At 61.7% G+C, this 110,120-nt stretch carries 113 protein-coding genes, 2 other RNA genes, 2 pseudogenes and 1 CRISPR repeat array (2 of these 118 only partly in view); of the genes and pseudogenes, 57 read left to right on the top strand and 60 right to left on the bottom strand.

Annotation, left to right across the window (positions count from 1 at the left end):
* Together H4I92_RS05045 and ubiT are read left to right on the top strand one after the other, a co-directional pair.
* Positions 1–131, top strand: the 3' end of a protein-coding gene (locus H4I92_RS05045) for a U32 family peptidase (protein WP_338072762.1). Its footprint begins 769 nt before the window's first position; 131 of the gene's 900 nt are visible here — the last part of the coding sequence; its start codon lies beyond the left edge, outside the window; its stop codon occupies positions 129–131.
* Positions 128–583, top strand: coding sequence for a ubiquinone anaerobic biosynthesis accessory factor UbiT (gene ubiT / locus H4I92_RS05040; RefSeq protein WP_077529570.1), 456 nt, complete (start codon positions 128–130; stop codon positions 581–583). The genes H4I92_RS05045 and ubiT overlap by 4 nt, the downstream gene beginning before the upstream one ends.
* Here ubiT and H4I92_RS05035 read toward each other — a convergent pair.
* The 3 genes from H4I92_RS05035 to H4I92_RS05025 are packed head-to-tail and all read right to left on the bottom strand — an operon-like array spanning position 555 to position 2,994.
* Positions 555–1,307, bottom strand: coding sequence for a co-chaperone DjlA (locus H4I92_RS05035; protein WP_077529569.1), 753 nt, complete (start codon positions 1,305–1,307; stop codon positions 555–557). The genes ubiT and H4I92_RS05035 overlap by 29 nt on opposite strands.
* Positions 1,304–1,990, bottom strand: coding sequence for an N-acetylmuramate alpha-1-phosphate uridylyltransferase MurU (gene murU, locus H4I92_RS05030; protein WP_077529568.1), 687 nt, complete (start codon positions 1,988–1,990; stop codon positions 1,304–1,306). The genes H4I92_RS05035 and murU overlap by 4 nt, the downstream gene beginning before the upstream one ends.
* Positions 1,987–2,994: an aminoglycoside phosphotransferase family protein gene (locus H4I92_RS05025; RefSeq protein ID WP_077529567.1), complete on the bottom strand. Its 1,008-nt coding sequence runs from the start codon at positions 2,992–2,994 to the stop codon at positions 1,987–1,989. The genes murU and H4I92_RS05025 overlap by 4 nt, the downstream gene beginning before the upstream one ends.
* Positions 2,995–3,162: 168 nt before the next feature.
* On the opposite strand from H4I92_RS05025, the gene H4I92_RS05020 reads away from it, so the two are divergent.
* The 9 genes from H4I92_RS05020 to H4I92_RS04980 all read left to right on the top strand — a co-directional run bounded on the left by H4I92_RS05020 (position 3,163) and on the right by H4I92_RS04980 (position 12,516).
* Positions 3,163–5,562 carry an LPS-assembly protein LptD gene (locus tag H4I92_RS05020; protein ID WP_245800849.1) on the top strand — a complete coding sequence of 800 codons (2,400 nt, stop codon included), beginning with the start codon at positions 3,163–3,165 and terminating at the stop codon, positions 5,560–5,562.
* A 22-nt stretch (positions 5,563–5,584) separates the two neighbouring features.
* Positions 5,585–6,910 (top strand): peptidylprolyl isomerase, encoded by a 1,326-nt coding sequence (locus H4I92_RS05015; RefSeq protein ID WP_077529565.1) that lies wholly within the window; start codon positions 5,585–5,587, stop codon positions 6,908–6,910.
* Positions 6,907–7,914: a 4-hydroxythreonine-4-phosphate dehydrogenase PdxA gene (pdxA, locus tag H4I92_RS05010; RefSeq protein ID WP_077529564.1), complete on the top strand. Its 1,008-nt coding sequence runs from the start codon at positions 6,907–6,909 to the stop codon at positions 7,912–7,914. Before H4I92_RS05015 ends, pdxA begins: the two co-directional genes overlap by 4 nt.
* On the top strand, positions 7,911–8,723 hold the full coding sequence (gene rsmA / locus H4I92_RS05005) for a 16S rRNA (adenine(1518)-N(6)/adenine(1519)-N(6))-dimethyltransferase RsmA (protein WP_077529563.1): 813 nt from the start codon (positions 7,911–7,913) through the stop codon (positions 8,721–8,723). Before pdxA ends, rsmA begins: the two co-directional genes overlap by 4 nt.
* Positions 8,720–9,526: a symmetrical bis(5'-nucleosyl)-tetraphosphatase gene (locus H4I92_RS05000; protein ID WP_077529562.1), complete on the top strand. Its 807-nt coding sequence runs from the start codon at positions 8,720–8,722 to the stop codon at positions 9,524–9,526. The genes rsmA and H4I92_RS05000 overlap by 4 nt, the downstream gene beginning before the upstream one ends.
* Positions 9,510–9,914 carry a DUF423 domain-containing protein gene (locus H4I92_RS04995; protein WP_422821972.1) on the top strand — a complete coding sequence of 135 codons (405 nt, stop codon included), beginning with the start codon at positions 9,510–9,512 and terminating at the stop codon, positions 9,912–9,914. The genes H4I92_RS05000 and H4I92_RS04995 overlap by 17 nt, the downstream gene beginning before the upstream one ends.
* A 207-nt stretch (positions 9,915–10,121) precedes the next feature.
* Positions 10,122–10,322, top strand: a complete 201-nt coding sequence (gene thiS, locus H4I92_RS04990) for a sulfur carrier protein ThiS (RefSeq protein ID WP_077529561.1) — start codon at positions 10,122–10,124, stop codon at positions 10,320–10,322.
* Between the two features lie 80 nt (positions 10,323–10,402).
* The gene (locus H4I92_RS04985; protein ID WP_077529560.1) at positions 10,403–11,200 is read left to right on the top strand and encodes a thiazole synthase; all 798 of its coding nucleotides are present in this window, start codon (positions 10,403–10,405) and stop codon (positions 11,198–11,200) included.
* Positions 11,200–12,516 (top strand): NADH:flavin oxidoreductase/NADH oxidase family protein, encoded by a 1,317-nt coding sequence (locus tag H4I92_RS04980; protein WP_077529559.1) that lies wholly within the window; start codon positions 11,200–11,202, stop codon positions 12,514–12,516. The genes H4I92_RS04985 and H4I92_RS04980 overlap by 1 nt, the downstream gene beginning before the upstream one ends.
* Before the next feature lie 21 nt (positions 12,517–12,537).
* On the opposite strand, the gene H4I92_RS04975 is transcribed toward H4I92_RS04980, so the two are convergent.
* The 10 genes from H4I92_RS04975 to H4I92_RS04930 all read right to left on the bottom strand — a co-directional run bounded on the left by H4I92_RS04975 (position 12,538) and on the right by H4I92_RS04930 (position 26,668).
* Positions 12,538–12,903, bottom strand: a complete 366-nt coding sequence (locus tag H4I92_RS04975) for a hypothetical protein (protein WP_077529558.1) — start codon at positions 12,901–12,903, stop codon at positions 12,538–12,540.
* A gap of 37 nt (positions 12,904–12,940) precedes the next feature.
* Positions 12,941–13,390 (bottom strand): hypothetical protein, encoded by a 450-nt coding sequence (locus H4I92_RS04970; protein WP_077529557.1) that lies wholly within the window; start codon positions 13,388–13,390, stop codon positions 12,941–12,943.
* 365 nt (positions 13,391–13,755) lie between these two features.
* A CRISPR array of direct repeats spans positions 13,756–17,908; the repeat unit is 32 nt; unit sequence GTTTCTATCCACGCGCCCGCGTGGGGCGCGAC.
* A 177-nt stretch (positions 17,909–18,085) separates the two neighbouring features.
* Entirely contained in the window at positions 18,086–18,379 is a 294-nt protein-coding gene (gene cas2 / locus H4I92_RS04965) for a CRISPR-associated endonuclease Cas2 (RefSeq protein WP_077529556.1), read from the bottom strand.
* Positions 18,380–18,381: 2 nt separating this feature from the next.
* Positions 18,382–19,398, bottom strand: a complete 1,017-nt coding sequence (gene cas1c / locus H4I92_RS04960) for a type I-C CRISPR-associated endonuclease Cas1c (protein ID WP_077529555.1) — start codon at positions 19,396–19,398, stop codon at positions 18,382–18,384.
* Positions 19,395–20,009 carry a CRISPR-associated protein Cas4 gene (gene cas4 / locus H4I92_RS04955; protein ID WP_077529554.1) on the bottom strand — a complete coding sequence of 205 codons (615 nt, stop codon included), beginning with the start codon at positions 20,007–20,009 and terminating at the stop codon, positions 19,395–19,397. The genes cas1c and cas4 overlap by 4 nt, the downstream gene beginning before the upstream one ends.
* Positions 20,010–20,020: 11 nt before the next feature.
* The gene (cas7c, locus tag H4I92_RS04950; RefSeq protein ID WP_245800848.1) at positions 20,021–20,905 is read right to left on the bottom strand and encodes a type I-C CRISPR-associated protein Cas7/Csd2; all 885 of its coding nucleotides are present in this window, start codon (positions 20,903–20,905) and stop codon (positions 20,021–20,023) included.
* Positions 20,902–22,698 (bottom strand): type I-C CRISPR-associated protein Cas8c/Csd1, encoded by a 1,797-nt coding sequence (cas8c, locus tag H4I92_RS04945; RefSeq protein ID WP_077529552.1) that lies wholly within the window; start codon positions 22,696–22,698, stop codon positions 20,902–20,904. Before cas8c ends, cas7c begins: the two co-directional genes overlap by 4 nt.
* On the bottom strand, positions 22,695–23,369 hold the full coding sequence (gene cas5c, locus H4I92_RS04940) for a type I-C CRISPR-associated protein Cas5c (RefSeq protein ID WP_077529551.1): 675 nt from the start codon (positions 23,367–23,369) through the stop codon (positions 22,695–22,697). The genes cas8c and cas5c overlap by 4 nt, the downstream gene beginning before the upstream one ends.
* A 35-nt stretch (positions 23,370–23,404) precedes the next feature.
* Positions 23,405–25,621 (bottom strand): CRISPR-associated endonuclease Cas3'', encoded by a 2,217-nt coding sequence (locus H4I92_RS04935; protein WP_077529550.1) that lies wholly within the window; start codon positions 25,619–25,621, stop codon positions 23,405–23,407.
* Positions 25,622–25,702: 81 nt separating this feature from the next.
* The gene (locus tag H4I92_RS04930; RefSeq protein ID WP_077529549.1) at positions 25,703–26,668 is read right to left on the bottom strand and encodes a helix-turn-helix transcriptional regulator; all 966 of its coding nucleotides are present in this window, start codon (positions 26,666–26,668) and stop codon (positions 25,703–25,705) included.
* Positions 26,669–26,849: 181 nt separating this feature from the next.
* Here H4I92_RS04930 and H4I92_RS04925 point away from each other — a divergent pair, with 181 nt between their 5' ends.
* Together H4I92_RS04925 and H4I92_RS04920 are read left to right on the top strand one after the other, a co-directional pair.
* Complete coding sequence (locus H4I92_RS04925) at positions 26,850–27,329, top strand: hypothetical protein (protein WP_077529548.1); 480 nt, start codon at positions 26,850–26,852, stop codon at positions 27,327–27,329.
* 9 nt (positions 27,330–27,338) lie between these two features.
* Complete coding sequence (locus H4I92_RS04920) at positions 27,339–27,881, top strand: ankyrin repeat domain-containing protein (protein WP_077529547.1); 543 nt, start codon at positions 27,339–27,341, stop codon at positions 27,879–27,881.
* 22 nt (positions 27,882–27,903) lie between these two features.
* On the opposite strand, the gene H4I92_RS04915 is transcribed toward H4I92_RS04920, so the two are convergent.
* Positions 27,904–28,320, bottom strand: a complete 417-nt coding sequence (locus H4I92_RS04915; protein WP_077529546.1) for a methylglyoxal synthase — start codon at positions 28,318–28,320, stop codon at positions 27,904–27,906.
* Between the two features lie 142 nt (positions 28,321–28,462).
* Between H4I92_RS04915 and H4I92_RS04910 the strand changes: the two genes are divergently transcribed.
* From H4I92_RS04910 to H4I92_RS04890, 5 genes are all read left to right on the top strand, one after another.
* Positions 28,463–29,260: a hypothetical protein gene (locus tag H4I92_RS04910; RefSeq protein ID WP_077529545.1), complete on the top strand. Its 798-nt coding sequence runs from the start codon at positions 28,463–28,465 to the stop codon at positions 29,258–29,260.
* Position 29,261: 1 nt separating this feature from the next.
* Entirely contained in the window at positions 29,262–30,296 is a 1,035-nt protein-coding gene (locus tag H4I92_RS04905; RefSeq protein ID WP_077531661.1) for an extracellular solute-binding protein, read from the top strand.
* Positions 30,293–31,810, top strand: a complete 1,518-nt coding sequence (locus H4I92_RS04900; RefSeq protein WP_077529544.1) for an ABC transporter permease — start codon at positions 30,293–30,295, stop codon at positions 31,808–31,810. Before H4I92_RS04905 ends, H4I92_RS04900 begins: the two co-directional genes overlap by 4 nt.
* Positions 31,811–31,812: 2 nt before the next feature.
* Entirely contained in the window at positions 31,813–32,835 is a 1,023-nt protein-coding gene (locus tag H4I92_RS04895) for an ABC transporter ATP-binding protein (protein WP_077529543.1), read from the top strand.
* A 109-nt stretch (positions 32,836–32,944) separates the two neighbouring features.
* A complete protein-coding gene (locus H4I92_RS04890; RefSeq protein WP_077529542.1) occupies positions 32,945–34,561 on the top strand; it encodes a methyl-accepting chemotaxis protein in 1,617 nt (538 codons plus the stop codon).
* Positions 34,562–34,566: 5 nt separating this feature from the next.
* On the opposite strand, the gene H4I92_RS04885 is transcribed toward H4I92_RS04890, so the two are convergent.
* Positions 34,567–35,382, bottom strand: a complete 816-nt coding sequence (locus H4I92_RS04885) for an inositol monophosphatase family protein (RefSeq protein WP_077529541.1) — start codon at positions 35,380–35,382, stop codon at positions 34,567–34,569.
* 94 nt (positions 35,383–35,476) lie between these two features.
* Between H4I92_RS04885 and H4I92_RS04880 the strand changes: the two genes are divergently transcribed.
* On the top strand, positions 35,477–35,980 hold the full coding sequence (locus H4I92_RS04880) for a DnaJ domain-containing protein (RefSeq protein ID WP_077529540.1): 504 nt from the start codon (positions 35,477–35,479) through the stop codon (positions 35,978–35,980).
* 18 nt (positions 35,981–35,998) lie between these two features.
* Here H4I92_RS04880 and H4I92_RS04875 read toward each other — a convergent pair whose 3' ends face one another.
* A complete protein-coding gene (locus H4I92_RS04875) occupies positions 35,999–36,742 on the bottom strand; it encodes a secretin N-terminal domain-containing protein (protein WP_077529539.1) in 744 nt (247 codons plus the stop codon).
* 103 nt (positions 36,743–36,845) lie between these two features.
* Between H4I92_RS04875 and H4I92_RS04870 the strand changes: the two genes are divergently transcribed.
* From H4I92_RS04870 to H4I92_RS04855, 4 genes are read left to right on the top strand one after another with little or no spacing between them, the layout of a single operon-like run.
* Positions 36,846–37,970: an NAD(P) transhydrogenase subunit alpha gene (locus tag H4I92_RS04870; RefSeq protein ID WP_077529538.1), complete on the top strand. Its 1,125-nt coding sequence runs from the start codon at positions 36,846–36,848 to the stop codon at positions 37,968–37,970.
* Positions 37,971–37,972: 2 nt separating this feature from the next.
* Positions 37,973–38,278: an NAD(P) transhydrogenase subunit alpha part 2 gene (locus H4I92_RS04865; protein ID WP_077531660.1), complete on the top strand. Its 306-nt coding sequence runs from the start codon at positions 37,973–37,975 to the stop codon at positions 38,276–38,278.
* Positions 38,279–38,290: 12 nt separating this feature from the next.
* Positions 38,291–39,709 (top strand): NAD(P)(+) transhydrogenase (Re/Si-specific) subunit beta, encoded by a 1,419-nt coding sequence (locus H4I92_RS04860; protein ID WP_077529537.1) that lies wholly within the window; start codon positions 38,291–38,293, stop codon positions 39,707–39,709.
* Entirely contained in the window at positions 39,709–40,767 is a 1,059-nt protein-coding gene (locus H4I92_RS04855; RefSeq protein WP_077529536.1) for a mechanosensitive ion channel family protein, read from the top strand. The genes H4I92_RS04860 and H4I92_RS04855 overlap by 1 nt, the downstream gene beginning before the upstream one ends.
* Before the next feature lie 16 nt (positions 40,768–40,783).
* Here H4I92_RS04855 and H4I92_RS04850 read toward each other — a convergent pair whose 3' ends face one another.
* Genes H4I92_RS04850 through H4I92_RS04835 form a run of 4 tightly spaced genes read right to left on the bottom strand, consistent with a single transcriptional unit; the run spans position 40,784 to position 45,239 of the window.
* On the bottom strand, positions 40,784–41,434 hold the full coding sequence (locus tag H4I92_RS04850) for a DsbA family oxidoreductase (RefSeq protein ID WP_077529535.1): 651 nt from the start codon (positions 41,432–41,434) through the stop codon (positions 40,784–40,786).
* Positions 41,431–42,783, bottom strand: coding sequence for a DsbA family protein (locus tag H4I92_RS04845; RefSeq protein ID WP_077529534.1), 1,353 nt, complete (start codon positions 42,781–42,783; stop codon positions 41,431–41,433). The genes H4I92_RS04850 and H4I92_RS04845 overlap by 4 nt, the downstream gene beginning before the upstream one ends.
* On the bottom strand, positions 42,784–43,917 hold the full coding sequence (locus H4I92_RS04840; RefSeq protein ID WP_077529533.1) for an NAD(P)/FAD-dependent oxidoreductase: 1,134 nt from the start codon (positions 43,915–43,917) through the stop codon (positions 42,784–42,786).
* Positions 43,917–45,239, bottom strand: a complete 1,323-nt coding sequence (locus tag H4I92_RS04835; RefSeq protein ID WP_077529532.1) for an SAM-dependent methyltransferase — start codon at positions 45,237–45,239, stop codon at positions 43,917–43,919. Before H4I92_RS04835 ends, H4I92_RS04840 begins: the two co-directional genes overlap by 1 nt.
* A gap of 203 nt (positions 45,240–45,442) precedes the next feature.
* On the opposite strand from H4I92_RS04835, the gene H4I92_RS04830 reads away from it, so the two are divergent.
* The 5 genes from H4I92_RS04830 to arsH all read left to right on the top strand — a co-directional run bounded on the left by H4I92_RS04830 (position 45,443) and on the right by arsH (position 48,461).
* Positions 45,443–45,865: a PGPGW domain-containing protein gene (locus H4I92_RS04830; RefSeq protein ID WP_422821984.1), complete on the top strand. Its 423-nt coding sequence runs from the start codon at positions 45,443–45,445 to the stop codon at positions 45,863–45,865.
* A 74-nt stretch (positions 45,866–45,939) separates the two neighbouring features.
* A complete protein-coding gene (locus H4I92_RS04825; protein WP_077529531.1) occupies positions 45,940–46,278 on the top strand; it encodes a metalloregulator ArsR/SmtB family transcription factor in 339 nt (112 codons plus the stop codon).
* 6 nt (positions 46,279–46,284) lie between these two features.
* A complete protein-coding gene (locus H4I92_RS04820) occupies positions 46,285–46,716 on the top strand; it encodes an arsenate reductase ArsC (protein ID WP_077529530.1) in 432 nt (143 codons plus the stop codon).
* A gap of 28 nt (positions 46,717–46,744) precedes the next feature.
* Positions 46,745–47,779 (top strand): ACR3 family arsenite efflux transporter, encoded by a 1,035-nt coding sequence (gene arsB, locus H4I92_RS04815; RefSeq protein WP_143512754.1) that lies wholly within the window; start codon positions 46,745–46,747, stop codon positions 47,777–47,779.
* A 10-nt stretch (positions 47,780–47,789) separates the two neighbouring features.
* Positions 47,790–48,461, top strand: coding sequence for an arsenical resistance protein ArsH (gene arsH, locus H4I92_RS04810; RefSeq protein ID WP_077529528.1), 672 nt, complete (start codon positions 47,790–47,792; stop codon positions 48,459–48,461).
* Here the strand turns inward: arsH and H4I92_RS04805 are convergent, their stop codons facing one another.
* The 11 genes from H4I92_RS04805 to H4I92_RS04755 all read right to left on the bottom strand — a co-directional run bounded on the left by H4I92_RS04805 (position 48,462) and on the right by H4I92_RS04755 (position 59,120).
* On the bottom strand, positions 48,462–48,674 hold the full coding sequence (locus H4I92_RS04805) for a hypothetical protein (protein WP_077529527.1): 213 nt from the start codon (positions 48,672–48,674) through the stop codon (positions 48,462–48,464).
* Between the two features lie 15 nt (positions 48,675–48,689).
* Positions 48,690–49,973 (bottom strand): phosphoribosylamine--glycine ligase, encoded by a 1,284-nt coding sequence (gene purD / locus H4I92_RS04800; RefSeq protein WP_077529526.1) that lies wholly within the window; start codon positions 49,971–49,973, stop codon positions 48,690–48,692.
* Positions 49,974–49,982: 9 nt separating this feature from the next.
* Positions 49,983–51,569 carry a bifunctional phosphoribosylaminoimidazolecarboxamide formyltransferase/IMP cyclohydrolase gene (gene purH / locus H4I92_RS04795; RefSeq protein WP_077529525.1) on the bottom strand — a complete coding sequence of 529 codons (1,587 nt, stop codon included), beginning with the start codon at positions 51,567–51,569 and terminating at the stop codon, positions 49,983–49,985.
* Between the two features lie 15 nt (positions 51,570–51,584).
* The gene (fis, locus tag H4I92_RS04790) at positions 51,585–51,893 is read right to left on the bottom strand and encodes a DNA-binding transcriptional regulator Fis (RefSeq protein WP_077529524.1); all 309 of its coding nucleotides are present in this window, start codon (positions 51,891–51,893) and stop codon (positions 51,585–51,587) included.
* Positions 51,890–52,879, bottom strand: coding sequence for a tRNA dihydrouridine synthase DusB (dusB, locus tag H4I92_RS04785; RefSeq protein WP_218668145.1), 990 nt, complete (start codon positions 52,877–52,879; stop codon positions 51,890–51,892). The genes fis and dusB overlap by 4 nt, the downstream gene beginning before the upstream one ends.
* Positions 52,880–53,013: 134 nt before the next feature.
* Positions 53,014–54,138: a DUF3426 domain-containing protein gene (locus H4I92_RS04780; protein ID WP_077529523.1), complete on the bottom strand. Its 1,125-nt coding sequence runs from the start codon at positions 54,136–54,138 to the stop codon at positions 53,014–53,016.
* 15 nt (positions 54,139–54,153) lie between these two features.
* Entirely contained in the window at positions 54,154–55,050 is an 897-nt protein-coding gene (gene prmA, locus H4I92_RS04775) for a 50S ribosomal protein L11 methyltransferase (RefSeq protein WP_077529522.1), read from the bottom strand.
* A 4-nt stretch (positions 55,051–55,054) separates the two neighbouring features.
* Positions 55,055–56,398, bottom strand: a complete 1,344-nt coding sequence (gene accC, locus H4I92_RS04770; protein ID WP_077529521.1) for an acetyl-CoA carboxylase biotin carboxylase subunit — start codon at positions 56,396–56,398, stop codon at positions 55,055–55,057.
* Between the two features lie 17 nt (positions 56,399–56,415).
* Positions 56,416–56,886 carry an acetyl-CoA carboxylase biotin carboxyl carrier protein gene (accB, locus tag H4I92_RS04765; RefSeq protein WP_077529520.1) on the bottom strand — a complete coding sequence of 157 codons (471 nt, stop codon included), beginning with the start codon at positions 56,884–56,886 and terminating at the stop codon, positions 56,416–56,418.
* A gap of 13 nt (positions 56,887–56,899) precedes the next feature.
* Positions 56,900–57,337 (bottom strand): type II 3-dehydroquinate dehydratase, encoded by a 438-nt coding sequence (gene aroQ / locus H4I92_RS04760; protein WP_077529519.1) that lies wholly within the window; start codon positions 57,335–57,337, stop codon positions 56,900–56,902.
* Positions 57,338–57,455: 118 nt separating this feature from the next.
* The gene (locus H4I92_RS04755) at positions 57,456–59,120 is read right to left on the bottom strand and encodes a diguanylate cyclase (RefSeq protein ID WP_245800847.1); all 1,665 of its coding nucleotides are present in this window, start codon (positions 59,118–59,120) and stop codon (positions 57,456–57,458) included.
* Between the two features lie 59 nt (positions 59,121–59,179).
* On the opposite strand from H4I92_RS04755, the gene H4I92_RS04750 reads away from it, so the two are divergent.
* On the top strand, positions 59,180–61,141 hold the full coding sequence (locus H4I92_RS04750; RefSeq protein WP_077529518.1) for an EAL domain-containing protein: 1,962 nt from the start codon (positions 59,180–59,182) through the stop codon (positions 61,139–61,141).
* 28 nt (positions 61,142–61,169) lie between these two features.
* Here the strand turns inward: H4I92_RS04750 and ppa are convergent, their stop codons facing one another.
* Positions 61,170–61,694, bottom strand: a complete 525-nt coding sequence (ppa, locus tag H4I92_RS04745; RefSeq protein WP_077529517.1) for an inorganic diphosphatase — start codon at positions 61,692–61,694, stop codon at positions 61,170–61,172.
* 171 nt (positions 61,695–61,865) lie between these two features.
* Here ppa and H4I92_RS04740 point away from each other — a divergent pair, with 171 nt between their 5' ends.
* Positions 61,866–63,014 carry an acyl-CoA dehydrogenase family protein gene (locus H4I92_RS04740; RefSeq protein WP_077529516.1) on the top strand — a complete coding sequence of 383 codons (1,149 nt, stop codon included), beginning with the start codon at positions 61,866–61,868 and terminating at the stop codon, positions 63,012–63,014.
* On the opposite strand, the gene rpiA is transcribed toward H4I92_RS04740, so the two are convergent.
* Both rpiA and H4I92_RS04730 read right to left on the bottom strand, forming a co-directional pair.
* On the bottom strand, positions 63,015–63,686 hold the full coding sequence (rpiA, locus tag H4I92_RS04735) for a ribose-5-phosphate isomerase RpiA (protein WP_077529515.1): 672 nt from the start codon (positions 63,684–63,686) through the stop codon (positions 63,015–63,017). It abuts the gene before it with no gap.
* 107 nt (positions 63,687–63,793) lie between these two features.
* Positions 63,794–65,767 carry a TonB-dependent copper receptor gene (locus H4I92_RS04730; RefSeq protein WP_218668144.1) on the bottom strand — a complete coding sequence of 658 codons (1,974 nt, stop codon included), beginning with the start codon at positions 65,765–65,767 and terminating at the stop codon, positions 63,794–63,796.
* 237 nt (positions 65,768–66,004) lie between these two features.
* Between H4I92_RS04730 and H4I92_RS04725 the strand changes: the two genes are divergently transcribed.
* The 5 genes from H4I92_RS04725 (at position 66,005) to H4I92_RS04705 (ending at position 70,065) form a co-directional block, all read left to right on the top strand.
* Complete coding sequence (locus tag H4I92_RS04725; protein WP_077529514.1) at positions 66,005–66,685, top strand: sulfite exporter TauE/SafE family protein; 681 nt, start codon at positions 66,005–66,007, stop codon at positions 66,683–66,685.
* 48 nt (positions 66,686–66,733) lie between these two features.
* Positions 66,734–67,708, top strand: a complete 975-nt coding sequence (locus tag H4I92_RS04720) for a sigma-54 interaction domain-containing protein (protein ID WP_077529513.1) — start codon at positions 66,734–66,736, stop codon at positions 67,706–67,708.
* 86 nt (positions 67,709–67,794) lie between these two features.
* Positions 67,795–68,121, top strand: a complete 327-nt coding sequence (locus H4I92_RS04715; RefSeq protein ID WP_077529512.1) for a c-type cytochrome — start codon at positions 67,795–67,797, stop codon at positions 68,119–68,121.
* Between the two features lie 82 nt (positions 68,122–68,203).
* Positions 68,204–69,721 (top strand): threonine ammonia-lyase, biosynthetic, encoded by a 1,518-nt coding sequence (ilvA, locus tag H4I92_RS04710; protein WP_077529511.1) that lies wholly within the window; start codon positions 68,204–68,206, stop codon positions 69,719–69,721.
* A 173-nt stretch (positions 69,722–69,894) separates the two neighbouring features.
* Complete coding sequence (locus tag H4I92_RS04705; RefSeq protein WP_179105625.1) at positions 69,895–70,065, top strand: hypothetical protein; 171 nt, start codon at positions 69,895–69,897, stop codon at positions 70,063–70,065.
* 1 nt (position 70,066) lies between these two features.
* Here the strand turns inward: H4I92_RS04705 and H4I92_RS04700 are convergent, their stop codons facing one another.
* From H4I92_RS04700 to H4I92_RS04685, 4 genes are all read right to left on the bottom strand, one after another.
* The gene (locus H4I92_RS04700; protein ID WP_077529510.1) at positions 70,067–70,678 is read right to left on the bottom strand and encodes a 5-formyltetrahydrofolate cyclo-ligase; all 612 of its coding nucleotides are present in this window, start codon (positions 70,676–70,678) and stop codon (positions 70,067–70,069) included.
* A gap of 24 nt (positions 70,679–70,702) precedes the next feature.
* A non-coding RNA gene (gene ssrS / locus H4I92_RS04695) (6S RNA) lies at positions 70,703–70,890 on the bottom strand.
* A gap of 54 nt (positions 70,891–70,944) precedes the next feature.
* Positions 70,945–71,259 carry a cell division protein ZapA gene (locus H4I92_RS04690; RefSeq protein WP_077529509.1) on the bottom strand — a complete coding sequence of 105 codons (315 nt, stop codon included), beginning with the start codon at positions 71,257–71,259 and terminating at the stop codon, positions 70,945–70,947.
* Positions 71,259–71,465 (bottom strand): TIGR02449 family protein, encoded by a 207-nt coding sequence (locus H4I92_RS04685; RefSeq protein ID WP_077529508.1) that lies wholly within the window; start codon positions 71,463–71,465, stop codon positions 71,259–71,261. The genes H4I92_RS04690 and H4I92_RS04685 overlap by 1 nt, the downstream gene beginning before the upstream one ends.
* 147 nt (positions 71,466–71,612) lie before the next feature.
* On the opposite strand from H4I92_RS04685, the gene H4I92_RS04680 reads away from it, so the two are divergent.
* The 4 genes from H4I92_RS04680 to H4I92_RS04665 are packed head-to-tail and all read left to right on the top strand — an operon-like array spanning position 71,613 to position 76,099.
* Positions 71,613–72,227 (top strand): UPF0149 family protein, encoded by a 615-nt coding sequence (locus tag H4I92_RS04680; RefSeq protein WP_077529507.1) that lies wholly within the window; start codon positions 71,613–71,615, stop codon positions 72,225–72,227.
* Positions 72,228–72,239: 12 nt separating this feature from the next.
* Positions 72,240–73,583, top strand: coding sequence for a Xaa-Pro aminopeptidase (gene pepP, locus H4I92_RS04675; RefSeq protein WP_077529506.1), 1,344 nt, complete (start codon positions 72,240–72,242; stop codon positions 73,581–73,583).
* Complete coding sequence (gene ubiH, locus H4I92_RS04670) at positions 73,576–74,829, top strand: 2-octaprenyl-6-methoxyphenyl hydroxylase (RefSeq protein WP_077529505.1); 1,254 nt, start codon at positions 73,576–73,578, stop codon at positions 74,827–74,829. Before pepP ends, ubiH begins: the two co-directional genes overlap by 8 nt.
* Entirely contained in the window at positions 74,822–76,099 is a 1,278-nt protein-coding gene (locus H4I92_RS04665) for an FAD-dependent monooxygenase (RefSeq protein WP_077529504.1), read from the top strand. The genes ubiH and H4I92_RS04665 overlap by 8 nt, the downstream gene beginning before the upstream one ends.
* Here H4I92_RS04665 and H4I92_RS04660 read toward each other — a convergent pair whose 3' ends face one another.
* The 11 genes from H4I92_RS04660 to ubiE form a co-directional block, all read right to left on the bottom strand.
* The gene (locus H4I92_RS04660; protein ID WP_143512606.1) at positions 76,100–76,282 is read right to left on the bottom strand and encodes a hypothetical protein; all 183 of its coding nucleotides are present in this window, start codon (positions 76,280–76,282) and stop codon (positions 76,100–76,102) included. It abuts the gene before it with no gap.
* Positions 76,283–76,541: 259 nt separating this feature from the next.
* Positions 76,542–78,347, bottom strand: coding sequence for a chloride channel protein (locus tag H4I92_RS04655; protein WP_218668143.1), 1,806 nt, complete (start codon positions 78,345–78,347; stop codon positions 76,542–76,544).
* 85 nt (positions 78,348–78,432) lie between these two features.
* Positions 78,433–79,155, bottom strand: coding sequence for a 16S rRNA (uracil(1498)-N(3))-methyltransferase (locus tag H4I92_RS04650; RefSeq protein WP_077529501.1), 723 nt, complete (start codon positions 79,153–79,155; stop codon positions 78,433–78,435).
* Positions 79,152–79,916 (bottom strand): twin-arginine translocase subunit TatC, encoded by a 765-nt coding sequence (tatC, locus tag H4I92_RS04645; protein WP_077529500.1) that lies wholly within the window; start codon positions 79,914–79,916, stop codon positions 79,152–79,154. The genes H4I92_RS04650 and tatC overlap by 4 nt, the downstream gene beginning before the upstream one ends.
* Entirely contained in the window at positions 79,913–80,269 is a 357-nt protein-coding gene (tatB, locus tag H4I92_RS04640) for a Sec-independent protein translocase protein TatB (RefSeq protein WP_077529499.1), read from the bottom strand. The genes tatC and tatB overlap by 4 nt, the downstream gene beginning before the upstream one ends.
* 10 nt (positions 80,270–80,279) lie before the next feature.
* The gene (tatA, locus tag H4I92_RS04635; protein WP_077529498.1) at positions 80,280–80,537 is read right to left on the bottom strand and encodes a Sec-independent protein translocase subunit TatA; all 258 of its coding nucleotides are present in this window, start codon (positions 80,535–80,537) and stop codon (positions 80,280–80,282) included.
* Positions 80,538–80,553: 16 nt separating this feature from the next.
* Positions 80,554–80,892, bottom strand: a complete 339-nt coding sequence (locus H4I92_RS04630; RefSeq protein ID WP_077529497.1) for a phosphoribosyl-ATP diphosphatase — start codon at positions 80,890–80,892, stop codon at positions 80,554–80,556.
* Entirely contained in the window at positions 80,892–81,302 is a 411-nt protein-coding gene (gene hisI, locus H4I92_RS04625; RefSeq protein WP_077529496.1) for a phosphoribosyl-AMP cyclohydrolase, read from the bottom strand. Before hisI ends, H4I92_RS04630 begins: the two co-directional genes overlap by 1 nt.
* A gap of 1 nt (position 81,303) precedes the next feature.
* On the bottom strand, positions 81,304–82,938 hold the full coding sequence (ubiB, locus tag H4I92_RS04620; RefSeq protein ID WP_077529495.1) for a ubiquinone biosynthesis regulatory protein kinase UbiB: 1,635 nt from the start codon (positions 82,936–82,938) through the stop codon (positions 81,304–81,306).
* Entirely contained in the window at positions 82,935–83,558 is a 624-nt protein-coding gene (locus tag H4I92_RS04615; RefSeq protein WP_077529494.1) for a ubiquinone biosynthesis accessory factor UbiJ, read from the bottom strand. The genes ubiB and H4I92_RS04615 overlap by 4 nt, the downstream gene beginning before the upstream one ends.
* Positions 83,558–84,307 carry a bifunctional demethylmenaquinone methyltransferase/2-methoxy-6-polyprenyl-1,4-benzoquinol methylase UbiE gene (gene ubiE / locus H4I92_RS04610; RefSeq protein WP_077529493.1) on the bottom strand — a complete coding sequence of 250 codons (750 nt, stop codon included), beginning with the start codon at positions 84,305–84,307 and terminating at the stop codon, positions 83,558–83,560. The genes H4I92_RS04615 and ubiE overlap by 1 nt, the downstream gene beginning before the upstream one ends.
* Positions 84,308–84,447: 140 nt before the next feature.
* On the opposite strand from ubiE, the gene H4I92_RS04605 reads away from it, so the two are divergent.
* Entirely contained in the window at positions 84,448–84,732 is a 285-nt protein-coding gene (locus H4I92_RS04605; RefSeq protein WP_077529492.1) for a polyhydroxyalkanoic acid system family protein, read from the top strand.
* A gap of 16 nt (positions 84,733–84,748) precedes the next feature.
* Here H4I92_RS04605 and H4I92_RS04600 read toward each other — a convergent pair whose 3' ends face one another.
* Both H4I92_RS04600 and H4I92_RS04595 read right to left on the bottom strand, forming a co-directional pair.
* Positions 84,749–85,495 (bottom strand): DUF8198 family protein, encoded by a 747-nt coding sequence (locus H4I92_RS04600; RefSeq protein WP_077529491.1) that lies wholly within the window; start codon positions 85,493–85,495, stop codon positions 84,749–84,751.
* A gap of 62 nt (positions 85,496–85,557) precedes the next feature.
* Positions 85,558–86,475, bottom strand: coding sequence for an alpha/beta hydrolase (locus tag H4I92_RS04595; protein ID WP_077529490.1), 918 nt, complete (start codon positions 86,473–86,475; stop codon positions 85,558–85,560).
* A 258-nt stretch (positions 86,476–86,733) separates the two neighbouring features.
* Between H4I92_RS04595 and H4I92_RS04590 the strand changes: the two genes are divergently transcribed.
* Both H4I92_RS04590 and H4I92_RS04585 read left to right on the top strand, forming a co-directional pair.
* Positions 86,734–88,119: a class II fumarate hydratase gene (locus H4I92_RS04590; protein WP_077529489.1), complete on the top strand. Its 1,386-nt coding sequence runs from the start codon at positions 86,734–86,736 to the stop codon at positions 88,117–88,119.
* A gap of 27 nt (positions 88,120–88,146) precedes the next feature.
* On the top strand, positions 88,147–88,626 hold the full coding sequence (locus H4I92_RS04585) for a CDP-archaeol synthase (RefSeq protein ID WP_077529488.1): 480 nt from the start codon (positions 88,147–88,149) through the stop codon (positions 88,624–88,626).
* Here H4I92_RS04585 and H4I92_RS04580 read toward each other — a convergent pair.
* Complete coding sequence (locus H4I92_RS04580) at positions 88,620–89,612, bottom strand: metallophosphoesterase (protein ID WP_077529487.1); 993 nt, start codon at positions 89,610–89,612, stop codon at positions 88,620–88,622. The genes H4I92_RS04585 and H4I92_RS04580 overlap by 7 nt on opposite strands.
* A 219-nt stretch (positions 89,613–89,831) precedes the next feature.
* On the opposite strand from H4I92_RS04580, the pseudogene H4I92_RS17125 reads away from it, so the two are divergent.
* Positions 89,832–89,906: pseudogene (locus H4I92_RS17125) on the top strand (DUF4124 domain-containing protein); the annotation flags it as partial.
* A 30-nt stretch (positions 89,907–89,936) separates the two neighbouring features.
* Positions 89,937–90,173: a hypothetical protein gene (locus H4I92_RS04575; RefSeq protein WP_245800846.1), complete on the top strand. Its 237-nt coding sequence runs from the start codon at positions 89,937–89,939 to the stop codon at positions 90,171–90,173.
* 50 nt (positions 90,174–90,223) lie between these two features.
* Here H4I92_RS04575 and H4I92_RS04570 read toward each other — a convergent pair whose 3' ends face one another.
* Positions 90,224–91,630 (bottom strand): OmpP1/FadL family transporter, encoded by a 1,407-nt coding sequence (locus H4I92_RS04570; RefSeq protein WP_077529485.1) that lies wholly within the window; start codon positions 91,628–91,630, stop codon positions 90,224–90,226.
* Between the two features lie 252 nt (positions 91,631–91,882).
* Between H4I92_RS04570 and H4I92_RS04565 the strand changes: the two genes are divergently transcribed.
* From H4I92_RS04565 to H4I92_RS04555, 3 genes are all read left to right on the top strand, one after another.
* Positions 91,883–93,901: an oleate hydratase gene (locus H4I92_RS04565; protein ID WP_077529484.1), complete on the top strand. Its 2,019-nt coding sequence runs from the start codon at positions 91,883–91,885 to the stop codon at positions 93,899–93,901.
* 375 nt (positions 93,902–94,276) lie between these two features.
* Positions 94,277–94,834, top strand: a complete 558-nt coding sequence (locus tag H4I92_RS04560; RefSeq protein WP_077529483.1) for a Panacea domain-containing protein — start codon at positions 94,277–94,279, stop codon at positions 94,832–94,834.
* A gap of 8 nt (positions 94,835–94,842) precedes the next feature.
* Positions 94,843–95,235, top strand: coding sequence for a hypothetical protein (locus H4I92_RS04555; protein ID WP_143512605.1), 393 nt, complete (start codon positions 94,843–94,845; stop codon positions 95,233–95,235).
* Positions 95,236–95,608: 373 nt separating this feature from the next.
* On the opposite strand, the gene H4I92_RS04550 is transcribed toward H4I92_RS04555, so the two are convergent.
* The 3 genes from H4I92_RS04550 to H4I92_RS04540 all read right to left on the bottom strand — a co-directional run bounded on the left by H4I92_RS04550 (position 95,609) and on the right by H4I92_RS04540 (position 98,636).
* Positions 95,609–96,373 carry a hypothetical protein gene (locus H4I92_RS04550; RefSeq protein WP_143512604.1) on the bottom strand — a complete coding sequence of 255 codons (765 nt, stop codon included), beginning with the start codon at positions 96,371–96,373 and terminating at the stop codon, positions 95,609–95,611.
* A gap of 545 nt (positions 96,374–96,918) precedes the next feature.
* The gene (locus H4I92_RS04545) at positions 96,919–97,584 is read right to left on the bottom strand and encodes an SOS response-associated peptidase (protein ID WP_077529480.1); all 666 of its coding nucleotides are present in this window, start codon (positions 97,582–97,584) and stop codon (positions 96,919–96,921) included.
* Positions 97,585–97,805: 221 nt separating this feature from the next.
* On the bottom strand, positions 97,806–98,636 hold the full coding sequence (locus tag H4I92_RS04540; protein ID WP_143512603.1) for a hypothetical protein: 831 nt from the start codon (positions 98,634–98,636) through the stop codon (positions 97,806–97,808).
* A gap of 508 nt (positions 98,637–99,144) precedes the next feature.
* Here H4I92_RS04540 and H4I92_RS04535 point away from each other — a divergent pair.
* The 9 genes from H4I92_RS04535 to H4I92_RS04495 all read left to right on the top strand — a co-directional run bounded on the left by H4I92_RS04535 (position 99,145) and on the right by H4I92_RS04495 (position 106,174).
* The gene (locus H4I92_RS04535) at positions 99,145–99,351 is read left to right on the top strand and encodes a hypothetical protein (RefSeq protein ID WP_077529478.1); all 207 of its coding nucleotides are present in this window, start codon (positions 99,145–99,147) and stop codon (positions 99,349–99,351) included.
* Entirely contained in the window at positions 99,348–99,653 is a 306-nt protein-coding gene (locus H4I92_RS04530) for a hypothetical protein (RefSeq protein ID WP_077529477.1), read from the top strand. Before H4I92_RS04535 ends, H4I92_RS04530 begins: the two co-directional genes overlap by 4 nt.
* Before the next feature lie 408 nt (positions 99,654–100,061).
* On the top strand, positions 100,062–100,286 hold the full coding sequence (locus H4I92_RS04525; RefSeq protein ID WP_077528826.1) for a hypothetical protein: 225 nt from the start codon (positions 100,062–100,064) through the stop codon (positions 100,284–100,286).
* Between the two features lie 160 nt (positions 100,287–100,446).
* Positions 100,447–101,745: a hypothetical protein gene (locus tag H4I92_RS04520; RefSeq protein WP_179105624.1), complete on the top strand. Its 1,299-nt coding sequence runs from the start codon at positions 100,447–100,449 to the stop codon at positions 101,743–101,745.
* A gap of 7 nt (positions 101,746–101,752) precedes the next feature.
* Positions 101,753–102,064: a hypothetical protein gene (locus H4I92_RS04515; protein ID WP_077529475.1), complete on the top strand. Its 312-nt coding sequence runs from the start codon at positions 101,753–101,755 to the stop codon at positions 102,062–102,064.
* On the top strand, positions 102,064–103,206 hold the full coding sequence (locus H4I92_RS04510) for a zonular occludens toxin domain-containing protein (protein WP_077529474.1): 1,143 nt from the start codon (positions 102,064–102,066) through the stop codon (positions 103,204–103,206). The genes H4I92_RS04515 and H4I92_RS04510 overlap by 1 nt, the downstream gene beginning before the upstream one ends.
* Positions 103,207–103,215: 9 nt before the next feature.
* Positions 103,216–103,764 (top strand): acyltransferase family protein, encoded by a 549-nt coding sequence (locus tag H4I92_RS04505; protein WP_077529473.1) that lies wholly within the window; start codon positions 103,216–103,218, stop codon positions 103,762–103,764.
* A 134-nt stretch (positions 103,765–103,898) separates the two neighbouring features.
* Complete coding sequence (locus tag H4I92_RS04500) at positions 103,899–105,164, top strand: hypothetical protein (RefSeq protein ID WP_077529472.1); 1,266 nt, start codon at positions 103,899–103,901, stop codon at positions 105,162–105,164.
* Positions 105,161–106,174, top strand: a complete 1,014-nt coding sequence (locus tag H4I92_RS04495; RefSeq protein ID WP_077529471.1) for a phage integrase — start codon at positions 105,161–105,163, stop codon at positions 106,172–106,174. Before H4I92_RS04500 ends, H4I92_RS04495 begins: the two co-directional genes overlap by 4 nt.
* On the opposite strand, the gene H4I92_RS04490 is transcribed toward H4I92_RS04495, so the two are convergent.
* From H4I92_RS04490 to smpB, 4 genes and pseudogenes are all read right to left on the bottom strand, one after another.
* Positions 106,139–106,762: a hypothetical protein gene (locus H4I92_RS04490; RefSeq protein ID WP_077529470.1), complete on the bottom strand. Its 624-nt coding sequence runs from the start codon at positions 106,760–106,762 to the stop codon at positions 106,139–106,141. The genes H4I92_RS04495 and H4I92_RS04490 overlap by 36 nt on opposite strands.
* A gap of 108 nt (positions 106,763–106,870) precedes the next feature.
* Positions 106,871–107,233, bottom strand: a transfer-messenger RNA (tmRNA) gene (gene ssrA / locus H4I92_RS04485).
* 117 nt (positions 107,234–107,350) lie between these two features.
* Positions 107,351–108,595, bottom strand: a pseudogene (locus H4I92_RS04480) (wax ester/triacylglycerol synthase family O-acyltransferase); the annotation flags it as partial.
* A gap of 160 nt (positions 108,596–108,755) precedes the next feature.
* A complete protein-coding gene (smpB, locus tag H4I92_RS04475) occupies positions 108,756–109,238 on the bottom strand; it encodes an SsrA-binding protein SmpB (protein ID WP_077529469.1) in 483 nt (160 codons plus the stop codon).
* Positions 109,239–109,389: 151 nt separating this feature from the next.
* Here smpB and H4I92_RS04470 point away from each other — a divergent pair, with 151 nt between their 5' ends.
* Positions 109,390–110,120 carry the 5' portion of a sodium-dependent transporter gene (locus H4I92_RS04470; RefSeq protein ID WP_077529468.1) on the top strand. It continues 721 nt past the right edge of the window, so the window shows 731 of its 1,452 coding nt (coding positions 1–731); the start codon lies at positions 109,390–109,392; the stop codon falls past the right edge of the window.

The raw sequence follows: 110,120 nt of genomic DNA, 5'->3' as shown, positions 1-110,120 counted from the left end.
TTGTGGCCCGCTTCGACCGGGCCCGGCATGGCGACATGCCGGAACGTCATCCGCTTCATCTGGTGGAAGCGCCCCCCTGTGACGGCTATTGGTATGGCCGCCCGGGCATGGAATGGAGTCATAACCCATGAAACAGACCCTGGATCGCATGGCTCGCAGCCTCATCCCGCTGGTGGATGCCCGCCTGCCCTGGGCGCTCAAGCAGGGTCTGGTGGAGCTGCCCCTGAATCACCTCTTTGCCGAGGCTCTGGCAGAAGGTGATTTCGGGGAGCTGGAAGGCCGTGTGCTGCGGCTCGAACTGGAGGATGCGACCACCGGGGTCACGCTGGGCTTCTGGGGTGGGCGTCTGCGTATGGCGTATGCAGAGCCCGAGGCGACCATACGGGGCACCACGGAAGCCTTCCGGCGGCTGGCGGAGCGCCGTGAGGACCCGGACCGTCTGTTCTTCCAGCGTCAGCTGGTGATCGAGGGAGATACCGAACTTGGGTTGGCGGTGAAGAACCTGCTGGATGCGCTGGAGTGGCGCATTCCCCTGCTGGGTGCCCCTTCGGGAGTCAGCGCGCCTCCGGATGCCGCCGGCTGATCAGGTCCCAGGCCTTGTGGATCTCCTCCAGACGGGCCCGGGCCAGTTCCGGGTCCATGTCGGTATGCTGCACCCTGTCCGGATGGTAAAGGCTGCGCTGCTTGCGGTAGGCCTGGCGAAGGGTCTCCAAGGAATCCGACGGCTTGCCGCCAACCACCTGGCAGGCGCGGGCCAAGCCGGTCAGGGGAGTCTGAGCGGAGCCCTCGTCCGGGGAGGTGATCCAGACCTTGCCCCGGTAGCTCTGAAGGATACGGTTGCTCGCCGTGGCGGGCAGCCCCGTGGCAACGATCGCGGTATGGCAGCGGGCAATGCGGGCGGCCGAATCCGGGCCATCCTGGTAGCACAGATGGGCCAGTGCCATGCTCAGCCGCAGGGCCGCATCCGGGGACCGGCGCGACAGAAGCCGGAACCAGAAGGGCACCATTGGCTGGGTGTCCTGCTTTCCGGCATTGAAGCGCCGGATCAGGCGGCGGCGCTGGCGGGGCCCAGCACTGAAATTGCGCATCAGGGACTCGCCGTAGCGGATGTCCAGCTCGTTCACCCGGCCGTCCGCCTTGGCCACATAGCCCATCAACCGGAACAGGGTGCCGCGTGCCCAGCGGGGCAGTCCGGTGCGCTCCAGAAGCCGGGCGCCGTGATGGCCGCAGGACGCCAGTTCACGGAGCAGGTCCGAAAGGTTCTCCGGCAGGGTGTCCGTACTGTTGTCGTGGTGTTTCGCGCTCATGGGGCTGTAACACTCCCTGCCAGTGTGCGCGCCGCCTCGAGACGCTCGGGGGTGCCAACATCCACCCAGAAGCCGTCATGGCCGATGCCGCTCACCCGCCCCTGCTGGCAGACCGTTGCCAGAACGGGGCCCAGCCGGTCTTCCCCGGCAGGGGCGCTGTCAATCAGGCGCCGGTGCAGGCGGCTGATCCCGGCAAAGGTAAGCCGTTCACCATGCTCCCTGGTTACCCGGCCACTGGCCAGTGCGAAATCCCCTCCACTGTGGTGCGCCGGATTGGGCACCAGGACCAGGTGGGCATCCGTATCCTTTGCCAGTGGACGGGCGGCAAGCGGGGTCATGTCGACGTCCGTCCAGACATCCCCGTTAATGACCAGGAACTCACTGGCCGTCTCCGTGAGCATCGGCAGCGCCCGACGTATTCCGCCCAGCGTTTCCAGCGGTTCTCCTTCGCGGGAATACTCTATGCGGGCCCCCAGATCGGCGCCATCGCCGAGGTGGGCTTCAATGCGGTCCCCCAGCCAGGCTGTGTTGATGACGATGTCCGGAACCCCCGCCTGTACCAGGGCCTCGATGTGCCACTGGATCATCGGCCGGCCACCAACCGGCAGCAGCGGCTTGGGGGTCTCCAGGGTCAGTGGCCGCAGACGTTCGCCGCGCCCGGCTGCCAGGATCATGGCCTTCATGGGGTCCCCGCCATTGGTTCCACTGCCGACGCCACCCGTTCCGCGAGCCAGTCTCCGAAGTGCTCGAGGGCCGGCTGGCGGCGTGCGGCCAGGATGATGTACTCCAGGGTACGCGGGATGTCCTCGAGGTAGCGCGGCTTGCCATCGCGCTGATCAAGCCGGGCAAAGATGCCGCTGGCCTTGAGGTGGCGCTGGATGCTCATGAGTTCGAACCACTGGCGGAAAGTGGCCTCGTCCGCCTGATGAAGACCGGCTTCGCGTGCCTGCAGGCGGTAGATCTCAAGCCACTGGCAGACCTTTTCCTGCGGCCAGGCAACGTAGCAGTCACGCAGCAGTGAGGCCGCGTCATAGGTGATAGGGCCGGTGACCGCGTCCTGGAAGTCGATGATGCCGGGGCTGTTGTTGTCCGCCACCAGCAGGTTGCGGGAGTGGTAATCACGGTGGACAGTAACCCGGGGCTGGGCCAGGGCGGACTCGGTCAGGGTGGCGAAGGTGGTCGCCAGCATGGCCTGCTCCTGGCTGGAAAGCTTGAGGCCGAGCTTGTGTTCCAGAAGCCAGTCCGGGAAAAGCTGCATCTCCTGCTGCAGGCGCTCGCGGTCATAGGGTGGCAGGGGATGATCCGGAGGGGAGGGCAGGCCCTGCAGTTGGACCAGCGCACTCAGGGCCTCGCCGTAGAGCCGGTCCGCGGCTGCCTCGGAGGTGAGTTCCTCCAGGTAGAGCCGGTCACCCAGATCCTCCAGCAGCAGGAACCCCTGCTCCTGATCCTCGGCCAGCAGTTGCGGCACATGCAGACCGTGTTGGTGCCAGTGGTGTGTCAGCGCTACAAAGGCCTCGCAGGATTCCTTCTCTGGTGGCGCGTCCATCACAATCCTGGATCCTTCCGGGGTCATTACCCGGAAATAGCGCCGGAAACTGGCGTCGCCGGCCACCGGTTCCGGTGCCTGCGGCGCTGTTCCCAGGCGCTGGCTCAGCCAGGCCAGCATGGCGTCGTAGCGTTGATCCATGGTTACTCCTGTTGATGGGCACCGCGCCAGGCAGCACCCTTTCGGATGTGTTGTATTCTGCATTAAGCCTCTGCCAGCTGGCCAGAGAGCGTTAACATGCTGCAGTGGCCCATGTAGACTGTGCCCCTGTTTTCAGCCGCAGGCCGGTGGACGCTCCGGAGAAGGTGAGTGGCAATACAGAGGTGGACGAACAACCGCGCCGGGCGATTCCGGATGCTGGCTGCCAGCATCACACTCGCCTGTGTGCCCGCGCAGGCCCAGGAGCCGCGCTCGGCCGCTGCCATCGACTGGGTGGAGTGGGAGCAGTTGCCCCCGGAACTGCAGGAAAAGGTGCCGGCTTACTGTGGCGGGACCTATCGCCCCCCTGCACTCGAATCCGGTAGTAGCGATGGCGCCTCCGGGGAGAGTGGTGAAGGTGGGCCGGTCCACATTACCAGCCGCGACGCCCACTACCGCATGGATGAGACCCTGGATCTGAGCGGTGATGTGCGGGTTCGCCAGGGGGAGCTCCGGGCACGCAGCGATCGTGCCCGGTATAACCAGAGCAGGGGCATCCTCAATCTCAGTGGCGGGGTGGTCAGCCGCGCCAGCGGCGTGTTGCTGACGGGCCATGAAGCCCAGGCCAGCGATGAGGGCGGTAGCCTGACCCTCAACACCGCCCGTTTCCTGCTCCATGACGCCCATATGCGCGGCAGTGCCGGCCGTATCAAGCGCACCGGGGAAGAGGCCATGCGCATCAATCAGGCGGTTATGACCACCTGCCAGCCTGGCCGGAATGACTGGTCCATGGCGGCGAGCCGTGTGAATCTGGATCAGGCCAGCGGTTTCGGCACTGCCAGCCATGTCCGGCTGAGGGTGAAGGATGTGCCGGTAATGTATGTGCCGTGGATCAGCTTCCCCATTGATGACCGGCGCAAGTCCGGTTTTCTGTACCCGTCCTTCGGGACGTCGAACGCTGGCAATGGCCTCTTCGTGGCCGCGCCCTATTACCTGAATCTCGCCCCTCACTATGATGCTACCTACACGCCGCAGTACATCCATGGTCGGGGCTACTTCTCGGAGCTGGAAACCCGCTACCTGAGCCGCTTCGGGCAGACGGATGTGCAGCTGGGCTTCATCGACAACGACTCGGAGTTCGAGTCGGAAAATCCCGGCATGGACGGCAAGCGCTGGGGCCTGGATGTCACCAGTGATGCCGACTTCGGTGGCGGTTGGCGCGGGGATCTGGATTACGCGGCGGTCTCCGACGACGACTATTCCAGTGACCTCAACCGGACCCTGGATATCCAGCAGAACACCCATCTGCGCCGCGATGGCCGCCTCCGCTACAGTCAGCCCGGAGTGAACTTCTCGGCGGCACTGCGGGGGTTCCAGACCATTGATCCCGCCATCCCCGAACGCCGCCGCCCCTACAATCAGCTGCCGCGTGTGCAGCTTGACCTCAGTACCAGCAGTGGTAACTGGTACGCCGCGCAGGATTCCGAGTACAACCATTTCTGGCGCGATAACCGGGATCTCCAGGGCCTGGACGCGGCTATTGGTCACCGGCTGCGCACCCGCCCGGAGGTGGGTTGGGAGCTGCGGGGGCTGCCGGGTTTTGTGAGCACCTCCGTGATGCTTGACCACACCCAGTACCAGCTGGACGACATCGAACGGGATGAACGTTTCAGCCGCAACGTGCCCTTTGCGGACGTGGATGCCGGGCTCTACTTCGACCGCTTCTTTGATGTGGGGGACAGCTTCTACAACCAGACGCTGGAGCCACGGCTGTACTATGTGTACTCACCGGAGCGTGAGCAGCAGGATATCCCGGTCTTTGACACCCGGCTCAACTCCTTCAACTTCAACCAGCTTTTCGCCCGGGACCGTTTTGTGGGCGGTGACCGTGTAGGGGACAACAACCGCCTCACGACGGCGCTGACCTCACGGGTGTATGATATGGACGCCGGAATCGAACGGGCCCGCGTGAGCCTTGGCCAGATCCACCGGTTCGAGGACGAGGAGGTCGCGCTCAACGGTGCCGGGACCAGCGAGGAAGGGCGTTCCCCGTACGCCGGTGAGCTCCTGCTGAGGCCGCTGGAAACCATGGACCTGCGGGTCACCGGTCAGTGGGACGCGGATGAACGTGAGACCGTTCGCGGCCGGAGCCAGTTCCGCTTCCACACCAGTGACTACCGCTACCTTTTCAATGCCGGTCATACCTATGACGCGGATACCGACCTTGAGCAGTCGGATGTGAGCACCGTGGTGGCGCTGGGTGAACAGACGAGCCTGATTGGCCGCTGGCTTTACGATATGGAGAATAGGGAGACAGCGGGCACACTGGTGGGGCTTGAGTACAGCAGTTGCTGCTGGAACCTCCAGCTGGTGGCCCAACGTTACCGAACCCGGGATGAGGGACTGGATACCCGGTTCCTGTTCCAGATACAGCTGCTCGGGCTGGGGGGCAGCGGCGATGCCCAGGACAACGCCCGTGATGCCATTCCCGGCTTTGATCAGCGCACTGCCATCAGAGAGCGCCCGACGCCCGAACAGTTGCGGCGCCCGGCGCAGGAACGATGGCCCTGAACCCATTCAGACTGAGGTAAGCATGATTCCGAAACGACAGCGCCCTTCAAGCCTGCTGGCCCTGGTCTTCCTGGCCTGCCTGCCCATGCTGGCGGCCGGAGCCGAACGCCAGCCGCTGGACCGCGTCGTGGCCGTGGTGGACGAGGGCGTGGTGCTCCAGTCCGAGCTTCAGGCGCGGATCCAGCAGATCCGTTCACGCCTAAGCGCCCAGGGCACGCGGCTGCCACCGGAATCGGTGCTGCGCCAGCGGGTTCTGGACCAGCTCATCCTGGAGGAAATCCAGATCCAGCGGGCCCGCCAGATGGGCATGCGCATCGGGGACTCCGAGCTCAACGACGCCATGCGCAATGTGGCCCGGAACAATGGCTTCAACAGCCTGGACGCCTTCGAGCAGGCACTGGCCAGCGAGGGCCTGAGCTTCCAGCAGGCGCGTGAGCAGATCCGCCGGGAGATGCTGGTCAGTCGCGTTCAGCAGCAGCGCGTTGGCCGGCGCGTGCGTGTCACCGAAAGGGAAGTGGACAACTTCCTAAGCTCGGCGGAAGCGCGTGAACGTTCCGGGATTGAACACCTGCTCGGCCATATCCTGATCGAGGTGAACAACTTCAACGACGAGGAAGAGGTCCAGGCGGCCCGGAGCAAGGCGGAGTCGATCCAGGAGAAGCTTGAGGAAGGCGGCGACTTCCGCGAGCTGGCGGTGGCCGAATCCGATGGCCGTAATGCGCTTGAAGGCGGCGAGCTGGGCTGGCGTTCCGGCCAGGAGCTGCCCTCGCTGGTGGCCGGTGAGATTCCGCGGCTGGACGTGGGCGAGCCGTCGCCGGTACTGCAGAGCAGCAATGGCTTCCACGTGGTCACACCGCTGGACCGCCGGGGGCAGGACACCAATGAAGTGGAACAGCGGGAGGTGAGCCACATACTGGTTAATACTCAGAATCGTTCCGAATCCGAGGCGGAGTCATTGATCCGCGAGATCAAGTCGGATCTGGAGGACGGCGCCGACTTCGCCGAGCTGGCCCGTGAGTATTCGGATGACCCGGGCACCGTTTCTGAAGGCGGTGAACTGGGCTGGGTCGGGCCCGGCGAGATGGTGCCGGCGTTCGAGGACACCATGATGGACACCGGTGTTGGCGAGACCAGCAGCCCCTTCCGTTCGCGGTTCGGCTGGCACATCCTGAAGGTTGAGGATAAACGCGTGGCAGAGCAGAGCGACGAGATCCGCCGCAATGAGGCCCGCCAGGCGCTGCAGCAGCGCCAGTACGAGCTGGAGCTCCAGAACTGGCTGAGCCAGATCCGTGAAGAGGCCTATGTGGACATCAAGACCGTGGTCACTGGCATGGAGGGCTCGCTGTGACCCGTCCGGCACGGCTGGCGGTAACGGCCGGTGAACCCGCCGGCATCGGGCCCGATCTGTGCCTCACCCTGGCCGACCGTGAGCGGGAGACGGAACTAGTGGTGGTCGCTGATGCGGACCTGATGCGTGAGCGGGCCCGGCTGCTGGAACTGGACGTGCGGATTGAGCCCTGGGAGCCGGACCAGCCCATTCCGACCGGCGCCGGCGTGCTTCCCGTATGGTCTGTTGCCTCCGTTGCAACAACCCGGGCCGGTCGGCTCGACCCGGAGAACGCCGGCTATGTGCTGCGCACCCTTGAAGCAGCCGTGGAGGCCTGCCAGCTCAGTATCGTGGATGGCATGGTGACCGCACCGGTGCACAAAGGGGTGATCAACGAGGCCGGTATCACCTTCAGTGGTCACACCGAGTTCCTGCAGGAGAAAACCGGCGCCAGTGGCGTGGTGATGATGCTGGCCACCGAAGGGCTGCGCGTGGCACTGGCCACCACCCACCTGCCATTGCGTGAAGTGCCGGATGCCATTAACGGCACCCGCCTCAACCGGGTACTCCAGATCCTGCATGCCGATCTGAAAAAACACTTCGGCATTAACCAGCCCCGCATCCTGGTCGCGGGCCTCAATCCGCATGCCGGGGAGGGTGGCCATATCGGTCACGAAGAGATTGACGTAATCGAACCGTTGCTGGAACGGCTGAACAGCGAGGGCATGAACCTCACAGGGCCGCTGCCGGCGGATACCCTGTTCACGCCCTACAACCTTGAAGAGGCGGATGCCGTGCTGGCCATGTACCACGATCAGGGCCTGCCGGTACTCAAGTACAAGGGCTTCGGTCGGGCCGTGAACATAAGCCTGGGGCTGCCGATCATCCGCACCTCCGTGGACCACGGCACGGCCCTGGACCTGGCCGCCACCGGGCAGGCGGACCCCGGCAGCCTGCATGAGGCCATCCAGACTGCGGCCCACATGGTGCGCCAGCGGGAGCGGACACGGAAGGGGCACGGATGAGCCGACCGGCGGGGCATCAGGCGCGTAAGCGCTTTGGTCAGAACTTCCTGCACGATGCGGGGGTGATCGACCGCATCGTGGGCGCCATCAACCCCACTCCGGATGACAATCTGTTGGAGATTGGCCCCGGCATGGGGGCGCTCAGCGAGCCACTGCTGGAAGCCTGCCCGTCCATGCAGATGATCGAGCTCGACCGGGACCTGATTCCCGGCCTTCGGGCGCAGTTCTTCCGCTACCCGGGGCTGACCATCCATGAAGGGGATGCCCTGCGCTTTGACTACCACGCCATTGCCGGCAAGGGGCCGATCCGGGCGGTGGGTAACCTCCCCTACAATATCGCCACGCCGCTGATCTTCCATCTGCTCGAGTTCGGGGATGTGATCCGCGACATGCATTTCATGCTCCAGAAGGAGGTGGTGGAGCGCATGGCCGCGGCGCCGGGTGAGAGCCAGTGGGGCCGGCTGGCGATCATGACCCAGTACCGCTGCGGGGTGCAGCCTCTGTTCACGGTCGGCTCGGGTGCCTTCAGCCCAGCCCCCAAGGTGGAATCCGCCATTGTGCGACTGGTGCCCCACGGAACCATCGACAACCCTGCGCATGATGTGGAACTGCTGGCCAAGGTGGTGCGTACGGCTTTCAACGCCCGCCGCAAGACCCTGCGCAAGGCACTGGCGCCGCTGTTCGGGGACGCTGACTGGCCGCGTCTGGGGGTTGACCCGACGCTGCGCCCCCAGAACCTGACGCTGGCGGACTACGTGATGCTGGCCAATGATCTGTACGCACAGCAATCTAATGGGAGTACGGAATGAGTGAGTACGCCATCGGCGACATTCACGGCTGCCATGACAGCCTGAGGGCCCTGATGGACCGTATCGGTTTCAGCCCGGACCGGGATCGGCTCTGGTTCGTGGGTGACATCATCAACCGTGGCCCCAAGTCGCTGGAATCCCTGCGGCTGGTGCGGGACCTGGGCGATAATGCCCTGGTGACCCTGGGCAACCATGACATGCACTTCCTGGCCGTGGCGCTGGGCGGGCATGAACCTCGCCCCAAGGATACGCTGCAGGCCATCCTGGAGTCGCCGGATCGCAATGACCTGATCGACTGGATGCTGCAGCAGAATTTTGCGATTCCGGACGAAGGGCGCGGCCTGCTGATGGTCCACGCGGGCATTCCGCATTTGTGGACGGCGGAAGAAGCGGTTGGCTACAGCCGGGAACTGGAGGCGGTGATCCAGAGCAACGAGGCATCGCGTTACTTCCGGGAGATGTACGGCAACCAGCCGGAACGCTGGGATCCCGGCCTTGAGGGAATGGAGCGCTGGCGGGTGATCACCAACTACCTTACCCGCATGCGCTTTCTGGCCGAGGACGGCACCCTGGATCTGGCCACCAAGGAGGGCGCGGGCGCCGCGCCTGAGGGCTTTGCACCCTGGTTCCAGTACCCGCGGCCGGATGCCACGGAACTGATTTTCGGGCACTGGGCGGCGCTTGAAGGCCGCACGGATACGCCTGACGTTTACGGTCTGGATACGGGCTGTGTCTACAATGGCCAGCTTACGGCAATGAACCTTGATACGAAGGAGATGACCCGTGTTGAACCCTGCGACTGAGGCGGGATTCCCGGCCAGCACCTGGCTGGCGGTTGCCGCTGTTCTGGGTGGCCTTGCGGTGGCGGCCGGGGCCTTCGGTGCCCATGCGCTTGAGGGCAAGCTGTCGGAACATTACATGAGCGTGTTCCAGACGGCGGTGCAGTACCAGATGTTCCATGCGCTGGCGTTGCTGGGCGTGGCCCTGGTCGGGATGGTGCGGCCGGATGCGTCCTGGCTGGTGCCGGCGGCCTGGGCGTTTCTGGTGGGTACGCTGCTGTTCAGTGGTAGTCTTTATGCACTGGTTCTGAGTGGTGTCCGGGTTCTGGGGGCGATTACGCCGATTGGGGGTGTGGCGTTCCTGGTTGGTTGGGTGTGTCTGGTTGTGGCTGGGTTGCGGCTGGGGGCTTGAAGCTGGCTCTCGAAAGCCTCATTTTTGTATAAATGACATCTCAAGCTTGTTGGTTTTCGGGAAGATGGGCATCGGGGAGGTCTTTCCGGGAATCGCTATGAATCCATCCATGGACGCTGCGCGATCGCCATCCCTGGCGATCGAGCTTCCCGGAAAGACCTCCCCGATACCCATCACCATGCACTCCAGCTGGATCGGGCTTTAGAAATGAAGATCGTACTGAACGGCGAGAACACCGAAGTCAGTGAAGGTGCAAGCATCCAGGCGCTGGTGGATCAGCTGGAGCTCACCGGGCGGCGGATTGCCGTGGAGGTGAATGAGGAGATTGTGCCCCGCAGCGAGCATGCAGCGCACCAGCTTTCGCCCGGTGACCAGGTGGAGGTTGTCCACGCCATCGGCGGTGGCTGAGCCAGCTTCCGTCCGTGCTGATCCGCGCCCCTGTAGGAGCGACCCCGGTCGCGATCGAATGCCCTGAAACGAGAGACACCATGACCCACAAGACCCCACAGGACACCCCGCTCACCATCGACGGCACCACCTACCGTTCCCGCCTGCTGGTGGGTACCGGCAAGTACGCCAGCTGGGAGCAGGCAAAAGACGCCATCGAGGCCAGCGGAGCGGAGATGGTGACCATGGCGGTGCGGCGCACGAACCTGGGGCAGAACCCGGATGAGCCGAGCCTTCTGGATATTGTCTCGCCGGAGAAGTATACGTTGCTGCCGAATACCGCCGGGTGCTACAGCGCGAAGGACGCGGTGCGCACCTGCAAGCTGGCGCGCGAACTTCTGGATGGTCACAACCTGGTGAAGCTGGAGGTGCTGGGGGATGAGAAGACCCTGTACCCGGATGTGACCGAGACCCTGAAGGCGGCGGAGCAGCTGATTGATGATGGTTTCCGGGTCATGGTCTACACCAACGATGACCCGCTGATTGCCCTGAAGCTGGAGCGGATGGGCTGCATTGCGGTGATGCCGCTGGGGGCACCCATCGGCTCCGGGCTGGGGATCCAGAACCGCTACAACATCCGCACCATCGTTGAGAACGCCAGTGTGCCGATACTGGTGGATGCGGGCGTGGGTACCGCCTCGGATGCGAGCCTGGCCATGGAGCTGGGGTGCGACGGGGTGCTGATGAATACCGCCATCGCCGAGGCGAAGGATCCAGTGCGGATGGCTGGGGCCATGCGCAAGGCGATTGAGGCCGGGCGTGAGGCCTACACCGCCGGGCGCATGCCGAAGCGGGCCTATGCCAGTGCCTCCTCACCGCTGGATGGAACCTTTTTCTGATGACGGATTCAGTGACGCTTGATTCGCCGTTAACGCTGCCCTGCGGCGCTGTCATTCCGAACCGTCTTGCCAAGGCCGCCATGACCGAAGGCCTTGCGGACAGCGAGTTGCACGCCACCGAGCGTCATCAGCGCCTCTACGGGCGCTGGTCGGATGGGGGAGCCGGACTGCTGATCACCGGCAACGTCATGATCGACCGTACCGTGCTGGAACGCCCGGGCAACGTGGCCATCGATCCGGCGCCGTCTGATGGTGAGCCCGTTGGAATGGCGGCACTGCGTGCCTGGGCTCGGGAAGGCACTCGCAACGGCAATCATCTGTGGATGCAGATTTCCCATGCCGGCCGCCAGTCGCCGCGCTACGTGACGACCAAGCCCGTGGGCCCTTCGGAAGTACAGCTGGAACTGATGGGCAACTACGCCCGGCCGCGCGCGCTGAGTGATGCTGAAATCCGGGACTTCATCGAACGCTTCGCGAATGTCGCCCGTATCGCCAGGGATGCCGGGTTCACGGGCGTGCAGGTGCATGGCGCCCATGGTTATCTGCTCTCCTCCTTCCTGTCGCCGGTGACCAATCAGCGCACGGATCAGTGGGGCGGTTCGCTTGCCAATCGGGCACGGTTCCTCCTGGAGACGGTCCGGGCGGTGCGTGAGCGCGTTGGGTCGGACTTCCCGGTAGCGGTGAAGCTGAACTCGGACGACTTCCGCAAGGGCGGTTTCAGCCACGAGGAATGCCTGAAGGTGGTGAAGTGGCTGAATGACGAAGGCATCGACCTTCTGGAGATTTCCGGTGGCACCTACGAGCAGCCGCGCCTGCTCGGACACAGCGGTGACGAGGGCACGGCGCATGAACCGGAACAGCGCGCCAGCACCCGAGCCCGCGAGGCCTACTTTCTGGAGTATGCGCAGGCCATCCGCGAGGTCTGCCAGTGCCCGCTGATGGTGACCGGCGGTTTCCGCAGCCGCTCACTGATGGAAGAGACCCTGGCGAACGGGGAGCTGGACATGATCGGCCTGGGCCGCCCCCTTTGCACGGACCCGGACACCCCGAAAGAGCTGATCGAAGGCCGCATCGACCAGGCCGTAAGCCATGAACAGCGCCTGCGCCTGGCCGACCGTGGCTGGCTCTCACCGGCCAGCCCGCTGATGCCACTGAAGATGATCAACGTGCTCGGCGGCCAGGCCTGGCACTACCAGCAGATCTTCCACCTGGCCGACGGCGAGCCGGTGGACCTGAACCTGAGCGTACTCGGCGCATTCGGGCGTTACTTCGGGTATGAGCTGAGTACGGCGTTCAGGCTGAAGCGTACGAAGTAAGCCTGCTACTGCCGGCATCTTCTAGATCTGGTAGAGGGCAGGCAAAGCCAATGTCAGAAGGGCGGTTGTGATAAGCAGAGTTGCGAGGTTAACCCCGAGACGGGTTTTGAGGGAGGCTGGAATAAGTTCCTTGAGAGTGATAATAACGAGAAACCCCATGAGAACCCATGTTGATACAGGGGTGAGGAGCACGTCGGAAATCCATGCTCCGATGGTGTGCTGAGCTGGATTACTGGATTCACCGTTTACTGAAAGAAAAAAGTCACGGTTGTTGGAGATTGCCAGCATCGTGCCCAGCTGAAGGAGAATGACGAAAACCAGCAGCGTATTGAGCAATGCTTTAACGGTATGCCGCCAACCATGGCGGCTGATGTATGTGACGAGCATCAGTCCCTGCCCTTTTCGATATCCTTTATGTCCTTTCTCATGCAGCTTTGGACTCTTCCGGGAGGTATTTGACCTTGCCCCGAATCCTGGTCGAGGCTGCCTGAACGCCACTCGATGAAATGTCTGCTTTGGCAGTTACCGTTTCAATGTTCCCGGTGTCATCAATAAGGTTGATAGTGACGTCTACCTTCCCGCCCCCGACCAATGCTCCGGTCAGTTTTATATCCAGCGTTTTTCCAGCCAGCTTTCCAGGAGTACGGAAAAGTTCGGCGTTGGTTCTGATAGAGAACCAGTCTGTCTGTACGTGACTTGCGACGAACGATCCCGTGGAGGAACCAAACGAGGGGCCTTTTACTATGCCGTAAAGCTTCTGGGGAGCATCTTTGCTGGGGCGGGTTTCGATATACGTTCCGGTGAATCCGTTAACCCCGAAACCTGTTTTACCGAAAGAGACGCTTGCACTGGTGGCTGTGATCCTGATTTCCATAAATCGACATCCCTGTGTGATTGATCTGGTTTTTTAACAGTGTTTGGTATTTTGCCTTAGGGCTAAATTGGCTGCAAGGTAGGGCTGGGACGTTCCATATCTTGAAGTCCAGCATGACCTGAGAGGCCATGAAATTACCCCGCTTTGTGGAGATGGTCTGAGCGAAAGTGATCCGCGCGCCCGCACGGGGCGCGACGAAATCGGCCAAATTTGGCCGGAGGTTGCACTATTGTTCCTACCCACGCGCCCGCATGGGCGCGACTCCATCAGGACCTGGGCGGTGCGAGTGAAGTTCTCGTTTCTATCCCACGCGCCCGCACGGGGCGTGACGCGAATACCTGCACTCCCGCGCCTTGTGCTCGCTCGTTTCTATCCACGCGCCCACGTGGGGCGCGACTAGCGGGCTACAAACTGTTTCCAGCCCTTGACGCCGTTTCTATCCCCACGCGCCCGCGTGGGGCGCGACGCTTGAACTGCCTGAAACCCGCGATGCCTACCTTGTTTCTATCCACGCGCCCGCGTGGGGCGCGACGGTGTCCTCCGGTGGTTCGTGGCGCTCGGGAAGCGGCAGTTTCTATCCACGCGCCCGCGTGGGGCGCGACGCCGTCCTGGTAATACTCAAGATGACTGGCCAGAGTTTCTATCCACGCGCCCGCGTGGGGCGCGACGGCCGGCCACGGTGATCCGGCTTTCACGGATGCGTTTCTATCCACGCGCCCGCGTGGGGCGCGACATTCTGCTTGATCGGGAGCTGGGGCGTGAGTATGTTTCTATCCACGCGCCCGCGTGGGGCGCGACTGTGAGATCATTATATACACACCAGATATGGCCGGTTTCTATCCACGCGCCCGCGTGGGGCGCGACATGGCGCTGTGATTAACGTGTGACCAGTAGGGGCGTTTCTATCCACGCGCCCGCGTGGGGCGCGACTCCTTCGAAACAGCCTACAGGCAAGGCGCAACGGGTTTCTATCCACGCGCCCGCGTGGGGCGCGACCGTTTACATGTCCTCAGAGTTAAAGGCATCCGAGGTTTCTATCCACGCGCCCGCGTGGGGCGCGACGGAACTGTCTCTGCGCTCGGATGAGTTCGCCAAGGTTTCTATCCACGCGCCCGCGTGGGGCGCGACCTGGGATCGGCCGGTGGTTTCGTCCCCCGCACGGTTTCTATCCACGCGCCCGCGTGGGGCGCGACAGAGATAGTGAAAAATGAAAAAACAGATTCCATTTGTTTCTATCCACGCGCCCGCGTGGGGCGCGACAGTTTCCCGAGGTGGTGTGCATGATGACAACCAAAGTTTCTATCCACGCGCCCGCGTGGGGCGCGACCCCCGCCCTGGCGCTGGGCGGCTTGCATCTGTGCCAGTTTCTATCCACGCGCCCGCGTGGGGCGCGACTTGAAGTCTTCGCCAGTGGAGGTGTCGTTTTGAGGTTTCTATCCACGCGCCCGCGTGGGGCGCGACGGCCCGCCTTGCGTCTCAGGTTGGCGTCATGGAGGTTTCTATCCACGCGCCCGCGTGGGGCGCGACCCCAGGCCGAGGAACAGGCCGAGCAGGACGCGGCGGTTTCTATCCACGCGCCCGCGTGGGGCGCGACCTCGCCAGCCCAGCGCCGGGATTCGACCACCGCGTTTCTATCCACGCGCCCGCGTGGGGCGCGACGAGCCGCTGAGTTCCAAGGTAACGCATGTGGATATGTTTCTATCCACGCGCCCGCGTGGGGCGCGACTGTCGAGCTCATCGACCAGGGCGTGACCGATCTTGTTTCTATCCACGCGCCCGCGTGGGGCGCGACTTTGACTATCTGGTGTCGATCTTTGGCGATGCCGGTTTCTATCCACGCGCCCGCGTGGGGCGCGACAATCCGCCACACCCTTGGGCGTGGTCTTAAATTCGTTTCTATCCACGCGCCCGCGTGGGGCGCGACCGGCCATTGACCGGTGTGGATTCTCGTCGCTGATGTTTCTATCCACGCGCCCGCGTGGGGCGCGACCACAACCATGCGCATTGGCCGCCGGGAACCGTCTGTTTCTATCCACGCGCCCGCGTGGGGCGCGACGGGTTCAGATATTGCGGATTGGGTCCATGGCCAGTGTTTCTATCCACGCGCCCGCGTGGGGCGCGACCGATGCGGACATGATCCCGCACCCACTGGCAGACGTTTCTATCCACGCGCCCGCGTGGGGCGCGACATCGAATGACACCAGGGTGACGTAGCGCGAACGAGTTTCTATCCACGCGCCCGCGTGGGGCGCGACAGGTGCTGTGCTTCAATCCTGTAGACCAGCTGCGTGTTTCTATCCACGCGCCCGCGTGGGGCGCGACCGGCCATCGACCGGTGCGGGTTCTCGTCGCTGATGTTTCTATCCACGCGCCCGCGTGGGGCGCGACACAGCTTTTGCACTCGAGATCGCGGTAGGTGCTGGTTTCTATCCACGCGCCCGCGTGGGGCGCGACATGGCGGACGTTCTCAATCTGGTATCACCCGCACGTGTTTCTATCCACGCGCCCGCGTGGGGCGCGACCCACGCTGACAAGGTACTTGTAGCGCCGCGCCTTGTTTCTATCCACGCGCCCGCGTGGGGCGCGACCGTTATGCGGTGCGCCTCATCAAGTATTACGGCACAGTTTCTATCCACGCGCCCGCGTGGGGCGCGACGACTTACGTGCAATGCAGCAACCGCTGGACATGCGTTTCTATCCACGCGCCCGCGTGGGGCGCGACAAGATGCGGCTGCATCGGTCTCTACCAGTCCCTTGTTTCTATCCACGCGCCCGCGTGGGGCGCGACCTTTGCGGCTAACGCATTAAAGAATGCAGTGTTAGTTTCTATCCACGCGCCCGCGTGGGGCGCGACAGCAACATGACGGCGTTCCTCTGACTGTTAAATGGGTTTCTATCCACGCGCCCGCGTGGGGCGCGACAACGAGCGAATCACGGATGTTTCCGATAGTCTCTGTTTCTATCCACGCGCCCGCGTGGGGCGCGACGGATCTGCTCAGGGCAAGGGCGAGCGATGAGCCCTGTTTCTATCCACGCGCCCGCGTGGGGCGCGACATTTACGGACCGCGCCGCGTTTGCGCACAAAATCGTTTCTATCCACGCGCCCGCGTGGGGCGCGACGAGACAACTTATGTCGAGCGTACTGTCACTGGCAAAGTTTCTATCCACGCGCCCGCGTGGGGCGCGACTTAACAGTATCAGGCAGCCATTCAAAGTGTGTCGGGTTTCTATCCACGCGCCCGCGTGGGGCGCGACGCCAAGAGGTAACGGGGGCTGATGGCGGCCCGGTGTTTCTATCCACGCGCCCGCGTGGGGCGCGACGTTGAGGCCGCGCCGCAATCGCTTCTGGACAGGCTGTTTCTATCCACGCGCCCGCGTGGGGCGCGACATAGAGCCGTTAGCGCCGGCTTCATAGGTAACGGTGTTTCTATCCACGCGCCCGCGTGGGGCGCGACAATGTCAGCAATCGGCGGCAACCGAGCATCAGCCGACGTTTCTATCCACGCGCCCGCGTGGGGCGCGACACGATTACCGAGCACAAGGACGGCTATCTCAAGCAGTTTCTATCCACGCGCCCGCGTGGGGCGCGACATCATGGACGACCTGGAAGCCGCGGCCCCGGAGCAGTTTCTATCCACGCGCCCGCGTGGGGCGCGACCTGTCCGCATCGTGGAGCTGCCCAGCCTGCCAGAGTTTCTATCCACGCGCCCGCGTGGGGCGCGACTTCGATTCGTCCTTCAAGAGCTTGATCGATAACAGTTTCTATCCACGCGCCCGCGTGGGGCGCGACCGTCCACCATCGGCATGTACTGGACCTTTTTGATGTTTCTATCCACGCGCCCGCGTGGGGCGCGACCGCGCTGTTTGGTGGCGATCGTGATGTTGTAGACGTTTCTATCCACGCGCCCGCGTGGGGCGCGACGTTATTGGCGCCACCGCCCGCTGAGCTAGCTTGAGTTTCTATCCACGCGCCCGCGTGGGGCGCGACGCGGGTTTCAGCGGCGGCGTTTACTGCCTGAATAGTTTCTATCCACGCGCCCGCGTGGGGCGCGACGGGCCTGATACCGAAGCGGGTGATCTCGTCGATGTGTTTCTATCCACGCGCCCGCGTGGGGCGCGACTCACTGTTCCTATTGAGACGTATTCAGCTATGACTGTTTCTATCCACGCGCCCGCGTGGGGCGCGACAGAATGATCAGACCAAAATCAACGCCATCAAGCAGTTTCTATCCACGCGCCCGCGTGGGGCGCGACGCGCTCTGTGCGGTCGTTTTTGAGGGGGTCTGATGTTTCTATCCACGCGCCCGCGTGGGGCGCGACGCCCCGAACCACCGGAGGACACCTAATGGCACACGTTTCTATCCACGCGCCCGCGTGGGGCGCGACCGCTGCAGCGTCAGAAGATCACCCCCGTTCATGATGTTTCTATCCACGCGCCCGCGTGGGGCGCGACCCCGTTGGAAATAGTGATTTCCACGCCTGGGAAGTTTCTATCCACGCGCCCGCGTGGGGCGCGACCGTTCAAGTCTAGCTTGTTAAAGAGCAACCCAAAAACCAGCGGTTCCCGCTGATCCGGTAACAAAGAGGAGCGATAAAGGCGAAGAAGTGCCGTCCGTTTCGGAAAGACTTGTGAATCAGATGGTTGGGGTTCCGCTGATCTGTCGGGTTTTTTATGGGAACCATAGGGTAGCGGACCTATAGGATCAGCGCGTCATTCAATGGGTCATTAGCTGGCTTGGAGCCATGGTGCTCGACCTTCTCTCTTCCTTTCTTGCCCAGAAAGTAGAACCGAAGGCTGTCTTCCTCGCTGTCATAGATCGAGAGCAGTTCATCCTTGAGCTGGGTAAAGTGTGCTGGTTCCACATCGCATTCGAAGACGGAATTCTGAACCCGTATTCCATAGTCCAGACAGGCTTTTGCGATCTGCCTGAGTCGGCGCCGACCTTTTGCAGTCGTTACACTGACATCGTAGGTAATCAGTACCAGCATCGCTATTTCACCATGTAGGGTGTGTAGAACGCCATATCTCCCCTTAGATGCCGCGCCAGCAGCAGGGCTTGGCAGTGCGGGAGCAGACCAATCGGGACCTGTTCTTCCAGGTAGGGGTGCTGCAACTCGGTCTGTTTGCGTTCCTGGTAGGCGGTAAGAACCTTCTTGCGCGGCTCTTCCTTCAGTCGTACGGCGCCGCTGGCATCCGTATCAAAATCCTTGAGCTGAACCTGCTGTCGGTTGACTAGGGTAAGAACGAAACGATCTGCCCACGCCGCCCGGAATTCCTCTAGCATATCGAGAGCCAGGCTTGGACGTCCGGGGCGATCTTTGTGAAGAAAGCCGACGTATGGGTCCAGCCCAACGCCCTGCAATGCCGATGTGCATTCCTGAGTTATGAGCGAGTACACGAAGGACAGGAGTGCGTTTAGCGGATCAGTGGGTGGGCGTCGAACGCGGCCTCCGAAGGCGAATCCGGACCCTTTCAGGAGATCGTTGAAAACGCCGAAGTAGGTGTTGGCGGCATCGCCTTCCATGCCCCTGATGGCGTCCACGGAATCGGCATTGCGTACCCGCCGTAGGCTGGTTGCCAGCTTATCCACGGCCTCTCTGAGGGATGGTGTTTCTCCGTGATTCCGGATCTCACGCTGCAGAACGGACCGGCTGTTGGCGATCTTGGCTGCCACGGAAAGCCGGGCAACGGCCGCGGCCTGTTCCTCTGAATCAGCCCAGCGATATTGTTCCCGCCTCAGCAGGACATTGCCGTTCTCACGGCCCTGAACACGCGCCAGGAAACGCCCATAACCTGTGTAGAAGGCCAGGCCAATGCCCTGGTCCGCGCAATAGCCCATGAGGAAGGGCGATACCGAAACCCGACCGAAACAGATAATGCCGCCGAGTGACAGTGCTGGGAACTGCCCCAGCTTTTCGTCACCCTGTTTGATGACAATGGTCTCCCGCTCCTTGTGGAGGTAGGTTTCCTGGCGGGTGATATAGAGGGTGTTCAGAAGCCGCTTCATTGTTGGAACAACTCTCTGATATAGCGCTCGGAGGCATCCTTCCGGAAACGCTGGGGCTGGCAGGTGTCGGCGAGGGAGCATGCACGGCAACGTTTGGCATCGTCGATGGGCGACGGTGTTCTTCCCTGATCCATCAGTTCACGGGCAGCCTGGATGCAGGCCAGAGTCCGTTCTCTCAGAGCATTATTGATGGAGACGGTCTCCCGATGGCGTACTTCCCAGTACCAGATGGCGCCTTCGCCAACACCGGTCTCTTTCATGTCCTCGATACAGAGCGCCTGGGCACAGAGCTGGATGCGGTCCCAGTCCTGAACCTTTGGCTTTCCCCGTTTGTATTCCACAGGGCGGTAGATCTCCGGTGGTCCCTGCTCGACTTCCAGAAGGTCCATCTTTCCAGTGAGCCCGTGTTCTCTGGAGAGCAATTCAACGCTGCGTTCATACTGGATCCCGTTGCGTGTTTCCGACTGGCCGGAGTCCACGCGTTGATGCAGTACACGACCTTCCGCCGTGTACCGATTCTCTGCCCATACCTGCTCCACATGGATCAGCGCGAACTGCCGTGGGCAGTACGCGTAGTGCTGAAGAGCGGAGATGGGCAGAAGGTCATCCATTGCCAGGGCACCTACAGTTTCTCTTCGACGCTGACGCCCTGCGGGATGGACTCTGAATCAACCCTGACGCGGTAGTCCGAGAACTGGCGGGCGGGGGAATCCGGTTCGCCGTCTACGCGCTCCACGCTCACGGAATCGAACAACGTGTGGGCCGGTGCATTTCCCATGGCACAGTCGTGCTTGAATACGATCAGCTTGCGGGCAGACATTTCCCCTCGGGATGCGGAGCGGTCGTGCTCGAACATGTTGATGAGCGAGCGCCACAAAAGATCAAGGTCTTCCTCACCAAAGCCGGTCTGTTCCGCGAGCTTCGCGGAGATGAAGCCATGCGCCCGGTAAAGGCCGTAAGGAATGATGTGCTTCCGCCCCATGGTGCGGTTGTCGCCGCTTTGTTTTTCGGCTTCCTTCTCTGTGGTAACTGCCATGCGGGTGATGGACATTTCAAGAGGAACGACAGGGTCAATGGAGTTGGCAAAGGCCATCTGGATTGGACCCCGAACTTGCCCACAATTGACGCCGGTCGTCATAACGGCACCAAAGGAACGAATGTCGAAGAAGTTGGTGCACATCCACTGGGTGAGCTCCCTTGCCTTGGCTTCGTCCTTGGGAAGCTTATTCGGTTCCGGTTTGATTCCCAAGGCTTCATAGGCCTTCTGGTGCTGGTTGTTCAGAACGCCTTTTTCCTTCATGTAGATGTTGTAGCCTGGGGTTTCCTCTTTCTCGAGGCTGACGTAATTCCGGATCTTGCGTTTGAGGCAAACGTCCGTAACCAAACCCTGGTTGGTTTCCGGATCAATGCGCGGCAGGTTGCCGGCATCGGGGTCGCCGTTTGGGTTGCCGTTGGTCACGTCAAACAGAAAGACGAATTCGTAGCGGTTGCTAATGGCGGTCATCATTCTTCTCCTTGCTCAGCGGGTTCCGGTTTGCGGAAGTGGCTCTGGGACTGGTGGTAATAACCGATGGCGAACTGGCCCTGGGATTCGAGGCGCAGGCTCTTGGGGAACGTTGAGCCCAGCCCGTCCATGATTTCGCCGATCTCTTTTTCAATGTTCACGGCAAGCCCCGGCTTGTCCTTGCGCAGGCGCCCGAGATGGTGCTGGGCGTTGCGGAGCAGGACCGGGAAAATGCTGGCTGGTGTGGCGGACGCCGAACCGTAATACCGGTCCCGGATGGTGGCATTTACATTATCGCCCAGGGCGGCGCGCTGCGCGTTCTCCAGCGCAGCAAACAGTCGGCCAAGCCGATAGCCGGGGTTGGTGTTTTCTTTATCGAGACTCACGGGCACCTCCTCTTGGATACCTTTGACGCCCAGGCGCCGCTCGCGCGCCAGGACTCCCTTGCAGAGAGCAACACGGAGGCCGGAAATATCGCCGTCCGTGCGCATGCGCATGATGATGTTGGTTAGCAGGCTTCGCGGATAACGCCTGCCGGTCAGAATGGAACGGGTCAGTTCCCCTGAAAGCTGGGGCGGTATGTCATCCCAGCTGCCTTTTTTCTCCTTGCCACGGTGGGGCGTTGTTTCCAGCAGCAAACGCCAGATGCCGGGAAACGTTTTCCACGGTAAAGGCTCAAGGCTCAGGTCCTGATAGTGCTGTGCCATCCGTCGTGCGAAGGACTGCAGAGAACCGGTCTCCCAGTATCGGATGGACAGGCGTGATGCGTTCGGAGCAAGGCCCAGCACATAGATCTGAGCTTCGTCGTTGAGACCGGGGTCCTGCTCACGCAGGGGCTGGCCCCGTGCGACCGAATCCAGAAGGCGTTTAAGCCGTTCCGTCTCACTCTCGTCGCTCGCACCTGGGTTCAACATCTGGGCAAAGGTCTGCTCGGCAACTTGCGTCTGCGACTGGTCATCCGCAATGGCCCAGAAAACCGTTGTGGCATCGCCGATCTGGAGACGTTGGTGGTTGTCGGGCTCATTTCGGAGCAGGTGGTTCAGTGTCGTGGTGTAGGCAAAGGCAGCCTTCTCAGATACCGGGGCGTTATCCCCTTGAGACTTGCCGTAGGATTCGTAGGCTTTTTCATTGAATGAGACGATGGAGGCACCCATCGACTGCGCATCCTTAACGCCCTTGATGGAGGGATGCACTCGCGCGACAGGCGCGTGTTCGCCCGTTACGAGACAGGTTCCCTCCGGGCTCTCGGCCTTCTCAAGAAGTTGTTTTCTGAGCTCTTTGGCCGCCTCACGCTGATGGATGAATTGCCGCTCCCCTTCAAGGCGGAAAACAACATTGGTATCCAGAGTTTCTTCGCTCAATGCTGGAAGTTTGCCGGAATGTTCGGGTTGCCACTGGCGCAGAAAGCGGAGGAGAGCCAGGAGACCTTCATCATCTGTGCCATCGAGAACTTCCTCATGATAGTCCTTGAATGCCTTATGGGCTTCGGCAGCTCTTTTCTGCGCTTTGTCATCCTGTCCTTCTGTCAGACCAAGAGCGTACTTGGTGTTATCCCAGAGGAATGCAGGTGGAGGGTTAACGCCGGATCGTTTTGGTGGTTGGGTTACCAGTATCAGATTGGGGCGGGGCTTTTTATTACTGGTGTCACGAAGGTCCAAGACATCAACCAGCCTCCCTTCGGGAGAGAGGACCAGTCCGAAACTGATCTTTTCGTAGCTGTACCCCAGAGGTGCGATAGTGCTCTCCGGTTGGGCTGCGAGTCGGTCGTAATAATCGTTCAGCGCTGTCAGGATCATGCTCGCACCTCCTCGTCATGGAAGGCGGGAACGTCGATGACACCATCCGTCATTACGGGTCGGAAGAAACGGGGAGTCATGCCGTTCTGAAAGTCGAAGTCATGGAGCATGAAGCCCAGATCCTTCTCGCCCAGAAGACTGTCATCCACGGCAAGCTCGGGCTCGCCTTCCTCGATCAGCCGGAAAAAGGCAGGAAACTCACGGTTGCCGAGATAGGGGGTGTGAAAGCACTGGCCCTTCCGGGCCCGACGGTTAAAGGTGTCCAGGTGCTTCCCTTCGTTATCGCCAGGTTCTGCCTTGGTGGTGAACTCAAAGTGCGCTTCGATGATGTAGGCAACATCCCGGAGAATGGTGGCCGCGCGCTGCTGGCGGTCATCCTCGACGATGTTTGAAAGTCCGGAGGTGGATTCCGCCTTCATAGCCGATTTGACGTTGCCCGTGGGAATCTTGGATGCCACCTCATTCCGGCGGATGGATTCAAATCGGATTGGCTTCAGCACCTGTATCCGGTCAACCACCCATCGGATTGCCGGTTTCCAGTGAATGGCTTCCAGAATGCCTCTCGCAGCTGACGGTGTGATCACGTCATAACTGACCCGTTCCACTTTCATCTCGGGGCGCGTAAAACAGGCCCTGTCACCCCAGACCAGTAATTTGATTCCGTAAGCCATTTATTTCTCCTATATATCCACGTCGTTTCGACGACTCATAAAACCGAGTTTTCAGCTCTGATAAAGACTGAATCATCCCAGTTAAGCCCATATCTCGGGTGATAGAGGTCTTCGTTTACAAGCACCAGAAACTGCTCACCGAATTCTTCCTGTCGGATCGGTTGGACTGCCCCAGCGCTCTTTAAGGCCTTATAACCCTGCTCAGGAATCTGCACGAGGTACGATTGCAATCTCCGGCTGATCCCGCCAATCCGATCGGCGTATTCAAGGGTCTTAATGGCATCCCGAGCCTCGTCGTCATACGGGATGATGATCGGAATCATGGTGCTCTCGATCATCCGGAACTGGTCGGAGACCCACTCGAAGGGGAGGTTGTCGACCTGGCTCCGGTTTACGCGGCCAAGTATGTCGTTGGCATCCAGCTCCTTATCTTTCTGCCAGTAGAGTTCCCGGAAATAGGCATTGATGGCCTCCAGTGCCAGTGGGTCATCAAACTGGCGGAAGATGGCCCGGGCAGCCTGGGCAAACTGTTTGAGCTCCGGTGGCATGGGCCAGTCATCCGCCACGGTGAAAACACGGACCTCGCTGTCTTCCGACGCCCGCTTACCTTCGCGGTTGCAGCGCCCCGCAGCCTGTGCAATGGAGTCAAGACCGGTTTCCGCTCTCAGAATCAAGGGGAAGTCCACGTCAACGCCCGCCTCAATCAGGGAGGTGGAAACCAGTCGGCAGGGTAGGCCTTCAAGGAGTCGTTCGCGGATCTCGGCCAGCATTTCACTCCGGTGCCTTGCACACATCAGCGTTGTAAGATGATAGGCGCCGGGTTCATCGGCAATTCTTTCGTACAGGCATCGGGCATGACGCCGGTTGTTGACGATGCACAGTGCTTGGTCGTTTTCCTTGAGGGCGCCGGCAATGTCTTCATCTGAGGCATCACCGATATGGCGCAGGGTCACCCGTTTTAATCGGTCGAAGATGCGTTTCCGATCCGGCGCCAGTTCCCGAACGTTTTCAAGTCCCCCCTTGAACTCGTCACCGGCCTTCAAGGCGGGTTGGGTGGCCGTGCAGAGAACGAGGCTTGTCCGGTAATTGCGGGCCAACTCGTCAATTGCTGCGACGCATGGGCGCAGCAGTTTCAATGGCAGGGTCTGGGCCTCATCCAGTATCACGACACTGCCACTGATGTTGTGCAGTTTGCGGCACTGGGAAGGGCGGTCACCGAAAAGGCTTTCAAAGAACTGGACTGAGGTGGTGACCACGACCGGCGCCTCCCAGTTTTCCATTGCCTTTTTTAGCTTGTCGGCCGCTTCCGGAGCTTTCTGCCCGTCGTCCTGATAGGCACTATGGTGTTCGAGCACGGCTGTATCGCCGTAGGGGCCCAGAGCCTGACGGAAGACCGCTGCATTCTGTTCAACGATGCTGGTGAAGGGGATGACGAAAATGACGCGCCTCAGGCCATGCCTGATGGCATGATCGAGCGCGAACGCCAGCGAGGTCAGTGTTTTGCCGCCACCAGTGGGAACAGTCATCGAGAAGAGCCCCGGAGACTGTTCGGACTCGTTGCGGGCATGGTTGAGAATCTCTAACCGTAGTTCATTGACCTCGGTATCCGCTGTAAAGCCTGAGAGGGTCTTGTCCAGCTCCTCCCGTAATGTTTCCAAAGATGGGAAGCCCGTGCGCTCTACCGAGGTTCCTTCGATGCCGGTGTAGAATGCTTCTGTATCCCGGTAATCCGCATCAACCAGGGAGGAGAAGAGCATCCGACCCATCATGGAGAACTGAAAGCTGCGTTGATCCGGGTTCAGCGAAAACGCTTCCGGTTCAGGGGCGGTTTCAGGGAGTGGGATCTCATCCTCCCATGCTGGATTCAGATGAGGGACGTCGCGGTTCAGGCGTTCAGCGAGTGGTGTCCGTGTGCCCTGGTCTCGCCCATTAGCGAGTCCGGCATGGTGTCCGGCAACTCCATACGCCAGCAGTTTCCCGATAAAGCTGTAGCGTTCAGCCGCAACCATGGCGCCCCGAGTGGAATGGTCCACTTTCCCGCTCTCACCCTGGAGCCGTCTCTGGAATGGGGTCGAGTACTTCCCGAGATCATGGAGCAGACCCATGGTCTTTGCCATGTTCCCACACCCAAACGGAGCCGCATTGGTTTCCGCGAGGGTCGCCGTGGCCTCCAGGTGTTCCTGGAGGGGCTGCCAGTCAGCCTGATCCTCACGTTCTGTGGTGTGAGCGAAAAAAGTGTTACCAGAGCTCATTTGTTTGCCGTCGACCTTCTGCTGCGTAACAGTTGCGGTTTTATCACGGGCTTTGCCCCACAGAATGCACCACTGGTCGAATTACCAGTACAAGCTATGCATCCGTTCGATCTGATCCGCAAATTCCTGCCGTAATGCCGTCGGCGCAATCACCTCCACTTCCGGCCCGTAACGAAGGACTTCCATGACCAGCTCGGTGGAATCTGCGTAGGGAACGTAGAGATGGAAACGGCCATCGTCCTGCCAGTGTCCTTCCTGGGCCGGGTGCCAGGTCTCTTCCGCGCTCCAGCGAGCGGCCCGGGGAGAGAAGCGCAAATGGGCGGTTTGCTCGGCTTCGCCGGTAAAGATGCCGAAGCTGGCGCTGAATTCGGCGTCGATGGTTTCTGGTGAGCATTCCAGGGCCTCGTCGCTGGTTACGGAAGGTGCGCTCATCCGGTCCAGGGAGAACAGCCGCAACGCTTCCGCTTCATGGCACCAGCCCAGCAGATACCAGTTGGAACGGTAGTGTAGAAGCCGCTGGGGACTGATTTCCCGGTTCTGGGTTTGCTCCCGGCTGCGGCTGGTGTAGGCAGCATTGAGCCGGAGGCCTCGGAGGGTGGCTTCGGCAGCGTTCCGGAATATGGACTCGGGCGCATGGCGGGCAAGGATGGGTTGTATCCGGATGCGTTCATTCAGGCGCTGGGCGGTGTCACCGTCATCTCCCAGAAGTTCCCGGATGCGGTCCTTGAGGGGTGATAGGTGGGGCGTCATCAGTCCCGGCTGAACGGCTTCCAGAAGTTGTTCGCTGGCCAGTAGTGCATGGAGTTCGCTGGCGTTCATCCAGAAGCCGGGCAGCTCGAATACTGGTTCTTCCGGGTCGTATTCGTGGCCGTTGTGTTCCCGGTTATAGGTTATGGGTGCGCCGAGGATGTCCCGCATGAACTGGAAGTCCCGCGTGATGGTGTTGCGGGAGGCTTCCAAGGTTTCCATGAGAGTCTGCATCGGCACTGGGCGCCTTGCCGAGCGGAGAGTGTCATGGATGCGGTAGATACGTTCAATTTGGCTCACCGGCACTCCCTGAGCGGATGATTATTTTCCGTCAAAAGGGAGCCTAGCAGTTGTCCGGCGTGATTGCCCTAGTCGCCATGAGCACGATGTCCTTGAGTTCTTGAATATTAAGACTTGTGGAATTACGCTCAGGATTCTTCAAATCCCCACTGGATGGGGTTCTATTGAAAGGAGGCAAACAATGAGTGCTACGACACTCTCCCTACCCGATATCCCGGATTCCAAAGTGGTGCTGAACGAACGTGAAGCCCGGGAGGTGCTCGCGTTTTTCTGGCCCTCGAAGAAGCCCGTTATCAAGACAACTACGATGACGATGGACTTGAGGCGGTATGCTCAGGCTTTGCTCGTTGTTGCTATTGATGGATCCTATCTGCTCGGTTTCGTGCACATACTCTTCAATGTGGTGTTCCGGCGAAAACCTGGCACCTCGATTAGGAAGCTGATAACCAAGGTTACCCGAAAATCGACCAAGCACTGGTGGAAACACGCGACGGAGGATGATCTGGAGGATCCAAGAATCTATGAAACGGTTCGGGTGGCCATTGCCGGCAAACAGAAACCTCGGGTTGAGAAAGGGCTGAATGGTCTGCCTCTTACGAATCGGGGCAAGTCGAGAATCGAGTTCGGTAATATTGAACCGTGCGAAGAAGTCTGGGTCTGAGGAGGGGGTATGCGAAAACTTTTAAAGTGGTCTGCCCTGGTTCTTGTTTTTCTTGTCGTTGCAACGGCGGGTGTTGTTCTGTACGAGTTCCGAACAACATCGACGTTTCAGTTGATTGTGGTCTATATGGATCAGGATAATCCTGAAGTCATCCGCTGGAGCGCGGAGCAGGCACTTTATGCATTTCATCCAGATCAGGACGATGTCGAGCAACTGAGTCGCGAGGCTGGAGCTCGTTATGCAGCCTCCCTTCCTGACTCCGAGGAGGCGAGATCGGTGCTTACTCATCTCGTATCGAACGGGCTCGACATTGATAGCGTGGCTGAGATGGATGGCTCGGAGTTCACAGCGCTTCATGCTGCTGTCCTCAGTAATGACCACAGTGCTGTCGAGATTCTTCTGAACGAAGGAGCTGACCCAAAGGTAACGGATCACGAGGGCCGCACGCCTCTCGACTTGGCTCGGGTTATCTCTCGGAATCGCCCCGACAGGGACTTTAGTCGAGTCATCCATCTTCTGGAGCAAGCGGAAGGGGGCTCCCGGCGGAGCTAAGGCCCAGGGTGACTATTCGCCCTTAATTCCCCAACCCGGGAACCGCCCTGTCATACGCCTGAAAACACGGCGATGAAATCAGGAAGTCCGCTGTGCTCTCATTGGATGCGATCGGGATGTTCCAGAGCGTGGCCAGGCGCAGCAGGGCGCGGATGTCCGGGTCGTGGGGCATCGGCTCCAGTGGGTCCCAGAAGAAGATGAGCATGTCCACTCCGCCTTCCGCAATACGTGCCCCGATCTGCTGGTCGCCGCCATGGGGGCCGCTTTTGAGCCGGATCACGTCAAGGCCCGTCCGCTCCGCGATCAGCCCGCCAGTGGTGCCCGTACTGATCAGGGTCAGGCCATCGAGCTGTCCGCGGTTGAACTGAACCCAGTCGGCGAGGGCGGGTTTACGGTTGTCGTGGGCCACCAGGGCGATGGTGCGGATGGCGTCTGTCATGGTCGGAGTCCTGTTCGGCTGGTTTTCCCTGAGCCTATCACAGGCGCAGGTGGCGCGGAGTCCGCGCAAACCGGGATACCTTTACTATTAAGTTGAGAATAGTTATTGTTTGCGAAATTGGTGGGAATAAGAGGGAAACGTGATGCGTAAGCAGCTTACGGCGGTTGCCGGCACTCTGGTACTGGCAGCGTCAGTTGGATTGACGTCCACCAGTGCGGTGGCCAGCGGTGAGATCGGCGACCATGTGGAGGATCTCAAGGGTCATCTCAGTACCTATGAGGGGGATGTCAGCCGGTTCACGGACCGCCTTGATGACATGACATCCGCCTATGCCGACCAGGGGCCGAAGGCCGTGGAGACGGACCAGCTCATCGAACTCTGGGAAGAGGTGAAGCTGCATGCGGCGGTGGAAGTCACCTATGTGCCGGTCTATGCCTCCATCTGGCAGGGTATCTATGGGTACAAGGAAGCCGTTGACAATGACAGTGGCATTGAACGGGTACGCGCTGAACAGGCGGCACTTGAGGCAGCGCTCTGGCAGGGCCTGGGTGCGGTGAAGATGGCGTCCAAGCATCAGGCTTCCGGTGACTCCGGGGATCAGGAAGGCGAGTCTGCGGAAGGTGACCCGATTGACCGGATCATCAACAATCTCGAGAAGGTAACGGTTGAGCACGCCGAGGGTGAGACGGAAGAGGCGACCGAGCTGGTTCATGACACCTACATGGAGATCTTCGAGGGAATCGAAGGGGCATTGATCGAGCAGGACGCGGAACTGGTTGAGTCGCTGGAGAAGGACTTCAACGTGACCCTGCCCCAGCAGCTTGAGAAGGGGGCGCCGGTATCGGAGGTCACCGATCAGGTTGATGCCATGAAGGAAAAGCTGACGCGGGCGCAGGAGCTGCTGGAGAAGGCGGAAGAGAGCCAGGGCGATGTGTTCTGACGTGACCCGTCGTGATCTGCTGCGCGCCCTGGGCGCGCTCGGTGTCATGGGTGCCTTCCCCTTGCCGGGCCTGGCGGCCAGCAAGGGCGGGGCGCCCTTCTCGGTTGAGTCGCTGCCTCCGCTGGAAGGGGAGCTGACGCTGTATCTGGGGCGTGGTGAGGGCGGCCTCTATGAGGACGTCATCAACGCCATCCGGGATCGTAACCCGGACCTGTCACTACAGGTGCGCCGTGGGCCCACCGTGGCCCTGGCGAACACCATCGTGGCGGAGGCGGAAGCCGGTGCCCGCCAGGCGGACCTGTTCTGGGCCGTGGATTCCGGGTCGTTGGGTCTTGTGAGTGAGGCGGGGCTGGCCACGCCCGTTCCGGAGTCCATTGGTTCGGGGTTGAGAGACGGCTTCCAGTACAACAACTGGGTGCCGATCTCTGGGCGCATCCGGACCCTGCCGTTCAACACCGAGCGACTCAGCAGAGACAATATCCCCGAGGACATCATGGCATTGCCTGAGACGGGGCTCAGCGTTGGCTGGGCGCCTGCCTATGGGTCGTTCCAGTCCTTTGTCACCGCCATGCGTCTGCTTGAAGGCGAAAAGGCCACACGTGAGTGGCTGCGCGGCATGAAGGCCCGGGCCCGGCAGTACGCGGGGGAGTTCGGTGTTGTCATGGGCGTTTCCCGGGGCGAAGTGGACCTGGGGCTGGCGAATCACTATTACACGCTGCGGCTGCTTTCCGGCCAGCCCGAGGCGCCCGTCGATCTGGCGATGACCCGTGATGACGCGGGCTCGCTGCTGAATGCCTCTGGTGCCATGGCGCTGACGGAACGCCCCCTGGCCATGGATTTCATTCGCTACTTGCTGACCACCGAGGTCCAGTCCTATCTGGCGCGTGAGGCCTATGAGATTCCGATGGTCAATGGTGTAGCTCTGCCTGAGGGGTTGCCGTCCGGGGATCGCATTCAGCCTCCTGAACTGGAACTGACCCGCCTTGCGGACATGCGGCCGACACTGGATCTGATACGTGACGCCGGAGTGCTATGAGGCGCTGGCCGGTTTCCTATGTGCTGGCCGCACCCGTTGCGATACTGGCCGTACTGCCGTTGCTGGTCCTGCTGGACCTGGGAGCGGGCGCTGAAACCCTCTGGGATCCGCACTGGCTCGAAGTACTGGGGCAGTCGCTGGCACTGGCCGGGCTGACGGTAGTCGGGTCGCTCCTTCTCGGTGTCCCTCTCGCGGTCATGACCGCTTACGTCAGGCTACCTCTGCTTGGCCTCTGGTTGCCGCTGCTGGCGGCGCCGCTGGCAATGCCCAGCTACATCGGTGCCTTCACGTTCTACGCGGCTTTCGGGCCCGGGGGCGAAATCCAGCAGCTGACCGGCATCCCGACCCCTGAGCTCCGTGGTCTTACGGGAGCGGCGGTGGTTATGTCGCTGTACACCTTTCCTTTTGTGCTGCTGACCACGCGGGCATCCCTGCGTGGTCTGGATGCCAGTGTCCTGGATGCGGCCCGCACGCTGGGGCTGTCCCTGCCGCAGGCTCTCTGGCGGGCGGTGCTGCCCCGGGTGCGCCGGGGGATCGCGGCCGGCGCGCTGCTGGCGGCGCTCTACACGCTCTCGGATTTCGGAACGCCGGCCATCATGGGCGTGGACACGTTCACCCGGGTGATCTTTGTTGAGTACAATGCGTTCGGGCTCAGCCAGGCCGCCATGCTGTCACTGCACCTGCTGGTGATCGTGGGGCTCATCCTGTTCCTGGAAAGCCGCTTCGGGACGGAGCAGGAAAGCCCCGGCCGCACGCTGGTTCTGACCCCCGGAGCTCTCTCCGGAGCTGGTATGATGGGCGTGGCGCTGCTGGTGTTTGCTCTGGCGGTGGGCCTGCCTCTGGCACTTTTCGGCGTATGGATCGCCCGTGACGGGCTGGCCGGCTTTGATCCCATGACGGCGGTCAACTCGGCCTGGGCGGCTGCCCTGGCGGCGCTCGGTGCGGTTCTCCTGGCGCTACCGGTGGCGTACGCGGCGCTTGCGGGGCCGGCGGGCCGTGTCATGGACAGGCTGACCTATTTCGGGTTCGGGGTTCCCGGCATCGTCATGGGCACGGCCCTGGTCCACCTGGGGCTCAGGGTGCCGGTGCTGTACCAGACCCTGTTCCTTCTGGTGCTGGCCTACATGCTGCGGTTCCTGCCGCTGGCGGTGGGCGCGGTGCGCTCCACGGCGGAACGGGTGGACGACAACATGACCCACGCTGCCCGCCTTCTTGGGGCCTCCCGCTGGGAAGCGTTCCGCCGCGTGAGCCTGCCGCTGACACTGCGCGGGGTGGTCGCCGGAGGCGCGCTGGTGTTTCTGGAGGCGATGCGTGAGCTGCCGGCAACGCTGATGCTGCGCCCCACGGGGTTCGACACCCTGGCCACGGAGCTTTGGCGTGTCTATGAGGCCGGGTACTTCGGCCGTGCCGGTGTTCCGGGCCTGCTTCTTGTGGTGATCTCCGGGGTGGCGCTGGTTCTCATGGTCAGTGGTGAGCGGGGCCTGAAAGCCGGTCTTGCGGAGAATAAGGGGTAATCATGCTGGATGTTCGCAACCTGAGCCTGGCCTACGGCCAGACACCGGTACTGGCGGATCTTTCTTTCAGTTTGGGCGCGGATGAGATCCTGATGCTCGTGGGGCCGACCGGTTGCGGCAAGACCACGGTACTGCGGACCCTGGCGGGACTGGTGCGCCCGGATGCGGGTGAGATCGTACTCGGGGAGCAGCGGATCACCCCCAAGCGGGATGTACCGCCGGAAAAACGCCGGGTCGGGATGGTGTTCCAGGACTTTGCGCTCTTTCCCCACCTCAGTGTCATCGACAATGTTGCCTTCCGGCTGAGCAACCGCCGGCCCGCCCATGAGTGGCTGGAGCGGTTGGGCCTGACAGCGCTGGCCGATGCCATGCCGGAACGTCTTTCCGGCGGACAGAAGCAGCGCGTGGCCCTGGCCCGGGCGCTGGCCCATGAGCCTCAGCTGATGCTGCTGGATGAGCCGCTGTCCAACCTGGATGCCGCGCTCAAGGACACCCTGCGCTGGGATATCCGCACGGCGCTGAAGGAGGCCGGTGTGCCGGCGGTCTGGGTGACCCATGACCAGGAGGAGGCGCTTTCGGTCGGCGACCGTCTGGGTGTTCTCAATAACGGCCGCCTGGAACAGCTTGATACGCCGGAGCAGTGCTTCAGCCAGCCAACAAGCCGTTTCGCCGCCCAGTTCCTGGGCGAGGCGGCCTTTGTGCGCGGGCACCGGGACGGGTCGGTGGTGGCGACGCCGCTTGGCAGCGCGCCCGCCATCACGGAGGGCGCCAATGGCGAGAAGGTGGACCTGATGGTGCGCCCGGATGATCTGACCGTGGTGCCCTCGGGGGAGGGCAATGGTGTGGTCGAATGGCGCCGTTATGAGGGCGAGACCCGACTCTACGCCATCCGTGTCTGCGATGGTGAAGCGCTGCGGGTGCGCACCAACCATGAAGTGGATCTGGCCGTGGGCGCGCCAGTGCATCTGCGCATCAGCTCCGAGCATCCTCTGGCTGCGTTCACACCGGAAAGACCTTCACTCTGATCTGGAGCCTCCTGAGTCACTGACGTTTACAATTCTGCGCTCAATGCCGGCCGTTAGCGGCCGATACCCTGATGATGCAGGCAAAAGGTGACCAGGAGATCCCTCAACCATGATCCGCAACAGTATTGCCCGTCAGGTGCTCACCGTGATCGTCATGGTCAACCTTGTGGTTGCCGTGGTGGCTGGTGCCTATCTGACCTATTCGCTGAGTGTGACCAATAGCTTTTCCCAGCTCACATCCCGGGATATGCGCGCCGCCATTGAGACACAGGGCATCCTTTCGGACTTCAAGACCCAGGTCCAGGAGTGGAAGAACGTACTGCTGCGGGGGCATGACCAGGATCAGCGGGAGAAATACTGGGGCCAGTTCAAAGAGCAGGAGGCAAGCATCCAGAAGAGCCTGGACAAGCTGTTGCCTCTAGTGGACGACGCCCAGGCGCGGGATCTTCTGGAACGGTTCCAGACGGCTCACCAGCGCATGGGCGAATCGTACCGGGAAGGCTTCCAGGACTTCGTGGATTCGGGGTTTGATCATACCGCTGGCGATGCGGCGGTCGCGGGTATTGACCGTGAGCCCGCGCGACTCATCAACAATGCCACAACCCGGATCCGTAAACTGGCCAGCGGTGAAGCCGGCCGCCTCGAATCCAGTGCCCGCAGCAATACCATGCTGGCGGGTGCGGCGCTTCTGATTGCGGTGGTGCTGGGAACCCTCGTCACCGCTTTAATGATCAACCGCCAGGTCATCCGGCCTACCCGGCTTATTGCAGGTGAGCTTGAGAAGCTGGGAGATGGTGAATTGGGTGAGAAACCCACCCTTCAGCGTCAGGACGAAATCGGCCGGCTTGCGGAGGCCGCGCGCAAGCTGCATGACTTCCTGAATGAGATCCAGCAGACCACCCGGACGAACGCGGCGGATCTGACCACCATCCGGGATACGGTGGGATCGGGGGCGCGGGATGTTGCCGAACGTTCGGAGCAGGCCAGACAGCGGATCGACCAGATGGCAACGGCCATGAATGAAATGGCCTCGACAGCCAGTGAGGTGGCGCAGCATGCCTCCAATGTCTCGACACGGGTGGATGAGACCACTTCCGAAACGGATCGGGCCAGTGCCAACATCACCACATCCGTGGCGAGTATGAACCGCCTCTCGGAGCAGGTCCGATCAACTTCGGAGACCGTTGTGGCGCTGGCGGAAAACAACAAGAAGGTCAGCAGCGTGATGGAAGTGATCCGAGAGATCGCAGACCAGACCAACCTGCTGGCGTTGAATGCCGCCATTGAAGCTGCCAGGGCTGGCGAGGCGGGGCGTGGCTTTTCCGTTGTGGCGGACGAGGTGCGCAACCTTGCTGCCAAGACCCAGGAGGCGACAGGTGAGATTGATGGCATCGTGAGCAGCATCGCTTCCGGCTCGGATGAGGCGACCGAGTACATGAAGGCGAGCGAGACCGTGACCGAGGAATGTGTTCAGCAGGTTTCGGAAGTGCAGCAGATCATCACGGACATCAATGCCCGCATGAATGAGATCCGGGATGCGACAACCCAGGTGGCAACCGCTGCGGAAGAGCAGACCAGCACAAGCGAGGACATCAGCCGTAACATCACGGAAGTCTCGGAGCTGGCAGATGGCATGAGTGAAGCCTCTGAGGCCAACCTGAAGACGATCCCGGAGCTGGAAGCCATGGCCTCCAGCGCAACGAATCTGGCTAACCGGATCCGTTGAGGGGATCAGCCGTTCACCGGCTCCGGCAGTAATTCGGCGAGAGCGGGATGGATGCCGGGGCTGGTGATGATGATATCCCGCCCCCACAGATCCTCCGGATAGCCCTCTGGAACCTCTGAGAAGTGCCCGCAGGTGGCCCCGGCTTCCAGCGCGATCAGCCGCGCCGCCGCAAAGTCCCAGGGGCTGACGCTCTCGTAGTAACCGTCCAGCCGCCCGCAGGCCACCCAGCAGATGTCCACAGCGGCGGAGCCGATGCGGCGGATGTCGCGGCACTGGATTAGCACCCGTTCCAGGCGCCGGATCAGAGTCGGGATCTCATCCTTACCGTAGGGAAAGCCGGTGGCGATCAGGCTCTGTCGCAGGTTGGTGGCGCCGGAGACCTCGATCGGCATACGGTTGAGCAGGGCGCCCTGCCCATGGGTGGCCATGAAGGTTTCCTGCTGGAAGGGGCAGTGCACGACACCGGTGCGAACGCGGCCCTTTTCCGCATAGGCGATGGATACCGCCACCTGGGCATGACCGTAGGCATAGTTCACTGTGCCGTCGATGGGATCGACAATCCACAGCGGTGTATCCAGGTTTTCCGCCTGGGTCAGATCCGGCATGGCTTCCTCGGAGAGGATGCGGTGCCCAGGGAAAGTCTCCCGGATGCGCTCGGCAATGAACTCATCCGCCTTGATGTCCGCCTGGGTCACCAGCTCGGTGGCATCCTTGTAGCTGTGCTCCATACTGCCCTGCCGGCGTTCCTGGATGATGAGCTCACCGGCCTGGATGGCTGTTTCCTCGGCGAATTCGGTAATGGCGGTCAGGTCGTCATGCATTGAGGTGCGGCCCCTCTGGTAGGATGTGGCGGATCGGGTCGGTCTGCCGCGTAGTGTACTCCGGCCCCCGGTATGGCCACAAAACGGAAACCCCATGCATCTGATCCTCGGCCTTGTTCTTACCGTCCTGCTCTTCCTGCTGCTGCGCCAGTGGGCGCGCCTGGATCCGGCGGAAAAGCGTAAGGGGCTGTTCTGGGGCGTAGCGGTGGGGGTGGGTGCGCTCTGTACCCTGCTGGTGGTCACAGGCCGGCTGCATGTGATCGGAGGGCTGCTGGCGGCGCTTGTGCCCTTTGCGCATCGTGGCTGGCGCGCCTTCCAGCTCTGGCTTCTGTGGCGCCGTATCCGTAATGCCGGGGGGAATACGGGTACCGGGCAGGAACATGACAGCGGCCAGCAGGCGCAACCGGATAATTCCGGCCGTATGGACCCCGAACAGGCGCGGGATGTGCTCAATGTGCCCGCGGATGCCGGCCGGGATGACATCGTGAAGGCGCACCGGCGGCTGATCCAGAAGGTGCATCCGGACCACGGCGGCAGTGATGAGCTCGCCGCAAGGGTGAATGAGGCCAAGGAGGTGCTGTTGAAGGCTCTGGGGTGATGCGGGTTTATCCGGCGCTCAGCGAGCCGGAAGCACGTTCACTTTCACTTCCCAGAGCCGGTTGCCTTTTGACTGTGTACTGTAGACGCGACTGCCCTGCTGTGAACGGATACTCCGACGCTCCTCGCCCAGTTCCACCCATTCGCCGGGGTTCACCCGGCGGATGGTAACCACTCCGGCGGTCTCGTAATCCGGCCGACCCGGCACGGGTTCGTTGCGGATAGCGGTAATGTGCAGCTCCACCTGGTTCTCGCTGAGCACCGTGGGGCGCACCAGGAAGCCGCTGGTCATATCCACTTCCTCCAGAATCACCATTGGGTCCTTGCCGCCACGCGCCGCGACGGGCAGTCGCGCAATCCGGCCGGATGAGATCTGTGCGAGCTGCTGATCCTGGACCACCAGTGAGCGGGTCGAGTCCTTTCTGGTGCTGTAGACGCGCCTGCTGCCACGGTTATCGTCCTTCCCCGAGGCCATGTCTCTGTGGCGCAGGGAGAGGCGTACCTGGTGGACGGGCTGGTCGATCTGCTTGAGCAGGCTCTTGATCTCGGCGAGCTGCTCGGGCTCGGCGCGCACCATCAGGTTCTGCCCGTCCGGCGAGAGTTTTATGCCGTCCCCATAGAGGTTGCGCAGCTGCGGAACGACTGTCTGAGCCCGCCGGTTCTCCAGTTCAAACACATGGCTTTCAGGCGCGGCGAATGCGCCAGGCATCGCCAGCAGCAGTGACAGGCAGATAAGAATGAGGTTGCGGTTGGCTGGTTTCATGATATTCCATGGAATTCCATCTATGCTCAGGGTATCGCACCGGCAACAGGTGCGCGACCGTTTCACGCTCAGGATAGCATCCTGCTAACGAGGGAGTGCCGTTATGACGGTGACCATCACTGCGCCCCGGGAAACACGGGCCAACGAGAAGCGGGTGGCCGTGGTGCCCGCTGTGGCGCCCAAGCTTGAGAAGCTGGGGGCTGAGATCCGTGTCCAGAAGGGGGCCGGGGAGGCCGCCCGGATTCCGGATGAAGCCTACACCAGCGCGGGTATCCATGTGGGAAGGCTGGAGCTGGGCAAGGCGGACGTGGTGCTCAGCGTACAGTCGCCGAGCCCCTCCGAGATCCGGAAGATGCGCAAGGGCAGCATCCTGCTGTCCTTTGTCTATGCCCACCGCGAGCCCAAAGTGGTGGAGGCACTGGTGGAACAGGAGATCACCTGTTTTGCCATGGATCGGGTGCCCCGTATCACGCGCGCCCAGGCCATGGACGCGCTCTCCACCCAGGCCGCCCTGGCGGGCTATTACGGTGGGCTGCTGGCAGCCACCAACCTGCACCGCATTCTGCCCATGATGACCACGGCGGTGGGTTCCATCCGGCCGGCGAAGGTGCTGGTGATCGGCGCGGGTGTGGCGGGGCTTCAAGCCATTGCCACAGCGCGCCGCCTGGGGGCCATGGTCGAGGGCTATGACGTGCGCAGTGAGGCCGCGGAACAGGTGGAGTCACTGGGCGCCAAGTTCGTGGACACCGGCGTCTCCGCGACCGGCGAGGGAGGCTACGCCCGGGAACTGACAGATGAGGAAAAGGCTCAGGCCGCCGAGGTCGTGACCCGCCATGTCCAGAACGCGGATGCGGTGATCACCACTGCCAATATTCCGGGGCAGGAGAGCCCGAAGGTGCTCAGCGAGGAGCAGATCCGGGGCATGAAGCCGGGTGCCGTGATCGTGGACCTGGCGGCTGACGGTGGCGGTAACACACCGTTGACGCAGCCGGGCGAGACGGTTGAGGAAGGCAGTGTGACCATCGTGGCGCCGCTGAACGTGCCCAGCCTGTTGGCCGAGCACGCCTCTGAACTCTACGCCAAGAACCTGCTCAACTTCCTGGGGCTGATCGTCGCCGACGGCGAGATCCAGCTCAACTGGGAAGATGAGGTCATTGCCCGTTCGTGCCTGACGCACGCGGGCGAAATCCGGAACGAAGCGGCGGCCGAAGCCGTCAGGGGGGAATGACCATGGATGCGACCACCGCCATTACCGGTTTTGTTGCGCTCTATATTTTCATGCTGGCCGCCTTCACCGGCTACGAGATCATCGGGCGGGTTCCGGCGATCCTGCACACGCCGCTGATGTCCGGCTCCAACTTCGTGCACGGTATCGTGGTAGTGGGCGCCATCTGGGCGCTGCTCAACGCCGCCACACCGTTGGAACAGACGATTGGTTTCATCGGCGTCCTGCTGGGCGCGGGCAACGCGGCCGGCGGTTACGTGGTGACCGACCGCATGCTCGACATGTTCAAATCCAGTGACCGGCAGGACTGAGGAGGCACAATCATGGTGAGTTTCCTGATCGCAGCGGCCTTCTTTGTCGCGACCCTGCTGTTCATCTACGGGCTTAAGCGCATGGCCAGCCCCGTGACCGCACCCTCCGGTATCCGTGTTGCGGGCTGGGGCATGGTGATCGCGGTCGCGGCCGCCTTCCTGTATGCCTTCGACGTACGCCCGGCGGCTTCGGAGCACCTTGGTACCAATTTCCTGCTGGCCCTGGTCGCATTGGGGATCGGTGTGGCCTGGGCCTGGCGCAGTGGCAAGCGCGTCGAGATGACGGGGATGCCGCAGATGGTGGCGCTCTACAACGGCATGGGCGGTGGTGCCGCAGCGGCCATCGCGGCCGTGGAGCTGTATTCCGGTAATGCCCAGGCTTATGGTTTCGTGGTCACGGTTCTGGCGCTGGTTGGCGGTCTGATCGGGGCAGTGGCACTTTCCGGCTCGATCGTCGCCTGGGCCAAGCTGGATGGCCGGCTCAACAGGACCCTGCGTTTCAACGCCCAGCAATTGGTTAATGGTGGGCTACTGGCACTGGCCGCGCTGTTTGCGCTCTACGTGCTGATTGTTGGGGCCGGGGCGGTGCCCACGACAGCCATAACGCTGTTCTTCATCGCTGCCCTGGTACTGGGCGTGCTTCTGACCACGCCCATCGGCGGCGCGGACATGCCCGTGGTGATCTCGCTCTACAATGCCTTCACCGGCCTGGCCGTGGCGTTTGAGGGCTTCGTGCTCCAGAACCCGGCGATGATCATTGCCGGTACCGTGGTGGGCTCCGCCGGCACGCTGCTGACGTTCTTGATGGCGAAGGCCATGAACCGCTCGGTGAGCAACGTCATCTTCTCGAACTTCGGTGAGGAAGACGATGGCTCCGGAGGTATCGAGGGCTCCATGAAATCGGTGGATGCATCGGATGCCGCCATCTCCATGTACTACGGCTCGAAGGTAATCATCGTGCCCGGCTACGGCCTGGCCGTGGCCCAGGCCCAGCACAAGCTTTACGAGTTCGTAAAACTGCTGCAGAAGCAGGGTGTCGAGGTGGCCTTCGCCATCCACCCGGTGGCCGGACGCATGCCGGGGCACATGAACGTGCTGCTGGCAGAGGCCGGCATTCCCTATGACATCATCCATGACCTGGAGGACATCAACGAGGAATTCGCGCTGTCGGATGCGGCCCTGGTGATCGGCGCCAATGACGTGGTGAACCCCGCGGCGCGCACCAACGAGTCCAGCCCCATATATGGCATGCCCATCCTGAATGTGGACTATGCCCAGCAAGCCTTCGTGGTCAAGCGCGGTCAGGGCAGGGGTTACAGCGGCGTTGAGAACGAGCTCTTCTTCGCGGATAACACCCATATGGTGTACGGCGATGCCCAGAAGGTCATGGTGGAGATGATCGAGGCGGTGAAGTCACTCGGTAACGGCTGATGATGACCGCGCTGGAAGCTGTGCTGGGACCCTGGCTGTTCCCCATCGGAGTGGCGGTGCTTGCCGTGGCCGCCACGTTGGTGGGCTATCGGCTGGCGCTGGCCATAACCCGCCGTTTCACCAGGCCCACCGACACGGCGCGGCTCTTCCTGGATGCCGCTGCGGGCCCTATTGGGGCCTCCCTGTGCCTGATGACGGTGAACGCCGTGCTGCAGCAGGGTGTCTGGGAGCAGCTGCCGTTGCTGGCCTTCATGCGCCATACGGCCCGCCTGCTGCTGATCCTGGCCCTGACCTGGGCAGCCGTGCGATGTGTTTCCGCGATCGGGGATGTCATCGTCCGGCTCAATCCCGTGGACGAAGGCCGGTGGCGGCGGGCGCGCAAGGTGGAGACCCAGACGCGCTTCCTGGTCCGCGCGCTCAATATCCTGGTGGTCATCATCGGCGCCGGCGTGGCCCTGATGACCTTCGAGCCCATGCGCCAGTTCGGAGCCAGCCTCCTGGCGTCCGCCGGTATCGGCGGTATTGTTCTCGGGTTTGCGGCCCGCCCGGTGCTGGGGAACCTGCTGGCGGGCATGCAGATCGCCCTCACCGAGCCCTTCCGTATTGACGATGTGCTGAACGTGGAAGGCGAATGGTGCTGGGTGGAGGAAGTCACCGCCACCTATGTGGTGCTGCGGGTGTGGGACCTGCGGCGGATCGTCATGCCCCTGCAGTGGTTCATCGAGCACCCCTTCGAGAACTGGACCCGCCATAATGCGGACCTCATGGGCGCCGTTACGCTGTGGGTCGACTACGCGATGCCGGTGGAGCCGCTGCGCGGGGAATTCTCGCGCCTGCTGGCGGTTTCCGCGGAATGGGACGGCAAGACGGAATCCGTGCAGGTGATGGAGGCGGGCGAGCGCGGCATGCAGGTGCGTTTCCTGATGAGCGCCGGGGATTCCACGCAGCTCTGGAACCTGCGGTGTGCCATCCGTGAGTCGCTGGTGGCGTTCATGAACAGCCACTATCCGGGCCATCTGCCCCGCATGCGGGCGGAGCTGGTGTCCCCGGAGGCGTAAGGTTGGCGGAGCTGTTTCAGGCGGCGGTGCCCGCGTTGATATCGCGGAACGCCTGGACCAGGTAGTTGGGTTCCTGGGCGCCGGAAATCAGGTACTGCTGGTTGATGATGTAGGCCGGGACGGCGGAGATGCCGCCTTTCTGGTAATAGGCTTCTTCCTTCAGGACTTCCTCGGCGTACTCGCCTTCGTCCAGGACCCGGCGCGCTTCTTCCGTATCCAGGCCTGTGGCCGCCACGCATTCCAGCAGTACCTCGTCGTCTGAAATATCGGCGGCGCGACCGAAATAGGCCTCGAAGAAGGCCTTCTTCATGTCGGTCTGCCGGTTCTGGTCGCCGGCCCACATGACCAGCCGGTGCGCGTTGAAGGTGTTGCGGGTGTAGCGTTCCTGCATGCGTTCGAAGTTCAGGCCCAGTTCATGGGCAATGGCCGTCATGTCCTTCTGGGCTTGCTCCATTTCCTCGGGGCTGCGGCCGTATTTGCGGCTCAGGGCTTGGAGGATGGGTTCGCCGTCGGCGTCCTTGTCGGGGTTCAGTTCGAACGGATGCCAGCTCACCGTGAAATCGAATTCGCCGGAGAGCTGTTCCATCGCCCGTTCCAGGCGCGCATAGCCAATGGCGCACCAGGGGCAGGCAATGTCGGACACGATGTCGATCTTCAGGGTGGTCATGTGGAAACTGCCTGATTGGAGGATGACTGATGCCCTGATTCTGGGGATTGCTCCGCCGGGGTACAATCCCCGCTGCGCATGGCCTCCTGGATCAGCCAGAGCCGGTCCTGGCCCCAGGCGGTGACGTTGCCGAAGCGGAAGCCGGGCACGCCCCAGAGGCCGATCCGGTAGAGTTCCTGGCGGTTGGCTTCCACCTCCTCCCGCCAGTCCTCGTTCTGCAGCCACCGCCGGGCGCTCGCCCAGTCCAGGCCCGCTTCCTCCACGATGCGTTTCAGGCCCCTGTCGGTCTCGGAACGGATGCCCCGGGCGTTTACCGCGCGCGCAAAGGTCAGCATCCAGGTGACCTCCAGCCCCTGTTCCCGGGCATAGGGGCACAGGGCATAGCAGCGTTCAACGCCGGCACCCAGCGGATCGGCGACGAAGCCGTATGGGATGCCGAGCTTCTCCGCTTCCCGCTTGGTGTCCCTGAAGATGTACCACTTCTTAGCCGGGGGTACCGCCTGACCGCGCATCAGCATGGGTAGTACCGGGCGGATGTGCAGCGGGCATTCGAAATAGTCTGCCAGCTGTTTGGCTCTCTCCAGGCCCAAGTAGGAGTAGGGGCTGCGCATGGAGAAGAAGATCTCCAGCGGTGTGGTTACCGGGTCGGCCGGTCTGGGTTTGCGGCAGAGATCCGCCCAGGTGCGCACGAAGCGCGCGCTTTCGTTGGCATGGCGGGCATAGCCTTTCGCGATCAGGCGCCGTTCCAGGTGATCCAACCGGTCCAGGCCCCAGAACCACTCACCCTCGTAGTGGAGCATGGCGCCGAGGTAATGGCCAGCGTCATGCAGGTGCTGCTCATTGCGGGCGATGGCGGCACGGGCCTGCTCGGATTCCTCGGGGGAGGGGGCCGGCAGTGGTGGATCACCGTGCCAGAGGCCACGCAGGGCCGCGAGGGCCTCCTCCATGAAATTCGAGCCCCGCTCGGCCCCTGTCATGCGGCAGGCCGCTGCATGAACGGCGTCCTCGGTAAGCTCGGGATTGCCGTCCGGGAAATCCAGCCGGTAGAGGCGCGCCAGTTCACGGGCATCCGCCACGGCCCAGGACTGCCAGAGGTCGCGCTCCGGGAACATGTCGTCCTGCAGGGCCTCGACCGTGAAAAACCGATAGGTGAGACGAAACCGTTCCGCCAGCGAGGGCAGAACCTGAAGGAAGACATAGCCGTGTGGATCCCTCGGGTTGAGGTAGACATCGACCAGGCGCTCCTGTCCCTCCCGCCTTGCGCGCCGGGCCCGCAGGCCACGGCGGAGGTTCCGTATGAGCGGGCTGCTGATCGCGCGGGCCGCATAGGGCATCAAAGCGGCTTTCATTCAGGACGCGATCTCCAGCGCTGGTACATGTTCGTGCAGGAACCAGCGCTCGGTCACTACGCGGCGCGTGAACCAGTGGGTCTTCATCAGCGCTGGAGCAATGCGCAGCTTGGCCCAGTCGGGAATGTCCACACCGCTTTCGCTCTCCACCTCGCGGGTGCCGAAGCGCTCGCGCAGGCGATCCGCGTAGGGCTGGAGGCTGGCGGCGCTGTAGTCAGGCGCCTCCTGGATGACGTCCGCGGCCAGAAAGGCTGATTCCACTGCGGGGCGGATGCCCTCACCGCTCTGGGTGTAGGCCAGCCCGGCGGAGTCACCGATCAGCAGGATGCCGTCATCCACCAGAGGCCTTTCGGCGTGGTCGTAGAGCAGGTAGGCATGGCCCTTGAACTTCCCGGGCAGGTCCTCGGGGATCCGCTCCTCGGCCTGCATCTTCTCCACAAAGTCGTTGAGGTGGCGTTTGAGGTCGTTCGGGTCCTCGCGGCCCAGGCCGATGTTGAGGAAGTTGTCCTTACGGAACACCCAAGCGTAGCCCATCAGGTCACGGCAGAACCAGAGTTCCGGGGTGTCTTCCCGGACCCGGCAGTGGCGGGCCTGCTCCGGGGTCATCTCGAACTCCACCTCCTTGGCGGTTACCGAGGTTTCGTGGCTGCCGGGCCCTTCCCCGATGGTTGCAGCCACCGGGCAGAAATGGCCCCCGGCGCCAATGACCAGCGGTGCCTGGTATTCGCCGTTGAGGCACCACTCGCCATCGCTGGTGCGTTCGAGGGACTGGAACTTCACGTCTTCCGCCCGCTCGCTGCCGCTGCGCTCGAGAAGGTAGTGGTCGAATTCACAGCGGCGGATGCCGTAGCTGACCGGCTCGCTGCCGTGGTCGTTCTCCACTGCCTTCTGCCCCATCATGCCGATGCGGAAGCGGTGGATCGGCTGCATGATGTTCTTGCGGCGGTAGTCCGCCGGATCAATGTCCAGAACGTCCAGAACGGCCGGCGTCACCCAGCCCGCACAGGTCTTGTCGCGCGGGAAGGTCTGCTTGTCCACCACCAGGGTGCGGTAGCCCCGGTTGGTCAGGGTCCGTGCCATGGTCGAGCCGGCCGGGCCGCCGCCGACAATCAGTGCATCATAGCGCTGTGCCATCAGTAACTGCCCTCCGGGGGTACGTTGGAAGTGGTGTAGAGGTGTTTGCGGTTGCGCGGCACGTTGTTGTTTTCCGGGTGCGCCAGCACCATCTGGAACAGCTGCAGCGCATTGGCCCGGAACGAGGCGATGGAACCGGCCAGATAAAGGCGCCAGGCACGAACAAAGTGCTCACCGTACATCTCGCGCACGGTATCAATGTTGGCCTCATAGCGGGCCAGCCAGTCCTCCAGGGTCTCGGCGTAGTGCAGGCGCAGGTTTTCCACGTCCAGCACCGAGAAGGGGCCTGCCTCGCCAATGCTGGTGAACTCGGTGATGCTGGGCGGATAGGCGCCCGGGAAGATCCGCTTCTCGATCCAGGCGTTGGTACGCATGGGGTAGTTGCGGCCGATGGAGTGGACCAGCGCCAGACCCTCGGTCTTCATGTGCCGGCGGATCACCGCGGCCAGGTCCGGGTAGTAGTCGGTACCCACGTGCTCAAGCATGCCCACGGAGACGAAGCGGTCGTATTCGCCGGAAATGTTGCGGTAGTCGTCCAGCACGTATTCCACCTGGTTCTCCAGGCCTTCCTCCTTCGCTTTCTCGCGGGCAAAACTGACCTGCTCCTGAGAGATGTTGAATGCCCGGACCTTCACGCCGTAGTGCTTTGCCATATAGCGGGCCAAGCCGCCCCAGCCACAGCCGGCTTCCACCACGGTCTCACCGGGCTGGAGCTGGAGCTTGCGGCAGACCAGTTCCAGTTTGGCGAGCTGGGCCTGCTCGAGGCTGATGCCCGGTTCCTCGTAGTAGGCGCAGGTGTACTGCATCTGGGCCCGGTCCAGCCAGAGACGGTAGAAGTCGTTGCCCATGTCGTAATGATGGTGGATGTTGTCCTTCGCCGCCTTGAGGCTGGTTGAGCGAGGCGCCTGGTCGCGCCAGAGCATGCGCAGGAAAAGCGGCAGCTTCTCATAGGCCTGGTCCAGGGCCCGGTAAAGGTCCGTCAGCAGGTCCGGCATATGGCCTTCCATCTCCAGGCGCCCTTCGCTGTAGAGGTCGCCAAAGGCCAGGTTGGGGTTGGTCATGAGCTCGTAGAGAGCCGCCCGATCCGCGACCCGCAGCCGGTAGCGCGGCGTGGCACCGGAAGGCGTGACTTCCTGGGTGCCCCATAGGTCCAGGGTCAGCGGCGGATTGCCGGCCACCGAAAGGAACTTTTCCGCCATCCAGCGCTCGGGCCCGGTCGCTGAGCTGGTCGGCTCGATCAGCGACTGGGTGAAGCCCAGAGGCGAAAAGCGGTCATTACGATACGTTCGAGCAGTGTCCCTTTGCGGGGTCCTCTGTTCCATACGGTGCCCTCCAGAATGTCATTCTTATCTCCCCATACGACGGAGTATAGGAAGTAACCAATTGAAACGGCAACTGCCCTCTGTGATGCGGGCGATGTTTTCAGCTTCCAAGGGTGGGGTGGGCAATCCGGTAAGGACCCGGTACGCTTGCCGGGGAACAGTGGGGATCAGGGAGGCGCCGAGGCAACGTGTTCAGCAGACTGGTGGCATGGTTGGAAGCACATGAATGGGTCCTGTGGAGTCTGGGCGGTGCTTCCCTGTTCATGTTCGTGGCGACACTGGTGGCCGTGCCGGTCGTCGTGGTGCGGATTCCCGCGGACTACTTTGTCCGCCCAGAGCGCGGCACCCGCCTGATCCTCCAGCGCCATCCCGTGATGGGCCTGGTTGTGCTGATCCTCAAGAACCTTCTGGGGCTGGTTCTCCTGGTGGCCGGTATTGCCATGCTGGTCCTGCCGGGCCAGGGCCTGCTGACCATCGTGATCGCGCTGACGCTGCTCAACTTTCCCGGCAAGTATCACCTGGAGCGCTGGGTCGTCTCCCGACCCCCGGTGTTCCGTTCCATCAACTGGATCCGGCGGCGGCGAGGCGTACCGGAGCTGGAACCGGTTACGATCACCGGGTACTGAGGATCCGGCATAAGGCTTGGCGCCCTGCCATGGCTCCTGTATAGTTGCTTTTGTAGATATATGGATATGTGCATATGGTAACCCCTGAACAGTTCTTCCGTGCGCTTTCGGATACCACCCGGCTCAACAGCCTCCTTCTCCTTGAACAGGAAGGGCGGCTCTGTGTCTGTGAGCTGGTGGCTGCGCTGGAGCTTTCCCAGCCCCGGATCTCACGCCATCTCTCCCAGCTGCGGGACCAGGGCATCGTGCAGGATGAGCGCCGGGGGCAGTGGGTGCATTACCGTCTCGCCCCGGATCTGCCGGACTGGGCCCGTCAGACCCTGCGCTCGGTGCTGGCATCCCGGGACCTTGGCGAGTTCCGTGCCCGTCTCTGTGACATGGGGCAGCGCCCCTCCCTCAATGCGGTCCAGTGAGGTTCGATGATGAATGTGCTCTTCGTGTGTACTGGCAACGCCTGCCGCTCCCAGATGGCCGAGGGCTTTCTGCGCCAGCTGGCCGGGGATCGCCTGGGTGTGGATTCGGCCGGGCTTGAGGCCCATGGCCAGAACCCCAGGGCCATTGGGGTGATGGATGATCTCGGCGTCGATATCCGGGGCCAGCAGTCCACAACCCTGACGGATGCCCATCTCGACTGGGCGGACCTGGTGGTGACGGTCTGCGGTGACGCTGACGAGTCCTGCCCGATAGTGCCGCCGGGGACGCTCAAGCGCCACTGGGGGCTGCCGGACCCGGCCCGGGTGCGCGGCAGTGAGGAGCAGATCATGACGGCATTCCGCGCGGTGCGTGACGACATCCGTCAGCGGGTTGAAGCGCTTGTCGGGGACATTGATGGAGGCAATCTTGAACGGTAACCAGGACCTACCCTCGGTCAGCGAGGGCATGAACGTCTTTGAGCGCTACCTCTCGGTCTGGGTTGCCGTGGCCATTGTCATCGGGGTGGCGCTTGGGCAGTTTGCTCCCGGGGCCGCGGACTGGCTGTCGCGGTTCGAAGTGGCGCAGGTGTCGATTCCCGTCGCGGTGCTGGTCTGGGCCATGATCTTTCCGATGATGGTGCAGATCGACTTTGACGCCATCCTGGGCGTTCGCCGCCAGCCGAAGGGCCTGGTGATCACCACCACCGTGAACTGGCTGATCAAGCCCTTCACCATGTTTGCTATCGCCTGGTTCTTCCTGATGGTGGTGTTCGAGCCGCTGATTCCCACCGGGCTGGCGCGTGAGTACCTGGCCGGCGCCATCCTGCTGGGGGCTGCCCCCTGTACGGCCATGGTGTTCGTCTGGAGCTATCTCACCCGTGGTGATGCGGCCTACACGCTGGTGCAGGTGTCGGTGAACGACCTGATCATGCTGTTCGCCTTCGCACCCATCGTGATGCTGCTCCTGGGTCTTTCGGACATCGTGGTGCCCTGGGAAACCATTGCCCTTTCCGTCCTGCTCTATATCGTCATCCCGCTGATCGCCGGGTACCTCACGCGCCGTGCGGTCATCGCCCGGAAAGGGAAGGACTGGTTCGACAGCGTCTTCATGAATCGGATCGGCCCCATTACCCCGGCGGGCCTGATCCTGACGCTGGTGCTGCTGTTCGCTTTCCAGGGCGAGGTGATCCTGCAGCATCCCATCCACATCGCCCTGATCGCGGTGCCGCTCATCGTCCAGACGCTGCTGATCTTCGCGCTGGCCTATGGGTGGGCGCGGGCCTGGAAGGTGCCGCACAGCGTGGCGGCGCCGGGGGCCATGATCGGTGCCAGCAACTTCTTCGAGCTGGCGGTGGCGGCGGCCATTGCGCTGTTCGGCCTGCAGTCCGGGGCGGCGCTGGCGACCGTGGTCGGCGTTCTGGTGGAAGTGCCTCTGATGCTGGCGCTGGTCAAGATCGCCAACCGTACCCGCCGCTATTTCCCGGAAATCAGCCAGGCCTGAGGAGCACCGAATGAATGATCTGCCGAATGTGGACCGGACCTTCCTGGACCACCCGGACCTGACCAAGCTCAACAGCCCCGGTAGTGCCCATCCGCCGCGGGTGCTTCTGCTTTACGGCTCCCTTCGCGAGCGCTCCTACAGCCGCTTCCTCGCTGAGGAGGCGCAGCGCCTGTTGCACGAGTTTGGGGCCGAGACCCGCATGTTTAATCCCTCGGGTCTGCCGCTACCGGATGATGCGGAGGCCGATCATCCGAAGGTTCAGGAACTGCGCGAGCTTTCGCAATGGTCCGAGGCGCACGTCTGGGTCAGCCCGGAGCGTCATGGGAACATGACCGGTATAATGAAGACCCAGATCGACTGGCTGCCGCTGTCCGTGGGTGGCGTGCGGCCAACCCAGGGCCGGACCCTGGCGGTACTGCAGGTCTCCGGTGGTTCGCAGTCGTTCAACGCGGTCAATAACCTGCGGATCCTCGGGCGCTGGATGCGCATGATCACCATCCCCAACCAGTCCTCCGTGCCCAAGGCCTACCAGGAGTTCGATGAGGCAGGCCGGATGCTGCCGTCTCCGCTCTATGACCGGGTCGTGGACGTGATGGAGGAGCTGGTGAAGTTCACCCTGCTGCTGCGGGATCGGTCGGAATATCTGGTCAGCCGTTATTCGGAGCGCAAGGCGGAAGGCTGATCAGTTCAGGAAGAACAGCGCCGTCATCACCGCACCGGTGGCAATGATCACGAAGCGGATGGTGGATTCCGGCAGCTGGCGGGCCACTCGAGCCACCACATAGCCACCGGCTACCGCCGAGATCATCATGACCAGCGCTTGGAGCCAGACGATGCCGCCGCCCAGGAAGGCGGCGGTAATCAGCAGGCCCCAGGTGAGGATCGGCTCAGCCATGAGAGGTGGAGGGGGTTACCCCCGGTTCAGGGCCCGGAAGCCGATGTCGCCACGGAAGTAGGCGTCTTCCCACTGGATCCGATCCACCCCAGCGTAGGCGTTCTTCTGCGCCTCGGCGACGGAATCGCCCAGAGCCGTCACGCACAGGACACGCCCACCTGCGGTGACGATCCGGCCGTTGTCATCGTCCTGGGTGCCAGCGTGGAACACCTTGATGCCGTCGCCGCCCACACTGTCCAGGCCGGTGATGGTGTCACCCTTGCGGTATTTGGCGGGGTAACCGCCCGCAGCCATCACCACGCCCAGGGCTGTGCGCTCATCCCAGTCGCACTTCCGGCGGCCCAGCCCGCCCTGGGTGGCGGCCAGGCAAAGCTCGACCAGGTCCGAGCGCAGTCGCATCAGCAGGGGCTGGGTTTCCGGGTCGCCCAGCCGGCAGTTGAACTCGATCACCTTGGGCGAGCCATTGGGGGTGATCATGAGCCCGGCGTACAGAAAGCCGGTGTAGGGATGGCTCTCATCCGCCATGCCGGCCACCGTGGGCTCGATGACTTCCCGCATGATGCGCTCATGGACTTCATCCGTAACCACGGGTGCCGGGGAATAGGCGCCCATGCCGCCGGTGTTGGCGCCGGTGTCGTCGTCGCCAACGCGCTTGTGGTCCTGGCTGCTCGCCAGAGGCAGGATGTTCGAGCCGTCCACCATGACAATGAAGCTGGCTTCCTCGCCCACCAGGCATTCCTCAACCACCACGCGGTGGCCGGCATCCCCGAAGGTGTTGCCGGCGAGCATGTCGCGCACCGCGTCCTCCGCCTCGCCCAGGGTCTCGGCTACGATCACGCCCTTGCCGGCGGCGAGACCGTCCGCCTTGACCACGATGGGAGCACCCTTCTCGCGGATGTACTCCAGAGCGGTCTCCGGATCCGCAAAGGTCCGGTACTCGGCCGTCGGGATGCTGTGGCGCGCCAGGAAATCCTTGGCGAAGCTCTTGGAGCCTTCCAGCTGTGCCGCTGCCTCGCTGGGCCCGAACACAGCCACCCCGGCTTCGCGCAGACGGTCACTGATGCCGGCCACAAGCGGCGCCTCGGGGCCCACAATGACCAGATCAATGCCATTCTTCGTGGCGAACTCAGTAAGGCCGTCGATGTCGTCGTCCGCCAGGGCCAGGTTCTCAACGCCCGGCTCCAGTGCGGTACCGGCATTGCCGGGCGCTGCATAGACCTGCTGAACCCTGGGAGACTGGGCCGCCTTCCAGGCCAAAGCGTGTTCGCGGCCACCGCCGCCGATGATCAGAACCTGCATAAGCCTCCCTCAGTGGCGGAAATGGCGCATTCCGGTGAAGACCATGGCGATGCCGTGCTCGTTGGCAGCGTCGATCACTTCCTGGTCGCGCATGGAGCCGCCGGGCTGGATCACCGCCTGGATACCCGCTTCGGCGGCCTGGTCGATGCCGTCCCGGAATGGGAAGAAGGCGTCCGAGGCCATGACCGAGCCCTTTACCTCAAGGCCCTCGTCGGCGGCCTTGATGCCGGCAATGCGGGCGCTGTAGACACGGCTCATCTGGCCGGCGCCGATACCGATAGTGCGCCCATGGCGGGCGTAGACAATGGCGTTGGACTTGACGTACTTGGCCACTTCCCAGGCGAACAGCAGGTCTTCCAGCTCGTCCTGATCCGGTGAGCGCTGGGTCACCATCTGCAGGCTGTTCTCATCGACCATGCCCAAGTCGCGGTCCTGGACCAGCAGGCCACCTGTTACACGCTTGTAGTCCCAGGCCGCAATGCGTTCGTCATTGAAGGGACCGCAGGCGAGAACGCGCACGTTCTTCTTGGCCGCAAGCACCTCAGCTGCTTCAGGCGTGATCTCCGGCGCGATGATCACTTCCACGAACTGGCGTTCGATGATCGCCGCCGCCGCTTCCGGATCCAGCGGGCGGTTGAAGGCGATGATGCCGCCGAAAGACGAGGTCGGGTCCGTGGCGAAGGCCAGCTCGTACGCCTGTTTCAGGTCCGAGCCGATGGCCACGCCACAGGGGTTGGCGTGCTTGACGATCACACAGGCCGGGTCCGCGAAGGGTTTGACGCATTCCAGTGCGGCATCGGTATCCGCCACGTTGTTGTAGGACAGGGCCTTGCCCTGGAGCTGGCGCGCCGTGGAGACGGAGGCTTCGGTGGCGCCCCGTTCACGGTAGAACGCGGCACTCTGGTGCGGGTTCTCGCCGTAACGCATGTCCTGCACCTTCTCGAACTGATTGTTGAAGGTGCGCGGGAAGGGATCCGGCTCCGCCTGGCTGTCGAGCCGGCCGCCCAGGTAGTTGGCGATGGCGCCGTCGTAGGCCGCGGTGTGCTCAAAGGCCCGGGTGGCCAGGTCGAAGCGGGTGGCGCTGCGCAGGCCGCCGTCGTTGGCGTCCATTTCGTTCAGGATGCGGTTGTAATCGCCGGCGTTCACAGCGACGGCTACATCCTGGTGGTTCTTGGCGGCGGCTCTCAGCATGCCGGGGCCGCCGATGTCGATGTTCTCGATGGCGGTGGGCAGGTCGCAGTCCGGGTCGGCAACGGTCTGTTCGAAGGGGTAGAGGTTGACCACCACCATGTCGATGGGCTCGATCCCCTGTTCCGCCATGACCTCGTCGTCCGTGCCGCGCCGACCGAGGATGCCGCCGTGTATCAGCGGGTGCAGCGTCTTGACCCGGCCGCCCATGATTTCCGGGAAGCCGGTGTGGTCGGAGACTTCCTTCGCCTCGATGCCACTGCTGGTCAGAAGCCGGAAAGTGCCGCCAGTGGAGAGGATCTCCACGCCGCGCTTGCGCAGGGCCTGGGCGAATTCAACAATACCGGCCTTATCCGAGACGCTGATCAGCGCCCGGCGTATGGGGGTCGCATTGGGCTGTTCCGTCATGATGGCTCTGACTCCTTACAGCAGGCCGTACTGCTTGAGCTTCTTGCGCAGGGTGCCCCGGTTGAGACCGAGCATGGCGGAGGCACGTGTCTGGTTGTCGCCGGTGTACTCCATGACCTTCTCCAGCAGCGGCGCTTCCACTTCGGACAGGACCAGCTGGTAGACGTCGCTGACCGGCGCGCCGTCGAGCTGGGAGAAGTAGTTCTCCAGGGCCTGTTCCACGCTGTCGCGCAACGTGACGGTCTGACCGTTGCCGGCTGCAGTGGTCAGGGGCTCATCCGTTTGCCGGGCCCGGTTGTCCTCGGCCATGAATTCAGTGCTCATGCGACACGTACCTCTTCTGTCTGGATGCCTTGAAAGTAATGATCGAGCAGCTGAAGCTGCGCGCCGGCCTCTTCAATGCCATTGAAGTGCCGACGGAATGTCTTGTCCGGATCACGGGCCTGGAGATACCAGCCCACGTGCTTGCGCGCCACGCGAAGACCGATGTACTCGCCGTAGAACGCATGCAGTGCTTCCACGTGACCCATTAGGGTCTCCCGGATCTCCTCCGGCTCGGGCTCAGGGAGTTCTTCGCCCGTGGCCAGATAGTGGTTGATCTGGCGGAAGAGCCAGGGCCTGCCCTGGGCGGCCCGGCCGATGAACAGGCCATCGGTTCCGGTTTCCCGCAGAACCTGCGCGGCCTTGCGGGGCGAGTCCACGTCGCCATTGGCGAAGACGGGAACATCCACGGCCTGTTTCACCCGGGCAATGGTGTCGTATTCCGCCTCACCCTTGTACGCATCGGCGCGGGTGCGCCCGTGCACCGCCAGTGCGGCAATGCCGGCGTCTTCGGCCATGCGCGCGATGGTTACGGCGTTTTTGTTATCGCCGTCCCAGCCGGTGCGCATCTTGAGCGTGACCGGCACGTCAACGGCCGCCGCAACGGACTCCAGGATCTCGCGCACCAGGGCTTCGTCGCGCATCAGCGCGGATCCCGCGGCCTTGTTGCAGACCTTTTTCGCGGGGCAGCCCATGTTGATGTCGATGATCCGGGCGCCGTTGGCCACGTTGAACCGGGCGGCCTCGGCCAGCATGGGCGCATCGCCGCCGGCGATCTGGACCGCGATGGGCTCCGGTTCACCGTCATGGTCCATGCGCTGCTGGGACTTGCGGGAACTCCACAGGCTGGCGTCCGCTGTGACCATCTCCGAGATGGCGAGACCAGCACCCATTCTGCGGCACAGGAGCCGGAAGGGTCTGTCCGTGACACCCGCCATGGGGGCCAGAACCAGATTATTGGGCAGCGTATGGGGGCCAATGGCGACCACAGCGTTCTCCCGGTGATTGGATCCGTGCGGGTTGGTCAAATCTCGACCAGCTCAGGGGGAGACAATGATACTCCGGGCTCCCATCCCATTAAAGGGGCTGGCTGGCTGAAAAACTGAGTATTTTTGGGTCGGGACTATTGACGCGCGGGGAGGAAGTCGATCCGGTAGTTGATGGCGTCCTTGCCCGGGTCCTGAAGCCCCAGGCGGATGCGCCGGCCTTCTCTGGAGGGAACATGGCCGCGTTCTGTCTCCTCGTCCGCCAGGTAGTCCTGGGGCTGGAATACACGCTGGGCCACCACATCGTTGTTGAGGTTGGAGAAGCTCAGGGCGATGGCGGGCCAGGGCTGGTCAAAGCCGGCCTCGTTGACGATGGTGACCTCCAGCAGCAGGGCATCGGCGATGTCGGGGTGGCTGCGTACCACCAGCCGGCGAGGTTCAAGCGCGTCGGTCGCCACCAGCGGGGGCAGCTCACACCCAACCCAGTCACAGGCCTGCTCGTACCAGGGGCGGATGGGTTCGTAGAGTGCCAGCCGTTCGAACCGGTACCAGCCCAGCTGGTATACCAGCAGCCCGACCATGCCGGCAATGCCCAGCAGCCAGGCCAGCCTGCGGAGCCAGCGCCAGCGGTCCGGCCGGCTGGCGACAATGGGGTCGGTGCTCAGTGACTGCCAGGCCGGTTCCGAGCTGGAGGCTTTGCGGGGTTCCTGCCGGGGGGTAGGCTCCAGCTCAAGTTCTGGGTCAGGCGCCTGTTCCCGGGGCGGCGGTTCCGGGGCAGGAGGTTCGGAAGGGGGCTTCGGCTCGCTGGCTGCCGGGGCCGGTTCGCTCTCGATTTCCTGAAGCAGTGACTCTGCCCAGCTTTCGTCGTCCTCCAGCTGTTCCCGGGAATCCAGGTCGTCCAGTTCGCTGCGGAAGCCCGAGCGGTCGCCGGCATCCAGGGCCAGGAAATCCTCGCTGAATTCCTCTTCCTTCGGCTCGTCGTGGCCGGCATAGCGGCCCTCCTGGGCGTCCTCCTCCGGGTTGTCGTCGAAGACCAGGTCGTCTTCGCCGGTTTCTGCTCCGGAAGACTGATCCAGTGGGACCGTGTTCCCGGATTCGGTGGTTGTGTCCTCTTCCGGCTCGGCGTGCTCCACGGCATTGAACACATACAGGCAATGGCCACAGCGCACCCGCCCCCGGGCCGCCTCGATCTGGCGCGGGGTTACCCGGAACCGCGTCTGGCAGTAGGGGCAGCGGGTGAGTGTTTCCGTTTCTGTGGCCATGCAGTCGGCTCCACTTCAGTCCGTGTGGCGCGTGCCGGTCAGGCAGATCCAGCCTTCCTGTTCCGTCGGTGACTGCATGTGGAACCAGTGGGCATAGCGATCACTGATCGAGTCGGCCTGGCTGGACAGGATGCCCGAAAGCACGATTCGTCCGCCCGGCCGCACCTGACCGGCCAGTGTTGGTGCCAGAGACAGTAATGGCTGGGCCAGTATGTTGGCAAGCATTAGGTCACAGTGGGTTTCCGGCTGGTCCTCAGGCGCGTACAGCGCCAGGGCGTCATCCGGAATGCCGTTGCGTCGGGCATTGTCCCGGCTGGCGTCCAGTGCCTGGGGGTCGTTGTCGGTGCCGACCACGTGCCGGGCTCCGAGCTTGAGCGCCGCCAGGCCGAGGATGCCGGAGCCGCAACCGTAATCCACAACGCTCTGGCCTTCCACGGGGTTGGCGTCCAGCCATTCCAGACAGAGCCGGGTGGTGGGGTGGGTTCCGGAACCGAATGCGAGCCCGGGGTCCAGGATGATGTTCACGGCGCCCGGCTCCGGCGGGTCCTGCCAGCTGGGGCAGATCCACAGGCGGTTGCCGAAGCGTTCGGGCCGGAAGTCATCCATCCAGGCCCGCTCCCATTCCCGGTCCTCAAGCAGTTCCGTTTCCATGGACTCCAGGTGGGTCTGGGTGGCCGAGTGGTAGGCTTCGGCCACCTGGGCCTGGATATCGGCGAGGTCCGCATCGCCCTGGAACAGCCCGGTCACCGTGGTGCTGTCCCACAGCGGTGTGCTGCCCCGCTCCGGTTCATAGAGCGGGGTATCCTCGGTGTCTTCCATGCTCACGGCCTCGGCACCGGCTTCGAGCAGCATCTGTTCCAGCAGCTCGGCGTGCTCACTGTCCGACTGGATGTGAAGCTGAACCCAGGCCATAGGCTCAGTCCCGTCGGATCAGCTGTTCCAGGTAGTGGATCGTGATGTCTCCGCTGCGGAAGCCTTCATCACGAACCAGCCGCTGGTGCAGTGATCCGTTGGTCTTGATGCCGATGACGACCAGCTCATCCAGCGCGTTGTGCATGCGGGTGAGGCAGATGTCACGGTTCTCGCCGAAAGTGATGAGCTTGCCCACCAGGGAGTCGTAATACGGTGGAATGCTGTAGCCGGAGTACAGGTGCGAGTCCACGCGTACGCCAAGCCCGCCCGGTGGGTGGAACCGTTCCACATGGCCGGGGCTGGGGGAGAAGGTCTTGGGATCCTCGGCGTTGATGCGGCACTCCAGCGCATGGCCCCGGATCTCGATGTCCTCCTGGCTGTAGCGCAGCTCTTCGCCGGCAGCGGCCCGGATCTGCTCGGCCACGATATCGACACCGGTGACCATCTCCGAGACCGGGTGCTCCACCTGGACACGGGTGTTCATCTCGATGAAGAAGTACTCGCCATCCTGGTACAGGAACTCAAAGGTACCGGCGCCCACGTACCCGATCTCGCGGCAGGCGTCGAGACAGGCCTGAAGGGTGCGCTCCCGGGCGTCCGGGTCGATGTTCGGCGCGGGGGCCTCTTCGATGATCTTCTGGTGGCGGCGCTGCAGGGAACAGTCACGGTCGCCCAGATGGATGACGTTGCCGTGCCTGTCTGCGAGCACCTGGACTTCCACGTGCCGTGGGCGCTCCAGGTATTTCTCCAGGTAGACTGTTTCGTCGCCAAAGGCGCCGCGGGCTTCACGCTGGGTGACATGCACGCCCTTGAGCAGGGCGTGTTCGGTGTGAACCACCTGCATGCCACGCCCGCCGCCGCCGGAAGCGGCCTTGATCAGCACCGGGTAGCCGATTTCACGGGCGACCTGGCGGGTGCGCTCCTCGTCGTCAGTCAGAGGGCCGTTGGAGCCCGGAACCGTGGGCACACCCGCCTTGACCATGGAGCGGATGGCGGAAACCTTGTTGCCCATGAGCCGGATGGTTTCGGCGGAGGGACCGATGAAGCGGAAGCCGCTTTTCTCGACCTGTTCGGCAAAGTCGGCGTTTTCGGCCAGGAAACCGTAACCGGGGTGAATGGCGTCGGCGTCTGTCACCTCGGCGGCGCTGATGATGGCCGGGATGTTGAGGTAACTGTCGGCAGCGCTGTTGGGCCCGATGCAGACGGATTCGTCGGCCAGGCGGACGTGCATCAGGTCGCGGTCCACGCGTGAATGCACAGCTACGGTGCGGATGCCCAGTTCCTTGCAGGCCCGCAGTATGCGCAGGGCGATCTCGCCCCGGTTCGCAATCAGTACTTTATTGATCATGATGCGGCGCTTCGCTGTCAGGTGATGACGAACATGGGCTGGTCGTATTCAACGGGCTCGCCGTCCTCGACCAGGATCTGGGAGACGGTTCCGCTGATGTCGGCCTCGATCTGATTCATCATCTTCATGGCCTCGACAATGCAGAGGGCGTCACCGGAGTGTACCTTCTGGCCCACTTCCACGAAGGAGGCTGCGGTGGGCGAGGGTGCCCGATAGAAGGTACCCACCATGGGCGAGCGTACCAGGTGACCCTGGGGTTCGTCCGGTTCGGTCTTCTCTTCCGTCTGCCCACTGCCGGCGCTCTGCTGGGGCTGGGGCGCCGGTGCCGCCTGTTGGGGCGCGGGCGCCGGGGCGGGCGCCGCCATGGTCACGGTGTCGGCGCGGCGACGGCTGATCCGGACGGAGTCCTCGCCCTCCTGGATCTCCAGTTCCTCGACGTCGGATTCTTCCAGAAGCTCGATCAGTTTCTTGACTTTGCGAATGTCCATATGGGGCTCTCATTCACCTAAGTTTGCGGTATGCCGCGGTCAGGGCGAGTTCGTAGCCCTGTGCCCCGAAGCCACTGATCACACCCTCGGCAATATCCGAGAAAAAGGAGTGATGGCGGAAGGGCTCGCGTGCATGCACGTTGGAAAGATGCACCTCAATGAACGGTATCGCGGCGGCCAGCAGCGCATCCCGCAAAGCCAAGCTGGTGTGCGTGAAGGCGGCGGGATTGAACAGGATGAAGTCGATGCCTTCATCGGCCGCGTCATGGATCCGTTCGATGAGTTCGTATTCGGCGTTGCTCTGGAGCGTGAGCAGGTGATGGCCGGCCTCGCTGGCCTGTTCGTGCAGGCGCTGGTTGATCTCCGCCAGGGTGGCCGCTCCGTAGGTGCCGGGCTCGCGGGTACCGAGCCGGTTCAGATTGGGGCCGTGGAGGACGAGGATCGTGGCCATAGTTGTTTCTTTTCGGCTTATTTTGCGTCGGTTTTTGTGTTTTCGCGCTAAGATCCTGGCACGTTCAGAAAAGTGTGAACGCATGTTAGCCGTAGATCAATAGCGGTGATACGAAAAATCAATCTCCTGCAACGACCTGGTTGCGTCCCTCGTTTTTGGCACGGTAGAGCAGGGTGTCGGCGCGCTCGCACAGCTCTTGGGGGGATTCGCCCTGCCACTGGGCCACGCCACAGGAGAACGTCACATGGAAGTCTGTGCCCGCGGCCGGCTGGCGCAGCTGGCTGAACTTCTCGCGGATCTCGTTCATGACGCCCAGCGCATCCTCCTCACGGGTGTCCGGCAGCACAATCGCGAACTCCTCGCCGCCGTAGCGTCCGATGTGGTCGGTCTTGCGCAGGCGCTGCTTGAGGAACAGGGACAGACTCTTGAGGATCCGGTCGCCGATGGGGTGGCCGTAGGTATCGTTGATCTTCTTGAAGTGATCGAGATCCAGCATGACGAAGGTCAGCGGCTGGCCGCTCTGGTGTGCCCGGCTGATCTCGGATTCGAGCAGGCTCAGGGTGTGCGTGTGGTTGTACAGGCCCGTGAGGCTGTCGCGGATCATCAGCGCCAGCAGCGAGCGTGCCCGCCGGCCCCGGTTGTGCAGGGTCGCCACCAGGTGCTTGGCATCAATGGGTTTGGTCAGGAAGTCATCGCCGCCCATGCTCATGGCATGCAGCTGCTTGGAGACATCTTCCTCGGCGGAGAGGTAGATGATGGGCACGCTGTGGAGGTGGTCCTGCTGGCGGATAACCTTGGCCAGCTCCGTGCCGGTGCAGCCCGGCATGTACATGTCCAGGATGATGATTTCCGGTGAGAATTCCTCCAGAGCATCAATGACCTCCATGGGGTCGGTCAGCACGCGCGAACGCATGCCGGCTTTCTGGAGTACGTTCTCGATGTACTTGGCCTGGGCTTTCGAGTCGTCCACTACCAGCACCCGGTAGGGTTCAGGTGGATGGGCGTAGGAGTAGTGCTCGATCTTCTCGATCAGCTGGCCCGGATCCAGTGCCTGGTAGAAGAATTCTTCGCCGCCGGAACGCACTGCCCTCAGCCGGGTCTCAATGGAGCCGTCCTCGCGGCTCATGTAGAGCACGGGGATGGGGGTTTCATGGCGTTCCTGAATACGCTCCATGGTGGCGATTCCGGCGGTTGCCTCGCCCCCACCAAAGTCCACGTCGATCACGATGGTTTCGGGTTTGTTGCGTGCACATTCCGCTTCCAGCTCGCTCGGGGTTACGAAGGCGGCGGCGTGGAACCCGAAGAATTCCATCTGTCGGATGATGCGCTGGGCATAATCGTTGTCGTTGAACGCGAGATAGATGGGCGTCCGCAGCCAGGTCCGGGGTGTCTCGTCCTCATTCTGGTCCGAGCGCCTCAGGGTGCAGCGTGAAAGCTGATCCATGCCCCGCTGCAGGCTTTCCCGGATCTCGGTGTTGAGTGGGCGGCCTTCGGGCCAGATGTCGAGCGCCGTCCGGATGCTGTCACCGGCCGCCTCGTGATCCGTCATCTCGAACCGGCGGGCGTATTTGATCAGCTTCTCCGTGGTGACCATCAGGTCCTCACGCAGACCGGGCGGCGGTTCGCCGGTTTCCAGGAACTTCTGCCAGGTCTCGAGAACCACCCGTGCCTGGGTGGTCACGCGGCGGGCGAAATGCTGGCGCAGCTTCTCCTGTTGGGAGCTGGTGTCTGTCATGGCCGTGGGCTTGTTATTGGTGTGCTTCGTCACATTCTGTGCACTCACTATAGTCGTTTCGTCAGGATCTGTGCCAATCTGACGCTTTTCTGCCCTTTCGGAAAATCATGATGTATCGAGCCGATGACACCGGGTACAGCCTGCGCGTGCTCCTCGTAATCTTCATCGGAGTGCTGCTGACGGTGGTGCTGCTGGCGGGGACCTGGTTCAGTGCCAGCCGCTTTGGGGCCTATCTGGAGGATGAGCTCCGTATCCAGACCCAGGATGCGGCGACGGCACTGGGCGTGGCGGTTTCCGTCCTGGAGCGCGAGGGCCAGGTGCGGCGGCTGGTGGATACGGTGTTTGACAGCGGCGCCTATACCCGTATCGAGCTGGTGCGGGCAGACGGCAGTCTGCGCCACAGCCGCGAAGTGGAGACGGGCCCGCCGCCGGTACCGGAATGGTTCCGCTGGTGGGCCGACCTGCCTTCGCCACTGGGTGAAGCCGCTGTGGTGGATGGCTGGGAGCCAGCGGGCAGCGTGCAGGTCCACGCCGACCCTGTGCCCGCTCTGGTACGCCTGTGGCACAGCTTCCTGGTGGGTCTTGCCTGGAGCGGCGCGCTTCTGGTGGTGAGCCTGTGGCTGGTCTGGCGGTGTGCCGGGCGTCTACTGGCGCCGTTGCGCCAGATGGAGAATCAGGCGCAGGCGCTGGAGGCGAATGATTTCACAGCCCGCACCGATCCTCCCCGCTCCCGGGAACTGGGCCGTGTTGCCCGGGCGCTTAACAGCATGGCCCGGAACCTGGGGGAGACCTTCGAGCGCCAGATTGGCCTGATCAGCGAGCTGGAACATCGCAACCGCCGGGACCCGGTAACCGGGCTGCGCACCCGTGAGGCCTTCGATCAGGCGCTGGCGGCGGAGCTCCATTCCCGGGAATCCGCGGCTGGTGGCGTGGTTGCCGTTTTCCGTCCGCGCGGGTTCCAGTCGTTCAATGAACGCCATGGGCGGGCCCGGGGGAATACGGTTCTGGCGGAGTGCGGTGCGGCATTGCTGGACTTTGAATCCCATCACGAGGGTGTGATGACCGCCCGGGGGCAGGGCGCGGATCTGCTGGTCTGCATCACCGGCGTCGAGCCGGTGGAGGCCGATGCCTGGCTCCAGGAACTGGTGGAGCAGCTCTCAACGCGCTACAGCACCTGCAGCGTACCCGACCAGGGTGTTTTCCAGGCCGGCGTGACCCGGGTGGAACTGGAGCTGGATGTGGGCGCGCTGCTGGCCCGCGCCGACCAGGGTCTGGCAACGGCAGCGGCCAGCGGGGAACCCCTGCTCTGCTGGGGGCATGCACTGGCCGCCCCGGTGAAAGGTGCGGGCGACTGGCTGGAGGCCATTGATGCCGCGCTGGCTTCGGGGGATATGGCCCTGGCATGGCAGGCGCTGCATGACATGGATGGCAGCGTGCTGATGACCCAGGCGCTGGGTCGGCTGAAGCTGGCGGGGCGCTGGGAGGCGGCGGCGCATTTCCTGCCCCATCTTGAGCGCTCGGGCCGGACGCCTGCTTTTGATCGCTTGGTCATCGAGCGGGTGCTCTCCGGTGAAAGGGTCACGCCGGACAGCAGTGTGGCCGTGTCGGTGGGTCTGGCATCGCTGGTCGATGACAGCTTCATGCACTGGCTGGCCATGCGGCTCGAAGCGGCCGGGGATCAGGTGCGCGGCCTCTGGCTGGTGGTCCCCGAGCGCGCCCTGCGTGTTCAGCCGACCGCCGTGGCACTACTGGCGGATACAGCCTCCCGGGTCGGGGCGGGACTGATGGTGGACCATTTCGGCTCTGGTGGTGTCAGTTTCGGGTATCTGGGGCGCTATGCCATACAGGCTGTACGCATCAGCCGGGAATACATCCGCGACCTTCATCAACGCCGTGAGGCACGCTTTTTCCTGTCCAATATTGCGCCGGTTCTGCGTGCTCAGGGGATCCGTGTCTTTGTCAGTGGCGTGGAGGTTGAGGGCGAGTGGTCCGTGGTGCGTGAGCTGCCGGTGGACGGGGTGATGGGCTTCTATTTTTCCCGGCCGCAGGAGCCGGAGGAAGGAGGGTGACCGGGCGGAAAGCCGCCCGGTAACGGCCTCAGCCCGCTGCCTTGACCGCTTCGTCCACCGCGTTACGGGCGGCTTCAGCGTTGTCCCAGTTGCGTACCTTGACCCACTTGCCGGCTTCAAGATCCTTGTAGTTCTCGAAGAAGTGCTTGATCTGGTCCTTCAGCAGCTCCGGCAGGTCTTCAACGTCCTGCACGTCCTTGTAAGCCGTGGTCAGCTTGTCGTGCGGCACGCAGACCAGCTTGGCGTCCTCGCCTTCCTCATCTTCCATGTTCAGCACGCCAACAGGGCGGCAGCGGATGATGGAGCCGGGCATGACCGGATAGGGCGTGACCACCAGGGCGTCCAGCGGATCATCATCGTCCGCCAGGGTGTTGGGGATGAAGCCGTAGTTGGCGGGGTAGAACATGGGTGTGGCCATGAAGCGATCCACGAGGACAGCGTCCATGTCCTTGTCGATTTCGTACTTGATCGGCTGGGCGTTGGCCGGGATCTCGATGGCAACGAAGATGTCTTCCGGCGGGTTCTTGCCGGGCGGGATCTTGTCAAAGTTCATGACGGTGTCCTTTCTCTGTGGATGAATGAAGGCTTCATGAAACAGGCCGGAATTATACGCGTGGATCGCGCTGGATAAAAATCAGAACACGACCAAGCGCTTGCTTGGTATCAGCGGTTGCGGCACACTCGGGCTGTTCACTACGGTCCTGACCGCTGAAGGAAGGCATTCATGCAAACCTCGACACACTGTTTCAACGAAACCCATGAACAGGCCCGGCAGACGGCGCAGCGCTTTGTGGAGCGGGAAGTGCTGCCGCATATTGATGAATGGGAGGAGGCGGGGGAGTTTCCACGTGAGCTTTACCGCAAGGCGGCCGATGCCGGCCTGCTGGGGGTCGGTTACCCCGAGGCGCTGGGCGGAACCGGAGAAGGGGACCTGTTTCTCAAGGTTGCGGTGAGTGAGGCGCTGATGCGCAGCACCTCCGGGGGCCTGGTTGCGGGGCTGGGTTCCCATGACATTGCCCTGCCACCCATTGTGAAGTGGGGGCCGAAGGCCATGCGCGAACGGGTGGTGCCAGAAGTGCTGCGGGGCGACGCGGTGGCGGCGCTGGCGATTACCGAGCCTGGTGGCGGCTCCGATGTGGCCAGTCTCCGGACCCGAGCAGAAAGGGACGGTGACCACTACCGGATCAATGGCAGCAAGACCTTCATCACCAGTGGCCACCGGGCGGATTACTACACCGTGGCCGTGCGCACGGGCGAAGCCGGCCACAACGGCATCAGCATGCTGCTGGTCGAGCGTGATACGCCCGGGTTCTCGCGTGGGCGCATGCTGAAGAAAACCGGCTGGTGGGCCAGTGACACGGCGGAGCTGTTCTTTGAGGATGTCAGAGTGCCGGCGGAAAACCTGATCGGTCAGGAGAACGGCGGGTTCATGGTGATCATGACCAATTTCCTCCAGGAGCGGCTGATGCTGTGCATCATGGGGGCGATGACCGCGCGCCTGGCGCTGGAGAAGGCCATGGACTACAGCCGGGAGCGTGAGGCGTTCGGGCGCACCATCAGCGGCTTCCAGGTGACCCGCCACAAGCTGGTCGATATGGCCACACGTGTGGAACTGGCCACCCAGTACACCTATCACTGCGCGGCCCTCATGGATGCCGGCAAGGCGCCGGTGAAGGAAGTGGCCATGGCCAAGAATTTTACCGCGGAGGTGGCAGAGGAAGTTACCCGGGAAGCGGTTCAGCTCCACGGCGGCATGGGCTACATGCGCGAAGCCGGCGTGGAGCGTCTGGCCCGGGATGCCCGCATCCTGGCCATCGGCGGCGGCACCACGGAGATCATGAAGGAGCTGATTGCCAGGCAGATGGGGCTGTGATCAGCGCCCCTTCTCGCTGACACCGGAGCTGGTGGCCACGAACAGCCGGTCCGCCGGGCGCTTGGCGAAAAGGCCGTTGGTGACCACGCCGGTGATCTGGTTGATGGCTTCCTCGGCCTTGATGGGGCGGCTCAGGTCCAGGTGGTGCACGTCCAAGATGATATTGCCGTTGTCGGTGGTGAAGTTGGGGCGGTACTCCGGGTCGCCGCCCAGCTTGACCAGCTCTCGCCCCACGTAGCTGCGGGCCATGGAGATGACCTCCACCGGCAGGGGGAAATTGCCGAGTATGTCCACCTGTTTGGTCTCGTCGATGATGCAGAGGAAGGTCTCGGCAGCGGCCGCCAGGATCTTTTCCCGGGTCAGCGCGCCGCCGCCACCCTTGATCAGCTCCAGGCGATGGTTGGCTTCATCCGCCCCATCGATGTAGAAGCGGGGTGGTTCCACTGCATTCAGATCATAGACGGGAATCCCGTGCTGCCTGAGGCGCTCGGCCGTGGCTTCGGAGCTGGCGACGGCGCCGTCGAACTGGTCCTTTTCCGCGGCCAGGGCGTCGATGAAGAAGTTGACGGTACTGCCGGTGCCGATCCCCAGAATGCTGCGTGGGGTCAGTTCCGGAAGCACGTGCTTGAGCGCGGCCCGGGCCGCCTCCTGTTTGTGGCTGTCCTGGCTCATAGGGAGCTGCCTCTCCGTTGTTCGGTACTGGGGGCCCAGTATACGGGTTCAGGAGGCCATCAGGAACGGCCCGGGAGCGAGCCGGGCGCCCGGCTCACCGAGAGGCGTCAGAACTCGGTTGTAAGGTTGGCCCACAGGATGCGGCCAGGTTCGTTGATCGGTTCGCTGCTGGCCCCAAGGTCCGCAGTGCCCTCCTGGATGTGTTCCGCGTACTCCCGGTTAAAGACATTGTCGATGCCGGCGCTCAGGCGGGTGCGCTCAAACAGCTGCATGCCACCGTGGAGGGAGAGGGTGGCGAAGCCTGGGGTTTCCCGGGTGTCCAGGCTGTAGATGGTGCCGTTGCCCTCATCTACCCGATCCTGGCGGGCAACCCCGCGCCACTGCATGCCGATGGAGTAGCCAGCCTGTTCGTAGTTGAGGCCAAGCGTGCCCTCAAGGGGCGGTGTCTGTGCCAGTGGCTCGTTGTCGGTGTCATTGGTGCTGCGAGTCCAGGCCAGGCTGGAGCTCAGGCTCAGAGACGGTGTCAGGGTGACCGTGACGTCCGCCTCCAGGCCACGGGTGACGGCATCCACATTGCGTGCGTTCTCCCCCTGATCGGTGATCAGGATGTAGTCGTCATACCAGCCGTAGAACACGGCAACGGTGCCCTGGACACGCCGGTGGTCAATGGTGAGCCCGGCATCCGCCTGGGTCAGGGTTTCGTTGCCAATGCCGAAATCCCGCTCCCGCTCCCAGAAATCCGGCGCGCGCTCGGAGCGGCCCAGGCCGGTGTACAGGGTCACAGGCAGGTCCTGAAGGGCGAGCTCGTAACGGCCGAAGCCACTCCACTGGGTGCGGTGATCGGATTCATCCTGGTCCGCGCCCCCGAAACCGGCTTCCAGCGCCTCCGCCTCCTGATAGTCACCGCGCAGGCCCAGGGTCAACCAGGAGGTGTCGCTGATCGGCTGCTCCATGTCCGCAAAGACACCCAAGTCCGAGAACTCGGCCGTGTCCGGTGTCGGGGCATTCCGGAAGCGGGCGCCTGCCAGCGGGTTTCCCATTCCCATGAGCGGACCGCTGTCCGCGTGTTCATTGGTGGCGAAATCCATTCCGGCATGGACATCCATACCAGAGAACAGTGCCATGTCGGCGGCAAGGCGCCCGCCCAGGGTGGTGCGTTCCACGATGCGCGCCATGGCCATCTGCCCAGGATCCCTGAGACGGAAATTATCCATGACATGGTCCACGTCGTTGTAGTAGGCGGTCGCTTCCACCCGGGTCAGCCAGGAGGTCAGGTTCTCTTGCGTGGCTGAGAGCCGGTAGCTGGTGCGGTCGAAGTCAGTGCCATCCATGCCCCGATCATCGTAGGCGGCCTCGGCGTTGCTGCGATCATAGCTGAGCTCGACCTCGGTATCGTCGCCGGGCGTCCAGCCGGCGATGGCACTGGTGCTCCAGCGCTCGTGCTCGGAGTGGACGGTCTTGCCACCGCCATCCTTGTAGTCGTCCTGGGAGGAGAGGGTGCCGATGAAGCGGGCATAGCCACTGTCGTCGCCGGTGGTGATGTCCGTGGCCATGTCGTTGCGGGCATGGCTGCCGGCGGTGAAGCTGGCAAAGCCGCGGGTGGTGGCCCGGTTGAAGTCCGGGGCGTCACGCTCAAAGCGCACGCTGCCGGCGGTGGCCGGGCCGTAACGGACGCTCTGGGGCCCTTTGGTGATCTCGATGCGGTCATAGGACTGGGGAAAGATGTAGGCGGTGGGCGGGTCCATGCGGCTGGGGCAGCCTCCGGGGATGGCACCGCCGCTGGCGGAGATGTTGAGCCGGGAGCCGCCAAGGCCTCTCAGGACTGGTTCACCACTGGTTCCGCCCTTACGGCTGACGTTGAAACCGGTCACCGATTCCAGGTAGGCACCGCCGTCCTGCGCCGGCAGGGAGGCGTGGGGTTTTCTCGGGTCCGAGGTCACCTCGTAGGGGGTGTCCATTGAGGAGGTGGTTACCACAAGGGGCTCCAGAGCCATGGTCTGGGCCAGTGCCGGTGTGGTTCCGGCCAAGAGGGTGGCGGTCAGGACGGGTGTGGTGCGCCGCCAGTAAGGCTTGTGTATCATCCGGTACTCCCTGATGTCCCTGATGGTCATGGATCCGGGCTCCCTTAGCAGGATGCGGGCCAGGTTCATGGTGTGCGGTGGTGTGGCTCCAGCCCGCGTCATTCGGGCGTTTTCGAGGGGGTGGGTGGAGAGCCGCTCAGTGCCCGGGGTGGTCGCTGTGTGAAATCCCCTGCTGGCTGTGTGATTTCACACAGCGATTGATATTCCTTAAGTCCACGATCGTGGGAGCTTTGTAGGATGGGGTGGACGGATTGGCTGACAGCATTCCTTCTGGGACTGGTCAGCAGTACGCACTGTATTGGCATGTGCGGCGGCATCGTGGGCGCGCTCACCTACAGCCTGGCGCCCGGCATCCGGGCCCGGCGGTGGCTGTTTCTTGTGTTCAGCCTGCATTACCACCTGGGGCGGATCAGCAGCTACATGCTGGCCGGCGCCCTGGTGGCGGGAGGTGCCGGTGTGTTCCAGAGCGTAGCCGGTGGTGGCAGCGCGCTGGTCATGCGCACCGTGGGGCCCGTGTTCCTGGTCGCGCTGGGGCTCCATATTGGTGGCTGGTTCTCGCGCTTCGCCTGGATCGAGTCCATGGGGCGACCGCTGTGGCGCTGGCTGGAGCCCCTGGGGCGCAGGCTGCTGCCGGTGCGCTCGCTGCCCCAGGCGTTCGGTTTCGGGGTGGTCTGGGGCTGGCTGCCCTGTGGGCTGGTCTATTCGGCGCTGGTCTACAGTCTGAGTACCGGTTCGGCCTGGCAGGGCGCAGGGGTCATGCTGTTCTTCGGCCTGGGAACGGTGCCCACGCTGCTGCTGGTGGGCATCATGGCCGACCGGACGCGGCGGGTCATGGCCAGTCCGCTGTTCCGTCAGGTGGCGGGTGTTGCGATCATTGCGCTGGCCCTGGTGCCGCTTGCTCTGGCACCCGGGCAGTAACCGCGGTATTGGAGTGGATTTGGATGGGTGAACGCAGGAGCCGTGATCATGTTCAGCAGTGATGCTTTTACCCTGCTTGGTGGTGAGTCGCCGGCTCTGCAGGCCGTGCTGCGCTCGGCGGCGCTGGTTGCGGCCACGGATGCAACGGCGCTGGTGACCGGTGAGAGCGGCACTGGCAAGGAGCTGCTGGCGCGCGGTATGCACCAGGCCAGCAGTCGGCATGCGGGGCCCTGGATTCCTGTCAACTGTGCCGCTCTGCCTTCCGAGCTGGTTGAGGCGGAGCTGTTCGGTTACTGGAAGGGCGCTTTCACCGGTGCGGACCGCAATGCGCCGGGCTATGTCCATCAGGCCCAGAACGGCACGCTGTTTCTCGATGAGATCGCCGAACTCACGTTGGCGGGGCAGGCTAAGCTGCTGCGCTTCCTGGAGCAGGGCGAGTGCCAGCGCCTTGGCTCCGGCAGAGCTGAGACGCTCGATGTACGGATCATTGCGGCGACCCATCAGGACCTTTCCGCCCTGGCGGCCCAGGGACGGTTCCGCTCGGATCTTTTCTATCGGCTCAATGTGATTCCGCTGACGCTGCCCCCTCTCAGGGAACGCGACGGGGATGTCCGGATACTGCTTGAGCGTTTTCGCCTGGAGCTCGCGAAGACGCATGGCGTCAGCCCGCCGACGTTTGCTCAGAGCGCCCTCACCCGGCTTGCCAGGCACGCCTGGCCGGGCAATGTACGGGAGCTGAGGAATCTGGTTGAGCGCTGTGTGGTTCTGATGCCGGGGCGTTTGCTGGGGGCTGCGGATCTTCCGGATGAGTGGCTGGCTGATAGCTGTGTGTCAGAGCAGCACCTGGGCGTGTATCTGCCGCCCGAGGGCGTTAGACTTGAGGACGTGGAAGCGGATCTCATCCGGCAGGCGCTCAGCCGCTCCGGTGGTAACCGGACCAGAGCTGCGGCGCTGGTTGGCGTAACCCGTGACACCTTTCTCTACCGGCTGAGGAAGCATGGTCTGATCCACAGCTCGGATTGAGGGAGGTCAATGTGTTTGCCGGCTGAGCCCTGTACGGTGTAAAACAGTGACAGCTGCATTTGCACGATGACAACGAAGGAGTTCCCATGAAGATAATGATCAAACCGATCGCGGCCCTCGGCGCTGTCTTGGCTCTGGGTGCGGCCAGTACCGGCATGGCCCAGGAGCGTTCCGGTGAGGAAATCTACAACAACTACTGCAGTACCTGCCACAAGATCGGTGCTGCAGGTGCGCCCAAGCTGGATGCGGCCGATGAGTGGCAGAGCCGTGTGGACGAGCGTGGCCGTGAAGGTCTCTATGAGAATTCCATCAACGGCTTCAAGGGCATGCCGCCCAAGGGGACCTGCGGCGATTGTTCTGAGTCCGAGATGAAAGCGGCGGTTGACTACATGCTCGGCGAAGCAATCGAGTGATCAACAGACGGCCATCGCGCGTGGACGGGATGCCCGTATACTTCTTACACTGTGAGGCTGTCTGACCAGAGAGAGCCTCACCATGCCCGACCGATATATCCGCAAGATCCTGGACGCACGCGTCTACGACGTAGCGATCGAATCGCCCGTGACCCATGCGCGTAACCTGACCCGCCGCTTTGGCAACAACATCTTCTTCAAGCGCGAGGATCTGCAGCCGGTTTTCTCCTTCAAGCTGCGTGGGGCCTACAATAAGATCAGTCAGCTCTCGGATGCGCAGAAGGCGTGCGGGGTCATCGCCGCCTCCGCGGGCAACCATGCCCAGGGTGTGGCGCTGGCGGCCACCCAGCTGGGTATCCATGCAACCATCGTCATGCCGCGGACCACGCCGGAGATCAAGGTGAACTCCGTGCGCAATCATGGCGCCGAGGTGGTGCTGATTGGTGACGCCTTCGACGAGGCCGCCGCCTATGCTCAGGAACAGATCGAGAAGCATGGCTATACCTATATCCACCCCTATGATGACCCGGACACCATCGCCGGCCAGGGCACCGTCGCCATGGAGCTGCTCTGGCAGTTCACCAAGCCGATACACGCGGTGTTCATTCCGGTCGGTGGGGGCGGCCTTATCGCGGGCATGGCGGCCTACATCAAGTACCTGCGCCCGGAGACGCGGGTGATTGGAGTAGAGCCCGAAGATTCCGCCTGCCTTTCCGAGGCTCTGAAGGCGGGTCGGCGCGTGACGCTGCCCCAGGTCGGGATCTTTGCCGATGGTGTGGCGGTGAAACAGATCGGCCGCCACACCTGGGATGTGTGTAAGGATCACGTGGACGAGGTGGTCACCGTCACGACCGACGAGATCTGTGCCGCGATCAAGGATGTGTTCGAGGATACCCGTTCCATCCAGGAGCCGGCAGGGGCGCTCTCCGTGGCGGGGCTCAAGAAGTACGTCCAGCGCCAGGGGCTGGAGGATGAGAACATGATCGGCATCCTCAGCGGCGCCAACATGAATTTTGACCGGCTGCGCTATATTTCGGAGCGCACGGAAGTGGGCGAGCAGCGCGAGGCCATCCTGGCGGTGACCATTCCGGAGGAGCCTGGCAGCTTCCGCAAGTTCATCCAGGCCCTGCGCAAGCGCAATATCACCGAGTTCAACTACCGCTATTCCTCGGCGGACGAAGCCCATATCTTTGTGGGGGTCCAGATCCAGTCAGGCGGACTTGGCCGGAACGAGGTGGTGACGGAGCTCGGGGATCTGGGCTATCCGGTACTGGACCTGACGGACAACGATCTGGCGAAGCAGCACATCCGGCACATGGTCGGCGGGCACGCGCCCTCGGTGACCAATGAAAAGGTCTTCCAGTTCACTTTCCCCGAGCGTCCGGGGGCGCTGATCACCTTCCTGATGTCACTGGGCAGCCGGTGGAACATCTCGATGTTCCATTACCGCAATCACGGGGCCGCCTACAGCCGTATCCTGATGGGAGCGCAGGTTGAGGATGAGGAGCTGGATGACTTCCGGGTCATGCTGGATGAAATCGGGTTTGAATATGAAGAGATCGGTGATGATCCAGCCTATCGTCTGTTTCTCGGGCAGTAGATTGCACAATCTTACAAAGTCATAATAATGTGGAAGCGTTTATGAATTGTAAAAAAGGGTTTTACTGCTAGACTCTTTGCCACTTTCCGAAGAAACAGGCCCAGATTCCTGTTTCGCGGGTATTGTTGAAAATCCAATAAGAAAAAAGAACAGCTGGCAGGAGACGACCGACAATGAACCGCCGACCCGATGTTATCCGCGTTCTGGTAGTGGTGTTTGCTACTGGGCTCTTGGTCAGTGGCCTGACCTCACTGGCCGCATCCGATGAGCCCAGGCTGACTTCCGGCGCTGCCCAGGAGGCGACCCTGACCCATCAGGGGGCCTCAGGCCGCGCCATCAACTGAGTCAGGCGCTCCGGTCGCTTACCGGGTAATACCCCTGATCCGTCACAATCGCGTCCATGGGAATATCCCAGCTGGCGGTCGGCATCGTATCGACCCGCTGGCTTTCGTGAGCCAGCCCGATCAGCTTCGGACTGTGGCGGTCGGGCTGGCCCAGGAACGCAAAGGTCCGATCATAGAAACCGCCCCCCATTCCCAGCCTGTCCCCTTCCGCGGTAAAGCCCACCAGCGGCATCAGAACCACATCCAGTGCCCAGGCCGGCTTTGATGCAGCTCGGCGCAGGCTGGGTTCCGGTATGCCGAATCGGTTGCGCCTCATGGGCGTATTGCGGTCCAGGCGCAGGAACCAGAGACGGTTGCCCAGTATCGGGTGCAGCACGGGCAGGTAGCAGCGCTTGTTCATGCGTTCCACCGCTGCCTGCAGTGGGCGCGGGTCAATCTCGCCGTCATTGGGCCAGTAAAGGGCGATGCTGCGGGCATCCCGGAGCTCGCGGCTGGCCAGGAGATTGCGGCAGAGCCTGCGCGATGCGCGTTTCTGCTGCTGCGGGCTGAGCGCACGCCGGCGTTCGCGCAGTTTCCTGCGAAGCTGTTTTCGGGTTGCTTGATGGTTCGTCATGGAATTCTGGCAAGGCAGGTAATGAAACCCTCCGGGCTGCCGGACCGGATCGTGCCCTTGAACCCAGTAGTTCAAGGCGGGAGCCCCTTGATAGTGAATTAGGCTTTCCTCTGCTGTGGAGGACTTGCTCACATCACCAGGGAGCGGCTCCCTTTGGTCGTGCGCATCGGCTCGAGGACAACATCCAGTGAAGTCGTACAGCCCAGAGAGTTGATGCGATTATAGGCCGACAGCCGGGGGGGAATGCAATGGCATTGTGCCGGCGTTCAGGAGCCGGTATTCGCCTGGGGCTGTTCCAGTGCCTCGCGTACCCGCTCGTCGAGTTCACGCAGGGTGCGTTCTGCGGAGTCGGGCATGCTGCCACTGTTCTGCAGCAGTTCATGGGTGATGTTAAGCGCGGCCATGACCGCAATCCGCTCGGTGCCGAAGACGCGGCCGCTGGCGCGGATCTCGCGCATCTTCTCGTCCAGGTAGCGGGCGGAGCGTTCCAGCTCGCCACGGGCATCGCCGGGGCTGGCGACAAGGTATTCCTTGTCGAGGATGTTGACCGCGACTGTTTCCTTATCCGTGTGTTCCGCCATCAGTGATGCTCCAGTGAGCGCAGCCGTGAGATCATCGCCTCGATCCGGTGGCGTGCCATGTCATTCTTCTGCATGAGCTGGACCCGTTCCTGCTGCCAGTCCTCCTGGGCCTGGCGCAGCCGCGCGTTTTCGGCTTCCAGCTGGCGATTGCGCTCGATCAGCCGCTCGATGCGGGCGGCCAGTGCCTCGAGTTCCGCTTGGTCCATGGTACGCCTCTCCGGGGAATCGCCTCTGGAAAATCACTATAGTGGGCTCCCCGGGAGCGGTCAATTTGCGGTACGACAGAGAGCCCGGAAATGCTAGTGTAGAGTCCTGCAGACACCGAACCGGGAACCAGGAGCACTACGCCCCCTATGAGCGGGATCGACGAGAACGATACACAGAAACTACAGGAGATTGTCTACGACTTCGATCTGTGGTCCGACGTCCACGGGCGCCACGGCGCCATCAACCACCCCAGTGAGCTGCACGGGTTGCTGGCGGGTGAGCTGGCCGCAGGGGAGCGCCTTTCCAGCGAGCGCTGGGAGAACCTGGTGCTGGAGCATCTGGGGTGCGACCGGCTGCAGGAAGAGCAGGATGATGAGCAGGTTTCCCCCAGGGCACTCCTGCACGCGTTTTACGCGGCGACCCTGGCTTCACTGCAGTCCGAGGACATGGACTTCCGGCTGCTGCTGCCCCCTGAGCAGGCACCGCTCAATGAGCGCCTTGAGGCCGTCTCCAACTGGGTCCGTGGTTTCCTCGAAGGCATGGCCCGGGCTGCGGGTGATGGCCTCAGTCGGGCGCCTGACGACATCCGCGAACTGATCCGGGATTTTGTGGCCATCAGCCAGGTGGAAAGCGAGGCCGACGACGCGGACGAGGACGGTGACCGCGACATCGAGGAGGTGTCCGAGTACATCCGGGTGGGCGTTCTCAATGTTTTCGCCGAGTTCAACCATCCTCAGCCGGACCAACAGACACTGCACTGATCGGGAGTGCCGATGACCGTCGCAAGCAAGCAGACTCAGACCGCCATTGACCGTGACGAGCATGCCAGCCGCCGGCGCCGTTTGATGGAGCAGATGGCGCCGGAGAGTATCGCCATTGTCTCCGCGGCCCCGGAGCGCATCCGCAGCAGGGACACGGAATACCCCTACCGCCAAGACAGCGATTTCCTCTACCTTACCGGCTTCGAGGAACCGCACGCGGTGCTTGTGCTGGTTCCCGGCCGGGAACACGGTGAGACCGTCCTGTTCTGCCGGGAGCGCGACCCCGACCGCGAGCTGTGGGATGGCTTCATGGTGGGCCCTGACAGTGCGGTGGCCAATTACGGTGTGGATGACGCCTTTCCCATCACCGACATCGACGACATCCTGCCGGGACTGATTGAGGGGCGCTCCCGGGTCTACTATTCCATTGGCCGTGATTCAGCGTTCGACAGCCAGGTCATGGAATGGGTCAACAGCATCCGCGCCCGGGTGCGCAGCGGTGCCAAGCCGCCGGGTGAATTCGTGGCCCTGGAGCACACACTGCATGACATGCGGCTGTACAAGAGCGCTGCGGAACTGCGGGTGATGGAACAGGCCGGGCGGATCAGCGCTAATGCCCACCGTCAGGCCATGCGCCGAGCCCGGCCCGGGCTGCGCGAATACCAGCTGGAGGCCGAACTGCTCTACCGCTTCCTGGACGAGGGCGCCAGCGCGCCCGCCTATCCCACCATTGTCGCGAGCGGCTCCCATGGCTGCGTGCTCCACTATACCGAGAACCAGGGCATGCTGGCGGACGGCGACCTGGTACTGATCGATGCCGGCTGTGAATACAACGGCTACGCGGCGGACATCACCCGTACCTTCCCGGTTAACGGCCGATTCACCGGCGAGCAGAAGGCGGTCTACGAGATCGTACTGGCAGCGCAGAAGGCGGCCATTGAGAAGGTCAGGCCCGAGAACCACTGGAACCAGCCCCACGAGGCGGCCGTCGAGGTCCTGAGCCAGGGGCTTCTGGACCTGGGCATCCTGACGGGCAGCCTTGAGGAGGTGGTCGAGCAGGCCCATTACCGTGATTTCTTTATGCACCGGACCGGCCACTGGCTGGGCATGGATGTGCACGATGTGGGGGATTACCGTATTGGTGGCGCCTGGCGGGTTCTGGAGCCGGGAATGGTGATGACCATCGAGCCTGGGCTCTACATTGCGCCGGGTAAGGTGGGTGTGGATGAGCGCTGGCAGGGCATCGCCGTGCGCATTGAGGATGATGTGGCTGTCACCCGCTCCGGTTACCGCAACCTGACGCCGGACGTGCCCAAGGAGATCGCGGACATTGAGGCGCTGATGGCCGATGAGTGAGCCGGCTTGCCCCACGCGGCACTGTGATGTGCTCATTGTTGGCGGCGGCATGGCCGGTGCCTCCCTGGCACTGGGGCTGGCCCGGCAGGCGCCGTCACTGGGCGTGGCCGTGGTGGAATCCTCGCCGCTGGATCCGTCAGTGGACCCGCAGACCCGGTTCCAGCCCAGCTACGATGCCCGCGCCACGGCGCTGGCCTACGGCTCACGCCTGATCTACGAGGACCTGGGCGTGTGGCCGGAACTCGCCCGCGCCGCCACACCCATCGAACACGTCCATGTCTCGAGCCGTGGCCGCCCCGGCACCACCCGTATGCACGCCTCGGAGCACGGGACGGACGCGCTGGGGTATGTGGTGGATAACGCCTGGCTGGGGCTCAACCTGGTGTCCGCCCTTCGGGAAACAGCCACCCACTGGCTCTGCCCGGCACGGGTGGTCACGGCGGAAACCGGCAGCACGGGCGCACAGGTTCTGGTGGAACAGGACGGTGAGCAGCAGTGGTGGCAGGCACGTCTCCTGGTGGTGGCAGACGGGGGCCGCTCCGGCCTGCGGGAACAGCTCGGGTTCAGCGCCCGTCGGCAGGACTATGGCCAGCACGCCCTAGTGGCCACGGTCACCACTGGTGAGCCGCACCTTAACCAGGCCTATGAACGCTTCGCCGATGGCGCGGCCGTCGCGCTCTTACCCCACAGGGAAAGCCATGACTACGCTCTGGTCTGGACCATGGACAGTGCCGAGATTGAGCGCCGCATGGCCCTGGGCACCGATGCCTTCCTTTCGGAACTGCAGGAGCGCTTTGGCTGGCGGCAGGGCCGGTTTGAACACGTGGGGCAGCGCCACAGTTACCCGTTGGCGCTGGAGCAGGTCGCCAGCCCGGTACGCCCCGGGGTGGTTCTGGTGGGCAATGCGGCTCATTCGCTGCATCCGGTGGCCGGCCAGGGCTTCAACCTGGCCCTGCGCGGGCTGATGCGGCTCAGCAGCCGCCTGGCTGAGGTTGCCGATGAACCGGCCTCCCTGGGGCAGCCGGAAACACTGGCGCCCTATGTAGCGACCCATCAGCAGGATGTGGACGCCATTGTCGGCTTCTCCGACAGCCTGGTGCGGGTGTTCTCGGAGAAGAGTGGTTTTCCCGGCCGACTCCGGGACCTGGGGCTGGCGGCTCTGGATGCCGCTCCGGGCCCGCGGGACTGGCTGGCCCAGCGCAACATGGGGCTGAACACAAGACGGAGCTCTCTCGGCCATGACTGACACGCCACTCACGGAACGCACGACCGTTGCCATTGTGGGCGGCGGCCTTGTTGGCGGTGCCCTGGCACTGCTGCTGGCCCGTCAGGGGCTGGCGGTCACCGTGGTGGAGCCCCAGTCCCGGGAGACGCAGCTCCACGAGCTGGAGCCGGCGACCACTGTCCACGGGTTCGAGCCCCGGGTCAGTGCCCTGACCGAGGGAACCCGGCAGCTGCTCGAGGATCTGGGTATCTGGCCGGAGATCGAGGCCCGGCGCTGCTGCCCCTATCGCGAGATGCGCGTCTGGGACGCGGAGGGCACCGGCAGCATCCATTTCGATGCCGCCGAACTCCAGCTTTCCCGCCTGGGCAGCATCGTGGAGAACCGGGTGGTGCTGGGAGCACTGGCCCGTGCCATGGTGGCGGAACCCAACCTGACATGGCTGGATGGCGAGTACGTCCGCCACTGGCGCCCGACGGGTGCGGGTTCGGCGGTGATGCTCAGTGACGGCCGCTGGCTGGAGGCGCGCCTTGTGGTTGGCGCGGATGGAGCCAATTCCCGCATACGCCAGTGGGCCGGCCTGGCCACCCGTGAGTGGGATTACGACCAGCAGGCGATTGTCTGTACCGCCCGAACCGAATACGGCCACCAGCGCACCGCGTGGCAGCGGTTCATGACCACGGGGCCGGTGGCCTATCTGCCTTTGGCCAATGAGGAGGGCAGTGATCGCTTCGTCTCCATCGTCTGGTCCCAGGACGTGGGGGAATCAGCGCGCTTGATGAACCTGGACGAGGGCGCCTTCGCCGGTGAGCTGGCGGCGGCGCTGGAGTGGACCCTGGGAGCGGTGGAGGCGATATCCACACGCCATGCCCTGCCGTTGCGCCAGCGTCATGCCCGGGAGTACACGCGTCCGGGGGTGGTTCTGGTCGGGGATGCCGCACACACCATCCACCCGCTGGCTGGGCAGGGAGTCAACCTCGGATTTGCGGACGCGGCTGTCCTGGCGGACGAGATCCGGCTGGCCATGGAGCGTGGTCTGGAGCCTTCGCACTCCAGCGCCCTGCAGCGTTACCAGCGCCGGCGCAAGGTGGAGAATCTGTCGCTCATGGCTGCCATGGAGGGCTTCAAGCAGCTATTCGCCCGGGATGAACTGCCCCTGCGCTGGCTGCGCAACACCGGCATGCGCTGGCTGGATAGCCAGAGCGGCATCAAGAACCGGATCGCGGCAGAGGCCATGGGCAGCCGTCATCCACTGCCACGGTTCACGCGGCCCGTGCCGGTGGAGGCGGACTGATCAGGTGCCGGTGCTGAAGCTCCGGAACTGCTCCATCACACTGTCCGCCAGGTGATCCTTGTCCAGCACGCCCACCACTTCCTCGGCCAAGCCGGTCTCTTCGGCGCCCGCGTAGACCAGCGCATAGTCCACGCCCTGCTGGGTCAGCTGCTGCACCACCTGGCTGAGCAGATCCCTGGCCACCACCTGCACGAACCGCCGATGGCCGAGTTTTGCCAGCGGCCAGTCCTCGTGGTGTTATGAATATCCAGGCAGTCACACCGCAGACGACACCCAGCACGCTCATGGCCGCAATGTTATAGAAGAGAACCGCACCCAGACCCGTGACGATGCCCACGATAACGGCGATTAGGAAAAAACAGCGCGGGTGCTTCGCGCTCGTCATCGGGTTCCCGGTTCAGGGGCGGGTCAGTACTCATGGGCGGGTTGCGAGCCCTGGTCGTTAATGCATCAGGTAGGCGTCTTCCTTTGACGCCAGGGAGATCTCGCGCGGGGTGATAACGCCCAGGATCTCCGTGGCCTGCCGACTGTTCTCATCACTCATGACCAGAACCACCTCGCAATTGCAGGCATGCATGGAGCGCATCAGGTTGGACCAGCTGGTTCCGGGCGTCACCCTTAGGAAGTTGCGGTCAATGGTCCAGTCAGTGTTTTCTGGAGCGCTTAGCAGGTGCAGGTTCTCATGGACCACACCATCAATGGTCCCGTTATCCACCGCTATCGCGTAACGGGGGGCTCTTTCGGGGGTGTGGGTCGCCTCCCACTGTCTCAGAAGCTGGACATCAATCAGGTCGAATTCGGTATTCATCAGTGTCCCCGCGCTGTGGAGATGGGACGTTGCCGCCTGAAGGCCGTGGGGAACACTGTAGCCCCGCCGTACCAGCTTGAGGGTATAGATGCTCTCCTCAGTGATCGCCGACCGAACCGCGTAGGCAAAAGACACCGTTGCGATAATCGGCAGCATGGCGGCGTAGTCACCGGTCAGCTCGAAGACCATGATGACGGCGGTCAGCACCGCACCGGTGGTTCCCGCGATCATGCCGCCCATGCCCGCAATCGCAAGTACCACGGGATCGACACCACTGCCTGGAAAGACCAGCAGGACCAGGTTGCCAAACAGGGCGCCGAAGATGGCGCCCAGAAACAGGGAAGGGGCAAATACGCCCCCGGAAGCCCCGGAGCCCAGTGTCAGAGCTGTTGCCAGCCACTTGCCAAGGAAAAGCAGAGCAAGGAACAGTGGGTCGGAAAGGATGCTGCGCAGAACATCCAGGATGGTCGGATAACCAACACCACCAATATGGTAGTGCCCGGTATAGACGATGAATCCGTACAACATGACGCCGACGACAGCCATCCCGCTGACATGGCGCACATAGGAGTTGGTAAAGCGGCGTTCGAACCAGTCCTCGAACGAATAGATGGAGCGGATGAAACCGGATGAAATGACGCCGATCAGCGCCCCCAGCGGAATACAGGCCAACAGTGAGTAGAAGCCCACCAGATGGTTCTCAAAGACCACCAGCTCGGGGACATCGAACGAGGGGTGGAGGCCGCTGTAGAAACGCCCGATATAGGTCGCCGTTACCGTGGCAATTGCCACCACGGTGACTGTGCGGGCACTGATCGAGACCAGCATCAGCTCCATGGCAAAGGCGAGCCCGCCAATCGGGGCATTGAAGGTTGCGGCCACCGCGGCTGCGGCACCTGCGCCCACGAGCACCACCCTCTGGCGTGCCGGCATGGAAATGAGCTGCCCCAGACTGGAACCGAAGGCTGACCCGATCTGGACAATAGGCCCTTCACGCCCGACAGACCCGCCACTGCCAATGGAAACCGCGGATGTCAGCGCCTTGGCGATCACCACGGAGGGCCGGATCCGGCCCTGGCTGAAGTAGATGGCGTTCATCACTTCCGGGACCCCGTGGCCGCGGGTTTCCGGAGCAAACCGTTCGGTTATCCAGTTAACGATGATGGCACCGACAACAGGCACCAGGATGACGCCCGCACCCCAGGTGCTCGGGGCGATATGGACATCCGGTTGGAAGGCCAGACTCAGCTCGCCATAGAAAAAGAGGTTGCGGAAAAAACCAATGATGGCTTTGAAGGCAATCGCACTGAAACCACCAAAGATACCCACCCCCACTGCCAGGATCAGCATGATGCTGGCGTTGAGAGGCTGGTTCGGGCTTGCTCCCTCGACCGGAGCTGTGGCTGACCCTTCAGTCTGGTTGTTGGTGGTTTGGCTCATAGAGACCATGCGGAGGTAAAGCGATCACTATTCTTATACAAAGCGTGAAGCCGCTGCAAGGAATCCAGCTTCCCATTTTGGGGGATCATCCATTAGTGATATCGAATAGACGTCCGAGGACCGCTGGTACAAACGTTTCCGTGCGTAGTATCCGTGCCCCCAGGTGTACCGGGCTGAACCCCTGTTCGCGGATCAGCTCCACTTCATAGGGAATGAAGCCCCCCTCTGGGCCGATGCACAGGCTTACAGGTTCGTCCAGACCCTGCGGGCAGGCTCCGACGCTGCCAGGGTGGGCTATCAGGCGGCGGCTCCCGGTCGTGATGGCAGCGAGCTCATCTTCTACAAAGGGCTTGAAACGGTTGCGCTGCAGGATTGTCGGCCACCCGGTATCCCGCCCCTGTTCCAGCCCCAGGGCGATCTGTTCAGCAAGGGATTCCGGTTGCAGCCAGGGGGTCTGCCAGTAGCTTTTCTCCACCCGGTAGCTGTTGACCAGCACGAGGTGCTTGACGCCCATGGAAACGACGGACTGGATGATCCGGCGCAGCATCTTGGGGCGTGGCAGCGCGAGTATCAGGGTCAGTGGCAGGGGCGCAGGTGGCGCCTCATACAGTTCTATGGCCAGCGTGGCCTCGTGCGCATCCAGGTGTTCGATTCGCCCCATCCCCATGGTGCTGTCACGCAATCCCACTCTCAGTGAGTCGCCCGTATTGGCCCCATGTATTTGATGGAGGTGCTGCAGCTGGCGACCGGTCACACGGGCCCGCTCCGGCGTCACCAACTGTTCCGGGTGAAGCAGGAGCAGGTTCATGCTGCGTCCGCATCATCCGGTGGGCGGCGGCGCTCAACCATGCGACCGAAGATGAGTCCGATCTCGAACAGCAGCCACATGGGTCCGGCCAGAAGCGTCTGGGAGATCATGTCCGGTGGCGTCATCAGCATGCCCACCACAAAGCAGCCCACCACCACATACGGGCGTTTCTCGCGCAGGGACTGGGTATCCGTGGCACCGCTGAGAATCATCAGCATGATGGCGATCGGGATCTCGAAGGCGATGCCGAAGGCGAACAGCAGCTTGAGCACAAAGCTCAGGTAGCTGCTCATGTCCGTCATGACCGTAACCTCAGCCGGCCCCACGGAGGTGAAGAAAGCGAATACCAGTGGAAAGACCACGTAGTACGCGAACACTGCACCCAGGTAGAACAGCAGGATGGAGGAGGCCAGCAGCGGAAAGGCGATGCGTTTTTCGTGGCGGTACAGCCCCGGGGCCATGAAGCGCCAGATCTGATAGAGCACCACCGGCATGGCCAGGAAGGTGCCCAGCACCAGGGTCAGTTTTAGGGGCGCGAAGAAGGGGGCTGCCACGTCCGTGGCGATCATGCTGCTGCCCTCGGGCAGATAGGCCCGAAGTGGGCCGGAGAGCCAGGCATAGAGCTGATTGGCGAAGGGGTAGAGCGCCAGGAAGATCACCAGGATGGCAAGAATGGCCTTGAGCAGCCGGTTGCGCAGCTCCACCAGGTGGGCCACCAGCGGCATGGTGTTCTCGTCGGGGTGGTTGTCCTCTTGGCTCATGAACTGTTCCCGGAGTTGCTCCGGTTGGCTGTGTCGGACTGGTTGCTGCCGGTACCGTCGCCGTTCACGGGTTTCAGGTATTCCTCATCCAGCTTCGCCTCATCCAGGGCTTCGCGCATGTTCTGCTGGATGTCCTCGTAGCCGATATCGCTTTTTTCCCGGCGCAGCTGCTCCCGGATCTCTTCGGCCTTGACCTGACGGTCGAGCTCCTCGGAGAACTGGCGGGTCATGCGGCGGGCCTTGCCGATCCAGTGCCCGGCCGTGCGCGCCGCCGTCGGCAGGCGTTCCGGTCCCAGCACCAGAAGGGCAATGACGCCGCAGAGGAAGAGTTCGAGGAACCCGAGATCAAACATTCAGGGCGCCTCAGGAGTGCTCGTGATCGCGGCGTTTTTCCGCATCGGGCGTCTCCTCGCTCTCCTGCTGCTCCAGGGTGCGACCGCCCTGGGGTTGGTCTTCGCCTTCATCCTTGTTCTTCTCGCTGTCGCCGTCGTTCATGGCCTGCTTGAAGTTGCGGATGGCGCTGCCGACGTCGCCGCCCATGTTACGCAGTTTCTTGGTCCCGAACACCAGGATGACGATGCCGAAGACGATCAGAAGCTGCCAGATACTGATACCACCCATGTTGAATTCCTCCCGTTCAGGATTCCGGCGTGCGCCGGGCTTTTTCTTCCAGGCCGGAGAGGCCGAAACGCCGTGCCAGTTCCTCGAGTACTGCGTCCGGGCTCTCGCCCCGGTTGGAGAGCATGACCAGACTGTGGAACCACAGATCCGCCGTTTCAGCGATCAGCTCCCGGTTGTCACCGGAGTGTTCCGCGTCCTTGGCCGCGATCAGGGTTTCTGTGCATTCCTCCCCGACCTTCTCAAGAATCTTGTTGAGCCCCTTGTGATGGAGCTTCGCAACGTAGGAGTCGTCCGGGTCGGCATTCCGGCGCCGTTCCTCCAGTACCTCGGCCAGTTGGCTCAGTACCGTGTCCATCAGCTCTGCTCCGCTCCGTAAATGGCCTCAGGGTCCTTCAGGACCGCTCCGGATTCCTGCCAGGCACCGTTCTCCAGTCGGCGGTAGAAGCAGTGTCGCCGCCCGGTGTGGCAGGCAATGCCGCCGATCTGTTCCACCCGCAGCAGGATGACATCCGCATCACAGTCCAGCCGCATCTCGTGGACCTTCTGCACATGGCCGGAGCTTTCGCCCTTGTGCCAGAGCCGGTCTCGTGACCGGGAATAATAGACGGCTTCGCCGGTTTCCGCTGTCTTTTCCAGCGCTTCGGCGTTCATCCAGGCCATCATCAGCACGTCGCCGCTGGCGCTATCCTGGGCAATGGCTGGAACCAGGCCGTCTTCGTTGAAAGCCACGTCGCCGATCCATTCGGGCTGGGAATCTGCTGTCATCTCAGTGTCCACTGCTTTTACTGCTATAACACAATAACACGCCGCCGGTGCCCAGCAGAATCCAGCTTGCGGCCGGCAGGTTCCTAAGCCATTCCTGAACGCCCGGTTCCGCCACTGCCAGTGCACCCACCGTACAGGCTGCCGCCCCGAGCAGGGGCCAGAGGCGGAAGCGGGGCGCCGGGGCGGGCGCGGGTTGCGGCTGGATGGGCGGTGGGTCGCCGGCCAAGCGTTCCAGTGCGTCATGGAAAAGCTGCGGCATTTCCGGCGCCTGCTCCGCCCAGTCCGGCAGGTGCTCGCGCAACGAGCGTATCACGCCGGGCGGGCCCATCTGCTGCTGCATCCAGTTTTCCAGGAAGGGCTGGGCCGTGGTCCAGAGGTCCAGGTCCGGGTAGAGCTGGCGGCCCAGGCCTTCCACGTTGAGCAGCGTCTTCTGCAGCAGCACCAGCTGGGGCTGGACCTCCATCTGGAAGCGCCGGGCCACCTCGAACAGGCGCAGCAGGAAGTGGCCGAAGGAGATCTCGCGAAGGGGCCTGGCGAAGATGGGCTCGCAGACGGTGCGGATGGCGGCCTCGAATTCGTCCACGCGGGTGTCCGCGGGGATCCAGCCGGACTGGATGTGCAGCGCCGCCACCTGGTGGTAGTCCCGGCGGAAGAAGGCCAGCAGGTTGCGCGCCAGGTAGCTCTTGTCCGAGGGCCCCAGGGTGCCGACGATGCCGAAATCCAGCGCGATGTACTGGGGGTCCGCCGGGTTGGAGGCATCCACGAAGATGTTGCCCGGATGCATGTCGGCGTGGAAGAAGCTGTCGCGGAAGACCTGGGTGAAGAAGATCTCCACGCCCTTCTCGGCCAGCACCTTCATGTTCACGCCGGCGGCGTTCAGGGCGGGGGTGTCCCCGATGGGAATGCCGCTGACCCGCTCCATGGTGACTACCCGGCGACCGGTGTGGGACCAGTACACCTCGGGCACATAGATCAGGGGCGAGTCCGGGAAGTTGCGCCGCAGCTGGCTGGCATTGGCCGCCTCGCGCTGCATGTCCAACTCGTCGAAGATGGTCTTCTCGTAGTCGGAGACCACCTCCACCGGGCGCAGGCGCGGCCCTTCGGCCCAGAGGCGCTGGAGCAGGCGCGCCATCAGGTAGAGCAGGCGGATGTCCTGGCGGATGACTTTCTCGATGCCGGGGCGGATGACCTTGACCACCACGGCGGTGCCGTCCAGCAGCTTCGCGCCGTGCACCTGGGCGACGGAGGCCGAGGCCAGCGGATCCCGTTCGAACTCGCTGAAGCAGTCGGCGATGCCCGCCCCCAGTTCCGCCTCCACGATGGCTCGGGCGTCGTCGCTGTCGAAGGGCGCAACCCGGTCCTGCAGGTGGGCCAGGGCCTCGGCCATGTCCTCGGGCAGCAGGTCACGCCGGGTGGAGAGGATCTGGCCGAACTTGATGAAGACCGGGCCCAGGTCCTCCATGGCCTGTCGCAGGCGTTCGCCGCGGTTGGCCTCCGGCTGCGGGAACAGCCGCCAGGGCGCGATGGCCAGGAGGAAGCGGATGCCGGCCGGCAGGGTCAGCAGGCGCAGGAAGGTATCGAGCCGATAGCGGCTGAACACCCTCAGGATCCGGAGCAGGCGACCCAGGTTGATCAACGGCCCGCCTCCGGATCCAGGTGGTTGAGGCGGTCCTCAAGGGCGTTCGTACGGTCGGCGAGGTCATCGATGTCGCTGAAGCGGGCCTCGGCCTCCCGGCGCCCGGGCACCAGGCCGGATTCCTCGTGCAGGTAGTCCTCGATGTTGGCGTGTACGGAGGCGCGCGCCTGCTGGCTCCAGCGCAGGGCATCACGCAGGCGCTTGGCAATGACATGGGCGGGAACATCCCCGAGGGTGCGGGCCAGCAAAGCCTCCCAGTCCGGCGCCAGCGCATGCAGTCGGTGTGCGAGGTGGCGGACGCGCTCACTGTCTCCTTCGACCGTGATCAGGCCCTGGTCCAGGCCGCTGGTGTCGCCGCCGGCCAGTGCCAGAAGCGCCAGTGGCGTGGCGGTGATGTGCGTGTCCGTTCCCGGGCCGGACGGGCCCTGTTTCAGGGCAAGGCGGTCGCCCGAACGCGCCAGTGTCAGGGTGGCCCCGAAGGGCACCAGTGTGATCGCCACCGGCGCAGCCAGCTCTTCAAGCAGGATGTCCCTGGCCGCCGGGTCCGCTTCGAGAGCACGGTTCAGGGCGGAGGCGGCCATGGTGGTGGCCTGGTCGAGCAGCGTGCCGCCCAGTCCCATTAGGGCTTGACCCCCGCGTGCAGCGCCACGATGCCACCGGTCATGTTGTGGTACTTGCACTGCACCAGGCCGGCCTCTTCCATCATGCCCCTGAGGGTCTCCTGGTCCGGGTGCATGCGGATGGACTCGGCCAGGTACTGGTAGCTCTCGCTGTCACCGGCCACCAGCCGGCCCATCAGCGGCAGGGCGGTGAAGGAGTAGGTGTCATAGGCCTTGTTCAGCAGCGGGTTGACCGGTTTGGAGAACTCCAGGATCAGCAGTTTGCCCCCGGGCTTGAGCACGCGGGTCATCTCGCGCAGGGCCAGGTTCTGGTCCGTGACATTGCGCAGGCCGAAGGCAATGGAGACCGCGTTGAAGTAGTTGTCCGGGAAGGGCAGGCATTCCGCGTTGGCCTGGACGTAGTCCACGCGCCCGGCGTACCCGCGGTCGATCAGGCGTTCCCGGCCAACTTCCAGCATCTCCTGGTTGATGTCCGCCAGCACCACCTCGCCCTCGGTGCCCACGCGGTCCGCGAACTGCATGGTCAGGTCGCCGGTGCCGCCGGCGATGTCCAGAATCCGGTGACCCGGGCGCACACTGCTCAGCTCAATGGTGAAGCGTTTCCAGAGCCGGTGGATGCCCATGGACATCAGGTCGTTCATGAGGTCGTACCGGCTGGCGACCGAGGAGAAGACCTGGCCGACGCGCTTCGCTTTTTCCTGCTTCGGCACCTCGCGGTAACCGAAATGGGTGGTGTCCTGATCCGCCATGGGGACCTCCGCTGATGCTTTGCCGTATTCTAACCCCGGAGGGCCCACTTGTCTTCGCCGGGGGCTCTGCTCGCCTCTGGCGCCGGAGTTGCGTAAAATTGCGGGCAACGCCGTTAACCACTGTCCGCCGAGGAGTCCCGATGTCCCGTATCCAGATTCACCGCCCGCACGCCATGGACCATGAGCACGCGCTGCAGGTGGCCGATGAGCTGGCCCGGGAGATGACCGCACACTACGATTTTGAGTGGCACTGGGAAGGCGAGCGCCTCAAGCTCCGCCGGACCGGCCTCAAGGGGGAGGTGGCGGTCAATCCGAACGACATCGGCGTGGATCTGGAGCTGGGCATGATGCTGCGGCCCTTCAAGGGGCGGATCGAGCAGGAGGTGGTGCGTCAGCTTGAGGCCATTCTCAAGCGCCACAGCTGATTGCCGGGTTTGAACGTCACTCCCTCGGGAGTGGTTCCCCTGCCAGTATCCTGTCCATGATGCGGGTTTCGCGCTCGCGGATCGTCTCCAGCAGTTCCGAAACGCCGCCCATCGCCCGGAAGGCATGTACGCCTTCGGTGATGAAGCGGTAGAGCTCGCCCAGTCCAGCCATGCGCGCGGGTTGATGCACCATCTTCAGCCCCATTCGCAGAGAGCGGTGGTTCACGTAACGTTCCAGATCCCGCCCCACGGCATCCACCAGCTCGATCTGTCGCCGCCGGTCCGTCACCTGCCCGCAGGCGCGGTAGGCTTCGGCATAGGTGGCGTCGGACATGGCCTCGATGCCGCTGACATCCAGACCCCGCTCATGGGTGAGCCATTCGGACATGGCCAGATCCAGACGCTGGCTGATCAGGTTGAGCTCCACCAGCTGTGACAGGGTGAAGAGGGCGCTGTCAGGGCTCAGGCGGACCAGGTAGGGGAAGATGCGGTCAAAGTCGTCATCCCGGCGGCTGAAGTCCTGGGGCGCGTAGAGGTCCTCCAGCAGGAAATCCAGGGCTTCATGGTAGCGCGGGGATTCGTAGAGGTCGCGGTGAGTCTCGCGCAGCCGCGCTGCCTGCCAGCGGCCCAAGGCTTCAATGGAGGGCTCAAGTGGATGCCCTACCCGTTCCTGCCGGAAGTCGTGATAGCTGAGCATCAGCTCCTGGAGCCGGCGCGCGTTGGGGGTCCATGTCTGGGTCTGGGTCAGCTTGTACCGGTACACACCCGTCCTCCGTTGATGCGGACAGGCATTCTAGTGGGGTCGGGAATGTCCGACAATGGCGCTCAGGCCACGCTGGGGATGTCATCCATGGACGGCACCCAGGTTTCGCTGTCGAGTGTAATGAAGTGGCTGGTGCCCCGGGTCTCTACGATCCGCACGGAGGTCGTCGAATGACGGGCAGCGTTCAACATCGCTTCACGATCCAGGATGCGGTCGGTTTCCGGGATCAGGATGGTGCCCTGGCGGATGTTGGCTAGGACGCTGGTGTCCCACTGCTCCATCCAGGCCATGATGTTCTCGAGGTTGCGCACAATGGTCAGGTGATCCTGGGTAGCGGAGAACATCCGGTTCAGCAGCGTCTTCTTGCGCGGGTTCATGCGTCCGAAGAAGGTCTGGGAGTAGGCAGAGGATGGGGTGCTGTTGATGGCGCGCACGATCCATGGCCACATGCCGTGGCTGACCGGTTCCAGAATGGCCCGCACCAGGGCGTGAAGCTGACCCTCCGGCATCACCGGCGCCTCCAAAACCACATCAATGTCCCCGAAAAGCTCCGGCCGCTGGCGGGCCGCCTCAAGGATTACGCCGCCGCCCCGGGAGTGGCCGTGGACTCGGATCCGGTTGGAGGAGGGCAGGTTCTCGATGGTCTGGATCAGGATGCGGGCGTCGTACTCAATGGTGGCTTCGGTGTGCGGGTTGCGCAGAACCCAGCCCGGCCGCTCCAGGTTCGGGCCACTCACGGGAATGTGGTAGTTGGAGCAGGTCAGTAGGATCAGCTCGGTGGTGGGCTCCTGATAAAGCTGGGTGAAATAGCACTGATTCTCAAGAAAACCATGCACCCCGATCACGGTATGGTGCGCCTCGCCACTGTGGTTGCGTACGGCCACCGCGCCAGAGCCGACTTCATAGACCCGCCCGGAGAACATCTCGCTGTACGCGGGTTCGATGCGTTTCTTCAGCTTGCGGATGTCACTGGCTTTCATGGCGCTGATCTCCTGAGCGCGGCTGAATACACCTTTTCGATGACCGGCTTATGACGGAATCTTTACCTTACATTATAGAAATGCATTGGGGCGTGGCAGTGGAATTTTGTAACCAGTCTGCCGGCTGAGACAACCGTCACGCTGCGGCTGATCCGTCTCTTCGACCAATGCATAAGGGCCAATGACTGGAAAACCGGGCCTTCGGAAGGCACTATAGCCGCAGTTCTGAACAGCCTGGTCAACCTGACGGAGGTCCTAATGAGTGACAAGCGCATTGAGAAAGACAGCCTCGGCGAGGTGGAAGTCCCGGCCAACGCCCTCTGGGCGGCCCAGACCCAGCGCGCCATTGACAACTTCCCGGTGAGCGGCCGGCCCATGCCCGGCGCCTTCATCCATGCCGTAGTACGGATCAAGCGCAGCGCCGCGCGTGCCAATGCCGTGCTGGGGCTTCTGGATGCGGACCGGGCCCAGGCCATCGAAACGGCCTGTGACGAGGTGCTTGGCGGTGCCCATGCCGACCAGTTCCCGGTGGACGTATTCCAGACTGGCTCCGGTACCAGCACCAACATGAATGTGAACGAGGTGATCGCGCGCCTGGCCTCCAACCACAGCAGTGAGCCGGTCAACCCGAACGATCACGTGAACATGAGCCAGAGCAGCAACGACGTGATCCCCACCGCCATCCACCTGAGCGCGGTTACCGAGGTGCACGAGTCGCTGTTGCCGGCGCTGGATCACCTGATGCAGACCATCGCGGGTCGGGAGAAGGAAACCGAGTCCGTGGTCAAGACCGGCCGTACGCACCTGATGGACGCCATGCCGGTGACCGTTGCCCAGGAGCTGCGCACGTGGCGCGACCAGATCAGCAATGCCCGTGACCGTCTGGAACAGGCGGCCAAGGACCTGCTGCGCATTCCCCAGGGTGGCACCGCTGTGGGTACGGGCGTGAATGCCCATGCTGATTTCGCGCGCCTGTTCGCCGAGGAGCTCAGTGCGCTGACCGATCACCACTTCACCGCCATGGACCACCCCTTCGTCGGCCAGAGCGCCATCGATGCCCCGGTCGCCCTGTCTTCGGCTTACCGCGGGCTGGGCACGGTGGTCATGAAGATCGCCAATGATCTGCGCTGGATGAACAGTGGTCCCATCCACGGCCTGGGCGAGATCACACTGCCTGCGCTGCAGCCTGGCTCCAGCATCATGCCCGGGAAGGTGAATCCGGTGATCCCTGAATCCGCTGCCATGGTGGCGGCTCAGGTAACCGGCCTGGATGCTACTGTTAACACCGCCGGCCAGTCCGGTAACTTCCAGCTCAACGTCATGCTGCCGCTGGTGGGCTGGAACCTGCTGGAGATGAACGGCTTGCTGTCGAATACGGCTCGCGTCATGGCGGACAAGGCGATTGCCGGCTTTACTGTGAACAGTGAGGTGATGGCCGAAGCCGTGGGCAAGAACCCGGTACTGGTGACCACGTTGAACCCGGTGATCGGCTATGCCAAGGCGGCCGAAGTGGCCAAGAAGGCCTATGCAACCGGCCGCTCCATACTGGATGTGGCGAAGGAAGAGACGGATGTGCCGGAAGACGAGCTGCGTGAACTGCTCGATCCGATCAAGCAGACCAAGGGTGGGCTGCCGGACGCCTGACCGGCGTCCGTTACCGGGCAGCGTGCCATGCTGCTGATCCCGGAGCTGGTCGCGCTGCTGATTGTGGCCAATGGGGCGCCCCTGGTCCTGAGTCGGATCCTGGGGGCCCGAGGTTCCCCCGTTGACGGTCGTCTGCGTCTGCCGGATGGTCGTCGGCTCTTCGGCGCCAGTAAGACCTGGCGCGGTCTGGTGGTGGCGGTCGCTGCCACGGCCCTGATTGCGTGGCTGTTCCGGCTGGGGTTCGTTTTCGGGGCCGTTTTCGGTGCTGCTGCAATGCTTGGAGACCTGGCCTCGAGCTTCCTCAAGCGCCGTCTGGGTCTTAGGGCCGGTGACAGGGCCCTGGGGCTGGATCAGCTGCCGGAGGGGTTACTGCCCAATTTCGTTGCCTGGTGGTGGCTGGGTGTTTCCGGTTGGGTGGCGCTGCTGGCGGCTCTGATTTTCTCGGCGCTCAATATCTGGGGTTCCCCCTTCCTCTACCGCCTTGGCATCCGCCGGCGGCCTCACTGACCCGCGGAGTCCGGGCCGGCACTGAGCTGGTGCAGGGTGACTTCCGGTGGACAGTTCAGCCTGACGTTGAGAATGGAGGTGCCCGCGCCCGTGGTCGTATAGCCCTGCATGGCCTCCTCCTCCCAGGCACCCCGGCCGAGACGGCGGGGGATTCGGGCATCCAGGGTCAGCGGGATGCCGCCGGGCAGGCACAGTTGGCCGCCGTGGGTGTGGCCGCACAGGTAGAGGTCGAACCCGGCGTGGGCGGCATCCCTATGGATTTCCGGCGTATGGCTCAGCAGCAGTGACAGGGCACCAGGGGGGATATCCCGGGTGGCGGCGGCCAGGTCATGGGTCCGGTAGAGGTGCGGGTCATCCACGCCGGCGATCCACAGCGCCGCGCCCTCCCTTTCAATGCACAGGCTCTCGTTCATCAGCATGCGATAGCCCATGCTCTCCATCTCCGGGACCATCAGTACGCTGTCGTGATTCCCCAGAATCGCCAGGGGCGTTCCCTTCAGGTGCGTTCGAAGCCGCCGCATGCCATCCATGGCCGGATTGATGTCGCCCCAGGTGTCACGCCGGTAGTCGCCGGTGATCACGCAGAGGTCGTAGTCCAGCTCCCGCACCGTTTCGATGACCGCATGCAGATTGGCTTCGTCCATGTCCACGTGCAGGTCACTGAGCTGCAGCAGGGTGTAGCCCTCAAGGGCAGGCGGCAGCCCCGGGACCACAAACCGGTTGCGGGTCACCCTGAGGGCGCGGCTGTTGGTGACAGCGCGCTGATAGAGACCACCAAGACTGAGTGCAAGCCGGACCATGGCGGGCATTGAATAGAGGTTTTCGGGGTGGACGTGCTTACCGGTCCGGCTGAGAAACAACGCTTCGCGTTCATGCTCGATGGCCAGCCTCTGGCGCGCATGCTCTGCGCCCAGCCGCAGTTCCAGCTGGTAGGTGCGTTCGGTGTCGCTGTGATCCCCGATCAGGGGGCTGGTGAATCCATCCATGAGAAGACGGCTCCGGAACCCGGCGATTTGTCTTCATCATAGCAGGGATCAGATGCCACAAGGCCACCCTTGACAGCTGCTGCCCCTGCGTGGATTCTTCGCGATTCCAGACGGAATTACAGCTCATTCAAGGAGGAACGGACCATGCCTGCCAGTGCATTACGCATTCCTGCAGCACCCCTTCTGGCCATGCTGATGGCCGCACCCGTGCATGCTTAAATCTATACCTGGACCGACGAGGATGGCACCACCCACTACACGGACAGGCCCAGAAAGGAAGGGGCTGCGAAGGAGGCGGTGCCGCCTGGGCTTGCGAATTCGCCCATGGAGTTGCCGGAACCGGGAACCTGGAAGCCTGAAAGGGACCATCAGGAGGACAGTGACAGCGATCATCAGGCGGCCAGGGAGAAGGTATCCGCGCAGGAGCGCCGCTGCCAGCAGTACGAGGAACGCCTGGACCGGATCAATGAGGAGCTTGGGCGTGGTTATCAGGAGCCGAGGGGCAATCAGCTGCGCGCCGAACGGCGGGCGTTGCGCTCAAAGATATTCAGCGAGTGCTAAGGGTAGCGGATGGAAGGATCAGCTCCATCCCTGGAGCTGAAGGCGTGAACTCAGAAGGAGCGGCTGAGTTCCACGGAAGCGCTCCATGCGCTCAGGTCGTAAGAGCCGGAGTAGCTTGCCGCGCTTGTGGGGATTGTCGGCTGTTGATGGCTGTAATCACGCTCAGTGAATTTGGCGTCGCCATCAAAGATAAGCGTGCCCACGGCCGCATCCACTTTCCAGTCGGTATTGGCCGGGGCAAACTGGGCGCCCAGAGTCAGCCAGTGGCGGTCCTGGGACGGAATTCGCGCTGTATTGTAGCTGTCTACCGGGGATTCATCCCAGGCATAGCCGGCCTTCAGCTTCCATTCCTGATTGGCTTGCCAGGTGGCGCCGAGGTTGTATTGCCAGGTGTCTTCCCACTTCTCGGTGATGTGGGTGATCGGGTTTCTATCCAGAGTACCGGAAACCGCACCTGTACCGCCTTCTGCTGAATAGATGTCGAGCTCTTCAAAGTCGCTCCAGCGTGCCCAGGTGGCCCCGAACAGCAGGGTAACGTCCTCGCTGAGCTTATGCCGTGCACCGAAAGTGGCGCTCGGTGGGATGTCCAGGGGGACCGAAGCGTCTTCCTTGAGTGTAGTTGTGGCGCCAGGATTATTTGGATCCGGGAAGTCGCTGATGGTGATGTCACCGTCCAGGGAGGCTGGGGTTCCGGTTTCCACAGTCAGGCCGAACTGGGTTTTGTCGGAGAGTTCGTAGAGGGCGCCAATGCGAATGGTGTATTCAATGGAATCGCCCTCGACGTTTGAGTAAGGCTCCTCCATTTGGGCCGCAATAGCAGTTGCTTGTGCGGCTTCCTGCTCGTTTGATGGGTCTAATCCCTGCTGTTCAGCAACAGTACCCGTTATATCATTGTACTTGGACAGCTTCCCATCCAGATACATGATGTTGACCCCTACACCCAAGGACAGCCCGTTACTGGAATCCACTGCAATGGAGGGTGTCAGGGCGATGCCGGTGAGTTCTGTCTCGTCAGCGAAGTAGCGGCCGGTGAAATCATCATCGTAATCCGCAGCCAACCCATAGGGCGCATGCAGGCCAATCCCCACTGCGACGTTGTCGGTCATCTCGTGGGTCAGGAAGGCACTGGGGAGATACGCAGGATCGGCGATGTCGCCACCTTTTGTGCCCTCAACCGGCTGGCCTACCTGATTTGTCGCTTCAGCCCGGTCAGCTTCCGCGTCAATGTCGAGTACCGAGGCACCAAAGGAAAGGTTGGTGCCGGAAAGCTGGGTCATGCCCGCCGGGTTGAAGATCACCGTCGCCGCGTTCTCGGGATTGGCGGCGGCGCCAGCGTTGGCGGTGCCCATGGCACTCGCGCTCTGTTCGTTAAGCGAAAAGCCTCCGGCCATTGAAAGACCAGGGACCATTGCGGCGGTAAGCACAATTGCACCACGGCCGTCAAAAATTGTACGCATTATTGCCTCGCTTGTTGTCATGGAGTTGGCGGATTTTAATGCCCCAGACACCCACAGGACAAATTACAGATAGTGGTATTTACGGATGAGTACACAGGAAGGGGCCTTTTTGAAGGTTTTGGAGCTTTTTGGAAGCGCGTTCCGGAACAGATGTGTCTCGAACGTCTTCTCTGGATTGATGTAAGTCATCGGTTTTCCAGCGAGAGTGCTGCACCATTGAGTCAGGACCTTCCCCAGACAGGAGTAACCTGAATGACTCACCCGGACACCTCCAGAAAACCCGCCTCCCGGCTGAAGACGCATATTGATGCTCTCAGGGCGCAATATTTTGGTGTCACCCCCGACGCCTCCTCGGAGCACCTTCACAACGGTGTTGATACGCCGCTGCCACCGCCCGACCTTCACGGGGCCTATACCAATAATCGCCCTCTACCGACCGAGGGTATTGAAAAGCGCCGTGCCTACATCATTGGCAGCGGTATCGCCGGCCTTTCCGCGGCGTTCTTCCTGATTCGCGACGGCCATATGCCAGCGGAGAACATCACCTTTCTCGAGGAAGAGCCGGTTGAGGGCGGATCCCTTGACGGCTCGGGTAACCCGGAGGACGGCTACATGGTTCGCGGTGGCCGTGAAATGGAGATGACCTATCAGAACTTCTGGGATGTCTTCTCGGAGATACCGGCGCTCGATCTTCCGGAACCGTTCACGGTGTTGGATGAGTACCGGATCCTGAATGATGCCGACAAGAACTGGTCCAAGGCGCGGCTTCTTGAAAAACAGGGCGAGGTCAGGGATTTCTCGACCATGACGTTGAGCAAGCGGGAGCAGATGGAAGTGATCAAGCTTCTTCTCACGCCGAAGGAGGAGCTTGATGACATCACCGTGGAGCAGTGGTTCAGCGATGGCTTCCTGAACAGCAACTTCTACACCTTCTGGCGCACCATGTTCGCCTTCCAGAACTGGCATTCCGTGCTGGAGATGAAGCTGTACATGCACCGTTTCCTGCACCTGCTGGACGGGCTCAATGACATGACCTCGCTCGTCTTCCCCAAATACAACCAGTACGACAGTTTTGTACGCCCGCTCACAGAGTGGCTGAGGGGTCAGGGTGTGACCATCCAGTACGACACCATTGTGCCGGACCTGAAGATGGAGAACTCCGGCGGAGAACGCACCGTGACCGGCATCAAATGCCGGACAAGCGATGGCGAGGCGACCATCAGCGTCGGCGAGCGTGACCTGGTCTTTGTGACCACCGGTTCGATGACCGAGGACACGGCCTACGGCGACGACAAGACCGTACCCCAACTGAGAGACGGGGATGAGCCGAGTCCCGGCTCGGGCTGGGAACTCTGGAAAAACCTGGCGCAACAGTCCGAGGTATTCGGCCGTCCCGAAAAGTTCTGTGGCGACATTTCCAGCTCAATGTGGGAATCGGTCACCCTGACGTGCTGGCCATCGCCGCTGATGGACAAGCTCAAGGAGCTTTCGGTGAATGACCCCTACTCAGGGTTCACGGCGACCGGCGGCGTCATCACCTTCACGGACTCGTCCTGGCTGATGAGCTTCACCTGCAACCGGCAGCCGCATTTTCTCGATCAGCCCGATGATGTGATTGTGCTCTGGGCCTATTCACTGCTGATGGATAAGCCGGGGGACTATGTGAAGAAAACCATGGCGGAATGCACGGGCCAGGAGATACTCACTGAAATGTGCTATCACCTTGGCCTGATCGACCAGGTGGAGGAGGCGATTGCCGCCACCAAGACCCGCATGGCACTGATGCCCTACATCACCTCGCAGTTCATGCCGCGCGCCCAGGGAGATCGCCCCTGGGTGGTACCCGAGGGCTGCACCAACATGGCCTGCATGGGCCAATTCGTGGAAACCCACAACGATGTGGTCTTCACGCTGGAAAGCTCGGTGCGTACGGCACGTACCGGTGTCTACAGCCTGCTTGGTCTCAAAAAGCAGGTGCCCGACATCTACCCAGGGCAATACGATATCCGCCGTCTGTTGCGGGCCATCCGCACCCTCAACAACGACGAGGCGTTTCTGGGCGAGGGCATCCTTCGCCGGATTCTGGGAGGGACTTACTTCCAGCATATCCTGCCGCTGGGGCCGAAAGAGACGCCCCAGGACCTGGACAGGACAGGGCTTTTCGATCAGCAGTTACAGGCCATCCGGGACCTGATTGAGCAGAACCATACGCTGGAGGATGCGAAAAACTGGGTTCAGGCCGTTGTGGAGAAGGTACGTGGGCGCCGTTAGCGCCGGAAGTGAGGAGCATAAAAAAGCCCTGACGAATCAGGGCTTTGGGTATTGCTTTTTGGTGGAGACGGCGGGAGTTGAACCCGTTGAAGCCGTTCACAATCAACCACTTAAAAACACACTGGCCCATAAATCAGTGAGTTACGGAACCGATAAACCACAGTGAACCTCGTTAATGCGCGGTTATGTTGACACTTCGTGGACACCTTCATGGCTGGTGTAAAAATGTGGACATGCGCGTTGTAAGGTGCTATTGCATGGATTAGGGTATGCACGCACTGACGGATATTGTCCGTTTTTGACGGTTACTGGACGTTGTAACCAGCATATTGGCCCCCAGATCAGGGAAAGATTTGAACGAGGAGGTGCTCAGCCATGTTTGATGAACGCAAAGCAGCCCAGGTCGCGGCGTACCTGCTGCAGAAGCGCGGCGGCACCATGTCTCACCTCAAGCTTATGAAGCTGCTCTACCTCTGTGAGCGGGAAGCCATGGATCGGTATGAACGCCCGATCACCTACGATCACTTCGTCTCGATGCCTCACGGACCGGTTCTTTCTCAGACCTATGAGTACATGAGTGGCCAGACTCGATCCGACGAACAGCAAGGTTGGGAGAGCTGGATTGCGGACATTCAGGACCACCGGGTTAAGCTCCGCAAAAAGGTTTCAAGGGACGATTTGGGCCTCGTCTCGGATGCCGAAATCTCCGTGCTCGATGACGTTTACGAGAAGTTTGGCCGGTGGAACCGTTGGGAACTGCGTGACTATACCCATTATCAGTGCCAGGAGTGGCAAGACCCGCATGGCTCAAGTCAGCCGATTCCGTACAAGCGGGTTCTGGAAGCATTGGGTAGGGACGAACGGGCGGCAAATGACATTGATGCTGAAATCGGGGATCAGCAGAAGATCGAGGAACTGTTTGCCGAGCTATGAGTTTGTTCTTGCCAAGGAAGAAGGCATGCCTACTAATGCCCTCGGGGCCGAAGCAGGATCTGGCCCGCAAGCACCTTTTTATTCTTCTCTGTGATCCCGTTACCCAAGAACAAAAGGTCCTTTTGGCCACGATCTCATCGGTGAAACCAGATCGTGAGTACGACGATACCTGCATCCTGGAAGCTGGCGATCATCGCTTCATCAAGAAGAAAAGCTATGTGGTTTACGCCCTGTGTCGAATCCTGACCCAGGAACAACTGGAAAACGGTGTAAGGCAGGGGGTCTTTGTGCCCAGAGACCCGATTGATGATGCCTTGCTGGCGCGGATCCTGGATGGTTTGATGCAGTCCCCTTATACCCCTCCCATGATCAAAGACTTTTATACTACTCACGTAATCTGAGCCCCCTTAGGCATTCGATGGCCTCTCTTTGTGCTATATAGTCCTTGAAATCTCAGTGCGGATGCGTTGAGGTGGTGCTGCTGTATATCAAATAACCAAAAGGAGCAGCACCAATGGCTAGCCGCTACTATGTCAATTCAAACGCTCAGGCTAATGGCGATCATGAAGTCCATAAGACTGGTTGCAACTATATGCCTGAGGCGAAAAATTCAGAATTTCTGGGGATGTTTGATTCCTGTGCGCCGGCAGTAAGGGAAGCACGTAAGCTTTATAAGCAATCTAATGGTTGTTTTTACTGCTCGCGTGCGTGCCATACAAGCTAGAGCTAAACTGCCTTCGGAGATTGTGGTATCGAAGGCAGCGGGTTGATCCTCTATGTTCCTTTATCCTCAGAAAATAAACGCTCAAGCAGTGTGCCTAGAAGCCAAGCCAAAACAGCAGGAAATGTCCAAATAATAACAGCTAGAATATAGCCAGGAGCTTTTAAAGCTCTATTGCTAGGTTGGGGATCATTTAGAAGAAATTCTTGGTTTGCGAAAGTAACAAGGAAGAGTGCGAAGACGAGTTCAAAGAGGACAATGAAGAAGGCATTGCCATGCTCTCGTATGTGTCTATAGGAATTGATAATGCCTTCACTGTTGGACTCCCGTTTTTCTGCGAGATTTTTGTAGAAGGAGTACCAATTGTTTCTTCCTTTTATGGTTCCTCCAATTAATAGGGCTTGTAACCATAAAGTAAAAGACCAAGAGCAACCAGCTAAAAAGAAGAAAAATGATTCAACCCAACTTTCCGTACTTAAACAGAGCGCTGTAATTAGACCGACTAAGACTGGTGGTACTGAAGCTAATACCAACATGCGTGCTCGGATGCCTTCTTTGAAGGGGGCTAGCAGGAAGCGGGTAATATGAAAAACCAAGATTGGCGCGCTAGAAATATAGCAATAAGCGGCCCCGTAGCCGAATAGAAGGGTAAGTTGTGGTCCAGATAATGTTTTTGGAGTGATCCCGTCTACTAAAGGTGATAAAAAGGGATCTATTGAACAAATGGCATAGAAGATGATCCCTCCAAAAATGCTGCCAATTCCATATCTTACGGCGTAGAACTCCCACCATCGGGAGTTGCTTGTATGACCTGACAAGAAGGCCTCCATTGGTGCGTGTGTATGGTGGCAAGGGTAGCCGTGCGAAGAATTTTCAATTCAGAGCTTAGCAATCGCAGTAAACCATAATCCTGCACAATCCGTATGTTAGAGGATCGTAGAACCTCGTTGGGCCACGGTAAACACCGTTTATGTTGACACTTCGTGGACACCTAGCGGTTCTGTCGTCATCCAAAGAAATGGAGGGTGATTTCTTCACCGCTTCTTTCTTCATGGTTCTTCACCGACTCAAACGGTGCGGCACGATGGAGAGCCTGGGCTGCAGAATGTTTGAGTTCAGATGATGGGCACTCGTGGAATGATAGGTGTTCCAGGTAGCCACCAGGTGTGAACGCCACGGTTAATTTACAGGTTATGTCGCCCCCCATCCCGCTTGGAAGATACCAGTTATCTGCTATCTCATGGCGTAGACGTGCAGCAAAGGATTCAGAGTCAGTTGCCTGTGCCTCAGATGCCGTCGCCTCTGGAGGGACCATTGTGGTGAGCGCGGTTAGGCATACGAGGGGTAGCAATATCCGCATTGGTCAGTTTCCCATTGGCTCGATGATCGAGGGATCATTATAGTCCGGCTTGTTCATCCTGGGCGAAACCCTCCAGCTATTCAGCCGCGAAGGGTCCAGCCGCTTGGCGACTTGGCGAACTTGGTCACGTTCGGTGATCTCGGGATTCAGCCAATCCCAACGGCATTCCGGATCCAGGACCACGGGCTGGCGGTCATGAATGTGGCGTAGATTCGGTGCAGCTGGCTCGGTCAGAATCGCGGCTGACATTCCTGGTTCGATATCCCCGGTATAGATCCCCGCGAAGAACAGAACGTCTCTGCGGCCGTTGGATGGGTCTGTGATGTAGTACGGCTGCTTCCCCTGGTCCGTAGCCATCCATTCAAACCATCCATCAGCTGGAATCAGGCACCGACGGTGATGAAACGCGTGCGTGAAGTACTTGCTGTTCGCGACGGTTTCAGCCCGGGCATTGATCGGCTTTGGTGCCTCCTCCCCTGCCCAGGCTGGTTTATAGCCCCAGTGAGCGAAGCTGAACCGGACCTGGTCATCCTTGAGGCTGATGATTGTGATGCTCTGACCTGGTGCGGTGTTGTACCGGGCATGGACTTCACCCACAGGCTTGGTCAGCCCGAACCAGGTTTCTGCGATCAAACCTCTTGGGGTGTGCAGGTCAAAACGGCCACACATTGTGCCTCTCCACGGAATGTAGGAAATATCCTACACGGGATTCAGAAAACGACCATAGCGCCGACCGTTTCCACGCGCTACCTTGGCCTTGGCTCAGGACGAGCCGCCCGCGTTGCACGGATGCTGCAGTTCCTGCCAGAGCGGGTGCGCCACCTGCTCAGTGGTGGGACTGCCAGGGAGAGCTCTGGCTTTTTTTGATATATAGTTATTAAATGGATGGGCTAAATTTCTTTAGTTTCAGTTATATTATCTATAATACTCCAAACATTTGATGTTTTTACGGGGTAATAGTCCTCTGCTCCCTGTAGATGATCTCTTATAAGGCGTACGATACTTGGCGTAAGCCAAGATTCATCTTTTTGCATAGCCAAAACTTGCTCCTCAAGTTTTTCTAGGTTTCGCTCAATAAAGGGTTGGATCTCTCCTTCAATCGCTGCTTGTACTGCTTCGGCATAAGTTAAAGCGACGTTTTGTGGAACTCCTTTAACTTCCCATAGTTGAGCTTCAAGTGCTGTGGTTTTTGTTCTCTCAAACTGCATTTGTCGACGGAGACGACTTATCTCGCTAGAGTTTTCTTGAACACTAGAGTGGTGGTTCTCGAACTTTTCGTTTATCTTTTCTTCGTGTTCATGTATGTCATTGGACATTTCGCTTCTGTGTTTATGAAGTCGGGCATCTATCGATTGAGAGTGTTCTTCTAAGCGAGATTCTATTCTTTCTTGAATCTGGGCTTTGTCATTTTCGTAAAATTTAAAGTTTGTGAGCCAGCTTATACCTATAAGTATTATAAATATGGTTGTTATGGTCCCTAGTGCCCAGTAGACAGTAGTAATGAGCGACGAATGATAATCTTGCATGGTCACTATCTTCTGAGCCATGATTTTCTCGGGATTGCTCAACTCTGATAACGTAACCCCGTTGGGGAATTTTGTTACTGGCTCATCATTGAATATAACAAGGACTAATATCATCAACAGGAAAGTGTTAAGTATTAACAGCAAAGGTACTGAATATCTTTTGACTGTTTCTTTTTTTATAAATGGAACTTCCAAAAACTGATCCTTCTTTTATCTATGTGATGTTGGCCAGTACCCCTATGCACGCTGGCCGTTTCCCTTTTGTCCTTGTTATTCCCTGGGCATTCCCTGGTGCCATCGTTGTCGGATTGTTGCGGCTAACCGGAAGCCTCTCCGTGTCCGAGGTCGTTATCACCTCTTACTTGCTCGTCGTGGGGACTTATCTGCCCTGACTCCGGGAGAGTTTTTCCTGTCGTCAGCCAGTATGCGTACTGCGGAAATGCTTCCGCGAACCCCTCGATATCCTCTTCATTGACTCGCCGGCGCCTTGCGCGGACTGAGTTCCACTTCTCCCGATCTATACCTGTCAGATGTTCCATCTCCTTTGATGTGACACTGCAGGTATTGAAGAAGTCTATAAGCCGCTCGCGAATCATTTAAATCCACTATTTGTATAGAGTGCAAATGCCTTTTATATTTGTAGATAGTGCAATGCACGGTATGCAAAGCAATCATGTTTAATAGTGTAGCAGAGTGGCGAAAAGTGGACGAACAGAAGCACATCGTGATGATCCCGGTTCCGGTCATGAGCAAGGAGCGCTTCGCTGAGATGACAGGGCTCAGTGAAGGCCAGGTCCGCGGCATGATCGACAAAGGCCACCTCCCTTCCATGAAGTGCGGCAAGGCACGGATGGTCAACATCGCCCGCCTGTCCCAGGAAGCCATCAACCTGGAGGACTGGACGGCATGACGGCGATCACTCCGAACGAACACCAGTACCTGACCCAGGTCACCCAGCAGGCCCGCGATGTCATGGACCTGTACCACCAGGGGCGTTTTCAGGCCGCCGATATCCACGAGCACCGCCTGTCTGGCCTGATCAATGCCGCCATGACGCTCAAACCTGAATGGTATGTACCGCTGACCGGACTCCGTCGGGTCGTCATTGAGTACAGCCTCGCACCCCGGCGCGAGATGCCCCCGGAGGCTTACCTCATGCAGCAGGCCTGCCTCGCACTTTCCGCCCTTTCAGACCAACAGGAGGCCGCATGAGCCGCAGAAAGCAAAGCGTCCGGCTCTACCTGGACGTCGACACCTATCGCCAGCTGCTGGTCCAGGCCGCCAACACCCAGGACGTGAAGACCCCGTCCGACTACGCGGCCCAGCTCCTGGCGGAAGGACTGAATCAAAAAGCATCGGAACAAGCACTGAATCAGAAGANGCGGCAGTTTGCGCATCACCACCGAACCGGTTTCCGAATGCTCCGGGTACGTCGTGCTCGATGCCCAGGAGTATTCACAGTATCCGACCCTTAAATCGTTGTTCGCATTCCCGGATGCCAAGGATTTGGGGAAGGTGTGGAGCATCGGTGCCGGCTTACCGATGTTCTCGTACTTGATCGCCTGGGCCTTCGGGTCGGTGGTCAACTTTATCAATCCAAGAGAATGAAGGAGGTGCGTTATGCGCATTCGTGCACTGTTCGCGGCACTGTCGCTCATGCTGTTTTCAGCGGTGGCAGCGGCATCCGGCGGCGGCGGTGGTGGTGGATCGCTCGACATGTCGGGTGTGACCTCGGCGGTCGATGCCTCGACCATCGTCGCCGCGATCTCGTCAATCGCCGCCATCAAGATCCTGCCCGGCGTTGCCCGGTGGGGCTACAACAAGGTGATTGGTTGGTTCAACTGACACACACGTATGGCCGGGGCTCCCGGCCATACGTGTTTTGTGGGGCTGACATGTTATGGCTTGGGCTTTTTTTTCTATCGGGAAGTTTGTGCGGTTTTGCGATCGTCAAAGGCTTCACAAGTCTTTGAACCTCTTTTCCAGGGGTAAAAGGTGTTTATCAATGACCCGTATTCCCTCGTTATTTGTGCTATTTGTACTTCTCTTTTTGCCGCTATCAGCTAGCGCCGATAAAGAATATTTTGATTCTAAGGCGGCTGCTAAATCTGATTGTATTGAGCGATCGAAACCGGCTGGGCCTCATGGCAAATTTTGTGAAAAGGTATTTACTGATCAGAAAGGTTCTGACTCCTCATACCCTTTTCACGAAAGTTACTTCCGTTCTGGTTTTATGCGCCATTATGACCTTGATGATACTGAGAATGAGCCGGTTTATTTGGATTATCACTATTTTATTGAATGTCCATCCGGAACGACTTTGACGGGTGCTATGGAGGGTTTTAGTTATCCAGGCTCTGGTCCTTACTCATATCAGGGCTGTGAAATGGATTGCGAATATAATGATTCTCAGCCTCCGGGGTGTGATTTAGATAATCCAGAAGGGACAGGTTGCAAATCTGTAGCTGATCAACAGCAGTGTACTTATACGGGCAACGCTTGGGATGGCGGTGGTGATCCGCCAAGCGCTGGGGATAATGGCGGCTCCGATGGCGGCTCTGACGACGGTTCCGATGGCGGTTCGGACGGTGGCTCTGATGGCGGCTCTGACGGTGGTTCCGATGACGGCTCTGACGACGGTTCCGATGGCGGTTCGGACGGTGGCTCTGATGGCGGCTCTGACGGTGGTTCCGATGACGGCTCGGACGGTGGTTCCGATGGCGGTTCCGATGGCGGTTCTGATGGCGGCTCCGATGGCGGTTCGGACGGCGGCTCTGACGGGGGCTCTGACGGCGGTTCTGACGACGGCTCTGATGGCGGTTCTGATGGCGGCTCTGATGGCGGCTCCGACGGCGGTTCCGATGGTGGTTCCGACGGCGGCTCTGACGGGGGCTCTGACGGCGGTTCTGACGACGGCTCTGATGGCGGTTCTGACGGTGGTTCAGACGGCGGTTCCGATGGCGGTAATGGCGAAGGTGAAGGCGATGGTGACGGGGTAGGTACCCCAGGGGTTGATGCGGGGGATTTTTATGAAAGCAAGAATCCCGATGGCGTTGAAAAAGTAATATCCGATTTTAATTCGGAAATTGAAAAAACGCAGTTGATGAAATCCATTGATGGTTTTTTTGATGTGGACATCAATGGCTATTCCTGCCCGGTTTGGATTATCCCCAGTGTCATGAAGATGCCCGCGATCACGATTGATCAGCAATGTTCCAGCGCGATGAACCAGGTCTGGCCGGGTATTGCGGCGATCATTATTGCGACCTGTGGGTTTTACGCCTTTCGTATAGCGGTTTTGTGAGGGTGTTATGGATTGGGTGTCGGATGTATTGGATTGGATCAAAGAGCTCATCAAAGCGATTTTTGATGCTTTCTGGGATCTGCTCTCCGATATTGGCCTGATACTGCTTTCGGCCATACTTGATATTTTCCTTCTGATTATCTCGTTTTTAACGTTGCCGTCCTTTTTTGCGGGTGGGCTTTCCGAGTTCCTGGGCGGCATTGATCCGGCTGTGATGTATTTCTTGTCCAAGTCTGGCCTGGGGGCAGGACTGGAGTTGATCGGCGCCGGGGTGATGTTTCGGCTGACGCGCAAACTGTTAACGCTGGGGCAGTGGTAATGATCATATTTCATGAGGGCTTACCAGGGGCCGGAAAAACCTATGAAGCGATGGTGCATCAGGTCCTTCCCGCTATTGAGAAGGGCCGGAAAGTGTATGCCTACATCAACGGGATTGATCATAAAAAGATCGCGGGCGTGCTGGATGAATCCGAAGAGCGCGTCCGGTCTTTGCTGATCCCGCTTTCGCAGGACCAGGTCCCGGAAGTACACAAGCATGTTGAAAATGACTCGTTGGTGGTCCTGGACGAACTTCAGAACTTCTTCCCGGCCGGCCGCCAGAAGCTTTCAGACGGCGTCACTCAGTTTGTCACGGAGCACCGTCACCGCGGTTTGGACATCCTCGGTATCGGCCAGGACATCCGCGACTGTCACAACCTCTGGAAGCGCCGCGTCTCGCAGAAAGTCGTGTTCACCAAGCTCGATGCCGTGGGGGCGGCCAGCCGGTACAACTGGACGGTGTACAAGGCGAAAGCCGGCGAGAAGTTCGAGAAGATCCGCAGCGGTCGCCGCAAGTATGACCCGAAGTATTTCGGGATCTACGCCAGCCACACGCAGGACACCGAAAACACGGACGACTTCAAGGATGACCGGGCGAACATCCTGAAAACGCCAGGCTTCAAATACGGACTGCCAGCAGCGGTATTGGTTGGGGTTGTGGCGGTCAATTACCTGGTGTCGTTTCTTCAAGAGCCTGGTTTTGTCGAAAAGGAACAAACCGAAACGGAACAACAGCAGCCAGACAATAAAACCCAGTCGCAAGAAGTCGTGACCGTCAGCCGGGAACCGGATCAGGCAAAGCGTGATCCAGGCAGTGCAACGCAGCCTCGTAAGAAAGACAAAGAGCCGGAGCCGCTGGATTACTTCGATCGGATGGCGGAGAAGTACCGGCTGCGCTTGTCCGGGGTCATTGAAAGCGATGACCGGTTGGTGGGTCGGGTGCAGGCGCTTGATGGCTCCTACCGGGTCCAGGAGCAGTTCCGTTTAACCGCGATCGAGGCGCTGGGGTGGTCCGTTGAGCGCACCGGTTACGGCCTGAAAGTCGAAAAAACCGATGAAGAGCGGACGGTGTCACATGTGGTGCGGCCCTGGCCTGTTGAGCCGTTCGGATCGGTACCGGACAGCACCAGTGCGAATCTGTGAGGTGGGCTGATGCGCAACGCCACGCTTGATGCGTCCAGGGCCGCCGGGATCGCGCTGATGATCCTGGATCATGTCGCGGTGGTTTACGAGTGGCCGCCATTCGTTCGGGACATCACCCGTCTGGCCATGCCGCTGTTCATGGTTACATCCGGTTACCTGTTCACGGGCAAGCTTGGAAAGCGTTACTGGGATGTATGGATGACAGCGGCGATGACCTGGCCAATGGTCGTCATCCTGGAACTGGCCCTGGTCCATGTACTGATCGTCTACGCCCTGGTGCTGCCACTACTCCGGGCCTCCCCCGGAGCGCTGCTTACCCTGGCCTGTGGCGGGCTGCTGCAGACCTACAACTGGCCGATTCCCTGGAACGGCTACCAGCCCGGTTACCTGCTCGCCTTCCTGGTCCTGGGCCAGCTCGCACGCCAGGCCGGCATCCCGATCCGACACCGCGACTGGCCTCAGTGGCTGACCTGGCCGGGGCGCTATCCGCTCACGGCGTATGGGGTGCACCTGGTGGCGCTTGTGGGCCTGACACAGATGCCCTGGAAGCCAGGTTAGGGCATCACCGCGCCGGTCGGCATCCCCTTGCGGACCTGCCGGACCGCTAGGGGATGCCGACCGGCGCGAGACGTCCCTGTAGCACGTCTCACAGTCTTTCTTTGAAAGCCAAACAAGACCACGGAGAACCACAGATGACCATAAAGGATTTTGAGCGCCTCGACGTGACCACCGGGGAACTGGGAACTGGCCGGCTGTTCGTCGGACCGGATGGGCAACAGCTCAACCTGGACCGGGTGAATGTCCTCTGGGCCGGCACCGATACCATCCGCCAGATGTTCGAGGGCCGCCCCGAAGAACACCAGTTCCACGAGATCGCGGACGCCTACGACGCCGGTGTGGGCTCAACCGTGACCATTGGCGGCCATGAGTTCGCTGTCAAAAGCGGGAAACAGGGTGGCTTCAAGTACATGCTGCAGAACAACCAGCTGGGGCTCACGCTGCTGTATAAGCACTTCTACGCCGAGGCGGATGCCATCTCGACCCACCTGAAAATCGAGTGTTCCCCGCAGTGGCTCTATGAGCGGGACAAGTACCAGATCAATGACGAGCTGTTTGAATGGGCCCAGAAGCTGCTGAAGAACCCGAAACCGAACGCCGTGGCCGTTCACCTGGCCGTGGACTTCCAGGGCTGGGAACCGCCCCAGGACTTTGACAGCCACTTCGTCACCAAGGCCCGCCGCGTCCAGCGCTACGACGGCATGGCTGAATTCCGCTTCCAGGGCTGTGACAGTGCCATTGTCCACGGTCGTGGGACGTCGTTCACCTTCGGCAAGGCGAACAGCTTACAGTTCTGCCTGTACAACAAGTCCGAGGAAGTGGACGTCTCCGACAAGCGCGATTTCATGGAATCGATCTGGCGCACGGCCACCAATGACGACACCTTCCCGGCCACCTGTTACGACGAGGAGGCGCCCGTCTGGCGGCTGGAGGTGCGATTTCATCAACGCATCATCAACGAACTGTGGCGCGGGACTGACGCTGTCGGGCCCATTTACACCTATCTGGAAGCGGACAAGCACCTCACGGGGCTGTGGCAGTACGCGCTCAGGTCGAACCGCTATGAGTACCGCAAGGACTGGGTCCACCCCATCTGGACCTTCCTCCGGGATGAGGTGAGCTTCGGCCACAAGGCCCCGCCGATCGCGTACAAACGCGAAAAAAAGACCCCGGGTTGCGGCAACGAAAAGAACGTCGCCCTTGCCTTCGGCAATCTGCTGAGCATTTATGCACGCAACCGGTTCAACGCTCAGCAGGCGTGGCACTGCCTCAAAAAGTCCGGCCTATGGAATGACCTGAAATCGTACTACCGACGGCGTGAGATTACCGAGCGAATGCTGTACGAGATGGTACGGGACGGACTCACCCAGCGACGGCTGCAGGGGAAAGTGGCGGCATGATCCGCAAGCTCAAGTCCGGACGCTGGCGCGTTGACGTTCAGCCTGGTGGCCGTGGTCAGAAGCGGATTCGCAAGACATTTGCGAGCAAGGCGGACGCGCAGCGCTTCGAGCGCTGGGCGCTGTCGCAGCATCAGGCCGATGATGTCGTTCGCCAGGTGCGGCCGGAAAAACGCCGGCTGAGTGAGCTTGTCACGCTCTGGTACGACACCCACGGGCGGTACCTGAAGGATGGCGAACGCCGTTACCGGCATTTGCTCAGGATCGCCGAGAACTGGGGCGATCCCGTGGCATCCAGGATCCGGGCCCGGGACTACATGACGTATCGCGCCAGGCGTGTTGAGGAAGGGCGGACGGCTAAGACCTGTAACAATGAGCTGGGTTACTTGAACGCGGTGTTCAATGAGCTGCGCCGGGTAGGGGAGATCGACTTTCAGAACCCGCTGTCTTCCGTGCGGCCGCTGAAAGTCCCTGAACAGGAAATGGGCTACCTGGAACACGACGAGATCCGGGCGATCTTCCAGGAGCTGAACAATAGCGACAACCCACACGTTTACCTGGTTGCACGGATTAGCCTGGAAACTGGCGCCCGATGGTCGGAAGCGGAAGGGCTCACCGGGGACAAGGTGAAGCGTTACCGGGTCACGTTCACGAATACCAAGTCCGGTCGTAAACGCACGGTCCCGATCTCCCAGGAACTACACCAGGCGATCACCGAGCACCTGAGAGAGTGGGGTAGTTTCGGAACCTCGACCATTTCGGCGTTCCGTCGTGCTGTGAAGCGCTCAGGCGTCCAGCTCCCGAGGGGGCAATGCGCCCATATCCTCCGGCACACCTTCGCCAGTCACTTCATGATGAACGGCGGCAACATCCTCACCCTGCAGCGGATCCTGGGGCACGCCTCGATCAGCATGACTATGCGTTATGCGCACCTATCGCCTGATCATCTGGAAGACGCTGTTAACTTGAAGCCTGCTCTAGAAGATGAGCTCAACCAGAGATATGAATGCTGAAGTGATGATAGTCACTGCAGCTACCAGAGCGATTAGAAGAGGGACTATATAGTCACCAAACGCTGGGATAAGAAGGGCAGCTTTCAAGTGGGCGCGAATTACAAGGGGGTTTTTTCCTGAGAGGCGGACTCTCTTACGGTAGTCTTCGGTCGTGTTGCCTGTCTCATGGTCGTATATATTTCTTGCCCCTGAGGGGATAATGTCAATGTAATAGGAGGTTTCATCGCGGAAAAGCTCGAGGATTTCGACCGAATCTGAGGCATCTAGAGGGCTCGGAATTAAGTGTTCGTCGAGTTTGAGCTTGTGAGCGAGCTTGTTGAGTTGAGGATCTGGGAACAGTTCTTTCGTAGCTGCTTGGATAGCTGTTTTGGCTTGAGCCAGGTTGAACTGAAGGAAACGGATTAACGAAAACACAAACGCGATGACAGCTATCGTCAGCACTGGCCATTCACGCTCTAAGTTCATGCCAATAAGGGGGAGCGTTACTGCGTTCTCGTCTAAGCTTCCTCCTGCCCAAAAATAGATAATTAGGCCAACCGAAAGAATTATTAAGCCTCGGCGGCTTTTTATGTGGTTTTGGTCATCCATGTGTTGAAGCTTCTGTCCGATGTTGACACTTTGTTGACACCTTTGGGCATTTGGGCGGTGTCGAAAATAAAAAAGCCCTGACGAATCAGGGCTTTGGGTCTTTCTGTTTGGTGGAGACGGCGGGAGTTGAACCCGCGTCCGCCGGTACTCCGCCCTTGGCTCTACATGCTTAGGTTCCTTCTATTCTTTTAACCCCAAGCGACCCGAAGGTCAGGGTGCAAGGGGCGAGCTTACCAGAGTTTAACCGTTACGCTGCAAGCGTCACGCAACGGCGATCCCGTCTGATATGACTGCCTGTGATACGCGGGGGACAGGCACCCCGGTCAGGCAGGCACTAGCGGTTTTTACGCCGCGAGTGCGTAGTTGTCGTCGTTTGCGACTATTTTAAAGCAGCTTTGATTTATCGAGACTCGCTGCCGTCTCGGCATGCACCTCGGGTTTTGTCACCGGCGTCGAATCCGGATCGTCCCCGTACCTTCCAGTATAGGGGCGCCCCAGTGCGGACTCAAGGGGAATCCTGTTTTCCAGAGCCAGGTCGCGGAGCTGGTGGAACGCATCCGCGAAGGCCGTGGCCAGGCGTTCCGGTGAATCCATCAGCTGGCGGTCGCTGATCACGCCGAACTGCACCTGGCCGGCGTAGCTGAAGATGCTCAGGCCAATGCCCACATCCCCGGTCTGGGGTACCCAGAACATGGGGGTGCGAAGGCGGCAGCCGCACAGGTGCAGTGGCTCGTCCGGGCCGGGCACATTGGTCAGCACGGCGGAGGCGCGGCGACTGAGCAGCTCCAGGGCCCGGCGTTCCATCAGGTCGGGGCCACGCCCGAGTATGTCCAGAAGCCCATAGGAGACCTGGGCCTGATAGGAGCGCTTGATGTCGTCCATGTGGCGCTGGACGGTCTCAAAACGTTCCCTGGGGCACAGGGTCTGTACCGGCAGGGGCACGAGCACCAGCCCGAACTGGTTGCCGAGGCGGGTGATGGGCTGGTCCAGCGGCCGCAGGTTGAAGGGGACCGCCACGTGGATGCCACCTTCGGGCAATGGCGTACCGCTCTGCTGGATGTGCGCCTGGACCGCGCCGGTGGCCGCGGCAAGCAGCACGTCGTTGACCGTGCCGTTCAGGGCTTTTGCGGTGGCCTTTACTTCTCCCAGGTCAAGCGGCTCGGACCAGGCCACGCGTTTGCGTCCGCATTGGGGGCCCTTGAGGCCTGTGGGAGGGTCCGGTGGGCTGAAAGCCACCTTGAACAGATCCCGCCCCACGAAAAGGCACTCACGGCCCAGACGCACCAGGTAGGCGGGGTCCTCGCGCATGGTGCGCAAAGTCTGTCTGGCCTGCCAGCGGGCAAGACGCAGGTTGCGACGGGCCCGGAACAGTGTCTGGCGCCACTCCGGTGAGTCTTTGCGCGCACGTTTACGGCGCTTCGCGCTCTTCCGGCTGCTGCCGGTATCATCCTGCTCATCGGTCAGCGAGAGCAGTACCCGCACCAGCGAAATGCCGTCTGCAATGCAGTGGTGGATGCGCACGATCAGCGCGCAGCCGCCCTGGTAGTTGTCGACGTAATGGATCTGCCAGAGCGGGCGGTTGAAATCCAGTGGGGTACTGTTGAGGTCGCTGGTCAGCTGCTGCAAAGCAGCCTGATCGGCGTTGCCGGGAAGGGCGGTGATGTGAAGGTGGTTGTCGAGATCGAACCACGGGTCCTCTTCCCAATAGCAGCGCTCATTCTGGCAGACCACCCGCTGGCGGAAGCGCTCAAAGCGCAGGAATCGTTCTTCAAGCAGGTTGCGGAACGCTCTGATATCGATGGGCTCGTCGAAAACGAGCACGGCACCGATCATCATCGGGCTTTCAGGCGACTCCATCCGCAACCAGGCGGTATCGACTGAGGACATGGCCGTTCGTTGGGCAGACATGATCCCTCCCTGGTTGCAGTCATGTTGAGATGATGGTCAGCCAGTATACTGCGGTGAGGAAGCAGTTCAAATGATCATTTACTGATCAGCGCAGCGTCTCCCGGAGAATGCGCTGTTTCTGGCGGTTCCAGTCACGCTCCTTCTCGTCGTGGCGCTTGTCATACTGTTTCTTGCCCTTGACCAGCGCGATCTCGCACTTGATCAGGTTCTTTTTCCAGTACAACGCCAGTGGCACACAGGTGTGGCCGGTCTGCTGCGTCTTGCCGAGCAGCGTGGCCAGCTCGCGTCGGTGCAGAAGCAACTTGCGCGTGCGCGTCGGGTCCGGGTTGATGTGGGTGGACGCGGTCGGCAGGGGCGGAATATGGGCTCCCAGCAGGAAGGCTTCTTCGTCCTTGAGCAGGACATAGGCATCGGTGATCTGGGCCTTGCCCGCACGCAGCGCCTTGACCTCCCAGCCGTGGAGCTGGAGGCCGGCCTCGAACTTCTGCTCGATGTGGAATTCGTGCCGCGCCTTCTTGTTGAGCGCGATAGTGCTGCCGCCCTTGGCGGGCTTTTTCTTCTGAGCCATGGGAATCATCCGGCCTGGCGGAGTGGGTGTTTCTGCAAACGGCGTATTGTAGCCCAAAGGGCCTGCCTCAGGGCAAAGTCTGCGGGGCCGCGGCTGAATAAGGCGGCTACACTGGGCTATAATCCGTCCTCATCCGATCGGGAGCCTGTTCATGCATTCCAACCCGGGAGCGCCGGTCACCGCCTGGGGTAGCCGCTGGACCTTTGCACTGGCACTGGCCGCGGTCGTGCTGGGTGTGGGCAATCTCTGGCTGGTGCCGCCGGCTGTAGTGGCGCATGGCGGCGGCGCCTTCCTGCTGGTCTACGGCCTGGCGCTGATGCTGGCCGGTGTGCCCGTGGTGATGACAGAGCTGGCGATGGCGCGGCGTTACCGGCAGGGTCCGGACCGCTCCCTGCAGGCAGCAGCAGAAGCAGCGGGGCTGCACTCGCGGAGTCTGGCGTGGGCCGGTCGCGGCATGCTGCTGGCTGCGCTGCTGCTTTTCGGTCTCTACTCGGTGCTTGGAGGTGTGTCCCTGGCCTGGCTTTTCCGGGCCGCGTTGGGCGAGTTGCGAGGTGCCACTGAAGCTTCCGCTGCCACCCTGTTTACGGATTTTGCCGGCGACGCGCAGCAAGTGGTTCTGTGGCAGGTGGTTTTTGTCGGGCTGGTGCTTGCTGTGGCCGTGCGCAACCTGCGTATGGGGGTTCAGAGCTCCCTGCGCACGGTCGTCCCGCTTCTGGTTGTGCTGCTCGTGGTCATGATGGTGGTAGCCCTGTCCTCCGGCAAGGGCCAGGAGGCGGCCTGGTCGCTGTTCTGGCCCCGCTGGGAGGATCTGGGCTGGTATGGTGTGGCGCTGGCCATCCAGCTTGCGGTCTATTCGCTGGCTCTCGGGGTCGGTGTGCTTAT

The sequence above is a fragment of the Vreelandella halophila genome (assembly GCF_019903425.1).
Lineage (GTDB): Bacteria > Pseudomonadota > Gammaproteobacteria > Pseudomonadales > Oleiphilaceae > Halospina > Halospina halophila.
Note: the sequence above shows the minus strand (reverse complement) of the source record. Positions and strands in the feature narration are given on the sequence as shown.

What these genes read in the sequence shown, in the direction of transcription:
- H4I92_RS04740 (WP_077529516.1), top strand. Translation starts at nt 61,866, where the DNA reads ATGCAAACCTCGACACACTGTTTCAACGAAACCCATGAACAGGCCCGG.
- cas7c (WP_245800848.1), bottom strand. Translation starts at nt 20,905, where the DNA reads ATGATGACCGCCATTAGCAACCGCTACGAATTCGTCTTTCTGTTTGAC.
- H4I92_RS04925 (WP_077529548.1), top strand. Translation starts at nt 26,850, where the DNA reads ATGAGTGCTACGACACTCTCCCTACCCGATATCCCGGATTCCAAAGTG.
- tatC (WP_077529500.1), bottom strand. Translation starts at nt 79,916, where the DNA reads ATGAGCCAAGAGGACAACCACCCCGACGAGAACACCATGCCGCTGGTG.
- H4I92_RS04840 (WP_077529533.1), bottom strand. Translation starts at nt 43,917, where the DNA reads ATGGCACAGCGCTATGATGCACTGATTGTCGGCGGCGGCCCGGCCGGC.
- H4I92_RS04850 (WP_077529535.1), bottom strand. Translation starts at nt 41,434, where the DNA reads ATGACCACCCTGAAGATCGACATCGTGTCCGACATTGCCTGCCCCTGG.
- pepP (WP_077529506.1), top strand. Translation starts at nt 72,240, where the DNA reads ATGACCGTCGCAAGCAAGCAGACTCAGACCGCCATTGACCGTGACGAG.
- prmA (WP_077529522.1), bottom strand. Translation starts at nt 55,050, where the DNA reads ATGGCCTGGGTTCAGCTTCACATCCAGTCGGACAGTGAGCACGCCGAG.
- cas2 (WP_077529556.1), bottom strand. Translation starts at nt 18,379, where the DNA reads ATGCTGGTACTGATTACCTACGATGTCAGTGTAACGACTGCAAAAGGT.
- H4I92_RS04650 (WP_077529501.1), bottom strand. Translation starts at nt 79,155, where the DNA reads ATGAACCTGCTCCTGCTTCACCCGGAACAGTTGGTGACGCCGGAGCGG.
- H4I92_RS04690 (WP_077529509.1), bottom strand. Translation starts at nt 71,259, where the DNA reads ATGGCGGAACACACGGATAAGGAAACAGTCGCGGTCAACATCCTCGAC.
- H4I92_RS04500 (WP_077529472.1), top strand. Translation starts at nt 103,899, where the DNA reads ATGACCATAAAGGATTTTGAGCGCCTCGACGTGACCACCGGGGAACTG.
- H4I92_RS04890 (WP_077529542.1), top strand. Translation starts at nt 32,945, where the DNA reads ATGATCCGCAACAGTATTGCCCGTCAGGTGCTCACCGTGATCGTCATG.
- H4I92_RS04595 (WP_077529490.1), bottom strand. Translation starts at nt 86,475, where the DNA reads ATGAAAGCCAGTGACATCCGCAAGCTGAAGAAACGCATCGAACCCGCG.
- H4I92_RS04725 (WP_077529514.1), top strand. Translation starts at nt 66,005, where the DNA reads ATGGGGTGGACGGATTGGCTGACAGCATTCCTTCTGGGACTGGTCAGC.
- purD (WP_077529526.1), bottom strand. Translation starts at nt 49,973, where the DNA reads ATGCAGGTTCTGATCATCGGCGGCGGTGGCCGCGAACACGCTTTGGCC.
- H4I92_RS04820 (WP_077529530.1), top strand. Translation starts at nt 46,285, where the DNA reads ATGATGAATGTGCTCTTCGTGTGTACTGGCAACGCCTGCCGCTCCCAG.
- H4I92_RS04525 (WP_077528826.1), top strand. Translation starts at nt 100,062, where the DNA reads ATGCGCATTCGTGCACTGTTCGCGGCACTGTCGCTCATGCTGTTTTCA.
- H4I92_RS05015 (WP_077529565.1), top strand. Translation starts at nt 5,585, where the DNA reads ATGATTCCGAAACGACAGCGCCCTTCAAGCCTGCTGGCCCTGGTCTTC.
- ubiH (WP_077529505.1), top strand. Translation starts at nt 73,576, where the DNA reads ATGAGTGAGCCGGCTTGCCCCACGCGGCACTGTGATGTGCTCATTGTT.
- H4I92_RS04985 (WP_077529560.1), top strand. Translation starts at nt 10,403, where the DNA reads ATGACCCACAAGACCCCACAGGACACCCCGCTCACCATCGACGGCACC.
- accC (WP_077529521.1), bottom strand. Translation starts at nt 56,398, where the DNA reads ATGATCAATAAAGTACTGATTGCGAACCGGGGCGAGATCGCCCTGCGC.
- H4I92_RS04730 (WP_218668144.1), bottom strand. Translation starts at nt 65,767, where the DNA reads ATGATACACAAGCCTTACTGGCGGCGCACCACACCCGTCCTGACCGCC.
- H4I92_RS04515 (WP_077529475.1), top strand. Translation starts at nt 101,753, where the DNA reads ATGGATTGGGTGTCGGATGTATTGGATTGGATCAAAGAGCTCATCAAA.
- tatA (WP_077529498.1), bottom strand. Translation starts at nt 80,537, where the DNA reads ATGGGTGGTATCAGTATCTGGCAGCTTCTGATCGTCTTCGGCATCGTC.
- fis (WP_077529524.1), bottom strand. Translation starts at nt 51,893, where the DNA reads ATGAGCACTGAATTCATGGCCGAGGACAACCGGGCCCGGCAAACGGAT.
- H4I92_RS04530 (WP_077529477.1), top strand. Translation starts at nt 99,348, where the DNA reads ATGACGGCGATCACTCCGAACGAACACCAGTACCTGACCCAGGTCACC.
- H4I92_RS04860 (WP_077529537.1), top strand. Translation starts at nt 38,291, where the DNA reads ATGGTGAGTTTCCTGATCGCAGCGGCCTTCTTTGTCGCGACCCTGCTG.
- H4I92_RS04700 (WP_077529510.1), bottom strand. Translation starts at nt 70,678, where the DNA reads ATGACGAACCATCAAGCAACCCGAAAACAGCTTCGCAGGAAACTGCGC.
- H4I92_RS04910 (WP_077529545.1), top strand. Translation starts at nt 28,463, where the DNA reads ATGCGTAAGCAGCTTACGGCGGTTGCCGGCACTCTGGTACTGGCAGCG.
- H4I92_RS04615 (WP_077529494.1), bottom strand. Translation starts at nt 83,558, where the DNA reads ATGGGACTGGGCGGCACGCTGCTCGACCAGGCCACCACCATGGCCGCC.
- arsH (WP_077529528.1), top strand. Translation starts at nt 47,790, where the DNA reads ATGAATGATCTGCCGAATGTGGACCGGACCTTCCTGGACCACCCGGAC.
- H4I92_RS04835 (WP_077529532.1), bottom strand. Translation starts at nt 45,239, where the DNA reads ATGGAACAGAGGACCCCGCAAAGGGACACTGCTCGAACGTATCGTAAT.
- cas4 (WP_077529554.1), bottom strand. Translation starts at nt 20,009, where the DNA reads ATGGATGACCTTCTGCCCATCTCCGCTCTTCAGCACTACGCGTACTGC.
- H4I92_RS04885 (WP_077529541.1), bottom strand. Translation starts at nt 35,382, where the DNA reads ATGCATGACGACCTGACCGCCATTACCGAATTCGCCGAGGAAACAGCC.
- H4I92_RS04495 (WP_077529471.1), top strand. Translation starts at nt 105,161, where the DNA reads ATGATCCGCAAGCTCAAGTCCGGACGCTGGCGCGTTGACGTTCAGCCT.
- H4I92_RS04805 (WP_077529527.1), bottom strand. Translation starts at nt 48,674, where the DNA reads ATGGCTGAGCCGATCCTCACCTGGGGCCTGCTGATTACCGCCGCCTTC.
- hisI (WP_077529496.1), bottom strand. Translation starts at nt 81,302, where the DNA reads ATGACAGCAGATTCCCAGCCCGAATGGATCGGCGACGTGGCTTTCAAC.
- H4I92_RS04825 (WP_077529531.1), top strand. Translation starts at nt 45,940, where the DNA reads ATGGTAACCCCTGAACAGTTCTTCCGTGCGCTTTCGGATACCACCCGG.
- H4I92_RS05000 (WP_077529562.1), top strand. Translation starts at nt 8,720, where the DNA reads ATGAGTGAGTACGCCATCGGCGACATTCACGGCTGCCATGACAGCCTG.
- H4I92_RS04560 (WP_077529483.1), top strand. Translation starts at nt 94,277, where the DNA reads ATGTTTGATGAACGCAAAGCAGCCCAGGTCGCGGCGTACCTGCTGCAG.
- H4I92_RS04855 (WP_077529536.1), top strand. Translation starts at nt 39,709, where the DNA reads ATGATGACCGCGCTGGAAGCTGTGCTGGGACCCTGGCTGTTCCCCATC.
- H4I92_RS04720 (WP_077529513.1), top strand. Translation starts at nt 66,734, where the DNA reads ATGTTCAGCAGTGATGCTTTTACCCTGCTTGGTGGTGAGTCGCCGGCT.
- H4I92_RS04780 (WP_077529523.1), bottom strand. Translation starts at nt 54,138, where the DNA reads ATGGCCACAGAAACGGAAACACTCACCCGCTGCCCCTACTGCCAGACG.
- cas5c (WP_077529551.1), bottom strand. Translation starts at nt 23,369, where the DNA reads ATGGCTTACGGAATCAAATTACTGGTCTGGGGTGACAGGGCCTGTTTT.
- H4I92_RS04665 (WP_077529504.1), top strand. Translation starts at nt 74,822, where the DNA reads ATGACTGACACGCCACTCACGGAACGCACGACCGTTGCCATTGTGGGC.
- purH (WP_077529525.1), bottom strand. Translation starts at nt 51,569, where the DNA reads ATGACGGAACAGCCCAATGCGACCCCCATACGCCGGGCGCTGATCAGC.
- H4I92_RS04970 (WP_077529557.1), bottom strand. Translation starts at nt 13,390, where the DNA reads ATGGAAATCAGGATCACAGCCACCAGTGCAAGCGTCTCTTTCGGTAAA.
- H4I92_RS04680 (WP_077529507.1), top strand. Translation starts at nt 71,613, where the DNA reads ATGAGCGGGATCGACGAGAACGATACACAGAAACTACAGGAGATTGTC.
- H4I92_RS04580 (WP_077529487.1), bottom strand. Translation starts at nt 89,612, where the DNA reads ATGGATGGATTCACCAGCCCCCTGATCGGGGATCACAGCGACACCGAA.
- H4I92_RS04605 (WP_077529492.1), top strand. Translation starts at nt 84,448, where the DNA reads ATGTCCCGTATCCAGATTCACCGCCCGCACGCCATGGACCATGAGCAC.
- smpB (WP_077529469.1), bottom strand. Translation starts at nt 109,238, where the DNA reads ATGGCTCAGAAGAAAAAGCCCGCCAAGGGCGGCAGCACTATCGCGCTC.
- H4I92_RS04845 (WP_077529534.1), bottom strand. Translation starts at nt 42,783, where the DNA reads ATGAAAGCCGCTTTGATGCCCTATGCGGCCCGCGCGATCAGCAGCCCG.
- H4I92_RS04590 (WP_077529489.1), top strand. Translation starts at nt 86,734, where the DNA reads ATGAGTGACAAGCGCATTGAGAAAGACAGCCTCGGCGAGGTGGAAGTC.
- ubiT (WP_077529570.1), top strand. Translation starts at nt 128, where the DNA reads ATGAAACAGACCCTGGATCGCATGGCTCGCAGCCTCATCCCGCTGGTG.
- H4I92_RS04705 (WP_179105625.1), top strand. Translation starts at nt 69,895, where the DNA reads ATGAACCGCCGACCCGATGTTATCCGCGTTCTGGTAGTGGTGTTTGCT.
- H4I92_RS05025 (WP_077529567.1), bottom strand. Translation starts at nt 2,994, where the DNA reads ATGGATCAACGCTACGACGCCATGCTGGCCTGGCTGAGCCAGCGCCTG.
- H4I92_RS04565 (WP_077529484.1), top strand. Translation starts at nt 91,883, where the DNA reads ATGACTCACCCGGACACCTCCAGAAAACCCGCCTCCCGGCTGAAGACG.
- cas8c (WP_077529552.1), bottom strand. Translation starts at nt 22,698, where the DNA reads ATGATCCTGACAGCGCTGAACGATTATTACGACCGACTCGCAGCCCAA.
- H4I92_RS04545 (WP_077529480.1), bottom strand. Translation starts at nt 97,584, where the DNA reads ATGTGTGGCCGTTTTGACCTGCACACCCCAAGAGGTTTGATCGCAGAA.
- H4I92_RS04895 (WP_077529543.1), top strand. Translation starts at nt 31,813, where the DNA reads ATGCTGGATGTTCGCAACCTGAGCCTGGCCTACGGCCAGACACCGGTA.
- H4I92_RS04715 (WP_077529512.1), top strand. Translation starts at nt 67,795, where the DNA reads ATGAAGATAATGATCAAACCGATCGCGGCCCTCGGCGCTGTCTTGGCT.
- H4I92_RS04865 (WP_077531660.1), top strand. Translation starts at nt 37,973, where the DNA reads ATGGATGCGACCACCGCCATTACCGGTTTTGTTGCGCTCTATATTTTC.
- H4I92_RS04630 (WP_077529497.1), bottom strand. Translation starts at nt 80,892, where the DNA reads ATGGACACGGTACTGAGCCAACTGGCCGAGGTACTGGAGGAACGGCGC.
- ubiE (WP_077529493.1), bottom strand. Translation starts at nt 84,307, where the DNA reads ATGGCGGATCAGGACACCACCCATTTCGGTTACCGCGAGGTGCCGAAG.
- H4I92_RS04585 (WP_077529488.1), top strand. Translation starts at nt 88,147, where the DNA reads ATGCTGCTGATCCCGGAGCTGGTCGCGCTGCTGATTGTGGCCAATGGG.
- H4I92_RS04490 (WP_077529470.1), bottom strand. Translation starts at nt 106,762, where the DNA reads ATGGATGACCAAAACCACATAAAAAGCCGCCGAGGCTTAATAATTCTT.
- H4I92_RS04685 (WP_077529508.1), bottom strand. Translation starts at nt 71,465, where the DNA reads ATGGACCAAGCGGAACTCGAGGCACTGGCCGCCCGCATCGAGCGGCTG.
- rsmA (WP_077529563.1), top strand. Translation starts at nt 7,911, where the DNA reads ATGAGCCGACCGGCGGGGCATCAGGCGCGTAAGCGCTTTGGTCAGAAC.
- accB (WP_077529520.1), bottom strand. Translation starts at nt 56,886, where the DNA reads ATGGACATTCGCAAAGTCAAGAAACTGATCGAGCTTCTGGAAGAATCC.
- murU (WP_077529568.1), bottom strand. Translation starts at nt 1,990, where the DNA reads ATGAAGGCCATGATCCTGGCAGCCGGGCGCGGCGAACGTCTGCGGCCA.
- ilvA (WP_077529511.1), top strand. Translation starts at nt 68,204, where the DNA reads ATGCCCGACCGATATATCCGCAAGATCCTGGACGCACGCGTCTACGAC.
- H4I92_RS04880 (WP_077529540.1), top strand. Translation starts at nt 35,477, where the DNA reads ATGCATCTGATCCTCGGCCTTGTTCTTACCGTCCTGCTCTTCCTGCTG.
- tatB (WP_077529499.1), bottom strand. Translation starts at nt 80,269, where the DNA reads ATGTTTGATCTCGGGTTCCTCGAACTCTTCCTCTGCGGCGTCATTGCC.
- rpiA (WP_077529515.1), bottom strand. Translation starts at nt 63,686, where the DNA reads ATGAGCCAGGACAGCCACAAACAGGAGGCGGCCCGGGCCGCGCTCAAG.
- H4I92_RS04575 (WP_245800846.1), top strand. Translation starts at nt 89,937, where the DNA reads ATGGAGTTGCCGGAACCGGGAACCTGGAAGCCTGAAAGGGACCATCAG.
- H4I92_RS04870 (WP_077529538.1), top strand. Translation starts at nt 36,846, where the DNA reads ATGACGGTGACCATCACTGCGCCCCGGGAAACACGGGCCAACGAGAAG.
- H4I92_RS04875 (WP_077529539.1), bottom strand. Translation starts at nt 36,742, where the DNA reads ATGAAACCAGCCAACCGCAACCTCATTCTTATCTGCCTGTCACTGCTG.
- ppa (WP_077529517.1), bottom strand. Translation starts at nt 61,694, where the DNA reads ATGAACTTTGACAAGATCCCGCCCGGCAAGAACCCGCCGGAAGACATC.
- aroQ (WP_077529519.1), bottom strand. Translation starts at nt 57,337, where the DNA reads ATGGCCACGATCCTCGTCCTCCACGGCCCCAATCTGAACCGGCTCGGT.
- H4I92_RS04915 (WP_077529546.1), bottom strand. Translation starts at nt 28,320, where the DNA reads ATGACAGACGCCATCCGCACCATCGCCCTGGTGGCCCACGACAACCGT.
- H4I92_RS05035 (WP_077529569.1), bottom strand. Translation starts at nt 1,307, where the DNA reads ATGAGCGCGAAACACCACGACAACAGTACGGACACCCTGCCGGAGAAC.
- H4I92_RS04570 (WP_077529485.1), bottom strand. Translation starts at nt 91,630, where the DNA reads ATGCGTACAATTTTTGACGGCCGTGGTGCAATTGTGCTTACCGCCGCA.
- cas1c (WP_077529555.1), bottom strand. Translation starts at nt 19,398, where the DNA reads ATGAAGCGGCTTCTGAACACCCTCTATATCACCCGCCAGGAAACCTAC.
- H4I92_RS04920 (WP_077529547.1), top strand. Translation starts at nt 27,339, where the DNA reads ATGCGAAAACTTTTAAAGTGGTCTGCCCTGGTTCTTGTTTTTCTTGTC.
- arsB (WP_143512754.1), top strand. Translation starts at nt 46,745, where the DNA reads ATGAACGTCTTTGAGCGCTACCTCTCGGTCTGGGTTGCCGTGGCCATT.
- H4I92_RS04510 (WP_077529474.1), top strand. Translation starts at nt 102,064, where the DNA reads ATGATCATATTTCATGAGGGCTTACCAGGGGCCGGAAAAACCTATGAA.
- H4I92_RS04975 (WP_077529558.1), bottom strand. Translation starts at nt 12,903, where the DNA reads ATGCTCGTCACATACATCAGCCGCCATGGTTGGCGGCATACCGTTAAA.
- H4I92_RS04980 (WP_077529559.1), top strand. Translation starts at nt 11,200, where the DNA reads ATGACGGATTCAGTGACGCTTGATTCGCCGTTAACGCTGCCCTGCGGC.
- H4I92_RS04935 (WP_077529550.1), bottom strand. Translation starts at nt 25,621, where the DNA reads ATGAGCTCTGGTAACACTTTTTTCGCTCACACCACAGAACGTGAGGAT.
- H4I92_RS04900 (WP_077529544.1), top strand. Translation starts at nt 30,293, where the DNA reads ATGAGGCGCTGGCCGGTTTCCTATGTGCTGGCCGCACCCGTTGCGATA.
- H4I92_RS04520 (WP_179105624.1), top strand. Translation starts at nt 100,447, where the DNA reads ATGACCCGTATTCCCTCGTTATTTGTGCTATTTGTACTTCTCTTTTTG.
- H4I92_RS04750 (WP_077529518.1), top strand. Translation starts at nt 59,180, where the DNA reads ATGATGTATCGAGCCGATGACACCGGGTACAGCCTGCGCGTGCTCCTC.
- H4I92_RS04505 (WP_077529473.1), top strand. Translation starts at nt 103,216, where the DNA reads ATGCGCAACGCCACGCTTGATGCGTCCAGGGCCGCCGGGATCGCGCTG.
- H4I92_RS04655 (WP_218668143.1), bottom strand. Translation starts at nt 78,347, where the DNA reads ATGAGCCAAACCACCAACAACCAGACTGAAGGGTCAGCCACAGCTCCG.
- thiS (WP_077529561.1), top strand. Translation starts at nt 10,122, where the DNA reads ATGAAGATCGTACTGAACGGCGAGAACACCGAAGTCAGTGAAGGTGCA.